This is a genomic window from Taylorella asinigenitalis ATCC 700933 (genome assembly GCF_000687755.1).
Classification (GTDB): domain Bacteria; phylum Pseudomonadota; class Gammaproteobacteria; order Burkholderiales; family Burkholderiaceae_B; genus Taylorella; species Taylorella asinigenitalis.
On sequence record NZ_JHXN01000002.1, the window covers coordinates 1 to 115,343 of the forward strand.

The following is a 115,343-nucleotide window of genomic DNA, read 5'->3' on the forward strand; positions in this document are numbered from 1 at the left end:
GCTACAGGTTTTTTTGCAGCTGTTTTAGTAGCTGTAGTTTTAGAAGCAGCAGTTCTAGTAGCAGGTTTTTTAGCCGCTGGTTTTTTAGGCGCAGCCGCTTTAGCTACTTTAGAAGCTACAGGTTTTTTAGCTGTAGTTTTTTTAGCGGTAACAGTAGCGATTGGTTTAACAGCTTTTTTAGCTGTAGTCGCACGTTTTGCCGCCGGTTTTTTTGCAACAGTTTCTTTAGTTTCTGATGCCATATCCAACTCCTTTTGTGTTGATTGATTCATGCAAAATGATTGAATATTTGAAATAACCCCCACTTCATGATTATGAGACGCATCTCAAATATTCATAACAGTCGCTCTGTTACATGTAATAGATTAATGCAAATACTGAAAAAATACACTATTTATTTGTTGGCAATGTTTTTGCAAATCGTCTCTAAGTTAATGAAAATAAGCATTTTTCATACAAATGAAATGCGATTTTAAATTAGTTTAAGCTTAAACTATCACCTAAGTATGTGTACATACAAAATATGTGAAATACAGCAAAAATAAATGGGAAACCCTAATTTTTTGACATGAAATTGAATATAAAATTTACAAACAGCAACTTTTTCTAAAAAAAATTAGAATTTATAATTAGTTTAAGCTTAAACTAATTTTTTGAGTACAGCAAAAAAAATGGGTTTTAGAGAAATATTTTTTTCTCCTAAACCCATTGAATTTAAATGCAAAAAAAAATTAAAAAATTTTGCATAAATCCAACAAAACATAAGCTATATATACTTATTCAAACGATTTAAAACTTCGTTTTTACCCAAAATTGAGAGAACTAATTCAAGTGCGGGAGTATGTTTTTGTCCAAAAAGAATTATGCGCATAGGAATGCCTAAAGCTGGCATTTTGATTTGCAGCTCATCTAATTTTTGTTTAATTAATTTTGCAAGATTATCTGAATTCCAATCGCTATCTTTTATTTGTTTAGCTGATTCTACAAATGACCTAATGTTCGCAATTGATTTTTCGTCCATATGTTTTTCACGTAAATCATCAGCAATCGAGTAGTCCTGTTTGCAAAATAAAAGACTCTCTTTAGCAAGCTCAACCAAAGTTTGTGACCTATCTTTGTTTAGTTCGATAATCTCATTGATATTTGAAAAATCAGTAGATCCACCAAGCTCTTCAATAAACGGTTTAACCATAGAAACTAAATCTTCTGTGGGTGTATTTTTAATATATTGAGAATTAACCCAATTTAATTTTGCAATATCCCATTGAGAAGCAGATTTACTTAAATGGTCGATATCAAACCAATTGATTACATCTTGTTTAGAAAAAATCTCATCATCACCGTGGCTCCATCCCAATCGCACTAGATAATTAAATAGAGCTTCGGGTAAATAGCCTAGCTTTTTGTATTCCATAACACTAACGGCGTTATATCGTTTAGATAGTTTTTTGCCGTCCTGATCTAAAATCATTGGAACATGTCCATATTCAGGAATCAAAGCTCCCATGGCTTTTAGGATATTAATTTGTCTTGGGGTGTTATTTACATGGTCGTCTCCGCGAATTACATGAGTGATACCCATATCGTAATCATCAACGACTACGCAAAAATTATAAGTAGGAGTCCCATCCTTTCTGGCAATGATTAAGTCATCAAGTTCCTCATTAGAAATTGAAATCTCTCCTTTAAACATATCTTTCCATACGACATGCCCAGTTAGAGGATTCTTAAATCTAACTACTGGCTCAATCCCTTCAGGTTTTGGTGGCAATGTTTTCCCTTCCTCAGGCCTCCAAGTTCCATCATATTTTGGTTTAAGTCCTTTAGCCCGAGCCTCTTCACGCATTTTCTCAACTTCTTCAGGAGTGCTATAGCAGTAGTAAGCGTGACCACTATTAATTAGATCCTGAACTACTTCCTTATATCGCTCAAACCGTTTCGTCTGATAGTAAGGGCCTTCGTCATAATCAATACCAAGCCAATCCATACCATCAAGGATTGCTTGTACCGCTTCAGGAGTGGAGCGCTCTAAATCTGTATCTTCGATACGTAATACAAATTTTCCATTATTGTGTTTTGCAAATGCCCAACTAAATATAGCGGTTCTAGCCCCTCCTAGATGCAGAAATCCAGTAGGTGATGGTGCGAACCTAGTTTTAATAATTTGTCCTTCTGACATGTTTATTCCAAGTTATTTAATATAAATTCTTTGATATCTTTAATTTCGGGTAGACACACTTCGTGCCCCATAGGGTATGTATGCCACTGAACCTTATATCCCAAAGACTCAAGAAGTTTTTTGCTATCTTCAGCAAAACTAATATTTACAATATCGTCTCGAGTGCCATGAGCTAAGAAAATAGGAATATCTTTATTATTTTTATGAGCTTCAGTTTCCAATGATTCACTTAAGGCTATGTATCCAGATAAGCCAATAATACCAGCTAGTTTCTTGGGGTATCTTAATGCTGTATGAAGTGCCATTACACAACCTTGCGAAAAACCAGCTAAAAATATTTTTTCAGGTTCAACACCAGCTTCAATCTCACGCTCAATCAATGAAGTTATTAATGCTTGAGATTTCTCGATTCCCTTTCTATCAGAGCCAGCACCCATGCGATCCAAGCTTAGTATGTCGTACCAAGCGGTCATTTCAATGCCACCATTTATGGTAACTGGCTGAGTAGGGGCATTAGGAAAAATAAATTTAATACCTGAGCCTTCTGGCAAATCTAATTGAGGAACCAATGGAACAAAGTCAGTGGCATCAGCCCCTAGGCCATGGAGCCATATAACACTGTATTTAGTTTCACCTTGTGGATTTAACTCTATGAAATCATTCATCTGCACTCTCACTTAAAGGAAGCGTTTTAAGAAATTGAAATAGTGCACGGTATGCCTTTTTTTGAGGCTCTTTCCCCTCTTGTAATTGAGAGTTTTGTATTTTTTCTTTGCGTGCAGCTCGAATTAAGTTTCTAAGTTGCTGAATATATATCACGGGAACAGAATCTAGCAAATTAGTTAAATGATCATCGCTCTCAATAAGCCTATCACGCAAATTTTCGTACATGTGCATTTGGGCTGTAATGGCTTTACTGCCGTTTTCCCATTCATAAAGTTTTTGCTTTATGGCTTCAATATCTGCGTTTCGTAAAAGCTTTCCTACATAGGCGGACTGCCTTCTTCTGCCCTCAGTAGTAGCTTTGATTTTCTGAGCAATCTTTATTTGCTCCAAAATTTCTTCATCTAAATCTAGTTTTTTTATTTTTTCTATTGGGAGGGCAATGATCTCGCGTCCTAACTCTGTGATCGCTAGCAATTCTCTTTTAACTTGTGATTTGCTGGGACCTTCAAACATATCCTCAGCAAATTCTTCTTGATTTTCATTCATATCTTAAATTGATTAAAATTCTTAACTATTATATTAATTAGCACTCCTCCTTAGTTATGAAAAACAAATCTGATTTTGAATACTTTGTGAAATTTGCCTTAGACATTGCCACAAAAAAAGGGGCATCTGAAGCTATCGCAGAAATTTCTGAATCTCATGGTCTTACTGTAGCCGCTCGAAATAAAAGCATTGAAACTGTAGAGGAGATGCATGATAGGGGGCTATCAATTACGGTATTTAACGGAAAGGTGCGTGCATCTGCAGCTACATCCTTGCTAACGGAAGAATCAATTGAAAGCACAGTAGGGCATGCTTGGGATATAGCAAAATATACCGCAGAAGACCCTTTTGCTGGTCTGCCTAAACCCGAAGAATATGCAACTGAGATTCTAGATTTGGATCTGTATCATGATTGGAGTCTTGATGCGGAGAGTGCTGGGAACATTGCCATAGAGCTTGAAAGCTTTGCATTGGATTTTAGTGATCAAATTACTAATTCTGATGGGGCTTCAGTTCAAACTGGGTGTTCATCTTTTTTACTTGGCTCATCAAATGGATTTCTTGGAGGATATAAGCATACAAGCCATTCATTGGGATTATCTGTCATTGCCGGCAAGGGTAAAAAAATGCAACGTGGCTATTGGTATGAAAGCCACAGAAATCCACGCAAATTATCTAGCCCACAAGCAATAGGTGAATATGCTGCTAAACGTACGCTTTCAAGACTTGGAGCACGCCGCATTAAATCAGGTGAATATCCCGTTCTCTTTGAAGCTCCTATAGCTGTGACTCTTTTAGGAGCTTTATCTCAAGCTATTAGTGGAGGTGCACTATATCGAGATATGAGTTTCTTGAAAGGGGCCTTAAATGAAAAAGTTATGTCTGATCATATTAAGGTAGTTGACGATCCTTTTATAAAGCAAGCTTACGGTAGTGGCTCGTTTGATCAAGAGGGTGTGAGTACTCAAAAAAGAGATTTAGTGGTAGATGGAGTATTAAAAGGCTATCTTTTATCTACCTATTCAGCTAGAAAATTAAGTATGTCCACAACGGGTAATGCAGGTGGTTCCCATAATATGTCTATTCATTCGTCTACTGAGAGTCCAGATTTTGAAGGCATGTTACGTGAAATGGGTACAGGATTATTGGTGACAGAACTGATGGGCCATGGGATAAATTATGTAACTGGCCAATATTCCAGAGGTGCTTTTGGTTATTGGGTTGAAAATGGTGTAATCCAGTACCCAGTTACTGAGATAACAATAGCAGGTAACTTGAAAGATATATTTAAGTCTATTGTGTCTATTGGTTCAGACAGTTATACAAAAGGTTCCAAAACTTCTGGGTCGATTCTTATAGAAAAAATGTCTGTTGCTGGTGATTAAACTACATTTACTAATATTTTTTAAAAAATCATTATTGAAAATCAAATATTTAGCTTATAATATAAAATTTACTTCTAACCATAATTTCGTACTGCTGAAGAGAGAAATAAAGAATAACAGCATGGCGAAGCTAGTTTTTTCTAGTGTGTATAGAAGTTTTTATTAATAATTTTTAAGGATCCATCATGAAAACTTTCGTGGCTAAACCGCAGGAAGTGAGCCGTGAATGGTTTGTTATAGACGCAAAAGGTAAAGTCCTTGGTCGTGTAGCCAGCGAAGTTGCACGCCGCTTGCGTGGTAAGCATAAGCCAGAGTTCACACCTCACGTAGATACAGGTGATTACATCGTAATCATCAACGCACAGGACATAGTTGTTACGGGTAGTAAATTTGAAGATAAAAAATACTTCCGTCATACAGGATATCCTGGCGGAATTTATGAAACTAATTTCCGTAAATTACAAGAGCGTCACCCAGGCCGTGCTATTCAAAAAGCAGTTAAAGGTATGTTACCTAAAGGCCCACTTGGCTACGCTATGATCAAAAAACTTAAGATCTACGCAGGTAGTGAGCACCCTCATGCTGCTCAGCAACCTAAGCAATTGGATATCTAGGAGCTAGAGTATGATTGGTGAATGGAATTATGGCACTGGCCGTCGTAAAACTTCGGTGGCACGTGTTTTTATGAAAAAAGGTTCTGGAAATATAGTAATTAACGGTAAAGACGTTGATTCATTTTTTCAGCGTAAAACTGGTCAAATGGTTGTTCGTCAACCACTTGAGTTAGTTGAGATGATTGAGAATTTCGATATTCAAGTAAATGTTCATGGTGGCGGCGAGTCTGGTCAAGCAGGTGCTGTTCGGCATGGTATTACTAGAGCTCTTATCGATTATGATGAAACTTTGAAACCTTCGCTTTCTAAAGCTGGTTTCGTAACTCGTGATGCACGTGAAGTTGAACGTAAGAAAGTTGGTCTTCGCAAAGCACGTCGTCGTAAGCAATTTAGTAAGCGTTAATTTTTGATTATTGATACATCAAATCAAAGCCCACATTTCTACGATTATGAATGTGGGTTTTTTATTGACATAACGATTTATAATATTTCTTATGCTTATCAGAAGTTTACTTTTCGTTTTCGGTGTTATTGTTGGTGGTGCAGCTGTGCATTACTACGATAATCTCAATCTCAAGAAAGAGAAGATGGTTTTACGCGTGGAATTTGAAAAAATTCTACGAAATGCCCGTTTGAATATGAAATCTGATTATGAGGAACTTCAAAATTCTATTAAGAATCTAAAAGGAAAGCTTTTTGTTAGCAATTCAACGATTCAAAGATTTCGCATAGAAAACGACAGACTACTAGCTGAGGTTAGTGATTTATCAAGGGATATCGAATTCTATGAGCAATTATTGCCATCGGGTCCTATGGGTTTAGTAACCATACGAAGTTTAGATGTAAAGCGCTCTGGTGATTTAATTAGCTATAAAATTTTATTAAGCAGAAAGGTCAATGAAGAGACAAATTTTAAAGGTATGCTTAAATTTCAAGCAGTCGGTATGCTTAACGGTAAAACTATTATGGTTGATCTAATACCTGCTCGTGTTACTGAGGATAATAAACTGGCTATTCCAGCAAATCCAAAAGTTGCTTCTAAGATACTTAATAATGCAAGATCGCATTCAATTTTATCTGTAGATTTTGTTCGTTGGCAGCAAAGTACTGGTGATTTGGTATTGCCAGCTGGATTTGAGCCACATGAAATTTACGTAAAAGTGCTTGAAGGAAATCAAGTGCGTGCAAGCAAATCTGTTTTGCTTTAAAGGAGATATTATGTCTGGTGTACAAACTGTAGACTTACAGGAACCGTCTTTATTAGTTTTTACTGATGCAGCTGCCGCAAAGGTTAAAGAATTAATAGATGAAGAGGGTAATCCTGATCTAAAACTAAGAGTTTTCATTCAAGGTGGTGGGTGTTCAGGATTCCAATATGGATTTATTTTCGACGAGAATATGGCCGAAGACGATACCACAGTTACTAATAATGGTGTATCACTTTTAGTAGATCCAATGAGTTTTCAATATCTTGTGGGTGCAGAGATAGACTATAAAGAGGATATTGAAGGCTCTCAATTTGTGATTAGAAATCCTAATGCCACTACAACTTGTGGGTGTGGTTCATCATTCAGTATTTAGTAGGGATATAGAGAACCCAAGATTTTAGGTCTTTGGGCTCTAGTTATTTCTTTTAAATCTAAAGAGATTCTATTTACGTTTAAATAGGCAAGCCAAGCAAAAGCAAGGGCTTCAACAGTCATAGGATTTATACCCATTTCTTCAACACTAATAAATTGTCTATCGGCGTTTTGATTAAGCCCATCCATCAGGGTTTTGTTAAATACGCCCCCACCACAAACATATATGGATTTAATATTACTATCTAGTTTTGCGGTACATTCAAGAATCGAGTGAACAGTTAGCTCCCTAAGTGTGGCCATAATATCTACAGGCTCGATATCCTTAAAATTTGTTAAATTTTCATTCAACCAATTAATATTAAAATCATCTCTTCCTGTTGACTTTGGTGGTACCAAACTAAAAAATGGGTGTGCGTATAATTTATTTAGCAACCCATTGTGGCAATGCCCACTTCCACCCCATTTTCCTTCTTTATCAAAAGTCTGACCTTTATGCATTTGGATCCATAAATCCATCAATGCATTACATGGCCCTATATCAAAACCCACGACACTATTTTCCTCAATGACAGAGATATTTGCGAATCCTCCTAAATTAAGGATTGCTACGGGTATTTTCGATTTAAAAAAATATTTATGAAATGCTGGAACTAATGGTGCCCCTTCGCCACCAGCAGCAATATCAGCATTTCGAAAATCTGCTACTACATCAATTTGAGTTTTCTCAGCTAAAAGTGCAGGGTTATTAATTTGAAGGGTAAGTCCGATTTTCGGATTGTGTCTTACAGTTTGTCCATGAGCCCCAATTGCTCGAATTTGTTCTGCTTGTAAATTATGTTCAGTTAAAAGCTTTTGTACACATTGCTCATATGCCTTGATAAGCTCCATGCCGACTAAATGCATAGAATTTATTTCATCAAAGCTAGGTGTATTTAATTTTAGGATACGTTCTCTAAGTGAATCATTAAAAGGAATATAGGCGTGTCCAAGAAACTCTAAATCCTCTGGACTGCTTATTTTACAAACTACTCCATCAACTCCATCGGTGCTAGTGCCCGACATTAAACCGATAAAATACTGATGCATTGCCATAGAGAACCTAAAAATTTATTTATTGAATTATATAATTACAAATCATTGTATTATCACACGGTCTAAGTACCTCTCATGACAGAAGAAATAAAAATAAGTACTGAAGTTGCTCGTCAAATGGATATTGTGAGACGCGGAACGGAAGAAATATTAGTAGAATCCGAGTTTTTGCAAAAACTTCAAAAAAGTCACGACACTGGAACTCCTCTAAGAATAAAACTAGGGCTTGACCCAACAGCACCTGATTTGCACTTGGGGCATACGGTTGTATTAACCAAAATGCGACAACTGCAGGATATGGGCCATGAAGTTATATTTTTAATCGGCGATTTCACAGCAACCATCGGTGATCCGAGTGGGAGAAATGCGACTAGACCGCCATTAACACGTGAGCAGATTGAAGAGAATGCTCAAACTTATTATGAACAAGCATCTAAAGTCTTGGACCCCTCGAGAACTATTATTTCCTACAACTCAAAATGGTGTGATGCGCTAGGAACTCGCGGGCTAATTCAATTGGCATCTAAATATACCGTCGCTAGGATTATGGAACGTGATGACTTTACAAAGCGTTTTAAAGGTGGTGTGCCTATATCTATGCATGAGCTTTTGTATCCTCTTATGCAGGGATATGATTCTGTGGCTCTTGAGTCGGATATGGAACTTGGAGGTACAGATCAGAAGTTTAATTTACTTGTTGGTCGTGAACTTCAAAAAGAATATGGACAAGAGCAACAAACTGTTTTAACCATGCCTCTATTGGTTGGTTTGGACGGAGTTGAGAAGATGTCCAAATCTAAAAATAACTATATCGGAATCACTGAAACGCCTGATAGCATGTTTGGAAAAATCATGTCTATTTCCGATACTTTGATGTGGAATTATTATGAATTAATCTCATCAAAATCCTTAGAGGAGATTGCTCAACTAAAACGTGATGTTGAGCAGGGAGTAAACCCACGGAATATTAAAGTTGCACTGGCTCAAGAAATTATTACGCGTTTTCATAATGCTGAAGCTGCAGCTAAAGCATTGGCAGATTTTGAATCTCGATTTAGAGATGGTCAAATACCTGATGATATACCTGAGATAAGTTTGAATGGCCCAGAATTGGGCATTGTTGCGGTTCTTAGAGAATCGGGTTTGGCTAGTTCTGGTTCTGAAGCTTCGCGAAATATCGTTCAGGGCGGAGTAAAGGTGGACGGCTCGAAAGTAGAAGACAAAAGCTTAGTTTTAAAATCTGGTACCTATGTTGTACAGATTGGAAAAAGAAAATTTGCACGCATTACCATTAAATAATTTAGGAAAATCATGTTTGATATTAATCTTACTTTAGATAAAGTTGACTCAGAACTCTACGATGCCATTAAGAAAGAAGAGCAACGTCAGGAGGAGCATATCGAGCTCATTGCCTCCGAAAACTACACAAGCCCAGCTGTTATGCAAGCTCAAGGTTCTCAACTCACAAATAAATACGCAGAGGGGTATCCTGGAAAACGCTATTATGGCGGCTGTGAATACGTAGATATAGTTGAACAGTTGGCTATTGAACGATTAAAAAAATTATTCGGAGCTGAAGCGGCTAATGTGCAACCTAATTCTGGCTCTCAAGCTAATCAGGCTGTATATTTTGCCGTATTAAAACCAAGCGATACTGTTCTTGGTATGAATCTTAATGAAGGGGGGCACTTAACTCACGGTTCTCCAGTTAACCTTTCTGGTAAGCTTTACAACTTTATTCCATATGGTTTGGATGAAAATGAAGCGATTGATTATGAGAAACTTGAACAATTAGCGAAAGAAAATAATCCCAAACTAATTGTTGCTGGTGCGTCGGCATATTCTCTTCGCATTGATTTTGAAAGAATTGCAAAAATCGCTAAGGAAGTGGGTGCTTATTTCATGGTGGACATTGCCCACTATTCAGGGTTGGTTGTTGGGGGACAATACCCTAATCCTGTTCCACATGCCGATTTTGTAACTTCAACTACGCATAAATCTCTAAGAGGCCCTCGTGGTGGTGTCATTATGATGAAAGAGCAACATGCGAAGATGATTAACTCTGCAATTTTCCCTGGTATTCAAGGAGGTCCACTGATGCATGTTATTGCTGGAAAAGCGGTTGCATTTAAAGAGGCTTTAGAACCTGAATTTAAACAATACGCAGAGCAAATTATTAAAAATGCTGATATTCTTGCGAAGACATTGCAAAAACGTGGTTTACGCATTGTCTCTGGTCGCACTGAAAGCCATGTAATGCTTGTTGACCTTCGCTCAAAAGGCATCACTGGTAAACATGCAGAAAAAGTTTTGGGTGATGCATTTATCACTTGCAATAAAAACTCTATTCCAAACGATCCTGAGACACCGTTTGTCACTAGTGGAATAAGGCTTGGTACACCAGCTATGACTACAAGAGGCTTTAAAGAAGCGGAAATTGAGCAAACTGCGAATCTGATAGCTGATGTTTTGGATAATCCAGATGATGAAGCAAACATTTCAGCTGTTCGCGAAAAAGTTTTAGCTTTGACTAGCAAATTCCCAGTTTACAAATAATCGATGAAATGCCCGTTCTGCTCTCATGGAGAGAGTCAAGTTCTAGACTCGAGATCATCCGAGGATGGTCTCGCCATCAAACGCAGACGGCGTTGTTTGCAATGTGATAAGCGATACACAACATATGAGAGAATCGAGTTAGCATTGCCAACGGTAGTTAAAAAAAATGGCTTACGCATGGAGTTTGATATCGACAAAGTGCGATCCAGTATGAACATAGCTTTACGCAAGCGTCCTGTCTCAAGAGATCAAGTGGATTGTGCAGTATCCCGCATCCTCGAGTTTTTTTTAAACCATCCACATAAGGAAGTTTCCTCATATGAGGTCGGTCAGGTAGTTATGAAAGAACTACGCGAGTTAGACCAAGTAGCATATGTTCGATTCGCCTCTGTATATCAGAGTTTCGAGGATATTGCCCAATTTGTTACAACAATTCAAGAGCTCTCAAGTGATGAAAGATAGACATACGCATTTCATGCGGCTGGCCTACGAACTTTCTTTAAAAAATCGCCATTTGCCTGACCCAAATCCATGCGTTGGATGCGTTATTGTGCATGGAGATAAGATTATTGGCCAAGGTGCAACGCAAGTGGCTGGTTCAAATCATGCGGAGATTGAGGCTTTGCAAGATGTGGAGAAAAGAGGGCTTGGGGCACTACTAAAAGACTCTACGCTTTATGTTACGCTTGAACCTTGTAGCCACCACGGTCGCACGCCTCCATGCGTGGATGCTTTGATTCGAAGCGGGATACGAGAGGTTGCGGTCGCATTGCCAGACCCTAACCCCTTGGTCGGTGGCAATGGCATCTCATCCCTCCGCTCTCACGGAATCGATGTGCATGTGGGATATCTTATGGAGGAAGTTCTCGAGCTTAATGTCGGTTTTTTCTCTCGCATGCTTTTAGGTCGCCCGTGGATTCGCACTAAAATTGCAAGTTCGCTCGATTGTCGTATTTCTCTTGCTAACGGAAAATCCAAGTGGATTACCAATGAGCAGGCTAGACACGACGGTCACAAGTGGCGGTCTCGTGCAAGTATGATTTTCACAGGAGTAGGTACGGTTTTGGCCGACAATCCTAGAATGAATGTGCGTTACGTTGAGACGCCTAGAGAGCCGCTTGTAGCTATTATGGATAGCGATTTTAGGACCTTGGATAATCCGAATCTCAATATATTTTCAAATACCAAAATTATTATCTGTGGCAATGCCTCCGCTTTATCAAATTTTGCTTATGATAGGGGTGCGTTTCCTAATAATATTGATTTGATTGGAATTGATTCGGACTCAAATGGTTTGTTGAATTTGCGGGAATTGATAGAAAAGGTGGGCATTGCCAACGAAATTAATGAGATTCATGTAGAGGCAGGTAGTGGTTTAAATACCTCACTTTACGAGGCTGGGCTTATAGATGAGTATCTATGGTATTTTGCACCTATGATTTTAGGGGATTGTAATGCACCTTTTAATATTTCACCGTTAGAATCAATTCCAGAGCATGACTATTTGGAAATGTTCGATTTGACTAAAATTAGTAATAATGTTCGTCTAAGGATTAGGAACTCTGTCCGTTGGAAGGCATTACTAAATTCATTAAAGGAGATGGTTAGATGTTTACAGGCATAATTCAAGCAGTGGGCAATATTGAATCGGTTTCAAAACTTGAAAAAGGAGTACGCCTAAGCATTGCCAAAGGAGATTTGGATATTTCAAATATCAAGGAAGGCGATTCTATAGCCATTAACGGGGCATGCATGACCGTAGTTCAAAAAAGTGATTCAGGATTTGAGGTGGATGTTTCGGCTGAAAGTCTATCAAAAACTTCGGGACTTGATAAAGAGGGGTACGTAAATCTCGAGTGTGCCATGAAACTTGGGGACACGGTAGATGGCCATTTGTTGTCTGGGCATGTGGACGGTGTGGCTCGTGTAGTAGGAGTTACGCAAGAGGGCGAATCTCATAAAATTGAGATTTTAATTCCTGAAGATTTAGCAAGTTTTATGGCTTACAAGGGTTCGGTAGCTGTAGATGGTGTAAGCATGACCGTTAATGATGTTAATGACGTGTTTTCACCAGAGGATCCTCATTCGGAGGATATGATTCCTGAAGGAACAATCATAAGTTTGAATGTGATTCCTCATACCTTTAAGAACACAACTCTACAATATTTAAAAGCTGGCGATGAAGTGAACATTGAAATCGATACTATTGCAAGATATGTTCAAAGAATGATGCAAGCACCATTTTAATTTTTTAGTTAAAATAGTCAGCTTATTTTGGATCGGTGGCCGAGTGGCTTAAGGCACACGCTTGGAAAGCGTGCATACGGTCAAACGTATCGGGGGTTCGAATCCCCCCTGATCCGCCAAAAGATTATAAAAATAAAATTTGTGCACTTAAAATAAAAAAACCCGAGGCTTGCGTCTCGGGTTATTTGCATATAGTTGCTAAAGGCTTAAATTATTATTGTGCTGGTGCAGGCTCTGGAGCAGGAGCTGTTTCTGAAGGTTGTCCGCCCATTTGTTCTTTAATGTCTTGAATTACATCTTCTGTTTTGTGGGCCGCATTATCTACAGCTTCACCTACAGAAGTAGCGGCGTTTTTAATTTTTTCGCCAGCAACTACTGAAGCTCTTGAAACATCCTCTTTTGCTTCTTTAAATGTTTCTTTGGAAGCTTCTACAGCATCAATAACTTTTTCTTTAGCCTCTTCGTTAGTTTTCTTAATCATCTCGCCAATACCATCTTTATTTTCGTTAATGTCTTTAACATTAAATTCAATGCGACGGTTTGCACGACGACCTTCTGGTGTATTGTTATCGACGATTGGGTTAGCTTCTCCATAACCAACAGCCACAATATTAGCTTCTGGTACACCTTTTGCGATTAAATAATCACGAACGGCTTTAGCTCTTTCTGCAGAAAGTTTTTTATTGCTCTCATCATCACCTTTACTATCAGTGAAACCAGCAACTTCACCTGTACGATTGTTGTCGATTAGGAATTTCGCAAATGCATCTAAACGATTGTTATACACAGGCATGATTTCTGATGATGCAGTATTAAACTTAATATTAAGATCAAGCTTGTCTTTGGACATTTCGTTTATATCAAGTACTTCCACTGGCTCCTCAGGAATATCAGATGAAGTTGCATTAGAAGCTGGAGTAGGTTCTGTAGCAACAGGAGCTTCAGTTACAGGAGCCACAGGAGCTTCAGGTGTAGCTGGTTTCTCTTCAGTAGGAGCTGGAAATTTATCCTCTGCTGGTGCAGTTGGAGCAGGGAATGTATCAGAAACAGGTTGTTCAGATTTCACTACATCTGGTGCATCAATTTCAACGCTGTCAGCATCGATTTTAAAATTAACACCAAGAGCTTCTTGCAGTTTAGAAACTAATTCAGCTTTTCTTTCTTCAGATATAACATGACCATCAAGATCTAATTGGAATCCATCGAAATGGCCTTTAACGTTAGGAAAGTCTTCAACTACTTTTATAAATGCATCTAAAGAATCTAGGTTCATGTTAGAAATATTATTTTCAACATCAACTTCATCTTTAAGTGTAGCTGTACCTTTGATAGAGTTAAATGCTTTAAGAATTTTAACTTTATCCGATGCACTAGCAGTACCATCAACTTTCAGATATTCGCCATCATAAGCCCATTCTAAATCACCAAAACCATCTACAGCTTCTGGTGCATCTATATCGATATCATCAACTTTTACTTTAAAAGCGTCATCTAATACTGCTTGCAGTTCACTTGTAAGTTTAGTTTTGGATTCTTCTGAATTTAATGTGCCATCAAGAACTAGTTCACCTTCATCGAATTCACCGTCAATAGTTGGATAATTTTTAAGAATATCCGCTAGAGCAGCAAATCCGTCAAACTGAAACTGACCAACATCAGCATCTACTTCTAATTTATCCTCTAAAGGTCGGTTGCCTGCAATAACTTTAAATGCATCTAAAACCTTAGCTTTAGTTTCTTCATTAGGAACTTCACCTGAGACTACTACTTTTTCTGAATCAACGGCCCAATTAATATCTCCTAAATCTTTAGAAATTTTTGCTTCTACAGGTTCATCAGATTCTTTATTGTCCTTATCTTCGTTAAGTTCGTCAGCTTTGATATCTATATCATCTGCTTTAATTTCAAAATTATCGCCTAAAGCTTTTTTCAGTTTAGTCAATAATTCCGTTTTGGATTCTTCGGAATTTAGTGTTCCAGATAATTTAAGTTCTCTTCCGTCAAATTTACCATCAACACCAACAAAGCCTTTTAAGGCTGTTGCAAGAGCAGCAAAATCAGTAAATTCAAGTTTTCCAGCTTCTTTATCTATATCTAGATCGTCTTCCACTGGTACTGTACCAGCGATTCCTTTAAATGCATCTAAAAGATTTGCTTTAGATTCAGCTGTATCCAAATCACCATCTAGAATCAATTTTTTATCTTCAAAATCCCAAGAAAAATTACCTAGTCCTTCAACAACTTTAGGTTCTGAGTCAGTAGTTTGCTCATTTGTTACTGGAGTTGATTCAGTATTAGTAGGATCATTTTGAGTGATAGGAGCTTCTTCGTCTTTACCGCAGCTTCGGAATAAAAGTAAAGCAATTAGTATTAAAGCAAGGATAATTAGCCACTTCCAAATTCCGCTTTTCTTAGGTTCTTCCACTGGGCGTGATTCTGTGGTTTTTGTATATTGAGGCTGATGAACTCCAGCCATCCTAGCAGCATTAACCGTTTCTTCAGAAGGTGCAGGTTTAGGTGTAGGATTAGGTGTAACTTGAGAGGATTTAGGAGCCTCTTTAATTTCAGAACCCGTAACTTTATTTAAAACTTGGGAACCAGCTGCAGAAGCAACACCTGCCATGCCCGCAACACCAGCTAAAGAACCTAAGTTAGATAGACTAAAATTACTACCTAAATTGTTTTTTAAACTAGAGAATATTGCAGGGATAGTGGCAGAAAGTGAGTCTTTGGCTTGAATCTGAGTTACACCTTCCTCTCTGGAAACTTGGTCAACAACGCCATCTAAATCGCTACCAAAAAGACCATTTAAATAGGTAAGCCCTTTTTGTTTAATTGAGTCAAAACCTAGTTCTGCATTTGATGCGCCAGTCGAATAAAGTTGTTGTGTATTACTGTCAACTCCTTTAATCATTTCTAGGAGTTGATCAACACCTTCTTTTGAGTTTGATTTTTTTGAAATACCACCAATAACAACTGAAACTATACGATCTAATAGACCATTGGCCTTCCCTTCAGGTAGGCCAACAGATTTTATCAATTGATCCAGCACTAAATTGCGTACAGAACCCTTAAAAAGTTGGTTTATGTCGAAGTTCATAAAAAGTCCTTATTATTAAAAATGCGTCTGTTAAGATTTATCGCATTTGTTAATCTTAGCACCTTTTATGTTATGACATTGTTAAGAGTATCGATTTGCTAAGTTTATTTATTACATGAAATGTTTATAAGCAACGTCATTTAATTCTAATTTTTTGTCCAGACCTAAGCGAAGACCTGCCACCATTTAATTTTTTCAAATTAGAAACTGTAGTTCCATGCTTTTTGGCGATTGAATACATAGTCTCACCAGATTTAACTGTATAGTTAATTTGACGAACTTTAGCCTTTTTGTTTGAAGTCGTTTTAAATGTGGCTCTTTGGGCTTTAAGTTTAGAGGCCTTGTTAGTGCTAACAAGTTTAGTTTTGCCTTTAAATTTAGCCTGAACAGGTTTAGTGAACTTAGATTCGTTTTTCACTAAGATAGGCTGATCTGAAACAAACTGCCCCTTAATATTGATATCTTCTTTAAAGTTCTCAACATTAATATTTGTAGGGATTAGAAGTGTTCTAGCAATAGAATTTTGTTTAGAGCCTAAGCCATTTAATTTTTTAAGTTTAGCAAGTGAAATTTTTAATTTATGAGCAATAGATTGTAAAGTCTCACCTTGAAGAGGATCGTATCCACCCCAAGAAGCTAAATTTCCCTTATAAGAAGCAAGATTTTCTTCATAAGTTTGAATCCTCTCAACAGGCAACAGGATAAAATCACCTTTAGATGCTAGAAATACTGGTCGTTTAGTAGCTGGATTTAACTCCTTAAACTCTTCAAGAGACATGCCAGCCAACTTAGCAACTACTTCAATGTCCATATCCTCTGCGACTTCCACTTTTTGGAAATATGGAGTGTTAGGAATAAATGGTAGTCGGATATCGTATTTTTGAGGATTAGAAATTATCTCTTTAATTGCTAATAGTTTAGGAACATAATTTCTTGTTTCATCTGGCATATTAAGAGATAGATAATCACTACTTAAACCAGCGTTTTCGTTTTTAATGCGTGCACGAGCGACAGCACCTTCACCCCAGTTATAAGAAGCTAAAGCTAAATGCCAATCATTTGATTGGAAATCATATAAGTAGCCTAGATAATCCATAGCAGCTCGAGTGGAATGAATTGGATTTAGGCGGTGATCTGTCCAAAAGTCTTGAGACAAATTGTAATTTCTGCCAGTGCTTGGAATGAACTGCCATAGACCAGCTGCTTTAGCGGAAGATTTAGCTGTAGAGACAAATGCACTTTCAACAAAAGGTAAGAGAGCTAATTCAGTAGGGAATTTATGTGCTTCGACTTCTTCTACTATGTGGTAGAGATATTTAGAAGATCTTTCTGCCATCCTCTCGATATATTCAGGCCTATTTGCGTAGTAGTCAATCCATTTTTGAACTAGAGGATCTCCATCTAAGTTAGGCATTTTAAAGCCATCTGTAATTCTGTCCCACACAGATAGGTGAGAAACTCTAACATCGTAGTCGACTACAGATTTATTTTTGTAATTAGATGGACCTGTGCTACTAACGTTCGATCCGTTAGATGCACAAGCACTAAGTATAACGGTTGCACAAATGGCAATAAAACTCTTAACTCTCATAATAAACCTAAAAATTATTCTTCCACTGTCTAAGCACTTTTAAAACTTTTTCGGGTGAATCAAGAACTTCACCTGAATACGATTGAGCAGAGCTAATAATTACTGGATCGCTCAACCTTAAAAAAGGGTTATATTTAAATTGTGAATCTAACTTATCTGGCACAGTAGGTAAGCCGTGAGAGATCATAGACTCATATTTTGCAATAAGGTTCTGAAGTTCTGAATTTTTAGGATCAACCTCAGAAGCCCATGCAGCATTACTAAGCGTATATTCATGAGCACAGAATACAAGAGTATTCTTACTCATTTGTTTAAATATTTCAAGGCTTTGGAACATATTTTTAGAATCACCCTCAAATATTTTTCCGCAACCCAATAAGAATAACGTATCACCAGTGAAAACAAAAGGAGATATGTCAAAATTATCCGTAAGTATTTTTGATTCTGAATAATAAAGCAAATGGTCTAATGTGTGACCTGGACTCTCAAAAACACTTATATAAAGTGAATCCAATAATTTAATCGAATCACCGTTTTTAACTTTTATATTTACGAAATCAAGTTTTGGATTTTTAGGCCCAAAAACTTTTACAGAGGAATTTTGCGTATGGCTAAAATGTTCCACCAACTCTTTAATTCCACCGACATGGTCGTTATGATGATGAGTAACTAAAATGGCATCTAAAATAAGTCCATTTTGTTCTATGTAATCAATAACAGGCTTGCTATCACCTGGGTCAACAACACATATATGACCCTCGTGTACAATCATCCAGATATAGTTATCTTGGAATGCACGAACGAAGGTGATCTTAGGCATAGGAATTAGATTGCGTAAATCGTGAATTTTAATGTTTATATATTACGAAATAATTTCCTGTAATTTCAACTAATTATTTAGTGTATGGATAATTTAACCAATAGTTTTTCAAACTGGCTTTTTAATGAAGGTGCCCCACTTATCAAATGGGAATTAAGTGCTATAGAGGGACTCTTGACCAACACTTTCGGATATCAATCCATACAGATTGGATTGCCTAAACATAATTATTTAAAGAATGCTAGAACGCAAAACAAAGCCATTATTTCGTTTGAGGATCTAAACAAATTTTCTGAGGCAGATTTAATCATATTGCCACATACATTGGAATTGCTTGATTATCCCAAAGATACTCTTAAATTAATTTCTGCTCATCTTAACCCACATGGCTTGATCGTTATCTTAGGTCTAAAAACAAATCCATTGAGCAAAATAAGCAAAAAGATGCGTGCGTGTCCATTGCCAAAGAAAAGAAAGTTATCTGCACAGCAAATTAAGATATGGAGTGCAGAATTTGAATTTGAGTCCAAGGAAATAACAAATCAAACCAAAAAAGGTGTTATGTTTTCAAGAATTTTTATTCCTAGTTATGCTCTTGTATTAAAACGCTCATCATTGGCAGGAGCTGCGGTGGGGTTGGCATTTTCAAAAACTTCATCAATTAAAAATGGTGTACCTGTGTTGAGTAAGGAAAATAATAATGTCTAAAAATATAGAAATATGGACCGATGGAGCTTGCAAGGGAAATCCAGGTCCTGGCGGTTGGGGAGCACTAATTTTTTGCGATGGGCGTGAAATTGAACTATGTGGCGGCGAACAGGACACTACGAATAATCGCATGGAGTTGATGGCTGTCATTGAGAGCCTAAAATATGTAAAAGAGTGTCATAATGACTTTTCTAAGATAAAGATTACAGTTGATTCTCAATATGTCATGAACGCTTTCACACAAAAATGGCTGGAGAATTGGCAGAAAAATGGATGGAAAACTGCTTCAAAATCTCCTGTAAAAAACAAGGATTTATGGATGCAGCTTTTGGACTTAGTTGATTTGATTAAGCCAACATGGGCATGGATAAAGGGTCACAGCGGTGACCCTAATAATGATAGAGCTGATAAGCTTGCAAATCAGGGCTTAGAGAAAATTAAATAGCCTCACCTTTATAAATAGCCACTTCTCTCGATCCAGTTGCATATCCTAAACCCCTGTACATTCCAGCGGAGTTGAAAGGGAGGTAAGCATTGCCATCTTTATCGATAGAAATTAGTCCGCCAGATCCATCAATTAAAGGAAGTTTCTTATATACGACCTCATCGCAGGCATCTTTTAAAGATAGCCCCTTATAGTCCATCAAAGCAGAAATATCGTAAGCTACTACAGATCTTATGAAATGCTCTCCATGCCCTGTTGTAGAGACGGCACAGGTATTGTTGTTCGCATAACAGCCTGCACCAATAATAGGCGAATCGCCTACACGACCAGCCATCTTATTTGTCATGCCGCCTGTAGAAGTTGCGGCTGCTAGATTTCCGTGAGCATCGAGTGCGACAGCACCTACTGTGCCCATTTTATTTTTTTCATCTATTGGGGAGGCTTGATGGTCCGAATCATGATCGAGCAAGGCCTCTTGAGAATCGCTCTTTAAGGCAATCTCAAGCTGTTCGCGTCGTATATCTGTGCTGAAATAATCGTTTGGCACAGCCTCAAATCCCTGAGCACGCAAAAAATCTTCAGCCCCTTTTGAGATTAGCATTACATGCTTGCTTTTTTCCATTACACATTTGGCAGCATAAATTGGATTTTTTATGGTGGCAATGCCTGCGACGGCACCACATCTTAATGTTTCACCGCACATAATGGATGCATCCAGCTCGTGAGTGGCATTGTGCGTGAATACGGCCCCTTTGCCAGCGTTAAATATAGGATTATCTTCAAACATGCTTACAGCTAGTGCAACTGCATCTATAGCACTCGCACCATCTCTAAGGGCATCAGCTCCGGCATCAATAATCTCTTTTAGGGACGCTCTATATTTGTGTTCTATCTCATCTGTGATTTTGCTTTTAGATATAGCACCTGCCCCGCCATGAATGGCTATCACTGGACCTTTCATAATGATTACCTCAAAGCACTGGACATTAGTGAAAATGTATTTATAGTGCGTATTAAATCTAATATAGATTCTGTCTTAAATTTTAGAGTTAAGGAATCTAATCTTTCTGTTCCTGGCAATATCGTGAAGATATCCACCATTTCAGGCTTATGACATGCTAGTTCACATTCGTATGGGCTAGGAATTTTAAAGGGTTCATACAAATCACGATTAGTCATGAATTTTTCAACTGCACTTCGCATGCCCTTAAAAATTTCGTATTGTGCTCTTGTTGTGCTTTTAGATTTTGCGACAAATGTGCCTAAAGCCTCTTTTGTATGAACCCATACAGCTTCAGGGAAAAATTCTTTATTTTCCGCTTCTAGAATTTGATCACCACTGCCGAAAATCACTGGTACATCAACTTCTCCAGCCAAGAGACCGTACAAACCAGGTTCCCCATAGGCCCTGCCGTTAACACGAATTTGCGAGAAAGAAAATCCATTGATTGTATGGGCTAAAACACCACGGCCACGGGCTTGCGAATGATGCCCTATAAATGCCACTGCATCTACTCCAGTTTCAACGCCTGCTACCATGCTATAGATTCTAGGTTTACCAGTAATCAAGTAGATGCGTTCATCGATTAAATCTGGCAATATATTTCTAAAAGTCGCATGAGAGTCGGCAACTATTACTTCCTTCGCGCCAGCATCAAACGCTCCTCTTGCAGCGGCGTTTACTTCTTCTGTAAACCACACACGTGCCCGCTCCCATGCACTCGTTCCAGTCCTACACTGTTCGGGGTCCACAACTCCAGCTACCCCTTCAATATCCGCACTAATTAATACTTTCATAATAATCCCAATATAGAAGAATTTTCCATAATTACTTCATGAAGGTTACGACATTCATTGCCATCGCGGCCTTTAGTGGATTTTGCAAACCAAAGTGAATTGATAATGGCTTGCTCCGTGGCTTCCGCCGCCGCATCAAACAAATAATTAATCTGACCTTCGTTTACTGTGGCAATGCTCTCGTTCATATCCATTGAATCTGATTGCTTCAGTGAATAAGCATTAGAGAATGCTACGCAAATATCTCCACTTCCGTGACCAAAATTAGAACCAGTACGAGCTAGACCTGCTGCGGCTCTCAAACTTAATCTCTTAAGTTGACGGGAATCAAGTGGTGCGTCGGTAGCAATAATAATAATTATCGACCCTTTATCATAGGAATCATGGATAATGGCTTCTTCGGAACCTCTAACATTATGGGAAGCGAATTTTTTTCCGAGTTCTAGACCAGCAATTCTTAAATTAGGTAAGGCTCCAAAATTAGATAAAACTAAGGCCCCAACAGTATATTTATGTAAGCCAGCACTTATTCTTGAAGCTGAGCCTATACCCCCTTTGAAACCGAAGCATTTCATTCCATGGCCTGCACCCACAGCACCTTGTTCAAAATGTGTTTTGCAATTGGAGAGGGCCTTCAAATAGTGTTCTTCATTTATAGCAAGTGCTTGAATATCGTTCAAAAATCCATCGTTACACTCTAAGACCAAGGAATTAACTGTTGGAAGTGAACGTCCAATTTCAGAGTTAATTTCGATAGCTTTTTTGATTTGTGCTTGAGCTACTATGGGGACACTAAAAGTATTTGTTAAAGCTATAGGAGTTTCAATTGTGCCAAGTTCTTCTAATTGGATAAGACCATAACTTTTTCCAAAGCCATTTATCACACTTACAGCTGCAGGGATTTTATCGATAAATAAATTTTTATCTTTATTTGGATTTATTACTGTGACACCACTTCTGATGCAATGCGGTTTATCTTCATGTAAAGTGAAGTGACCGACAGTAATACCATCAATATCGCAGATATTATCCATTGCACCGCTCTCAAGAGACCCAACTCTTGGTGCTATATTAGGAATTAGAAGAGCCTCTGTGTTAATCATATTAAGTCTTAAGTTTAGGATCTAAAGCATCTCTTAAACCATCACCCAATATATTGAAAGCTAAAACTGTAAGGAAAATAGCTAGTGATGGAAAAAGAGCCACATGCGGTGCCAATACCATATCGGAGCGTGCTTCGTTAAGCATTGCCCCCCATTCTGGAGTAGGAGGTTGTGCACCCATACCAATAAATGAAAGCGATGCCGCAGTTATTATTGATGTACCTATACGCATAGTTGCGTAGATAACTATAGGAGAAATAGTGCCTGGCAATATATGCTTAAATAAAATTGTAAAATCCGAAGCACCAATACTTTTAGCGGCTTCCACATAAGTCATATTTTTAAGAGATAGGGTATTGCCTCTAACTAAACGTGCAAATGTTGGAACACTAAAAACAGCTACTGCAATAATCACATTAATCATGCTAGGACCTAAAACTGCGATCACACCAATTGCAAGCAATATACCAGGAAACGCTAACAAAACATCTGATAGACGCATAACGATTCTATCTATCCAACCCTCATAATACCCAGCAAGTAGTCCCAAAATAGTTCCAACAACCATACCTAAAGCCACAGATACAAAACCCGCAGCTAAGGAAATTCTAGTTCCCATAATTATTCTGCTAAGAATATCCCTACCTAAGGAATCTACACCCATCCAATGTTCCCATGATGGAGGTTGATTTAACTTATCGTAGTCAAAGAAATTTTCAGGGTCAAATGGAACAATCCATGGGGCAAAGATTGCGATAACAATAAGAAAAAGAATAAAGATTCCAGCAATTATGGCAAAGGTCTGTTTTTTAAATTTTCTTTTGAACTCGCTCATTGGAGTTCTAATATTTTTGTTTTTTAAATTATTTTCCATACTTACTACTTATAGCGAATTGTTGGGTTAATTACACCGTACATCAAATCAACTATTAAGTTGATTACTATGAATTCAAAGGAGAACAAAAGAACTAATCCTTGAATCATCGGGTAATCACGAGCATTTACAGAGTCGATAAGTAGGCTTCCCATACCTGGCCATCCAAATACAGTTTCTACCACAATTGAACCTCCTAAAAGAAATCCAAATTGCAAACCCATCATAGTTACTACGGGAATTAAGGCATTTCTTAAACTATGTTTAAGCATTACTACTTTTTCGCTTAAACCCTTAGCACGTGCGGTTCTAACAAAATCTTCATGAATAACTTCAACAAAAGAAGCTCTTGTAAATCTAGCCATAACAGCGGCAACAGAGACTCCTAAGGTTATAGATGGCAATATGTAGTGTCTCCAACTATCAGCCCCAACAGATGGCAACCATCCCAACCACACAGCAAATACTTGAATTAGGAGCATTCCGAATGCAAATGCAGGAAGGGAAATACCAGATACTGCTAGTGTCATAAATAATCTGTCTGGCCAAGTGTTGCGCCAAATTGCAGAGACCACACCAATCACTAGACCGAAAATTACAGACCACGCCATGCTTGTAATAGTTAATAACATGGTAGGCATAAATCTAATGGCAATTTCATCAAATACGGGACGTTTAGTTCTAAGTGACTGACCTAGGTCTCCTTGCAAAATATTGCCCATATAGTTGATGAACTGCTCCCAAAGTGGAAGATTAAGTCCAAGATTTTCTCGAATTATTTGAATTGTTTCTGCATCGGCTTCTGGGCCTGCTGCAAGTACTGCTGGATCGCCTGGAAGCATATGGACGAACAAAAATACACAAACGCATATCAATAAAAGCGTTGGTATCATTCCGATTGTTCTTTTTATAAAGTATGAAAGCATAAATTTATGAATTAATTGTGGGGTAAGATTCTTACCCCACAGGTACAGCTAATAAATTATTGTTTTAAATCTACTTGTTTAAAGTAATATGAACCGTCAGGCATAATATATACGCCGTCTAATTGTTTACTTTTAGCAGATACTAATTTACTTACGTTTAGGAAGACCCAAGGTGCCTCCTTCCAAATGATTTCTTGAGCTTCAGCATATAGTTTGCTTTTCTCATCTTTATCGGTAGTTTTTAGAGCTGCTTCTAGATTTTCATCAACTTTATCGTTTTTGTAGTAGGAAGTATTAGAGAATACTGGAGGCCAAGCATCTCCTTTAAGCAATGGAGCTAGTGCCCAGTTAGCTTCACCAGTAGAGGCCGACCAGCCAATGTAATATAGCCTAACGCCAGCATCCTCAGGTTTTTGTACTTTCTGTACTTTAGCTACACGTTGACCAGATTCAAGAGATTCAACTTTAGCTTTAATTCCAACTTGCCTTAATTGTTGTTGAAGGAATTGAATAGCTTTTACAGATGTACCATCGTTATACCCAGACCATAAAACAGTCTCAAAACCATTTGGATATCCCGCTTCCTTAAGTAGTTCGCGTGCTTTTTTAGGGTCATATTCGTATGCTTTGAATTGTTTTGAGAATTCAACAAGTGGTGGGACTACACCAGTTGCGACTTCAGCATATCCGTTATAAGCAACTTTGATTAAGGCTTCCTTATTGATAGCGTAGTTAAGAGCTTGACGAACTTTAATATTGTCAAAAGGTTTTTCAAGCACATTAATAGACATATATCTTGCGATAATTGATGGTGAAATTACAATATCAAGCTTATCGTTGCTTTTTAAAACATCAATTTGTTCGTATGGTACAGGGTTAGTAAAGTGAGCTTCGCCTGTTTTCATAACAGCCGCTCTAGTATTGTTATCTGTAATTACGCGGAAAGTAATAGTGTCTACTTTTGCTAAGTTTTCTTTGCTCCAGTAGCTATCATTACGTTTCATTTTTACAGTTTCCCCAGGTTTCCATTCTACGAATTGGAAAGGACCAGTACCTGTAGGGTGGAAATTAATATCTTTACCGTATTTCTCAATTGCTTTTGGAGAAATAATCATAGCTGAAGGGTGTGCTAAATTATTGATAAAAGCAGAGAACGGCTCCGATAAAGTAATTTTTACTTCATATGGACTAAGGGCTTCAACTGATTTAATTTTGTTAAATTGGTTATATCGTGCAAGAGCATTAGATTTATCTAGCACACGTTCAAAATTAACTTTTACTGCCTCTGCATTGAAATCAGTACCATCGTGGAACTTAACGCCCTCGCGAAGTTTAAATGTATACACCAAGCCGTCTTCACTAGCTTTATACTCTGTAGCTAGAAGAGGTTGGATATTTAAATCCTTGTCAAATTCAAAGAGTCCTTCGTACCAGCCTTTGCCTACTGCTTGAGCTAATGTAGAGTTGGTATTGTATGGGTCTAGAGCACTTAAACCATAAGGAATTGCAATTACAACATCCTTAGTTGCATTCGCAGTTGATGAAAGTGCAAGGCCGCTAAGAAGCAAGCTCATTGCCAAAGTTTTTTTTGCAAAAGTATTCATTTATTACTCCTTGGTTTTAACGAATTATTTATAGACACCAATCGGATGCCTTGCTACGAAATGATTTTCAGATAATTGAAAAAGAGGTTGCACTATAGGATCGTCGCCTAATTTTCGGATTGGGCTTGGAATTTCACCTGTTAGAAGCTCACGATCAAGATTGCGTCTTGTTGGGTCTGCAATAGGAACTGCATCGATTAATTTCTTTGTATATGGGTGATGTGGATTCTCAAATATAGCTTTTCTCGAACCTAATTCTACGATTTGGCCCAAGTACATAACAGCAATTCTGTGACTAATTCGCTCAACAACAGCCATATCGTGTGAAATAAATAGATAAGAAATACCAAATTCTTGTTGAAGGTCCATCAATAAATTGACTATCTGAGCTTGTATTGAAACATCGAGTGCTGAAACAGATTCATCAGCAATAACGATTTTTGGATTTAAAGCTAATGCTCTAGCAATGCATATCCTTTGTCTTTGACCTCCAGAGAATTCATGCGGATATCGCTGAGCCATATCTCCTGGCAATCCAACTTTTTCTAAAAGCCACTCAACTCGCTCATTAGCTTCTTTTCCTTGAGCTACTTTGTGAATTAGCAGGGGCTCCATAATGGAGTATCCAACGGTTTGTCGAGGATCCAAGGATGCGTAAGGGTCTTGAAAAATAAACTGAATGTCTCTGCGGATTTTTTGCATCTCCTGTTTGGAGAGTTTATTAATATCCTGTCCTTTAAAAAGGATTTCACCACTTTGAGCTTGTATTAATCTAAGCAATGAGCGACCAGTGGTTGATTTGCCGCATCCAGATTCACCAACTATGGCCAAAGTTTCTTGCTCATACAATGAAAAATTAATTTTTTCGACTGCATGAACACGTTTTTTTTCTAGACCTAAAAACCCACCGCTTATATCAAAATGTGTTTTTAAATTTTTAACTTCTAGTATAGGGGGCTTATCGTAGAGCGGCTCTAATGGCTTAGGTTGAAGCGTTTCAGTTACCTCATCTGTTAAATCATCTTCCATGGTCAGTAAGTCAAATCTTTCTGGAAGTTCTTTCCCAGACATAGACCCTAATTTTGGTACGGCTGAGAGAAGAGCTTTAGTGTACGCATGCTGGGGCGAATGAAATATTTCTGTGGCAATGTTTTCCTCTACTTTCTGACCTTTATACATAACCAGTACTCGGTCCGCTACTTCAGCCACCACACCCATATCGTGAGTAATGAAGATTACACCCATGTGCATCTCTTTTTGTAGTTCACGAATAAGTTGAAGGATTTGGGCTTGAATAGTTACGTCCAAGGCCGTTGTAGGTTCATCGGCTATTAGAAGCGATGGTTTACAAGCCAGCCCCATTGCAATCATAACTCTTTGACGCATTCCACCTGAGAGTTGATGTGGGTAACGTTTAATTATGCTTTTAGCCTCGGGTATCCTAACTTGGTCTAGCATACGAAGTGCTTCAGCCATAGCAGCTGAATGAGACAAACCTTGATGAAGCCTAATGGATTCCGAAATCTGTTCACCAACAGTAAACACTGGATTTAAAGATGTCATTGGTTCTTGGAAAATCATGGCTATATCAGCACCACGGATTTTTCTTAACTCTTTTGCTGATAATTTAGCTAAATCAACAGTCTTTTTACCGTTTGGGGTAAATAAAATCTGACCTGAAGATATTTCACCTCCGCCATTCTCTACCAATCGCATGATAGCTAGTGATGTCACGGATTTTCCTGAACCGGATTCACCAACAATTGCTAAAGTTTGACCTTTAAAGAGCGAAAAAGATAAATCTTTTACGGCATGTACCGTACGTTCACTACTTACAAAATCAACGCTAAGATTTTTAACTTCCAAAACTGGAACTGGAGATGATTTTGAATTTGTATTCATTGACTAAGTGTTGTTTTTAATTTTATTTAAACCTAAAACTTATTTTACAGAGTTATATAAAAATGGGGGAATATTCAGAATTTATATAGATAAAACCTTTTGCGTAAGTAAATTTCCCAATGGATAAATGTTTGCACAATATCTACTAATACTTTAGACCGATTCCTAGAATTAAAACTGATTTTTTTCAAGGAGTCATCATGAAATTTTTTAAACTTAAAACAACTTTATCAATAACTCTATTTGCTTTTACCCCAACCATTGGGCATGCAGGTCTATTCACAACTGTGCATGAAATAGATAAACCTCGAATAACATTTTATTACGATTGCACTGATTCAGATATTAGTGCAAAAAACCAGAAGCCTAATTTTTCATCTTGCAAATTGGCAAATTTTTATGAGGAAAGAGAAGGTGCAACTTCTGATGCACCCACAAAAACAATAATTGCATTAGGTAAAGTTAGGTCTACAGCAGCTGAATCTGGAGCTATATCTGGAGGTGAAATCTCAGCAACCACTAGTGAATTGAGTGTCACAGTGTCTGAACATGAGGATAAATTAGCTGATCTCATAAAAGATTTAGAAAAAACAAATGATACAGTAACTAAAGTTAATACTAAATTGGATACGGCTAGTGATTCGCTAAAAGAGTCTAAAACAGAATTATCAAAAATAAGCACAAAAGTGGGAAAAAATGAAGATGGAATTAAAAAGCTAAACTTCGAAATCGATAAAAGTAACGATAAGATAGCAGACTTAAAAACCAATCTTACTAAAAACACTTCAGCCGTAGAAAAAATGGGTGCTAAAGTCGAAAAAGCAGTGAGTGACGTTAAAGACTTGGGTATTAAAGTTAAAACTAATGCTGATGCGATAAAGGCGACGGATACAAAAGTAGCGAAAAATCTCGAGGGCATTGCCACAAATAAGGAAGCTATAGCAAAAAATACAAGTTCCATCAAAGCGACAAACGATAAAATAGGAAACCTTATTGAAAGCTTGAAGGCACCTACGTTTGAAGGAAAAGTTACGGCAAACGGCGGAATAGCTGTAAGCAAAGAATTTAAGGTTTCAAGTGCTACTGAAGTCAGTATGGGCGGAAATAGAGTCCAAAACGTTGCCGACGCAGTGGATAATACTGATGCCGTAAATCTAGGTCAATTAAAAGCTGAATCTTCTCGGATATTTTCTAATTTAGATAAGAAATTTTCTGCATCAACGAAAAAATTGAGCGAAGACTTAGAGGCTTTGAAAAAGGAATCAAGAGCTGGGTCGGCTTCAGCGATGGCCACAGCATCATTGCCACAGGCATGGACTCCCGATCAAATCGGTGTGGGTTTAGGTGTAGCAACATATCGAGGAGCATTTGGCTACTCTTTAGGAGTATCAGCTATGTCAGGCGATGAGGCATGGGTAGGAAAGGCATCTGTTTCAGGCGATTCTAAGGGAGGATTTGGAGGAAGTTTGGGGATGATGTTTAGCTTCTAATGTGAGCTTAAGTTATACATAAGATAAAAGCTAGTATGCGATTGATACTAGCTTTTATATGAATAAATGGCGGAGCGGACGGGGCTCGAACCCGCGACCCCCGGCGTGACAGGCCGGTATTCTAACCAACTGAACTACCGCTCCAGGTAGTGGCGTCCCCTAGGGGATTCGAACCCCTGTACCCACCGTGAAAGGGTGGTGTCCTAGGCCTCTAGACGAAGGGGACCAAGAACTAAAGAAAGCTATATTAGCATTAATTCAAATATCTTGTAAAGAATTTGACTCAATTAAACTTGTTTTGTAGTTTTTCTGTAAAAGAAGCCTAAGCACAATAATCCAATAACAACTATAAGAATTCCCCAGTCACCAATGCGTGAGTAAAAGGTGAATCCTGTTCGACCTTGTACTAAAACATCTAGAACACCTGTTGTTTCGTATGGAAGAGAAGCTAGAACTTTACCATTATGGTCGATATGTGCAGTAGCTCCTGTATTAGTCGCTCTTACGATAGGTCTAGCTGTTTCTCTAGCTCTAACTTTAGACATTTCAAGATGCTGGCCTAGGGCGGAACTATTTCCAAACCACATTAGATTACTTGCGTTATAGAGAATTGTGGCGCCTGGATTTCCGTTTTTATCAAAAAGTGAGGCTAATAACTCCTGGCCGAAAATATCTTCGTAGCAGATATTAGCGGCAATAGACTGACCATTAATCACAAAATTATTCTGACGGTAAGAACCTGGACTGAAATCAATAAACGGTAGTCCAATCATATTCACAAACCAACGAACATAGCTTGGAACAACCTCACCAAATGGCACTAAATGTTTTTTATCATATCTTGCTAAATTAGCAGGGTTATTTGTTTCGTATAAAGATAGTAGTTCGGTGTCTTTATTTACTAGCAACAAACTATTATGCAATTTAAATGGATAGGTAGAATCAGAATTTGCATTAGGGTTTTCTACTTCGTAATTTAATCCAACAATATATTGGGCTTCAGTTTGGTTGGCTATAGAAAGCAGCTTTATCCAAAATGCTGGAGGCAGATTTTTATGAGCAGTGGGGATTATGCTTTCTGAAAATAACACAATCTCAGGAGGTTGGTTTTGAGAGCCAGCAGGCAACATAGCTAACTCTAGATTATGATTAATAATAGTCTCAAGATTTAGTGGATTGTATTTAATATCTTGGACAATATTACTTTGCACAAGTCTTACAGAAACTAAGTTGCCGTATGGTTTAGACCATTGGATTGTATTGAGAATAATGCAAGACAAAAGAATCGAAATGATACCAAATTGAGCAAATCGCACCTCTTTTTTAATCTCTTTGCGTAAGACCCACTGAGCGGTAAAAGCAGAAAGTAGGGAGGCTATAAAGCTCATTCCATATGAGCCAAAAATAGGGGCCCATGCTCCTATCGGGCTTTGTGCATGAGCATAAGCTAAATTAAGCCACGGAAAACCAGTGAGCAAATATCCTCTTATTAATTCTGCTACGGTCCAGGATGAAGCGAAAATTATTGGAGCTAAAAATCCTGTGAAATTACGGTATCCAATTTTGCGATATATGAATACTGCAAGAACTGGAAATAAGGAGAGGAATGCTGCAAATAAAATAACTATTGCCCAGGCCACCGCAGGATAAATATATCCAAAACCGTGGACACTGTTATATATCCAATAAAGTCCGAAGGAAAAGTAGGCAAGCGAAAAAGCAAATGTTTTAAGATAATTTCTTTTCGGGCCATGAAAAATAAGTATTACAGCTAGGGTGAAAGTTATTAGCTGAATCGGCCCTTGTGCAAATTCAGGTAGTAGACCAGCAGAAAAGCTCTGTGCATGCAGAGCTCCCAAAAAAAATAGAATAATTAATTTCATTAGTTAGCTAATAATTCATTTTCTGAGTCATGAACAATTGGAACTCGACGTACATGAATCCACAAAGCTTGCTTCTCATCAGCTTTAAGAACTTTAAATTTCAAATCTTTATATTGATAAGTGTCATTTCTCTTTGGAATTTCATCAAGTTCAGAAGCGAGCAAACCACCTAAAGTTTCATAATTATCTTCAGGTAAATCGCAGCCCAAAACATCATTCAAATGACGAATTTCGCTTATGCCCTTCACGCGCCAGCTATGCTCCGTCTCTGAAAATATAGTTTGTTCAGCTTCCTCATCGTATTCGTCTTCGATATCGCCGACAATTTGTTCAAGCACATCTTCCATAGTTACAAGGCCAGTGATTGTACCGTATTCATCAACTACGATGGCAATGTGATTCCTTGTCGATTTAAATTCTTGAAGAAGCTTACTAAGAAGTATGGTTTCAGGAACAAATAGTGCAGGTCTAACAAGTCCTCGAATTACTTGATTTTTGGTATTGAAATAACGAAGAACATCTTTTGCTAGAAGTATGCCGATAATATTATCCCGCTCCCCATCAAAGACAGGAAATCTCGAGTGCGAAGTTTCATTTATATATCGCACTATATCTGGCAATGATCTGTTTATATCAATCACGTCCATCTTCGACCTAGAAACCATAATATCGTTAGCCATTTTTTCAGAAAATGAAAAAGAGCCAAGCATCATCTTAAGGGTGTGCTCGTCGATAATAGAATGTTTATGGGCCTGATTTAGGATTTCGTGAATGTCTTCTCTATCTTCTGGTTCGTGTTGAAGACTGAATAAGCCTTTGAGTTTTTGTACTAGGCGTTTACCGAAAGAACGGTGAATTTTTTTTTGTGGTCGTCTGTGCGACGGATATGGTTCAGTTGACATCTCTTTGACGTCGAGTTAAAGGAAGTTTAAGAATAACCTAAATTTAGTGACAATGGGGGAAAACTGGATATTTTTAGCAATCTAATTATATGGATGAGGGAATCCAAACGACATGACTAACTCAGATTCGAGGGTTTCCATTTGCATTGCCATCTGTTCATCTATATGGTCAAAGTCACATGCGTGTAAAACACCATGAATCACCAAATGGCATGCGTGCTGTGTTGTTGTTTTGCCTTGCTCTAAAGCTTCACGCAATAACACCTCCTTGCATATCACAATATCAGCTCTTAGAACATCTAGTGCATCGACTCCATAGTCAAAGGTAAGTATATTGGGTACGTAATCTTTAGAGCGATAGGTCTTATTTAATTCTTGAGCTTCTAATGCATCTACAAATCTTAAATTAATTTGGGCCGATTCAAATTCAAAATATTCGTGAGCTTTTTTAAGAGCTTTTAATACCCATGAACGAATGGTTTGACGTTTTAATTCCTCAAATGGCACGACATACTGTACAGATAGATTAAGCATGGCTATTTGTCAGATTTATATTTTTCGTGATATGCATATGCCTCCACGATTCTAGCAACTAAATGATGTCGCACAACATCACGGCTCGTAAAATGAGTAAAAGTAATGCCTTCCACTTTTTTAAGAACGCCCAATGCATGGGTTAGACCGCTTCTTTGACCTCGCTGCAAGTCGACTTGACTCGGATCGCCCGTAATTACTGCTTTACTTCCAAATCCAATGCGAGTCAAAAACATCTTCATCTGTTCTGGCAATGTATTCTGAGCCTCATCCAAAATTACGAAAGCTCGATTTAATGTTCTTCCTCGCATATATGCAAGAGGTGCAATTTCTATAATTTGCTTTTCGAAAAGTTTTTGAACTTTATCAAATCCCATTAAGTCATAAAGGGCGTCATACAAAGGTCTTAAGTAAGGGTCTACCTTGCTTGCTAAATCGCCCGGAAGAAATCCTAATCTTTCACCTGCTTCAACCGCTGGTCTTGTTAGAATAATTCTCTCGACTTGATCTCTTTCCAAAGCATCGACGGCACAAGCCACTGCAAGCCATGTTTTTCCTGTACCTGCAGGCCCAACACCAAAGCTGATATCATTATGCAAAATTTTATGGATATATTCTTTTTGTCTAGGTGTTCTAGGTTTAAGGTCTTTTTTTCTAGTTCTTAGAAAATAAAGTTCATTTTCATCGGTGATAGATAGTTCTGTGGAAGTATCATCTAATTCTTCTTCATAATAATTTGAAAAATGACTATCACTAACAGGTATGTTTGGGTTTGAGGTTATCTCTTCAACAAGACCCAATTGAACTTCTTCTAGATCTAATGGCTTATGACGTGCAAGACGGAAGAATTTTTCGACAACCTTTTTGCATTCATCAGCAAAGTCTCCAGTTACGGTTACTCGATTACCTGAGCGTGCAACTTTTGCATTAAAAGCGGCACCTATTTGCATTAAATTCTCATCAAGAGGGCCAAGAAAATTGGCTAAATGGGTATTGTCCCCCTCAAGAGTAATATTAATGCTTTTACTCATAATTTAAACAAGCTCCCCTCTAAGAGAATTGGTGTATATATCAGTAATTTTAACTGTGACCATTTGGCCAACTAGTGAATCGGGACCTTTGAAGTTAACAATTCTATTATTTTCAGTACGTCCCATTAATTCTTCTGAGTCTCTTTTTGAGAATCCTTCAACCAATACTTTTTGATTAGTACCAAGCATTTTTTCGCTAAATGCTCTAGCTTGTTTATTTACAAGGGCTTGTAGTCTTTGAAGTCTCTCTAACATAACTTCATAAGGGGTATCATCAGGTAAATCTGCTGCGGGTGTGCCCGGTCTTCGTGAGTAAATAAATGAGAATGAAGTATCTATATTTAAATCTTTAATCAATTTGAGAGTAGCTTCAAAATCTTTTTCGGTTTCTCCAGGGAATCCAACAATAAAATCAGATGATAGAGTTAAATCAGGTCTGACTTTATAGAGATTTCTAACAACTGATTTATATTCAAGAGAAGTATATCCACGTTTCATGGCAGCCAAAACTCTATCACTACCAGCTTGAACTGGTAAATGAAGAAATGGAACAAGTTTTGGAAGTTTCCCGTGTGCTTCAATTAAGCGTTTAGTCATCTCTTTGGGATGAGATGTAATATAACGAATTCTTTCAACACCTGGAATTTCATGGATAAGTTCTAAAAGCATCGCAAAATCAGCGATTTCTCCTTGCTCTCCGACAGTTCCGCGATAAGCATTAACGTTTTGACCAAGAAGATTGATTTCTTTTACGCCTTGATCGGCTAAATCCGCTACTTCTACTAAAACATCCTCAAGTGGTCTTGAGATTTCTTCACCCCGAGTATATGGAACAACACAGTATGAACAATATTTACTGCAGCCCTCCATAATAGATACATAAGCAGTCGGACCATTTACACGGGCAGGGGGTAAATGATCAAATTTTTCTATTTCTGGAAATGACACGTCAACTTGTGCACGTCCAGTAGACTCTTTTTGCTCTATAAGTTCAGGTAATCTGTGTAGAGTTTGAGGTCCGAAAACTATATCCACATACGGGGCTCTTTGGAGAATAGTGGCACCTTCTTGGCTAGCAACACATCCTCCAACACCAATAAGTAAATCGGGTTTTTTCTTTTTAAGTAGATTTATGCGACCCAAATCAGAAAAAACCTTCTCCTGTGCCTTCTCTCTAATAGAACATGTATTAAGCAAGATAACATCAGCTTCTTCAGGATTGTCGGTTAGTTCCAGACCTTTTTCTGCATTTAAAACGTCGGCCATCTTTTCTGAATCGTACTCATTCATCTGGCAGCCGAAAGTCTTAATGTATAGTTTTTTAGCGTGTGCAGGAAAATGAATCGGCTTTTCTTCAATAAATTGATTAGCCGATTCTGCTTTAGTTGACCGTTTTAAATTAACTTCTTGCATCAGTTAGGGTACTAATTGTTCGTCAGTTTGTTTCTTAACAGGTTTAACCATGTCTTCTCTTTTGATACCTAGCCACATAGCGACAGCTGCTGCTACGAAAATAGAAGAATAAATACCAAACCAAATACCTATGGTTAAGGCCAGTGAAAAGTAGTGTAGGGACGGACCACCCAAGAAGTACATAGAAAGTACCATAATCTGAGTAGATCCGTGAGTAATTATAGTTCTTGAAATGGTTTGAGTAATAGAACTATTGATAATCTCAACTACTGAAGCTTTTCTTTGCTTGCGGAAATTCTCACGAATCCTATCCATAACAACTACAGATTCGTTCACTGAGTAACCCAACACTGCGAGAATTGCAGCTAAAACAGTAAGAGAAAACTCCCACTGAAAGAATGCAAAAAACCCAAGGATTATTATGACATCATGAACATTTGCCACAACACCAGAAATAGAGAATTTCCATTCGAATCGAAATGCCAAATATACGCATATACCAACAATTACAAAGAAAAATGCTAGTAACCCATTTGTATAAAGTTCATTACCGATTTGAGGACCTACAAACTCTACCCGAGTCAAAGAAACACTAGGATCTTGAGATTTAAGAGCAGATAATATTTCCTGACTTTGTTGAGCGGTATTTTTTCCTTCAACAATAGGTAAGCGAATTAATACATCTTCAGCAGAACCAAAGTTCTGAACTTGAAAGTCGGAATAAAATCCTCCGATTGATTTACGAATACCTTCCAGATCGGCAGGCTTATCGTATTTCGCTTCAACGAGAGTACCACCCGTAAATTCAATAGAAAGGTTAAAGCCCTTAGTAGCAATAAAGAAAACTGCCAGCAAAAATAAAACCAGACTGATTATATTTAGAATCAGTGCATGCTTCATAAAAGGGATGGTTTTATGTATTTTGAAAAATTCCATATTTGTCCCCTATGCCTTTAATTCTTTATTATTTTTAGGTTTCCATACAGTACCGATGGAAATGCTTTTGAGTTTTTTCTTGCGTCCATACCAAAGATTAACAAGTGCTCTAACTCCTACAACAGCAGAGAACATGGAAGTCAAAATACCTAATACGTGCACAACTGCAAATCCACGAATTGGGCCTGGGCCGCTAAATGCTAATAATGCTAGACCCACGATTAGAGACGTAATGTTAGAGTCAAATATCGTACCCCATGCTTTTTCAAAACCTATATTTATAGCCTGTTGAGGGTTTGCTCCTTCACGAAGTTCCTCACGAATCCTCTCATTAATTAGCACGTTGGCGTCAATAGCCATACCTAAGGTGAGGGCAATCGCTGCAATACCTGGCAATGTCAATGTCGCTTGTATCAATGAAAGTACTGCAATCAGTAAAAGTACGTTAAACGCTAGCCCTATCGTAGAAAACACACCGATTAAACGATAATACATAATCATAAAAACAGCGATAATCAAAAATCCAACCCAAGTTGAGCGGAAGCCTTTTCTAATATTTTCTTCACCTAAACTAGGGCCGATAGTCCTCTCTTCAATAATGCTCATGGGAGCTGCCAAAGAACCAGCTCTAAGTAGTAATGCAATATCAGCTGCTTCGGTCGGAGTCATATTCCCTGAAATCTGAACTTGACCATTAGGTATTTCGTCTCGAATAACAGGGGCGGTTACAACTTGACCCTTGCCTTTTTCGAATAATACAATGGCCATTCTTTTATTGATATTGTCTCGAGTTACATCTCTAAAAATACGAGAGCCCTTGCTATCTAAAGTAAGATTTACTGTTGGGATTTGTTTTTGAGGATCTCTACCCGATTGAGCATCTTCTAAGTTTTCTCCAGTAAGAATAACTTGACGACGCAGTAGAATATCCCTCCCGTCGCTGTCTTTGAATCTCTCTAAACCAAATGGCACTACTCCAGATGAGAGAGAGGCTAGCGCGTTAGGGCTATCATCTACTAAACGCAACTCCAAAGTTGCGGTCCTACCTAATATATCTTTTGCCTTTGCGATATCCTGCACACCAGGAAGTTGTACAACAATACGATCATTTCCTTGTTGTTGAATAATAGGCTCTGCTACGCCAAGCTCATTAATCCTATTATGTAGGGTAACGATATTTTGTTTTAAAGCCGTATCCTGTACTCTATCGATTTCAGTTGGGGATATTGAATTAACTAAAACAAATCTACCGCCTGTTTCTGATAGTTCAGAAGTTAACTCAGGTAGTCTTTTTCGAATAATACTTTGAGCCTTTGCGGCCTGTTCTTCAGAAGAAAATACCGCTTTAATCTCAGTTCCCTCTAATTGGATAGATTCAAATGAAACCTTGCCGTCTCTAAGAAAGGTGCGCAATTCCGTAGTCAATGAGTTGTATCTAGAATTCAATGCACCCTTCATGTCCACTTGTAGTAGGAAATGCACACCGCCACGCAAATCTAGACCTAATGCCATAGGATTAGCCCCTAATGAAGTGAGCCAAGTTGGAGTCGCTGACAATAAATTAAGGGCTACAACATAGTTAGGGTCTTCTGGGTTCGGATTTAAAGCCTTCTCTAAAACGCCCCTAGCTTGAATCTGCTCATTTGGACTGTTAAATCTTATCCTAATAGTATTGTTGTTAGGGCCATTAGCTTGAATAACAGAATTCTCAAACGGAATATTCGCTTGCTTTAGAGTTTGCTCAGCGAAGTTAAGTAAGTTTTGGTCAACTTTCTTAGTTACATTAGTACTTGAAATTTGTACAGCTACTGTTTGTCCAAATATATTTGGCAATGTATACGTGAGGCCAAACAATAATGCAAATAGGACAATTAAATATTTCCAAAGAGGGTAACGATTCATTCTTATAGATCTTTGATAGTGCCTTTAGGTAAAACTGCAGCTACAGCTACACGTTGAAGAAGAATTTCTGCAGGTTGCTCACCTTTGCTTATATCTAAAGTGATATAGTTGTCGGTAATGTGGGTTACTTTTCCTAAAATACCACCAGTAGTAATTACTTCATGTCCTACAGCTAGAGACTCAACCATTTTGCGGTGTTCTTTTTGACGTTTCATTTGAGGTCTAACAAGTAAAAACCACAACACACCAAACATCAAAATCATTGGAAGTAGGCCTGTAATAGTGCCTGCCAGTGATTGGTTTGCAGGTGCTGCCGCTTGATTAAAAGTAGCAATCAGTAAGTCGTTAAACATTAAATTCTCCGTTATTTTTTATATCGTTAACCGTATATTGTAGCCTTTTTGTAATTATTCAATGCCCCTAGCTCGGTCTTCGTGGAATTTAGCCACCCACTCTGTAAAAGAGCCTAATTCTATGGCTTCTCGCATCTCTTTCATAATATGTAAATAAAACATTAAATTATGAATTGTATTTAGACGAGATCCGCTTATTTCGTTTGTTTTTTGTAGATGATGAAGATATGCACGACTAAATTTACTACTTGTATTAGGTGGCAATGACGGGTCGACCGGTCGCATATCATCTTTGTAACGTGCGTTGCGAATTTTTAGATCCCCGTATCTAGTGAACAATGTTCCATTTCTTGCGTTTCTTGTAGGCATAACGCAATCAAACATATCTATCCCATGTTCAACACCATATACTAAATCCTCGGGAGTACCAACACCCATCAAATACCTAGGTGCATCTTCAGGTAGCTGATGTGCTAAAAATTCAATAATGCGGTTCATTTCTTCTTTGGGTTCCCCCACGGACAAGCCCCCTATGGCGTATCCATGAAATCCTATTTCTTTTAGACCGTGAAGGGATTCAATCCTTAAATCATCATACATTCCACCTTGCACAATACCAAATAAAGCATTTGGGTTTCGTAGCTCTTCAAAAGCAGTTTTAGATCTTTTAGCCCATCTTAGGGACATACGCATAGATTTAGCAGCCTCCTCGTGAGTAGCTGGTCTATCTTTAATTAAATAGGGGGTACACTCATCGAACACCATAACAATATCAGAATTCAATGACTTTTGAATTCTCATAGACTCTTCTGGAGTAAGGAATAATTTTGCTCCGTCAATTGGAGATGAAAATTTAACGCCTTCCTCATATATTTTGCTTCTTAAGTCTGAGAGACTAAATACTTGAAACCCACCTGAATCAGTCAAAATAGGCTGATCCCAATTCATAAATCCGTGCAAGCCGCCATGTTTTTCAATTACTTCAGTACCTGGTCTAAGCCATAGATGAAAAGTATTTCCCAATATAACTTGAGAGCCCACTTCCTTTAAATCACTTGGAAGCATAGCTTTAACACATCCATAAGTGCCAACAGGCATAAACATAGGTGTCTGAACAGCACCATGGTTTAAAGTCATGGTTGCTCTTCTAGCTTTGCCTTGTGTTTTTAAAACTTCAAATTTAAATTTTGATTCAAGCATGATTATTAGAATTTAGGTTCGATATACATGGCATCGCCATAACTGAAAAATCTGTATTCTGCTTCAACAGCATGCTTATAAACTTTGTGCATGGTTTCAAAACCCATCCAGCTTGCAACTAACATAAGCAATGTTGATTCTGGCAAATGAAAATTTGTAATCATCCCATCAATCACAAGAGGTTCATAACCAGGAGTAATAAATAATTTTGTATCACCTGTGAATGGCTTAGGAGCACCTTCTTCGGTCATTCCAGCCAATGCAGCTGCAGACTCAATCGCTCTCACACTTGTAGTACCTACTGCAATTACACGACCTCCTGATTTCCTGCATTCAGCAATAGCATCGCACGTCTCAGACGTAACTTCAAACCACTCAGAATGCATCACATGGTCATTTAGGTCACTAGTAATCACTGGCTTAAAAGTACCAGAACCAACATGCAATGTGACCATAGTCTCTTGAACACCAAGTGACTTAATTTCTTCTAAAAGCTTATCATCGAAGTGCAAACCGGCTGTTGGTGCAGCAATAGCTCCTTCTCTAGAAGCATATACAGTTTGATACCGCTCATAATCAAATTCATCTGGATTATGCTTTATATATGGTGGCAATGGTAACTGTCCTATCCTCTCTAACACTTCCATCACTGGTTCTGAAAATTCCAATGTAAATTCATCTGAATCTTGCTCAACTACTAGTGCTTGCACACCTTCTCCAAATAGCAAATTAGATCCATTTTGTGGTCTTTTGCTAAATCGCAAATGAACAACGGCTCGATTTGGGCTTACAACTCTTTCTATCAAACACTCAATTTTTCCGCCTGTTGACTTCTGACCAAATAATCTGGCCTTAATTACACGAGTATTATTAAAAATAAGAAGGTCGTTTTTTCTTAATAAGCTTTTTATTTGTGGAAATGCCAAGTCGGCCCACGTTCCATCTGGCTTAACGTAGAGCAATCTACTTTCAGTTCTATGTTTTGTAGGTCTTTGAGCAATTCTTTCTTGAGGAAGTTCGTAGAAAAAATCCTCCTTTTTATAAACATTTTTATACATATCTAACCCTAATGAATCCTAAATTATAAATTAGATGAATGGATTGCTCGTGATAAAATAACGCAAATTTTCTAGAGGAATTTTACATGGCAGTTCATGAAATTAAGCACCCCTTAGTTCAGCACAAAATTGGACTTATGCGTAATGTAGATTTAGATACTAAGAGTTTTCGTGAGCTTGCAGAAGAAATAGCCATTTTGCTAACTTATGAAGCTACAAGAGACTGCCTTTTAGAAGATTGTGAAGTCTCAGGGTGGTGTGGTCCTGTAAGTATTAAAAAATTAGCAGGTAAGAAAGTAACAGTTGTGCCTATTTTAAGAGCTGGTATTGGCATGCTTAATGGCGTATTAAGTCTTATACCAAGCGCTAAAGTTTCAGCCATTGGCATAGCAAGAAATGAAGAAACTCTAGAAGCTGCCACCTACCTTAAAAAATTAGTAGGTGATTTAGACCAGAGATTCGCTTTAATAATTGACCCTATGTTAGCTACGGGTGGCACATTAATAGCTGCTATTGATATGCTTAAGGCTATGGGTTGTAGAGAAATTCGTGTATTAACTCTTGTTAGTGCTCCTGAAGGTATTGAACGAGTTATTAGCAAACACCCTGATATTGATATCTTTACTGCATCTATTGATGAGAAGCTTAATGAGCACGGATATATTATTCCAGGATTAGGAGATGCTGGGGATAGAATATTTGGAACTCGTCAAAAAGAAGATTGAGTAATTTTTTGTCTATTACTAGTCATATTCTGTAACATTTAACTCCGCATTGTAATAATTTTTCAGTACTTGAAGGTTTATCATTAGACTTTACGGGCTAATTACAGCCAAAAACTATTGGGAGAATACTATGTCAACTAAAAATGACGCAAGCAAAACTGAAGAAGAAATGTTAGATGCTCTACGTAAAACTGTAGCTGATGCTGAAGGTTTACTTAAAGAAGCAACTAAAGAAACTGGAAAAAAAGCTGAGGAAATTCGTATGAAAGTTAAAGATCTTCTTTCTAATGCTCAATCTGCATTTGAAGAAGGCAAACAAAAAGTTGTTGATACTACTCGTGATGCAGTTAAGAAAACTGATGACTACGTTCAAGATAATCCTTGGCGTGCAGTAGGTACTGTTGGTGTTGCTGCTCTTCTTTTAGGTATTATCATCGGCCGCAAATAATTCGTTGGTACCTCACATTAATTTTCCCCTAAGCAGGTGGGGAAACCCATCTGCTTTTTACTCTATCAAAATCAAAATTATGCATTTACGTCAAACTATCGCTCAGCTAATTAATAGCTTCATAACTTACACCGAAACTAGGGGTAAGATTTTTGGTGTTGAACTTACTCAAGCAAGAGCACAGGTGACTCAAGCATTGGTTTGGGGAGTTGCATCTTTAATTTTTGCATTATTAGGTCTTACTCTCCTATCTTTTGCGATAATTCTCCTTACTTGGGAGACTGAATATCGTAATTGGGTAGTTTGCTTGTTACCTATTCTATATTTTGTGATAGCTTATATTGCAATTAATAGAGTTAGTGCTTTAATTAAAGCTCCAACTTTTGAGTACACGATTAAAACATTAAAAGAAGATGTGGAATATTTTAAGGATCATCCTGAATTTCCAACATCTATGGATATTCTGTCTTCAGACGGAGGAAAGATAAATGGATAATAAAGCCAAACTCGAAGCATTAGCAGTTCAGGCTAATATCGATCGTCGTCAAGTAGTTAATGGGTTTTATAAACTAAGAGATAATCTTGATCCTGAAGTTATTGCAGACTATGTAATGGCACGTGGTAGAAATTTAGTTTCCTCAGCTCTTCCAGATGCTTCAGGTGCGTTTTCTTGGTTAGGTAGAAATCCACGTATAAGTGTTGGAATAGCTAAAGGTCTACTAAATTTAGCTAAAACTAAAAATCGTCTTCTAAGAACAGTTGCACTTGGTGTTGCATCTTGGTTTATCTCTAAACGCTTTAAATAAACTACTATATATGGCTCCTATTAGGAGCCATATTTATTTTAGTCAAAGATTTCTGGCCACAATTTATCAATTTTCTTTTTCACTGATACATCCATAATAATCGGTCTTCCCCATTCTCTATCGGTTTCTCCTGGCCATTTATTAGTGGCGTCAATTCCTAGTTTGCCACCTAATCCAGAAACAGGGGAGGCAAAATCAAGATAGTCAATCGGAGTGTTTTCAACCATTACAGCATCTCTTACTGGGTCCATACGTGTACTAACGGCCCAGACTACTTCTTTCCAGTCCCTAGTATCTACATCCTCATCTACCACAATAATAAATTTCGTGTACATAAATTGCCTTAAAACACTCCATATCCCGAACATTACCCTTTTAGCATGGCCAGCATATTGTTTTCTAATCGATACGACAGCAACACGATAACTACATCCCTCTGGTGGGAGGTAGAAATCAATAATTTCTGGAAAAGTTTTCTGGAGCAATGGAATAAACACCTCATTTAGAGCTAATCCTAATACAGCGGGTTCATCAGGTGGTTTACCTGTGTAAGTGCTGTGATAGATTGGATTTTCTCGCATAGTGATTCTATCCACAGTAAAGACAGGAAACCATTCTTGCTCGTTATAGTAACCAGTGTGATCTCCATAAGGTCCTTCAAGTGCCATTTCATAGTCATGACCATCTAATACATACTCTTTACAAGCTTTAGGATGAGAAGTTGGCAATATATGACCTTCCAATACAATCTCAGCACTTGCAGGGACTTGCAGATTATTTCCAATTGATTTTGAAAGTTCAGTTCTTGAGCCTCTTAGAAGGCCTGCAAATTGGTATTCTGATAGACTATCAGGTATTGGCGTAACAGCAGCGAGTATAGTTGCTGGGTCCGCACCTAAGGCCACACTGATTGGAAATGGTTGTCCAGGATTGGCGATTCTAAAATCACGAAAATCTAAAGCACCGCCTCTGTGGTCCATCCATCTCATAATCAGTTTATTATGGCCCAAAAGTTGCTGCCTATAAATACCAATATTTTGCCGTTTTGCACGAGGACCTTTAGTAATGACTAATCCCCAGGTAATAAGGGGTGCAATATCACCTGGCCAACATGTTTGAATTGGAATATTCTCAAGATCTACTTCATCACCCTCTAAAACAATTTGCTGACATTCTGGCTTTGAAATTTTCTTAGCCTGCATATCCCATAATGCAGATTTCAACATAGACACTTTGCTAAAAGCATCTTTCAAACCACTAGGAGCCTGAGGCTCTCTTAATTCAGACAAAAGAATGCCAACTTCACGCAATGCAGAAAGATCCTCAGCACCCATACCCCAAGCTACTCTTTCAGGGGTGCCAAATAAATTTGTAAGAATAGGCATTTTTGCTGGTTTAGAATTATGTTCTGCATTATGAAAAATAAGTGCGGGACCACCATTGCGTAAACACCTATCACTGATTTCTGTTATTTCAAGATTTGTAGAAACTGTGGTGTTAATATTCTTTAACGCATTTCGTTTTTCAAGTTGACTTAAAAAATCGCGTAAATCTTTATATTTCATATTTATACTTAGTAACTTTTAGATTTCTCTATATTAATTGAAATCATGCGCAGAAGGGATTTTTTTAAATTCGGTAAGAAAGGAATTGTTCCCAAAACAAATTGGGAAATGTTTTTACATAGAGTTCAGAGACTTACATTTTCGGACATTAAATTAATAGACACTGAACTTCAAATTGCATGCATAGAAATCAAAAATCCTAATCTAGCTCAAACATTAATCTCTATTTGTGCTGATCACCAAGTGGCTTTTTTATACGACAAATTGGTAGATATTGATTCTGTGTCTGGTAGGCCTATTTTGTTGGTTAAAGTAAATAACAATTCCACTCCAGATTTTGTTTCAGAAGGTGTATGTGTAGCAGATTTCACTTGTCTTTGTGGTGATTTATTTGAAAAAGGCTTTAACCAGTTTGAGTTTGTTCCACCTGAACTTAATCTAAGCCAGTGGTTTAATGAACCTTCATTTCACGACTCTAGACCATATTATTCAATCACATCTGGACTAATGGAGATTGATACTATTTTTTCTAACGCAATGACAGCTCGCTTAGGCGGATTTGGTTTGAATTCTAATATTGCTTTAGGAAATGCATTACTTAATAAAAGCATCCCCGAATTATTTAAAATTTCACAAACTTTTGAAGTATCAGAATTATTAGGTAGTCCAGTTTGGCCTGATGAATTGCGATTTGATAGTCTATTTAAAAATATATCCGATATAAATCTTTGCAGAGTGTTTTTAGGTCAAAGGGGTTCATATATCTGGGGGCAGAGATTTTATATAAAGGCATTGCCACCTAAAAAGATTTCCCCTAAAAATATAGTAACCAGCGAGGATGAGGAGCAAGAATTCAAGATAAATCCCATAGATTTAATGGAGTTGAAGGAAATTATTGATCCTCAGGGAATATTTCAATATGAAGATGAATTTTGCGAAATTCGTAACAGAATGCTTTAAAGCTATTGACATAAGGCTTATCTTGCTATTTAATTTCGAAATTACAAATTTCAGCAGTTCTCGAGGCTATAAATGGTAAAAAAAGTTGATTTCTCTAAGGTTATGTCTAAATCGGCAGAGCTCCCAGCTAGCTATTTAGAATCTAAGGATGAAATCTTTGAGGCTGCTTCAAATGCGGGCTTGTCCTGTTATGAATGTGATTGTTCAAGGGCAAGAAATCTTTCGGCTATTTTAAGAGCGATATCTAAATCTGTAGATTATCCAGTTTTCTTCGGAAAAGATTTGGATGCACTGGCAGATTGCTTAACTGAAACTTTAGATGAGCAAGAAATAGGGTATGTATTATGGTTTACTCAACTTCATACTGGTGACCCAGAACTATCTTCAGATACTAAGCAGATTATTAAGATATTAAAAGAGACTTGCAGCTACGCAAAAAAAATTAATAAGACCTTTATTTTCTTTATTGACCATGCGGGCCAACATAGTGCCCCAGAACCTGGTGTTGAGCCTGAGAGATACGCAGGTAATTTTACTGAAGACGACTCTGAATAAGTGCTAGCCACGCACTTATAGCCATAAGGCCCGCTGTCTCTGTCCTTAAAATCCTTTCCCCTAGATTAATAAATTTCGAATTAGATTTAGAAAAAAGATCTATTTCTGTCCTATCCCAACCTCCCTCGGGGCCGATGCAAATTATGGAGCTTTGAATATCATTGGTTGAACTTTCCGAAATAAGTGTATTTTGAGAATCGGGTTCGGCTACAAAGCATTTGCATCCACTAGAGGATTTTAAAAAATTCTCTATAGACTGCGGTTCATTAATTTTCATTAGTATGTTTCTACCACATTGCTCTGAAGCTGAGATAATGATTTTTCTCCAGTGGTCCATTTTTTTATTTAATCTATCCGGACTGATTTTTAATACTGAGCGTTTGGCAATGATTGGGTAAAACTCACTTACACCCAATTCCACGGCTTTTTCAATAACAAAATCCATCTTATCAGCAGTCGATAAAGCTTGAGCTAAGCCTACTTTAATACTTAACTCCCTTGAAATTTCAAACTTATACTCTGGTGTGAAAAAGGCATCGCCATTTATGAAGGCAATGGGACCGTGGAATTCGAGATTATTGCCATCGAAAAGAGATATTTTTGTACCTTCCTTAAGTCTAAGGGAGCGACCTGCATGAGTTGAAATTTCTTTCGGAAGCTTAGACTGAGAGCCAATTTCAAGAGGCAATGGACAAAAAAAACGGGGTGTTAGCATTAAGAGTAGTTATATTTTTCCAAGTGTTAAAATTATACGCATTATTTTGGACTCATAAGACAAGTAAATACATGAATAACCCTCAAGTTCCTGATTCTAAACTTGCAAACGCAATACGATCACTAACTATGGACGCAGTCCAAAAAGCGAATTCTGGGCATCCTGGAGCCCCTATGGGTATGGCTGAAATGGCCGTTGCGCTTTGGCACAGAAATCTTAAACACAATCCACTAAATCCGAAGTGGTATGACAGAGATAGGTTTGTTTTATCCAATGGTCATGCCTCTATGCTCATCTATTCCCTGCTTTATTTAACAGGCTATGGTGTGACCATTGATGACATTAAAGATTTTAGGCAGCTACATTCTAAGACTCCTGGTCATCCTGAGTATGGCATAACTCCTGGGGTAGAGACCACAACGGGTCCATTGGGACAAGGTATCGGAAATGCAGTAGGATTTGCATTGTCAGAGGCACTGTTATCTCAGGAATTTAATAGGGAAGAGCATAAGATAGTCGATCACTTTACGTATGCATTTGCAGGTGATGGTTGTCTAATGGAAGGGGTGTCGCATGAGGTGTTTTCATTGGCAGGCACCCTTAAGCTGAATAAATTAATTGTGCTTTACGACAGCAATGGTATCTCGATTGATGGTCAAATTAATCCCTGGTTTAGCGATGATACATCAAAGCGATTTGAAGCTTATGGTTGGCAGGTATTAGAAGTTGATGGTCATGATATTGATGCTATCGATGAGGCCATCAATCAAGCTAAGGATTTTTCTCGTCAATTAGACACTGGACCTACACTTATCATTTGTAAAACAGTTATCGGTAAAGGGTCTCCAAAAGTTCAGGGTTTATCTAAAGCTCATGGAGCACCGCTTGGGACTGAAGAAGTTATTCAAGCACGCAAGGCTTTGGGAATTGAGTGGGGGGATTTTGAAGTTCCTAAGGATGTTCTTGATTCGTGGAATCATATTACTAAAGGTGCAGGGCAGCAAGCTGTTTGGGATTCAGTATGGGCAAGTTATAAAGTTCAATATCCAGATTTAGCTGCAGAATATGAACGAAGAATGTCAGGACAATTGCCATCAGATTTTGAAGAAAAATTTCAAACCTATTTAGAGCAAGTAATTCAAGATCAAAAAACACTAGCAACTCGTAAATCATCACAAGAAACAATAGCAAAATTAGCAGAAGTATTGCCAGAATTGTTAGGGGGTTCTGCAGATTTAACTTCATCAAATTTAACCATTTGGCCAGATGCAGTGCCCGTTCGTTCTGGTACTGGTAATATCTCTTTTGGTCGACATATTAATTATGGAGTTAGAGAATTTGGTATGGCTGCCATAATGAATGGTATTTCTCTACATGGTGGATATTTGCCGTTTGGCGGAACTTTTCTGACTTTTTCCGATTATTCGCGAAACGGCATTCGAATGTCGGCATTGATGAAACAAAAAGTAGTTCATGTGTTTACGCATGATTCTATTGGTTTAGGTGAGGATGGCCCTACACATCAATCTATCGAGCATGCATGGAGTCTGAGATTAATACCTAATTTGGAGGTCTGGAGACCCTGTGATACTACTGAGACGGCGGTTGCTTGGAGGGCAGCAGTCAAGAGAAATGGGCCTAGTGCATTGCTGTTGTCACGTCAAAATCTACCTTTTATTGCCAGAGATGAGATTTGTCTAAAGGACATTGAGAAAGGAGGCTATGTTCTAAGGGCCGTAGTTAATCCTAAGGCTATTCTCATAGCTACAGGGTCTGAGGTACAAATAGCAATGGACGCCCAAATGAAACTTAAGGATGAGGGCATCGCAGTTTCCATTGTGTCTATGCCATCAACCTCCGTGTTCGACCGTCAATCAAATGAATACAAATCAGAAGTGCTTCCAAGAAATGTGCCTAAATTTGCAATAGAAGCGGGTTCAACTGTTCCGTGGTACAAATACGTTGGTCAAGATGGAGCGGTAGTAGGCATTGATACATTTGGAGAATCCGCCCCTGCAAATGATTTGTTTAATTACTTTGGTATTACGTCAGATAAATTAGTTCAACTAGTTATTAATTCTATTAAGGAGTAAGAATGTCAATTCGTGTCGCCATAAATGGATATGGCCGTATTGGTCGTATGGCACTTAGAGCTCACTATGAGTACGCAAAAAAGCATGATATTGAGATTGTCGCTATTAATGCAATGGGAGATGCGGAAGTAAACCGTCATCTTACAAAATGGGACACTGCACATGGACGATTTGACTCTCAAGTTAGCCTTGATGGAGATCATCTTGTAGTAGACGGGGATCGCATTAAGTTATTTAGTACACGCGATATAAAAAATCTTCCCTGGGCTGATATGGATATTGATGTAGTTTTAGAATGTACTGGTGCATTTACATCAAAAGAAAAAGCCTGTGCTCATATAGAACAAGGAGCAAAAAAAGTTTTAATTTCTGCCCCTGGCGGTAAAGATGTGGATGCTACTGTCGTTTATGGAGTCAATCAAGATATCTTAAAAGCTGAGCATACTGTAGTTTCAAATGCGTCTTGTACAACTAATTGTTTAGCCCCTTTAGTAAAGCCTATTCAAGATGCAATTGGTATTGATTCAGGATTAATGACCACGATTCACGCATATACAAATGACCAAGTTTTAACTGACGTAAATCATAAAGATATAAGGCGTGCTCGTAGTGCATCTATGAATATGATTCCTACGAAAACAGGTGCAGCCTCGGCTCTAGGTCTAGTTATTCCTGAATTGCAGGGTAAATTAGATGGATATGCTATACGCGTCCCAACAATAAATGTTTCTATAGTTGATTTAGTCTTCGTACCAAGTAGAGAAACATCTGTAGAAGAAATCAATAAAGTGTTGAAAGACGCATCAGAAGGGTATCTAAAGGGTATATTAGCTTTTAACGATGAGTTACTTGTATCCTCTGACTTTAATCACACATCATGTTCAAGCATTTATGATTCAACACTCACAAAAATGTCGGGTTCCAAATTGGTCAAAGTTTCTGCCTGGTACGACAATGAGTGGGGATTCTCAAATCGTATGTTAGATACTACTGTAGCAATGATGCAAGCTAAATAATTTATGTCACTAAACGTACTAACTTTAAAAGAGCTTATTGAGCAAGGACTTCTAAAAGGAAAGAGGGTATTTTTTCGTTCTGACCTTAATGTTCCCTTAGATGATTCTAGAAATATCACGGAAGATACAAGAATAAGGGCTTCATTGCCAGGTATAAAAATGGCTTTAGATGCAGGTGCGGCTGTTATGGTTACATCACATCTTGGAAGACCCGTTGAGGGGGCATGGTCAGAAGATATCTCTCTTAATCCCATTGCAAAACATATATCGAATCTTCTAGGTCAGGAAGTAAGGCTAGTTAAAGATTGGCTAGAGGGTGTTGAAGTAGAACCAGGTCAGGTGGTCTTACTTGAAAATTGCCGTATTAATGTTGGCGAACAATCAAATGATGACAATCTAGCTAAAAAAATGGCTAAGCTTTGCGATATTTTCGTTAATGATGCATTCGGAACGGCACATAGGGCACAAGCTTCAACCCATGGTATTGCGAAATATGTTGATATTGCTTGTGCTGGTCCGCTTTTACAAGCTGAACTTGAGGCTTTGGATAAAGCTTTAGAAAATCCGAAACGGCCACTTTTGGCTGTTGTAGGGGGATCCAAAGTATCTACAAAATTGTCGGTTTTGGAATCATTGTCACATAAAGTGGATCAGCTAATAGTTGGTGGTGGCATAGCAAATACTTTTATGCTTGCATGCGGTTTAAATATAGGTAATTCTTTGTCTGAACCTGATCAAGTCGATAAAGCGAAATCGATTATGGAGAATCTTAAAGAGCGTTCAGCGTCTGTACCAATTCCTGTTGATGTTGTTGTGGGTCAGGATTTTGAAATCGATACCATTGCCACTAAAAAGGCTACAACTGATGTTTCCGACGGCGATATGATTATGGATATCGGGCAAAAAAGCATAGATAATCTTTGCGAAATCATAAGCAAGGCAGGCACTATTGTATGGAATGGACCAATTGGTGTTTTCGAGTTTCCGGCATTCTCAAATGGTACTAAGCAAGTTGCACAAGCTATAGCTAAGTCTGATGCGTTTTCAATTGCAGGGGGCGGGGATACTCTTGCTGCTATATCTCAATTTAATCTAAATGAAGGTATAGACTATATTTCAACTGGGGGTGGGGCGTTTCTTGAATTTTTAGAAGGAAAGGGTCTTCCTGCTGTAGACATTCTTATAGAACGAAATAATACTTTATGAGCACACTAAAAGTTGCAGTTGCACAATTTCCGGCGACAAATGATATCAAATTAAATTTAACTAAGATACGAACTTTGTTTGAGCAAGCTTCAGCTCAGGGTGCAGAACTTATTGTATTGCCAGAGGCATCTATGTGTTCATTTGCTTCAGAGCTTGATATCTTAAAGAAATTAGCCCGTGAAGAGACTCCTGGTTTTATTCATAATATGATGGAGTTTGCACGCGAATTTAATTTGTATGTCATTGTTGGCGTGCTTATGGATAGCAGTCCTGAAGTAGCTTCAAAAGACGATCCACGAATTGAAAACCATTTGTTGGCTATTAACTCGGCTGGAGATGTTCTTGTAGATTATTCAAAGATTCATGTCTATGATGCCTTTTCTTTTAAAGAATCAGATAAAGTAAAACCTGCTACTCTAAGAGATGATGGTTCACATTTTGGACTTTTTCAAATCAAAGATTTCAAAATTGGTCTTATTAATTGCTATGATTTAAGATTTCCAGAATTATCTAGGGCTCTTATAGATTTAGGGGCAAATGTACTTACGGTAAGTGCAAACTGGATTGCTGGAGCCTTTAAAGAAACTCATTGGGAGACATTGCTTAGAGCCAGGGCAATCGAGAATACATCTTATGTATTAGCTAGTGGCCAAACACGTCCTAAGGGTGTAGGTCTTAGCATGATTATTGACCCACTGGGTTTTATAATTGGAGGATGTGGAGAGGCTGAAGGCGTATATGTTAGTGAAATAAACTCTGATAGGATTAATAAGGTCAGAGAGTTAGTTCCTTGTCTCGCAAACCGCAGACTTAAATAATTTTAGGAGATTTTTATGGCATTAGTTTCATTAAGACAACTTCTTGATCATGCCGCCGAATTTGGATATGGCATTCCTGCCTTTAACGTAAATAATCTTGAGCAGGTCCAAGCTATTATGGAAGCTGCTAGGGAAACTGATAGTCCTGTGATTATGCAAGCTTCAGCTGGGGCTCGTAAATATGCAGGTGAGCCTTTTTTAAAGCATTTAATACAAGCCGCAGTTGAGGCATATCCTGATATTCCTATCGTTATGCACCAAGACCATGGACAATCCCCTGATGTTTGTAGAGGGGCTATTAACCTTGGATTTACAAGTGTGATGATGGACGGATCCTTGATGCCTGACGGCAAGACCATTGCCACCTATGAATATAATGTGCAAACTACGCGTGAAGTCGTTCAAATGGCTCATGCGATAGGCGTTTCAGTTGAGGGCGAGCTAGGTGTCCTAGGATCTCTTGAAACTATGAAAGGCGATAAAGAAGATGGCCATGGAGCTGAGGGTACATTAACTAGAGACCAGCTATTGACGGACCCTGAACAAGCTGCTGAATTCGTAAGAGAAACACAAGTAGATGCACTTGCTATTGCCATTGGTACTAGCCATGGGGCTTATAAATTTACACGCAAACCTACGGGCGACATTCTATCGATACAGCGAATCAAAGAGATTAATGCACGCCTTCCTAACACGCATATTGTGATGCATGGATCTTCAAGTGTTCCGCAGGAATATCTCGAGCAAATCCGTATGTATGGCGGCGATATGAGGGAGACTTATGGTGTGCCTGTTGAAGAAATACAAGAGGCGATTAAATACGGTGTCCGTAAAGTAAATATTGATACAGATATAAGGCTGGCTATGACAGCGGCTGTTCGTAAGTTTCTACACGAGAATCCTTCTAAATTTGACCCTCGTGAATTTAATAAGCCTGCTCGTGAAGCTGCGAAGCAATTATGTATCTCTCGCTACGAAGCTTTCGGTACAGCGGGAAATGCATCTAAAATCAAGCCTGTCGAACTATCAACAATGGCTCAAAAATATGCAAGTGGCGAACTTGTACAAAAGGTGAACTAATATGGCTATGTACGAATCTTCAATTAAATCATTACCTCTAGTTAGTAGGGGAAAAGTCAGAGATATGTATGCAGTGGATGACGATAAATTACTTATCGTTGCCACAGACCGCATATCTGCTTTTGATGTTGTGTTAGATGATCCTATTCCTAATAAGGGCATGGTGCTTACTTCATTGACAGAATTCTGGTTGGAGAAGCTTGGCGGTATTATGCCTAATCACGCGACAGGCATTCTTCCTGAAGAGGTTGTTGCGGCAGATGAAATTGATCAAGTCGCTGGTCGTGCAATGGTAGTGAAGAAACTGAAGCCTGTGTTAGTAGAAGCGGTTGTTAGAGGGTATATTATTGGATCAGGTTGGAAGGATTATCAAGAAAACGGTGCAATCTGCGGTATTCATTTACCTAAGGGTCTTGATCTAGCTTCTGAATTAAATGAACCTATATTTACTCCAGCTGCTAAAGCGGAACCAGGTAAACATGATGAAAATATCGGTTTTGACTATATGGCTAAATTGGTAGGTGATGATATTGCAGAAGATATTCGTGAAGCCTCAATTGATCTTTATAAAGCTGCTAGTCAAATTGCAAAATTAAAAGGTTTAATCATTGCAGATACTAAATTTGAGTTTGGGCTTGATGAACAAGGTACATTGCACTTGATGGACGAAGTATTGACACCAGACTCTTCCCGTTTCTGGCCTGCAGATCAATACAAAGAAGGTACTAACCCGCCATCATTCGATAAGCAATTTGTACGTGATTGGCTTGAATCTCAAGATTGGGATAAAAAACCTCCAGCTCCACGTTTGCCTAAAGATGTAATTGAGAAAACTTCTCAAAAATATAAAGAAGTTCTTGATCGATTTACAGGAAAAAATCCTTATCTTTAGGACTTATCTTTAGGAATTTATATGAAAACTGAAGCAAAAGTTGCCGTTGTCATGGGCAGCAACAGCGATTGGGATATTATGCAAAACGCCGTACAAATTTTGCGTGAATTTGAAGTCCCTTTCGAAGCTAAAGTGATCTCAGCACATCGTATGCCTTTAGATATGGCGGACTTTGGTGCGAGTGCTTACGAAAATGGTTTTCGGGCAATTATTGCAGGTGCAGGTGGTGCTGCCCACTTACCTGGTATGTTAGCTGCTTTGACGGATATTCCAGTGTTTGGCGTACCAGTTCCATCAAAATATTTGAGAGGCGAGGATTCACTTTTATCAATAGTTCAGATGCCTAAAGGCGTACCCGTTGCCACATTTGCAATAGGTGAATCAGGTGCTATAAATGCGGCTCTACATGCTATTGCTAATCTTGCGATGCATGACTTATCTCTTAGAGAAAAGCTTATCAAATACAGAAAAGAACAAACAGAGAAAGCAAGAGCAATGGAGCTTCCTTTATGAACGCTAAACGCCTTGGTATATTAGGTGGCGGTCAGTTAGGACGCATGTTTACTCAGGCTGCTCAACGATTGGGATTTGAGGTCGTAGTCTATAGTCCTGAGCTTGATAGTCCAGCAGGCTCTGTGGCGGAGTACGAGATATTTGCACCTTATGAAGAACATGAATCTTTAGATAATTTTGCATCTCTTACTCAATATATAAGCACTGAATTTGAAAATGTTCCATCGGACACCCTTAGATATTTATCAAATTTAGAGGGGGTAAAGCTAGTTTCCCCAAGTGCAAATGCAGTTGAAATCGTACAAGATCGCATTAAAGAAAAATCATTTGTTAAATCACTTGATATAGGCCTAGCCCCATACGCTTCTATTAAGAGCGATGAAGATTTAATCCAAGAGAATTTTACTGGTTTATATCCAGGTATTTTAAAAATAGCTTCACTTGGTTATGACGGTAAGGGCCAAATCCCTGCATCGAATTTCGATGAGTTGAAAAATGCTTTTGAAACATTAGGAAAAAAACCTTGTGTTTTCGAAAAAAAATTAAATCTTAAAATGGAAATCTCGGTAGTCCTTGCCAGAAATAAAAATGGCGAAATCAAGACATACCCAATCTCCGTAAACACGCATAAAAACGGAATACTGCATATGTCTGAAATAGGGTTGCACTCTTTTTCAGATTCTATAAAAGATGAAGTAAATAGCATTGCCACCGAAATTGCAAAAAAATTAAATTATGTCGGAGTCCTTTGCGTTGAGATGTTCTGGCTCGAGGACGGCACTATTTGCGTTAATGAAATTGCCCCTAGACCGCACAATAGCGGACATTTTTCTATCGAGGCCTGCAGTTGCAGTCAATTTGAGCAACAAGCAAGAATTCTTGGAGATCTGCCTTTAGGTGACACTAATCTTATCCAGCCTGTAATTATGTTAAATATATTGGGCGATGCATGGTTTGTTAATTCTGATGAAAATGGCGAACCTATTGAGCCTTCATGGGCTGAGATTCTTAAAATGCCTGGAGTCAATTTGCATCTTTATGGAAAAAAAGAGGCACGTCCTGGTAGAAAAATGGGGCATGTGACTGTTATGCTTAAAGACTCGCATAAAGTGCGTGAAACCGCTAAGAAAATCATTGAAATCCTAAAACTTTAATGTTTAGTCCAGAATCGAATATAAAAGCAGCTGCTAGACATCTTCTTGCTGGTGGTTTAGTGGCAATGCCCACCGAAACCGTCTACGGTCTCGGTGCTGATGCACTTAACGAGGAAGCTGTATCCAAGATTTATTCGACTAAAGGAAGACCTAAAAATCATCCCTTGATTGTTCATGTTTACAAAGATGCTGATTTAGATTTTTGGGCAAAAAAAATTCCTGATCACGCTAGAAAATTAATCGATGCTTTTTGGCCTGGCCCATTAACACTAGTTTTTAAAAAAACTGATATTGTTCCTGATTTTATTACTGGAGGGCAGGATACAGTAGCTATAAGATCTCCTAATCACCCTGTCGCTCAAGCTTTATTGAAGGAGTTTGCGACTCTTAAAACTAATTCTGGAATAGTGGCACCTTCAGCTAATATTTTCGGTCATGTTTCACCTACTAAAAATGAGCATGTACTTTCTGAATTTCCAAATCAAAAGGATATATTTTTTCTTGAAGGAGATAGTTCAGAAATTGGAATTGAATCTACAATTTTGGACCTTTCAAGAGAAGATATAGGGCCTGTTTTATTAAGACCAGGGCATATTTCTAAAAAAGATATTCAAAAAATTATTGGTATCTATCCTAAAGATAAAGATGAATATGCACCTGTTGTTTCTGGAAGTTTGAAATCGCACTATGCTCCTAAAGTGCCTATATATGCGGAAGATAAACTTAATGATCAGAGTTTCCTTAAAGAAATTAGAGATAAGAAAATAGCGTTTTTACAGTATTCAAATCAGAAAAAATCTGATCTAAAAGAATCTAAATTAAACATAATTACTATGCCTTCAGATGCAAAAAAATATGCTTCGATAATTTACGATGTTTTGAGAAACATTGAGTTACAAAATTATGATTTAATAATAATCGAGAAGTTACCGCAAGATATAGATTGGGACGGGGTTAGAGATAGATTAAGTCGTGCTTTAGCCGCATACTAAATATATACATTTACTTACAAAGACTTGACATAAATCAACAATAATTTAACAGAAAATTGCTAATATTACATATATTACTTATAAATGCTAAAGGAGGAATATATGAAATTAGCTTCTAAGTTGTTAATTACCTGTATGGCCGCAGCTTTTGCTTCAACTGCAATGGCTGCTGAGAGATACAAACCAGATAATGAATTAATTGAACCAATCAAACCAGCAAAAATCGAAAATCAAGCTGAAGTTGATCTTGGAGCTAAATTATATTTCGATCCTCGTTTATCTCGTTCTGGATTTATTTCTTGTAACTCTTGTCACAACCTATCTATGGGTGGTACTGATAATCTTCAAACATCTATCGGTGACAAATGGCAGCAAGGTCCTATAAACGCACCTACAGTATTAAACTCAACTCTTAACTTTGTTCAATTCTGGGACGGTCGTGCAAAAGACCTTAAAGAGCAAGCTGGTGGTCCTATTGCTAACCCAGGTGAAATGGCGTTTACTCACGACTTAGCTGTTGGACTTTTAAACTCAATCCCTCAATATGTTGAAGAGTTCAAAAAAGTATATGGTAAAGAAAAAATCGATATCGACCAAGTTACTCAAGCGATTGCAGCATTTGAGGATACTTTAGTTACTCCAAACTCTCGTTTTGACCAATGGTTGCAAGGTAAAGATGATGCTATCACTGATCAAGAACTTAAAGGTTATTTAACTTTCAGAGATGCTGGTTGTGTAGCTTGCCATAATGGTGCAGCAGTAGGTGGTTCTACTTATCAAAAAATGGGTGTAGTAGATATCTATGTTACAGATAATGAATCTGCTGGTCGTGCTGGTGTTACTGGTGAAGATATCGACCGTATGATGTTTAAAGTTCCTACACTTCGTAACGTTGAATTAACTTATCCGTACTTCCATGACGGTGCAGCTAATACTCTTAAAGAAGCTGTAGATATTATGGGTCGTTTGCAATTAGGTAAAAAATTCACTGATGAAGAAAACGCTAATATTGTGGCATTCTTAAAAACATTAACTGGTGATCAACCTGATATAAAACTTCCTATTATCCCTCCATCAAGCGATGCTACTCCACGTCCTAATCCATGGGCTGAAATGGCAAAAGCTGATGACATGAAAAAAGAAGAGCCTAAAGCTGAAGAGAAAAAAGAAGAGCCAAAAGCTGAAGATAAAAAAGAAGCTCCTAAAGCCTAATATCTATTAGTTAATCCCCCTTATGGCCCGCTCCAAGCGGGCTTTTTTTTACCCAATCATCAAGGGGCCAATCTGTGCATAATCCAACTACCATCCTGCTCTCGAATAAATGTTATGCGGTCGTGCAATCTTGATGGACGACCCTGCCAAAATTCGATTTGATGTGGTATGACGATATATCCACCCCAATGCGGAGGTTTGGGCACAGACTCTGGATATTTTTCTGCATATTGGGCAAATCGAGATTGCAAAATCTCTTTAGTAACCACCTGACTTTGCTCCGAAGCCCATGCCCCAATTTTGGATCCATGAGGCCTAGATTCAAAATATTCAGTCGATTCAGTTTCACTTATTTGCTCTACCATTCCGTTTATACGCACTTGTCTTTGCTGATGCATCCAAAAAAACAATAAGCAGCAATAGGGGTTGCGTGACAATTCATGCCCTTTACGAGAAAGATAATTCGTAAAAAATACAAACCCTTGTTCACTAAAACCTTTAAGCAAACATACACGAGCACTCGGTTCCCCTTGAGCACTAACGGTTGAAACAGTCATCGCATTAGGCTCTAATCCGCCCTCATTTTTTGCATCTTCAAACCACTTTGAAAACTGCTCAAATGGATTTCTAGAAATTTCACTTTCATCTAGAGAGTATTTATCGTAATTTTCTCTTAAATCAGCTATAGACATAATTGTCCCCTCCAATATATAAAATAATTTTAATCTATGGCAATGCTCACGTTGTAAAATTCTATATCAGTTATTCAAGGTTATATATGTTAAATAAACCAACTCCCAGAAGACTAACAAGCATTGAAAGAATATATGGTCATAAAGGATTAGAAGCCTTTAAAAATACTAGTGTTTTAATTGCTGGGGTAGGGGGAGTAGGTTCCTGGTGCGTAGAAGCGCTAGCTCGGTCGGGAATTGGGCGTATAGTTATGGTAGATATGGACCATGTAGCCGAATCAAATATTAATAGGCAAGTACATGCTTTAGATACCACATTAGGTATGTCTAAGATATCAGCCCTTAAAGATCGTATAACATTGATTCAACAAGATTGCGAAGTAGTTCTTGTTGATGATTTTGTAACATCAGAGAATGTTAAAGATATAACAACTACCTATAATCCAGATATTTTTATTGACTGTATAGATGATGCACGAGCAAAAGTGGCTATTGCTTTGACTTGTGCGGATCAAGACTTACATTTAATTATGGCTGGCGGAGCTGGCGGAAAAACGGATATTTTTTCGCTTCATACAAGTGACCTTGCACAAGTTCAAAATGATAATCTACTTAAACGAGTTAGAGATCTTTTAAGAAAAGAACATGGGTATCCATCAAGTAGTGAGTTTTATAGATCCCAACCCATGGGCATAACAACAGTATGGTTTAAGCAAAAGGCGATGATGCCTAGCTTGTGGGGCAACCCATCTGACGGACCAAACACTCCTCAAGGATTATCATGTGCTGGTTATGGTTCATTGGTTACGGTTACAGGTACGATGGGATTTGCATTAGCACAGTTAGCACTAAATCATATAATCACCAAGCACAATATCATAATCTAAGCTCTTTTGAGTTCATTTAAAACTCTTGCTGTATGCCCTTTAGTGCGTAGCATTTTTGAAGGTGTCCCACTATATACAAGCTTACCGCCGCGATCCCCGCCCTCAGGGCCCATATCAATAATCCAATCCGCCTCAGCCATTACATCCAAATTATGTTCAATCACAACTACAGTATTAGAACTATCCACAAGCCTATGTAGTACATCTATTAATTTTTCAACATCAGCCATTGATAGGCCAACTGTTGGTTCGTCCAAAATATAAAGAGTGTGAGCTCGTACAGATGCACGCCCAGTCTTAGTAACCCCTTCATCCATGCGAGCTTTTACAAGCTCAGACACTAACTTAATGCGTTGAGCTTCTCCCCCTGACAATGTAGGCGAGGGTTGCCCCAAAGTTAAGTAACCTAGCCCTACATCTTGAAGCAGTTTTAAAGGACGCAATACCTTAGGATGATTTTCGAAAAAAGGAACAGCCTCATCAATATCCATTTTTAGAATATCGCCAATGCTCTTGTCTCGTACTTTTACTTGCAACGTATCTGAATTAAAACGCATACCATTACAAGCTTCGCACTGCACCTTAACGTCAGGTAAAAAATTCATCTCAACCGTACGCATGCCTTGCCCTTCACATATCAGGCAACGCCCTTTGCCCGTATTAAATGAAAATCGCGATGCCGTCCAACCTCGCATTTTCGCTTCAGTCGTTTGTGCAAAAAGTTTACGTATATCGTCCCAAAAACCAACGTACGTTGCAGGACATGACCGCGGCGTTTTTCCAATTGGGGTCTGATCCACCTCAAGAACGCGTGTAATTTTTTCCCATCCATCGATATGATGCACATTTTCCCATTCGATATTTTTTGGATTCTTTTGGTTGGCAATGGCCTCCTTTACATTCGATAAAAGAATATCACGTGCAAGTGTAGATTTTCCCGAACCAGAAACCCCCGTCACTACTGTTAGACAACCCACAGGTACCTGTACATCAATATCTTGTATATTATGCAAATTTGCCGAATGCATAGTTATCATATCTGTTGCAGATTCAGATTTAATGCGGCTCTTAAATGAATGCTTTAAGGGCTCAGCCAAATATTTGCCCGTCACAGAATTTTTGTTTTTTACAATATCATCATATGTCCCTTGAGCGATAATCTGACCTCCACGAACGCCCGCACCAGGTCCCACATCGATAATATGTTCCGCTGATCGTATGGTGTCATCGTCATGTTCGACGACTACGAGAGTATTGCCATTGTTTTCAAGTTTTTTAAGTGATTGCAAAAGAATGCGATTATCGCGTGGGTGCAGTCCAATCGTTGGTTCATCTAGAACATAACATACTCCTTGTAGATTAGACCCTAGCTGAGCTGCTAGCCTTATGCGTTGGGCCTCTCCACCCGATAGTGTTGGTGCCGAACGATCCAGTGACAAATAATCTAATCCCACGGACTGCATAAAATTAAGTCGAGAATTAATCTCTCGAAGGATATCGCGGCCAATCGTCTGCTCTCGTTTATCAAGTTCTATTGCAGCAAAAAAGTCGCTGGCCTTGTCTACTGATAATTGGCTTATTTCAGTTATAGATTTCTCTTTCCATCTAAATGCTCTGGCAATGCTGTTGAGTCTTGTCCCATTACATGTTCGACATAATCCAAGATATCCATTATCCGCATTTTCGGCTATATCTATCTCTAAAGATTCATTATTCTCTATTTCATCAACTTCTTGATCATTTATCAAACCAGTGCCCATACAATCAGGACACCAACCTTGTGAGGAGTTATAGGAGAACATGCGTGGATCTGGTTCTGGAAACGCACTACTACACACAGGACAAGCACGTTTGGTTGAAAAATACTTTTGCTCCCCTTTGGAATTTAAAACACTAAACGCACCCTTACCATGTTCATAGGCAAGTTCTAAAGCATCATTCATAACTGACTTGCTACTTAATTTTCCACTAAATACTGGAAGCTCAATCCTGTGGTCAATATAACGATCAAGTCTTGGCCATGGACTAACAGGTGTAACAACTCCATCAACTCTCAGCGTTTCAAAGCCGGCTTTTTTAGCCCATTTTGCAAGGTCAGTGTAGTAGCCCTTACGTTTAGAAACTAAAGTTGCAAGAAAGCTGACGTTTTTGTTTTTAAATTCTCTCCAAACCATATCTTCGATTTGCTCTTTACTAAAGGCTTCTACAGGAACATCGCAGGTAGGACAATACTGCGTTCCTAATTTTTGATATAAAAGTCTCAAGAAGTGATGGATTTCGGTCATTGTTCCGACAGTGGATTTTCTGCCACCTCGGCTTGTTCTTTGTTCGATGGCTACAGTAGGAGGGATACCGTAAATAGCATCAACATCGGGCTTGCTTGCAGGTTGCACGAACGAGCGTGCATACGCGTTTAAAGACTCTAGATACCTGCGTTGACCCTCATTAAATAGAATATCGAAAGCAAGAGTTGATTTTCCTGAACCTGAAACCCCAGTGATAACAGTAAATTTATTGTGCGGAATTTTTACCGACACATTTTTCAAATTATGTTCATATGCGTTTTGAATCGAAATTTCTTTTGGTGCAGATTCAAATTTATATTTAAGGTTTTTTGATTTATCGAATAAAGCTTTTGGAGATTTTTGAGCAAGAGACTTTTCGTATTGTACGAGAGCATTGCCAGTTAAAGAGGATTTGTTTTTTTGTATATCTTCAGGCGAACCAGTTGCAACAATTTGACCACCATTGAGTCCGCCACCAGGCCCAAGATCTATTATCCAATCTGAGGCACGGATTACATCGAGATTATGTTCAATCAATATAATCGAGTGACCCGCTTCAAGTAGCTTGCGAAACGCAGACATTAATTTAGAGATATCATGAAAATGCAGCCCAGTTGTAGGCTCATCGAATAAAAACAATGTGCCTTTAGAACTGGTCTTGCTACGAGAAGCTTTTACTAGATGTCCAGCAAGTTTTAATCGTTGAGATTCACCTCCAGATAGCGTTGGTACAGGCTGACCAAGGGCCAAATAATCAAGCCCTACATCAATTAATGGCTGAAGGCGTGAGCTTATCTCTCTCATGCCCTTAAAGAACTCAAGAGCCTCATGCACAGTCATTTCAAGCACATCAGCGATATTTGCTCGCCGACCTAAATGTTCAACGTAATTTTCAAGAATCTCAGGTTTAAAACGCGAACCGTTGCAGTCGGGGCATTTTAAATAGACATCTGACAAAAACTGCATCTCAACATATTCATAACCCGTCCCTTGGCAAGTTGGGCATCTACCATCACCACTATTAAAACTAAATGTGCCTGTTGTATAGCCTCGCACTTTAGCGATTTCAGTATCAGCAAAAATTTTGCGTATAACATCGTAAGCACCAACATGACTGGCTGGATTAGATCGCGTTGTTTTGGCAATGGGTGACTGATCGACCATCACTACATCGGAAATCATCTCTGTACCTAGTAATGAATCATATTCTCCAGATTCAGAAGTGGGTTTATTGAAATACTCCATAATTGCAGGATAGAGAACATTTTGAATCAATGTGGATTTCCCCGAACCCGAAACACCTGTCACGCAAACAAGTCGATTTAGTGGGAATTCCACATCTAAATTATTTAAATTATTTGTTCTAGCACCGCTAAGGACCAGTCGTGGAGTGTTTTTCAGAACCTTCATCGGTTTTGGAGATTCTACACGCAGCAGATTACCTAAATATTTTCCTGTTAGAGAATCTGATAAACGAAGTTCCTCAGGAGAGCCATCAAATACAATTTCGCCACCACGTTCGCCTGGACCGGGGCCCATATCCAACACGCGATCAGCAGAGAACATGATTTGAGGGTCATGTTCGACGACTACGAGAGTATTGCCACTTTTTTTAAGGCCTTGCATTACATCTATAATTTGATTTGTATCGTGTGGATGGAGGCCAATGGAGGGCTCATCGAGCACAAAAAGCGTATTCGTAAGGGATGTCCCAAGAGCTGTTGTAAGGTTTATGCGTTGCACTTCGCCACCTGACAATGTGCGACTCTGCCGATCTAGTGAAAGATATGAAAGTCCCACTCGATTTAAATACCGCACGCGAACCTTAATCTCATCGACAACTATCTTAAGTTCAGGTGCGTCAAAAGTCTCGGCTTCAAAAAATTTCTCCAAATCCTCAATCGATATACGCATAAGGTCATGAATACAAAGTCCTGGCATATCATTCAATTGCTTTTGCGTCCACTTAGCTTCAATGGGCATAAATCGATCATAATGTTTTAGGGCGGAGGATTTCTGTTGGCCAATACGCCATAAAGTTGAATCAGGTTTAAGGCGTGAGCCCATGCAGGCGTGACATTTTGTGTAAGCTCTATATTTTGAAAGCAATACGCGAACATGCATTTTGTAAGAGCGCGATTCAAGATACTTAAAAAATGCGGCAATACCATACCATTTGTATTTCCAGTCTTTTGCCGTGAAAGCAAAGTCGGGGTCGCCATTTATAACCCATGCTCGTTCTGCAGAGCTTAAATCTCTCCATGGCACATCAGTGCGAACTTTAGCCTTAGACGCATATTTCATAAGGTCGCGCTGACACTCTTTTCCAGTTGCGGTTTGGAATGGCTTAACAGCACCTTTTGCAAGAGTTTTATTGGAATCAGGAATTACAAGGTTATAGTCAATGCCCATCGTGCGACCAAAGCCGCGACAAGTTTCGCATGCACCTGCAGGAGAATTAAACGAAAAGTGAGAAGGTGTCACTTCAGAGTAAGTGATATTGCAATGGTCGCAACGCAACTGATCGCTAAAGGGATGTATTAATTCGTAGTCTGTACCATCTTCACTCGAAAACATCTCGAATATAAAAATCTTTCCGTTTCCAAAACGTGATGCCGTCTCAATCGCCTCATAAACACGCGATTTAGCGACTCGCGAGAGTTTGAAACGATCCTGAATAACAAAAAGGGTCTTCTCCTTATCATCGCTTTTAGGTTCTTGCTCTCGTTGAATGCGACCATAGCCCTGTTGGGATAGAAATTGCTCTATTTCTTCTTGAGTAAAATTTTTGGGAATTTTTACGGCGAAAGTAACCACTAATTTCGAGTCTTCATTTCGAACATTATTTGTAAGCTCTTTAAGAATAGATTCTGCGTTAAATCGCTCTACTGCTCGCCCACAGCAGCGGCAATGCAATCTCCCAGCATGGTGATATAAAAGCTTGATTAAGTCATTTAGCTCTGTCATAGTCCCAACAGAGCTTCGCGAATTTCGCACTGGATTTGTCTGATTTATTGCAATCGCTGGCAATATCCCCTCAATCCGCTCCACCTGTGGCTTATCCATGCGATCTAAAAACTGCCTCGCATACGGTGAAAATGTCTCTACATACTTCCTCTGTCCTTCTGCGTATAATGTATCAAAGGCGAGGGAGCTTTTCCCCGATCCAGATACACCCGTAATAACGGTGATTTCTCCTGTATTTATCTGTACGTCGAGATTTTTTAAATGATTTTGTTTGGCACCGAAAATTGATATTTTTGAAGTCATAGAGTAGGAAAATGAGTAGTGAACGTATACCGCCGTTAGGCATTACGATGGGCGATCCTGCAGGTATCGGACCAGAGATAATTATAAAGCTTTTTAGACAGGCGCTCCCGCATAAAGCCGTCGTGTTCGGGGATATGAAATGTCTTGAAATGTCCGCTGCCCGACTTGGATATGATGTGAAATTCGTGGAAATAAAGGAGCTTGATGAAGTGCAGGAGCATTGCCACCCTGAGATTTGTGTTGTGCAATGTGACATAGAGATGCAAGGAGATTTTTCCTTTGGCAATGCCTCCGCATACGCCGGCCATGTTAGTTATCAATCGTTCCGTAAAGCCATCGAATATGCGATTCAAAATAAGATTGGGGCCGTTGTGACTACTCCTATCAATAAGCATGCATGGAAACTTGCAGGTATTCACTATCCTGGTCATACCGATGTTTTGGATGAATATGCTGTGAGGCGGGCTGTATGCGGTTCTTCGAATGCGAGCGATTGCGATGGTGACATTGATGGAAAGCATGTGAGTATGATGCTTTTGAATGATGAGCTACGCACGATACTAGTGACGGCACATGTGGCATTGGCTGATGTGCCTAAGCTGATTACTCGTGAGGCGGTCCGATGTGCGATTAAGAATGCGGCTGTGGTTGGGCCTCAGATGGGCATTGCCACACCACGCATAGCTGTGGCGGGGCTTAATCCTCATGCAGGGGAAGAGGGGCAATTTGGGACGGAAGAAATTCGAATAATTTCACCTGCGATAGAGGAGTGTCGGGGCGAGGGTATTGATGTAAATGGTCCGTACCCTGCTGACACTATATTTATGCGAGCACGTAAAGGGGAGTTTGATATTGTTGTAGCGATGTATCATGACCAAGCTTTGATTCCTGTGAAATATTTGGGGCTTGATAAAGGTGTGAATGTAACGGCTGGTCTGCCTTTTGTGCGTACAAGCGTAGATCATGGAACTGCGTATGATATTGCGGGTCAGGGTGTGGCTGATGAGAACTCTCTTCGTGTTGCATTTGACCTTGCACTTATGATGTCTAATCACGCAAACGCTTGATTAAAAAGCTAAATTTATCTTAAAATAATCGTTTTATCAGAAAATTTAAATAAGGGTTTTTGGAATCATGGCAGAAATTAAACGCAATCGCCGTAACACTCTAGAGCGTCGGTGCCTAGGTAAGGCTCTTAAAAGACTTTTTGTGGGATCTCCAAAAGGTACTTTTAAAATGCTTGAAAAAGTTAAGAAAGCTTAATTTTGTTTTAGGTTTTCGTGAAAGTGGCTCTCTTATTTGAGAGCCATTTTTTTAATCACATTTTTTTATTCACATTAAGGTGCGAAATTAAATTTGTGGGGTTCTCGACGGCATCCTTAATTTTAGAGATATCTACCCATTCTTCTATATCATCTTCCTCGTCTGAAGGCGGAGTCATTGCCACAATAAAATCATAGGGCAATAAGCCATCTAAATCGTTAGACCAATCTACTTCATCTCCCGAAGCATCAATACGCGTGTAACGTAAAGGGGGTTCGCCAATCTGAATTCCTGAGATAAAAGCTGCTGCGTACGGAGACTCAGTAAACTCCTTGTTGAACGAGGAGCTTCCAATTAGGCGTGCATCGGGACCGCCAATCTGCATAACAGCGTCGTATTCATCAGGATTATCCGTAGTTTCAAGCGGAATTGCAAAAGCAACCCATTCGTACCCTTCTTCGGTTTCATCAATCTCAGCAAGCACAACTTTTCCAAGCTCGCCGCTTAGGGCATCGCATGCTTTTTCGAGCAAACGCAAATCATTAGAAGAGAATTTTTTCATGGCTGCCTCGTAGAAATTAATTACCTTTATCGTAGATTTTCATTATATGTTATAGCTTAAAATAACGGTATTTTATTACAGGGGTTTAGCATGGTTCAGTACGTATTCACAATGAATAGAGTAGGGAAAATTGTCCCTCCGAAAAAGCAAATTTTGCGTGATATTTCGCTATCTTTCTTTCCAGGTGCGAAGATAGGAGTGCTTGGGCTGAATGGCTCTGGTAAATCGACGCTTCTGAAAATTATGGCAGGTGTTGATAAAGAGATCGAGGGTGAAGCAATACCTATGGTGGATCTTAATATTGGTTATCTTCCTCAAGAGCCGCAGCTTAACCCAGAGCATACGGTGAGAGAGGCTGTGGAGCAGGGCTTGGGTGCGGTCTTTGCGTCTAGAAAACGATTGGAGGAGGTGTACCAGGAATATGCGGCTCCTGATGCTGATTTCGATAAACTGGCGGCAGAACAGGCTGAGCTGGAGGCCATAATATCTGCGGCCGCAAGCTCAGGAGCCGATGATATCGAGCATCAGATGGAGATAGCGGCTGATGCATTACGTCTGCCGCCATGGGATGCGAAGATTGGGAATTTGTCTGGGGGCGAGAAGCGGCGCGTGGCTTTATGTGCTTTGCTTTTGTCTAAGCCCGATATGCTTTTATTGGACGAGCCAACCAACCACTTAGATGCGGAGAGTGTGGATTGGCTGGAGCAATATCTGCAAAAATTTCCTGGCACAGTTGTTGCCGTAACGCATGATCGCTATTTCTTGGATAATGCCGCTGAGTGGATACTTGAGCTCGATCGTGGACATGGTATTCCATGGAAAGGGAACTATAGTTCATGGCTAGAACAGAAAGAAAATCGCTTAAAACAAGAGGAAGCACAAGAGTCTGCACGTCAACGTACTATTCAAAAAGAGTTAGAGTGGGTACGTCAGAATCCTAAGGGTCGCCAAGCTAAGTCAAAAGCTCGGATTGCACGATTTGAAGAACTCTCATCATATGATTACCAAAAGCGAAATGAGACACAGGAAATCTTTATTCCTGTTGCAGAACGTCTGGGAAATGAAGTTATAGAATTTAATAATGTTTCAAAAGCATACGGTGATCGTTTACTTATTGATAACTTAAGCTTCAAAGTGCCTCCTGGTGCAATTGTTGGGATAATCGGACCCAATGGTGCAGGTAAATCAACGCTTTTCCGCATGATTGCTGGCGTTGAGCAGCCTGATTCAGGAGAGATAAAAATTGGTAAAACCGTGAACATGAGTTTTGTAGATCAATCACGTGATGGTCTTGCTGATTCGAAATCTGTTTTTGAGTATGTCTCTGACGGAGCTGATTTGCTAACAGTGGGTAAATTTGAGATGCCATCTCGTGCTTATCTAGGTCGCTTTAATTTCAAAGGATCCGATCAAAATAAGCAAGTGGGAACTTTGTCGGGAGGTGAGCGTGGACGCCTGCATATGGCTAAAACCCTCATAAAAGGAGGCAATGTTCTCTTACTCGACGAACCATCAAATGACCTCGATGTTGAGACTCTTCGTGCACTGGAGGATGCTTTGCTAGAGTTTGCGGGTTGCATTATGGTTATCAGTCATGATAGGTGGTTTCTCGACCGCATTGCCACCCATATACTTGCGTTTGAGGGCGATTCGCAAGTTGTATTTTTTGATGGAAATTATCAAGAATATGAGGCGGATAAAAAACGTCGACTAGGTGAAGCTGGTGTGCAACCTAAGAGAATACGATACAAGGCTTTGAAATAATTACGAGTTTTAAAGGCATATTCTGGTGATTGTGAATAGGTTGAAAATTATTAAGAGCTTTCCGATTTGACCTATTTGATTTTGTAGGCTACCATTGAATTAGATAGAGTTAAGTTTTGACTCAAAATCTAACGTTTTGTTACATCTAGCTTTTCTAAATCTAATTGTCTACCGCATAGGAGAGTATTACATGAACCAGAATAATGCTCCATCAGCAGCTATCCCTTCAACCGATTCTAAACTTAAAGCTTCAACTATCTTTGTTTTGATTTTAATGTCTAGCGTCACATTTATTGCCATATTGTCTGAGATGGTGCCGTCTGGCGTTTTAAATCATATAAGCAATGGGCTAGGAATTTCAATCTACAGTGCTGGACAAATGGTGGGAGTGTATGCTCTTGCTAGTGCGATTGTGGCCATTCCTCTTGTGACAGCAACTATGAGATTCAATCGTAAGTCTCTTTTGTTATGGCTTTTATTTGGTTTTGCATTATCAAATATTGCAGTCGGATTTTCAAATTCTTATTATTTAAGCTTAGCCATGCGTCTAATTGGGGGTGCAGCTGCAGGAATTTTGTGGGCTATGATTACTGCTTACGGTATGCGGATTGTTAACGAAAATCAGCATGGCATGGCCATAGCGATCATTATGGCGGGCAATACTTTGGGTGTTAGTCTAGGTATGCCATTTATGACTTGGATAGGTAATACCTGGGGTTGGCGTGTTGAATTTTATGCCTTAGGTTCAATCATAGTAGCTATAATGGTTTTGGCCTTTTTCTTCTTACCTTCAGTTCCTGGGGAAAAGGTTACTAAAGCCAACAACCCTATTGCATTATTAAAAAATAAGCATGTCCTAATTATTTTACTTTTAACTTTACTTGGGGTTATGGCACACTATGCTGCATATACCTATATCACTCAAATAGTTGATTTTATGAGCTTCCCAGGTGGTATTGAAATGGCTTTATTGCTCTTTGGGGTAGGCTCGTTCATCTCTGTAATGTTGGCTATGAGATATACCGACAGAGCTCTGAGGAATTTCACTGCTTTGATGTTTTTGTTAGGAGCTGTTGGATTAGGGGCTATTAAATTATTCCCTACGAGCACTGTTATTAGCTATTTAGCCTTCTTTTTGTGGGGTATATCTTTCGGTCCACTAGTTACTATGCTTCAAACGGCTGTAGCAAAACACAGTTCAAGTGCGAAAGCAATTGCCACCAGTGTCCAAAGTAGTATGTTTAATTTCTCAATCCTACTAGCTACTTCAGTTGGAGGTTACATATTGACTAAAGCTGGGATTATGGCGGTAGTTTTGTTGGCTGTAGGATTATTAATTCCTGCAACAATCATCTCTTACCTTTCTAAAGGTACCTTAGGCGAGAAGTAGGCTAGGTTTACCTCTAACCTATCTTCACTTACATAATTTTATTAACCGAGGAGATTAATATGAGTAAGAAGTTTATTAACGCAACAATTTATAAACAACCTAATGCATCAGAAATACTTATTGAGGACGGAAAGTTTAAAGCTATTGGGAGCAATTTGCCTGAGGCAGACGAAGTGATTGATCTTGAGGGCAAGTTGGTATTGCCACCATATGTAGATCCTCATCTACACTTAGACTACGTTTATACATTAGGTGAGATGGCAAGTGTGGGGGCTAAGTCGGGTACTTTGTATGAGGCTATTGAGAATTGGCCTAAATACAAAGCTACCATGACCACAGAGAGCGTTAAAGCACTTGCACGTCGTGGCATTGAAGACGAAGTATCTCAGGGGGTTCAATTTATTCGTGCTCAAACTGACGTCACAGACCCTAAGTTTGTTGGGTTTAAGGCTATTATGGAGCTTAAAGAAGAGTTGAAAGATATCGTTGATATTCAAGTGGTAGCTTTCCCTCAAAACGGTATGTACACATACAAAGGTGGACGTGACCTTGTTGAAGAAGCCCTTAAAATGGGTGCAGATGTAGTAGGTGGTATTCCTCACTATGAACCTGCTCGAGAATTTGGTGAAAAATCTGTGCATGATATCGTTGAGTTAGGCCTTAAATACGATCGATTAATCGACGTTCACTGCGACGAAAATGATGACCCAATGTCTCGCTTTGTAGAACTTCTAAATGCTTTAGTTTATTTGGAAGATTATGGAGCTAAGACTACGGCAAGTCATACCTGTTCATTTGGCTCTGCGGATAATGCATATGCATATCGCATGTTTGATTTATTTAAGAAAAGTAAAATGAACTTTATTTCTCCACCTACAGAGAATGCTTATTTGCAAGGACGTCAAGACTCCTATCCTAAACGTCGTGGATTAACTCGAGTTAAGGAATTTATGGAAATGGGTATTAATGTCGCATTTGCTCAGGACTCGATCAATGACCCATGGTATCCGATCGGTAATGGTAATATGATGAATCTACTAGATAATGGAGTCCATTTAACTCATTACGCAAGTCCTGAACAACTCGAGAATGCATTTGACTTAATCACTTATAACGGTGCTAAATGTATGTATCTTGATGAGTCTTATGGATTAGAGGAGGGTAAAGCGGCTAACTTTATCGTGCTAAATGAGACTACAGTATTTGATGCGATACGTTGTCGTGTTGATGTGATGATGTCAGTAAGAAACGGTGAATTTTTATTTAAGAAAAAACCTCAAGAGTTTGAAGTTGAATTTAAATTAAACTAAATTTTTTCACATATTAAAAGTGCAACCCAATTCGCAGGTTGCACTTTTTTATACACCAAATATATTATTTTTTAAGTGAATCTGGATTCATCTCAATCTTAACTTCTAATACATCAAGAGAATCCTGACTGTCTAAATTCACTTTGATATCCTCAGGGTTAACTTTAATATATTTAGAGATTACTTCTATTAGCTCTTTTTGAAGTTGAGGAAGGAAATCAACCTTAGAACCCTCTTCAGCAGTAGCGGCTCTGTCGCGAACTAGAATTAATTTCAGACGCTCTTTACCTACATCAGTACTTCTTTTCTTTTGACCGAAAAAATAATCAAATAATGCCATGTCCTACCCTCCGAATAATTTCTTAAAGAAGCCAGGTTTTTGATAGTCGGTAAATCGGAAAGGTAATTCTTTACCCAAGTAACGATCTACAAGGTCAGAGTAGGCCTGACCACTATCACTATTTTCGGAAAGAATAACAGGGACACCAGTATTTGATGCATCAAGAATATCTTTAGATTCAGGTATAACACCTTTGATAGGAATATTTAAAAATTCCTTAATATCATTTAAAGAGAACATATCTCCTTGAGTAACTCGTTCAGGATTGTATCGAGTAACTACAAGATATGTGTTAATTGGCTCAAGACCATTTTCCGCTCTCAAAGATTTTGATTGCAGAATCCCAATCATACGATCTGAGTCGCGAAGAGATGAAATTTCTGGATTACTTACAACTAAGGCATCATCAGCAAAATACATCGCTAGATTTGCACCTGTTTCGATACCTGCAGGTGAATCGCAAACAATATATTCAAATCCTTGTTCTTTTAATTCATTAATGACTTTTTCTACACCTTCTTTAGTCAATGCATCTTTATCTCGCGTTTGAGAAGCTGCAAGCACATAAAGGTTTTCAACTTTCTTATCTTTAATCAAGGCTTGAGATAAAGTTGCATCACCTTGAATGACATTAATGAAATCGTATACAACACGTCTTTCACAGCCCATAATTAAATCTAGATTGCGTAGACCGACATCGAAGTCAATTACAGCAGTTTTATGTCCACGCAAAGCTAGACCAGTGGAGAAGCTAGCACTGGTTGTTGTTTTACCAACACCACCTTTACCAGAAGTTACAACGATTACACGTGTCATTAAAGTATCCTCTTATTAATTTTTGATTACTTAATCTTAACCTAATTTACATGCGAAGGGGCGTGAACTGAAGAGTTTCGCCTAGTAAGCTCACTACAGCAGGTTTATCTAGTGCATCAGACTTAAAATCACCATCAAATAGCCTGTAGAATCCTGCAATTGCAACAAGACTTGGATTAAGTCTAGTTGTAAATATTTTTGCGTTTATATCGCCTTTTGCGCCTGCAACAGCACGTCCGTTAAGATGACCATATACGTGAATATTTCCGTCAGCGATAATTTCTGCACCAGCACTTACATCACCCATGATTATAAGGTCACCACCTTCAGCATAAATTCTTTCTCCTGAACGGAGTTGTCTCTCAATAACAAGGTTTTGAACTGGTGCTGTCGGGGCTTTTGAGACTTCTGTCTGAGGTTTTTTTTCTGTTGTGGATTGAGCAGAAGTAGAAGCTTGTGGTTGCTTTTGAATTTCTGCAGCCTTAGCTTTAGAAGCTCCTGATTCCTTAATATTTGGTAGTTCAATAAATTTAAAACCAGCTTCTTCAATACTACTAATCAGTGCTTTATTAGAATAAATACCTATGACACTGATTTTATATCTAGCTAGAAGATTAACAAGCTTAGACCATGAGATTGGTTGAAATAGAGCAAAGGCGTCTACAACTAAGTTTTCGCCATGAAGAAGCTGACCATTAGGCCCAGATAAAAAATCATTTAAATTCTGCTCAATACTTAAAAAATCGGTGCTTCTTAAAATTAAGCGTAGAGTAAGTAAATTTACGTTTTTAAATTCTAATATGCGAGTATCAACAGCCATATATCACCCTATCAGCCAACCCATGAATCCTTCAGAGTTACACTGCGATTAATTATACCTTTTTCAGGGGTTGAACTCGAGTCAGCTACAAAGTATCCTAATCGCTCAAACTGCCACCTATTTCCTGGCAATATTTCAACCCCCGGTTCCAACCATCCATTAACGACTTTAAGTGAGTTCGGATTAATGTAATCCATATAGTCCCTTGTACCACTATCTGGCGAGGCCTCGGTAAATAGCCTGTCGTATAGGTTTACCTGAGCTGGAATTGCATATTTCGTACTAACCCATGTGATATTGCCCTTGACTTTTACAGAATCTGAACCTGGAGTTCCACTTTTTGTGTTTGGAATTAATTCTACAAAAACTTCACACACACGCCCGTCCGCATCCTTCTTAAATCCTGTACATTCAACTATATAGCCATATTTCAAGCGTACTTTGTTTCCCACAAAAAGCCTAAAATACTTTTTCGGCGGCTCTTCCATAAAGTCGTCACGCTCTATCCATAGCTCTTTTGTAAGCATAAATTCTCGTTTACCTGCTTCAGGATTGTGCGGATTAGTTGGTGCGTGGCAATGCTCTTGAAAATCATCCTCCACATTTGTAATCACCAATTTAATTGGGTCTAATACGGCTACAGCTCTTGGAGCAATAGGATCGAGATCATCCCTTAGTGCTTGCTCTAAAAGCTTATAGTCTATAAATGAATCTGATTTTGAAACACCTAATCTTTTTATAAAAAGGTGGATGCTATTGGGCGTGTAACCCCGTCTTCGTAAACCCGCAATAGTAGGCATTCTTGGGTCATCCCATCCATCCACAATACCACTTTCAACCAGATTAAGTAGTTTACGTTTACTTGTTACTACGTGTTGTACGTTAAGGCGTGAGAATTCAGTTTGTTTAGGAAGAGGGTGAAGGAATTTTCCTAAGGAAGCTAGCTTTTCAAGCAGCCATTCGTAAAAAGGCCTTTGATCCTCAAATTCCAGGGTGCAGAAACTATGAGTAATACATTCAAGTGCATCCTCGATAGGATGAGCAAATGTATACATGGGATATATACACCATTTATCCCCAGTCCTATGATGATGTGCATGTTTTATGCGATATATAACAGGATCACGCATATTAATATTTGGAGAGGCCATATCAACTTTCGCACGTAAAGCATAGGTCCCATCTTCAAATTCTCCATTTTTCATGCGTTCAAATAAATCGAGAGACTCTTCAATAGGGCGGTTTCTCCAAGGAGAATCAAGGCCTGGCTCAGTTAAAGTTCCTCGAGTTCGCCTCATTTCATCAGGAGTTTGCTCATCGATATAAGCATCTCCATTTTTGATTAGTGCAACTGCAAACTCATAGAAATATTCAAAGTAGTCGCTAGCATAATAAAGATTACTACGACCGTCTTCTATCCAATCGTATCCTAGCCATTGAACGGCATCTTTAATGGCTTCAACATACTCAGTATCTTCTTTTTCTGGGTTGGTATCATCAAAACGTAAATGGCATTCACCATCATATTCTTCGGCTAGACCAAAGTTGATAATAATACTTTTAGCATGACCTAAATGTAGATAACCGTTAGGCTCTGGTGGGAATCGAGTTCTAATTTTAGCTTTGTCAAAAGGTGCGTCAGCCTGAACAGAGGCAGGACCAGGCTTTCCAGCCCATCTTTTATCTTTGTATAAATTGTCTTTTAGATTTGATTCGATGAGATTTTTAAGAAAGTTAGGGGCCAAAGCCTCTTCTTGAATAGACATACTAAATGCTTAATTAAAAAGTTAACTACATATTATATAAGGGGTAGATAAATTTTTACTAGCAAACCGCCTTGAGGAGCTTCAGCAAGTTCTAGTTCACCTTTATGTGCATTAACGATAGCATTTACTAGTGCTAATCCAAGACCAACACTACCAGTCTTTGTGCGTGCAGAATCAAGTCTTGAGAAAGCTTGTACAGCTTCCTCCCTTCTATCTTCAGGTATGCCCTGACCGTGGTCTAGAACATGAATAACTGCTTTTTTTCCTTCTCGTTTGAGAGATATTTCTACAGGTGGTGCGCCGTGTTTAAGAGAATTAGATATAAGGTTATCTATTAATCTAGCAAGAGCAAGAGTATCACCTTTAACCATTAAAGGTTCTTTTGGCATCTCTCCTAAAACAATATCATGAGAAGTCTCATGCCAAGCATTTACGCGTTCATCAATCCACTGATTAATGTTTAAATCAATAAAACTATATCGACTCGGATCGGCTCCTCGTACATAAGTTATAAATTGCTCGATAATGCTTTGCATTTCTTGAACATCATTTAGCATCCCTTTTCGTAAAGGTTCATTTTCAAGCATTTCGATACGCAATCTCATACGAGCTAGTGGACCTTTTAAATCATGCGGAAGCCCAGCTAGCATAGTGTGCTGAACTGTCTTAGCTTGATCAAGAGCTTGAACCATTTTGTTGAAATGTAGACCTAAAAGCTTAATTTCTAATGGACCTGTAGGTACAACTTTTGTTGATTCCCCTTTTCCTAAACGATCAGCTGCATGAGTAAGCTTAGTAAGAGGTGCTGTAATTCTCCATGCATACCACCCAGAGCCTAATAGCAGAATGCTGGTTAATCCAATCCATAACATATAAACAAGGCTTATGTTTGGTGGTTCAATATCCTCAATCGGAATAACCAACCATTCTTTAATAAGCGTATTGTTAAAGGGATTTATTTGTGGTTGAAGAGAAATATATAAAATTGGAACATTTCCGCTTTGAGAAAGACCAACTCGGGTGCCGTCATCAAGTGATGCGTTGATAGCCTTAATTAGTTTAACTAAATCTTGTCTAAAATTAAGAGGGATTTTATCTAAGGGTGTTAGAGTATTCGAATCTGAAGAATCCCTTGAGTGTGAGAGATAGTGATCTCTATTTTGATGTGAATCATCAAAGAAAAAATTAAACTCTCCTAGATTTGGAAAAACTTGCTCAAGCATATTAGGACGTGGAGACCTATTAGTACCAAATTGATCAGTTGGGTTTGGTATTATTCTGCACTCAAGTTTGCTATTACAAAGTATCTGTGTCTCTTGCGGAAGTTCTCTAGTCCAAAGAGACCATTTTCCATTAGATGCGTGTCTTACAAATTCAGCTCTTCTGCTAGGTGGTAGAAGCAATACAGAAGTTCTTATAACATTAATTGAGTTCGATACTTGAGTAGTGACTATTTGCTCAATAAAACCACCCTTTAAGTAATTTACTGCATAAAATATGGCCGTCTGCACCAATATAATTGTGGCAAAGGTCATAAATATAATTTGTGCACGAATACTTAAAGAGAATAGTTTTAGCTTCATTTAAAAAAGGGCTGAAAACTCAGCCCAAATTCACTTAATTAAAAAACTAGGCCTTAGGAGAAAATCTATAACCAACGCCCCAAACAGTTTGAATCCATCTAGGATCCTTAGGATCATCTTCAAGAGCTCGGCGAAGTCTTAAAATCGCAATATCGATAGCTCTATCATTTCTTTCGCCCTCATCGTCGTTTCTAGATAAAGCTAGAAGCTTTTCACGAGAGAGTGGTTTACTTGGGTTTTGAACAAAAGCCTCAAGAAGATTAATTTCTCCACCTGTAAGTTTAACAACTTCATCGCCTTTTAGTAGCTGACGCTTAATAGGATCAAAAGTAAACGGTCCAAAATGTATTGGAGTTTCTTTAATTAATGTAGAAGCACCTTTTTTACGACGAAGAACTGTCTCAATTCGAGCAAGTAGTTCACGAGGGTCAAAAGGTTTACCGATATAATCATCTGCCCCGGATTCAAGACCTAAAACTCGATCAGCAGTTTCATCCCTAGCCGTAAGAAGAATAATAGGGATATCCTCATGTTGATCACGAAGATTTCTACAAAAATCAACACCATCACCGCTAGGTAGCATACGGTCTAAAACAATTAAATCAGGGGCAAACCTTATAATACGATCAGCTAAGTCATTTCCGTCTGGAACTAAAAGAGTGTCATAACCATGACGGTTGAGATATTGAGCTAGTAATTGTCTTAAATCTGGATCGTCATCGACAATCATCACTTTAGTAAGTGGCTTATTCATAAGACCCCCTGTATTTCATCTTATCTATAAACTATAAACAAAATTAATGAACATTAACAAGATAAGAAATAATTCGTAATTGAAATCTAGTTATTATTTTCTGAATTAGAATTTGCTTCGGGGCTTTGTTGCACAACTTCATATTCTCTTTTAGTTATTAATTTGTTCGTAGACTTATCGTATAACTTAAGCTCTACTTTATGTGGAGTAAGAGTGCGTTTAGTTAGTTCAGCTGAATTTTGAATATTTGTATACTGACCCGATACAGCTTCGATTGACTTTATGTTCTCGAAACCATTGTTACCGTTCATATATTTGCCCCTAGTAAGAATTTCAATTCTTATAGGTCTTTCTGTTATTGATTTATCTTTCTCGGATAGAATCAACTTAAAGTTTAACCTTCCTTTAAAACCACTGAATTCAGCCAATCTAATACCAATAGGTGATGAACTAGTATCTTCTGGAAGAGTCTTCAATAGTGCTTCTATAGAGTCATTATTACCTTCTTCAGCCACAGGAATAATGGGATTTAAATTTTTGCTTGATTCCTCAGCTTGTAATCTTTTATTTTCGGCCTCTTCAATTTTTGCTTTTAGAACTAGGGCATCGGCTTGAGCTTGATGAACCTGGCTGACTAAAGCCTCTTTTTCATACCTAAGGACCTCAATCTGTTTGGTGAGTTCTTTTGTATCAATTTCAGCTGATTCATTAGGTAAATAATTAGTCTGTACAAACCAATAGCCACCAACACCAACCAAAAGACCAACAAAAAATGGAAGAAAAGATTTTGATCTACGCGATTTACGCACACCATAAGTTGGTGTGAACAGAACTTGTTTATTCGATGGTTTTCTCATTCAAATTACCGATAATTTCTTCAATTTGTTCAAGTCTTTCAGGGGTGCCGATATCAAACCATCGACCTTTAAAATGAGTCCCAATTACTCTATCTTGAACCATATATTCTCTTAAAAGCGGGGCTAATTTAACAAAATCACCTTTAGTGATATTTTTAAAAATTGATGGATTATAAACACCAATTCCAGCAAAGGTTAACATTAATGTCCCACTAGCATTTACGTTGGAAATTTTAACATCATTGTCTATAGCAAAATCACCTTTTAAATTATGCTCAGGGTTATCGACTAATAAAAGAAAAGCATCTTTATTTCTATTCTCTAACTCTGATTTATATTTCTGGGCAAGCTTGGGGTCCCAATCGCACCAAATATCCCCATTGATAACTAGGATTGGTTCATCTCCAAGTAAATCCATTGCGTTGGCAATGCCCCCGGCTGTCTCCAGCCCGCCTTCGGGTTCAGGCGAGTAGTGAATTTTTAAACCCCATTTACTACCGTCGCCTAATGCCAATGGAAATTGCTCACCAAGCCAAGCATAATTTATAACGATATCCACGAACCCACTTTGCGAGAGTCTTTGTAGATGCCATTCGACCAAGCTTCTTGCACCTACCTTCAACAATGGTTTAGGTGTGTAATCTGTAAGAGGTCGCATTCTTTTGCCTCTTCCAGCACATAGAATCATTGCTTTCATAGGATTCCTAAAACGTATACCCGAAACCAGTTTGAATCTTATCGATTTCGTTTAATAAATTAGAGATTGGTCTTAGCTGAGAATACCTTGCAGCAACTTGATGCACATATTTTTTAACTCTAGGGATATGGTCCAAGTAATGATGCTTCCCATCACGAATAGATAGTCTTGCAAACACGCCTAGAATCCTTAGATTTCGCTGCAATCCCATCCATTCGTAGTTTTCATGAAAGATTGCAAAATCCTCTGGTACAGGCAGTCCTGCGTCTTTAGCAAATTCCCAATACCTAATAGCCCAATCGATTTGCTGAGGTTCATCCCATGTCGTTCTTGCATCCATAACAAGAGAGACCAAATCATAGCTAATAGGGCCAACCACAGCATCTTGAAAATCAATAATACCTGGAGCGTTTTGTTCGCTTGTGTACATAATATTTGGTGAGTGGAAATCGCGGTGTACAAATACCTTCGGCTCTTGAGAAGTTCGCTCACAAACAAGTTCAAATATATTTTTTAGAGTTTCTTTTTGGCTCTCATTCAATTCAAATTTTGAGTGTTTTTGAACATACCATTCAGGAAATAGATTAAGTTCCTCAATCATTTTTTCCTTACTATATTGTGGCAATGCTTCCGTATCCGCCTTTTGCATTTTTATAAGCTCTTTCAAAGCTTTCAAATACATGTTTTGTACTTCTTTATCGGAAATCCCAGTTTTTAAAATATGAAAGAAGTTACTCTCACCCAAATCACTAAGTAACATAAAACCTAGGTCACTGTCCCTTTCTAGAATATCTGGAACGTTTACATTAACTTTTTTTAATCTTGTAGCAATGTCTACAAATGGTTCACAATTTTCTTTTTCTGGAGGTGTATCCATAACTATATAGGAATTATTTAAACCATCAACCCTAAAGTATCTTCTAAAACTTGCGTCGCTTGAGGCTGGTCGCATTGATGATAGGTCAAGATGATATTTAGTTTGAAATTTATGTAACCATTCTCTTATTGTTTCAAGTCGTGAGTCTAGGGTTATTGCCATACAATCTAATTTATAATTTGAAGTTTTACTATTTTAGTATTTTTTAACTTTGTTATTGGTAGCCAGTGTTTAAGTATTTTTTACAAATGTCCAAGTTTGCTTTCCCTTTCTTTGTATTGGTATCAGGCAAATTGTTTGGCGTTGAACAAGGCATTTATGGGCTTCAGCTATCTGAGATGCTTAATGAAACAAAGTTAAAAAGTGAAGATAACTCCACCTTTACTATAAGTGACTCGGTTGTTTACTCTAAAAATTCAAATATCGTGCAATTAAAAGGTGATGCACAAGTCAGAAGAGTAGACTCAATAGTAAAAGCAGACTCCATAAAATATAACTTAAAATCTGGAGAAGTTCATGCTTTGGGGAATGTAAGGCTACTGAATGACGGCAATTTCATTGCCACCCCATCACTAAAATACAATGTAAACAAGAAGACAGGAGTATCCGAAGAAGTCGAATATCGTCTTAGCAACGGGGGGTCGGGTACTTCGGATAGGGCAGAACTTTTAGACGAAAATCATCTGCAATTAGGTAAAACTATTTTTTCTTTATGTAATTGCGATTCCAAATTTTGGTATATAAAAGCCTCGCAAATTGATGTTTATAAAGACGAAAATAAAATTGAAGCAAAAAATGGATCTCTTTATATTAAAGATTTTCCTGTATTGTGGTCACCATATCTGACATTTCCACTTCGTAAAGAGAGAAGGTCAGGTTTTCTTACTCCAACCCTGTCATCTACTTCCAGAAGCGGTTTGGGCTTTACTATTCCATACTTTTGGAATATTTCTCCAAATATGGATTTAACACTATATCCACAATATTTTTCTAAAAGAGGGTTTCAATTAGGGACGGAGTTTAGATATTTAAAACCAAATTACTCAGGTGTCTATAATCTTAGTTATCTACCTAGGGATTCAGAGCGAAAGGACAGTCGATGGGCTATTAGTTTATCCCATACTCATAAACTAGGTTCTTTTTTAGGGTTTGATTTTTCACTTAGCGGTAATATTAGAGCTGCTTCGGATTCGGATTATTTTAGGGATCTAAGTAATCTTCAAAATTACCAAGAAAGTAAAACATTTTTACCTAAAAATTTAAGTTTAAATTTTACTAATAACTCTACAATTAAGGGCTTTTTAGGGGTTACTAAATATCAGTCTTTGCATGATTTAACATCAGAAAACTCTGACAAACATATTTATTACTATACATACGAACGACTTCCAGAATTGAAGATTGAAGGGAATTGGTATGATATCGGTGGGTTTGATATCAGCACGAAACTATCTTATATTAATTTTAAATTTCAAAAAAATATTGTTTGGCCACATCATCCATTGGCACCAGACGGATCTAGATTAAGTTCTTACACTAAAGTTACGTATCCTATAGAGCGAGCTGGTTGGTATATCAAGCCATCGATAGGGCTTCATTTATCTCATTATCACACAAATTGGCATACAAATTATGATGGGAAAGGGGTGAACTATTATGCCCAATCAGGCAGGCAAATCGACAGCATTTCCAGAATCTTACCTATCTACTCGGTTGATGCGGGGATGATATTCGAGAGAAAGACTAGTCTGTTTGGTAAGCCAAAATATCAAACTCTAGAACCAAGACTTTACTATGTTCATATTCCTTACAAAGACCAATCTGATATACCAATTTTTGATACATCTATAACATATTTAAATTTTGCTACTGCATATTCAGAAAATATTTTTTCAGGTGGCTGGGATAGGATTAACAATGCAAATAACTTAACAGTTGGATTGACATCTCGATGGTTTGATGAAGGTTCGGGCAAGGAGAGGTTATCTGTTCAATTAGCTCAAAAGTTCTATTTTACGAAGCAGAAAGTTTCTATATCTAATAATCAGCGACTTCGAAAATTAAAAAAATCGGAGATACTCGCAAACATTGCCACCTCACTTACGGATACTCTAAAAATTCAAGCAGGATGGCAGTTAGACTCGGAAAAGAAATTAACATCATCGCAAACATATTTGTCCATAAACTGGTTTCCAAAGCGACTTGCAAACTTATCGCTTACGTATAGATATCAAAAAGACCCTTTCTACTACAATGAAAAAGGGAAGCGTCTAAGGGATATTTACCAGCTTAAGGGAAAGGAAAATATAAGTATTGCCGCTCAATGGCCTTTAAGTAAAAAAGTTTTTGCCGTTGGACGTTGGGACTATTCGATAAGGGAAAGTAGAACTACTCAATCAATTCTAGGCCTCGAATATAAGGATAATTGTTGTTTCTCTAGTAGATTAGTGTTACAACGTTATGCAGTTTCGGCAGCAAAATCTAATACAGCTATATATTTTCAGTTAGAATTAAATGGACTAGGATCGGTTGGTCCTAATCCACTTGGACTTCTTAGATCAAGTATTCCGGGGTATAGAAAAATAGTTACACCATCCCCAGAGATATCTCCGTTTGAAAGGTACGAATAATGTCTTTTACAAAAAAAATAATTACGATTTCATTGGCTATATCAAGTGCTTTAGCTATAGCTCAAAATACACAAATTAATAATAAGCCCACAAACAAAGTTCCATCGAGCCAAATAAAGCATGGCTTAAGCCCTAATGCTACAGAGCAGATTCTTGCAGTAGTTGATGATGAAGTAATTACTATGGCAGATTTTGCCTCTAGACTTAATTCTTTAAGAATTTCTGGTCAGAGCCTGCCTGATGAAGCAGTTTTACAGTCCTTAATAGACGAGAAATTATTAAACTCATATGCTGACAACTTGGGTATTAAGGTAAGTGATCAAAGGGTTGCTCAAGCTATACAAAACATTGCTGCTCAAAATGGTTTAACACCTGAGCAGATGAAACAGGCTTCATCTCAATACAATATTGTGTGGGATGACTATATTAAAAACATTCGTCAGCAAATAAAGATTGAGGATCTGAAGGTGGCTGTTGTTCGTGATCGAATCAACATTACCCCTCACGATATAGAAGCTTATTTAGCTCAAAATCCTACTGGATTACCAAAAGGATATAAAGCACCAGTTAAATTCGAACCACGTTTTGAAAAAAGACAGGTAGTGGAACAATATTTTGTGCCAAAAGCCATAGCCCTCCAACATATTTATATTCGTGTCCCAGAAGGTGCATCTCCTGATGAAGTTGCTGCGGCTAAGGCTAAGGCTGATGAAGCATTAAGCAAAATCAGACGTGGTCAAAAATTTGATGATATAGCAAGGCAATATTCTGATGGGCCTGCAGCAGCTAATGGAGGCAAGCTTGGTATTCGTATGAATGAAGACTGGCCTACTTTATTTGTAAATGCTACGAAAAACGTAAGAGATGGTCATACTACTGGTGTTTTCAAAGCCGCTAATGGTTTCCATATTCTTAAAGTCGTTGAACGACGTGGTTTAGTTGATCAGAGGGTTAAAACAGTTAATGTTAGATTACCAGATCCACCGCAACCACAATTGACTGAAAAAGAGAAAGCAGCTAAGCAAGAGGGTCCTGTTCAAGTAGAAGAATCTCATGTTAGACATATACTTGTGGCTTTCAATCCAGTCGTGGACGTTCAAAAAGCATATGAGAAAATTTTAGATATTCAAAAGCAATTGCAAGCAGGAGCAGATTTTAGTGAACTTGCTGAAAAATATTCTGATGACACCTCTGCACCTGTAGGAGGAGATATTAGCTGGATCATGAGAGGTACAGCCGATCCTGCATTTGAGCAAGCAGCATTTAATTTGCCACTTAATCAAGTTAGCGAACCTATTAGAACTAAATTTGGATGGCATCTGATTGAGGTTTTAGAAAGACGTAATCTTGATCGTAAGGCTGAAATTAGAAAAGACCTAGCATATGAAATGCTATACCAACAGCAATCAGCTAGTATTTTAGAAGATTGGTTAAACCAATTAAGATCCCAATCTTATATCGAAAATAGACTTACAGGTTACAAATCTGGCCTGTAATTCATGGTACATCAAGCACGCAAGCGCTTTGGTCAGCACTTTCTAACTGACCAAAGTGTGCCTGAGGAAATCGTACGCAAACTCTCTATACATCCAGATGATCATATTGTCGAAATTGGACCTGGATTATCAGCTCTAACAGATGTCTTGCTTAAAGAACTCAATCATTTATATGTGATAGAGATAGATAGGGATTTAGCTCAAAGACTTAGATCAAATTACGATGCAGATAATTTGACTGTAGTTGAGTCCGATGTCTTGGATGTAGATTTTTCTGTTTTTCCTACGCCATTAAGAATAGTAGGAAACCTTCCATATAACATTTCGAGTCCAATACTTTTTCATCTGATGCAGTTTGCATCTGGAGTAATTGACCAGCATTTTATGCTGCAAAAAGAAGTGGTGGATAGAATGGTCGCAATCCCAGGAACATCTGACTATGGCCGCTTATCGGTCATGCTTCAGGAGCGGTACAAAATGTACTCAATTATGGACGTTCCACCTGAAGCATTTTCACCTCCACCTAAGGTTGATTCCGCTGTGGTTAGAATGATTCCTTTGGATATCTCAAGAGATAAACCAAAATCTTATAAAACCTTTTCGGACCTGGTGTTGCAGGCCTTTTCACAAAGAAGAAAAATGTTAAGAGGAGTTCTAAAATCATATAAAATTGATTGGGATTTTCTTAACATAGACCCCACCAAAAGGGCTGAAGACTTATCAGTAGGTGAATTTATAAAATTATCTGACTTTATTTCAGAGAATTAATAGAATACCTTTTCATTTCCTTATCCAATTCCTCATAGTTAGGTAATGTCCTCTGAACCTCTGTCCAAAATTTTCTACTATGATCTAGGTGCTTTAAGTGTGCTAGTTCGTGGACAATGACGTAATCAATAAGTTTTATCGGAAAATGAATTAATCTCCAATTAAGTTGAATCTCTTTTTTGCTTGAACATCTTCCCCATGTGGCTGTTGATTTGCTCAATTTAATTTGCATAAATGAATTTTGAGTTTTTGAAACGTAAAACTGAGTTCGTTTATTTAGAATATCTAAAGCCATTAGATATAGCCATGAAACACAGTAATCTCTCACTTTTAAAGAGTCATTTGTGGACGGTATTTTTAGGACTTTCCCATTTAAAACAGGACTAAATACCCCCTCCGAACATTCAATAGAAACATACTCACCTAAATATAAAAATTTCCCTCCATGCGTCCATTCATTTTTTGGCCTTAAAAGAGGCATTAAATCTTTATATTTTCGAGAGAGCCAATCTTTATTTGATTCAATGAATTGCCTGATTATCTCATTGCTCGCATTAAGTGGAGCACTTACACAAACACCTTCAGGTGTCACCTTAAGAACAAGTCGCTTTCTTTGTTTTCGTTCTAAATTAATGCTTATTATTTGATCGTTTAAAGCAAATAAAATTTGATTTTCGGGAAGAAGGCTAAGTTGCTGAGGCATAGTGTTCAGGATTCAAAATACGCATTTCATTTTCAATCCACTTTTCAATTAATGCAAGATACTCATCCGAGGATAATCCCTCATTTGGAATCAGTGGCCCGATTGAAACAGTTATCGTTCCAGACTTAATATTCTTGGAGTCCTTAGGCCAAATATGACCTGAGTTGATGGCAATGGGTACGGCCCCTTTCCCCGTTACTGTTGCTAAAAGGGATCCACCTCTCTTATATGGTTTATTTGATCCTACAGGTGTTCGTGTACCTTCTGGAAAAATAATTACGTTTGCGTCTTGCTTAAGTCTATTTTTACCCTCAGAAATAATTGCTTTCATCGCTAGCCGAGGGACCTCTCTGTTTATAGGTATATGTCCAGCACTTCGCAACCCCCAACCCATAAAAGGAATTTTTAATAGCTCTTTTTTAAGCACATAACATGAGGGCCTATCAAAAAGGGTGGGAAGAAAAAACGTCTCCCATTCTGATTGATGTTTAGCCATATATATGGATGCGCTAGGAACTATGTTTTCTTTTCCCTTAATTTCGTATTTAATCCCTAAAATATGCTTAGCAAGCCATATGGTTAATTTGGGCCAATACCTAATAAAAGACCACTTAAATTTAAGTGGAAAGGCCATTATGATTAAGCTTATCGAACCGAAAAAGATAGTCGATATTGCTAGAAGGAATTTAAAGATAGCTTTTTTCATGCCTAGTTATCGGCTAGCAAATAGCTTTCAACAAAAGAGAGAAGATTATCAAATACTGGAATTTCATATCCAATTTCATCCTGAAATTCCATAAATTCATTTGAATTGAGAGTTTGGACACCATTGCCAGTTTTTACTAATATGGGCTCAAATCCTGCATTAGAAGCGGCTTTCAAATCCCTTAATGAATCTCCGACAGCAAAATACGGTTGCTCTGTTATGTCGAATTTAAAGCGATCAATTATCTCAGAAAACAATCCTGGCTGAGGCTTTCTGCACATGCATTCATCTTCGGGGGTATGAGGGCAAAAGAAAAATGCGTCCACATAACCGCCAAGGGGCTTTAACTGATTTAGTAATTTTTCATGCATAGCATGTAAATCATGAATATCAAAATATCCACGACCCAATCCTGATTGGTTTGTCGCAACTACAACCTTATAACCATTATGATTTAATTTTGCGATGGCTTGGTCGGAGCCTTCTATAACAGTAAATTCGTCTACAGATCTGATGTAATTGTCGCTCTCAACGTTAATTACACCATCTCTGTCTAGAACGATTAATTTCATGATTAACTAGCCAATAATGAGATATCAGCCACAAGATTCATATGCTCGTGAAGCTCTGTAAGCAAGGCTAGCCTATTATTTCTGGTGGCAATATTCTCGTCCATAACCATCACATCTTCAAAAAATTTATCTACCGGTGTCTTAAGTTTAGATAACATCAAAAACACTTCTTTATACCTTCGTGCTTCAAACGCTTCTCTTAAATTATCCTTAATTTCATGAAAATCTTTGTATAAATCAATTTCTGCAGGTGCTGCAAAAATATTGGTATCTATTTGAGGGATAGCGTAATCGATTTTCTTAAGAATATTCCCTATGCGTTTATTTGCAGCGGATAAGCTTTCGGCTTCTGGAGCTGCAGAAAACTCTTTGACGGCTTCGATTTTTGGAATAACTTCAGTTATAGGTCCGCGATTAGCTAAAACTGAATCGACTAATGGCTTACTGTAACTGTTATATAACTGATTCTTTAATCTATCGTAAATAAAATCTTCAACCTCGTAGGCTGTTGTCTGAGGGATATCATCAAATAAAGATTGGGTAAATAAGAGTATTTCTCTTAATGAAAGAGATGAGGATTTATCTGTGTTAGTTAAAGCCTCAAATGCACTAATAATCCCCAATGCAGCTCTTCTTAAACCATATGGGTCACGCTCACCATTAGGTGCTAATCCAATACCCCATATACCCATCAAAGTCTCTACTCTATCGGCTATATATAGGGATATAGAGATAGATGATTCTTCCGTAAATTCCTTATCGAATCTAATTTTATATTGGTCTGCTATAGCCTCAGATACACTTTCAGGTTCACCTTGAAGTTTTGCATAGTGAGAACCCATAATACCTTGTAATTCAGGAAACTCTCCTACCATATTTGAACTTAAATCTGCTTTCGCAAGCAAAGCTGCACGTATAGCAAGTTCAGGATTAGAACTTAATTGGGAGGCAATGTAATCGGCTATCTTTTGAAGTCTAGCTACTCTTTCAAATTGTGTACCAATCTTATTGTGATAAACAACGTTTTTAAGAGGCTCAAGCATCTGCTCTAAAGAAGTTTTCTTATCTGTCTCAAAGAAAAATTCCGCATCAGCTAGTCTTGGTCGTACCACTCTTTGATTGCCTTCAATAATATTGCTAGGGTCAGCTACTTTCATATTTGAGACAATCAAAAATTTGTTGCTTAAGTTCCCATTAGATTTAAAAAGAGGGAAGTACTTCTGATTCAAACGCATGGTTAGAATCAAACATTCGGATGGAACTTCTAGATATTTTTCTTCAAATTCACCAACGTAGATTTCAGGATATTCCACTAATGAAGTTACTTCTTCGATTAGATTCTCAACCTCCTCACCATACCCTATATTGAGGCCAAGTTCAGAAGACATACTCTCTAATTTGGAGCTAATGTAACTCTTGCGTTCTTTATAGTTTGCAACTACCATGCCTTCTTCGAGAAGTTGCTTTTCGTAAGTATCAGCAGAATTAATCTCAAAACTGTATCTACCCATGAATCGGTGACCATGAGAGACATTGGTTGAATTTATACCAAATGCAGTAGTATCAATCACGGCCGAGCCATGCATAGCTACAAGCCCGTGAACTGGCCTTACAAATCTGACAGATGTCTTTCCGTCAGATAATTGGTATCGCATCATTTTAGGAATAGGTAAGCTATCGATTGCATGATCTAAAATAGCCTGAAGGTCAGCTTTTAGAGAGCGACCAGCATTGATGCCTGATACAAACAGGTAGTCTTGTTTGCCGTCAGATTCAATTTTTAATTCACTAACAGGAATGCCTGATAATCCCTTGGATTCTAGCTTTTTAACTAATGCGGGTGTGGCGTTTCCTTCAGAGTCTAAACCAATCTTAACTGGAATAAGTTTTTCAGTGAATGCTTGCTCGGGACCTACATCAAGAACATCTTTGACAATAACGGCTAATCGCCTTGGAGTTGCATACGGGGTGTATTTACTTTGTGCCTCTAAATCACTGCTGACACCCTCAAGAAGATTAGTTTTAATCAGGCCTCGTACTATCTCTTTAGCAAAAACTTCGCTTAGATTCCTAAGTGCTTTTGGAGGGAGTTCCTCAGTAAAAATTTCTACCAATAATGATTCTTTAGACATTCAACGCTTCCTTTTTAAGCATAGGAAATCCAAGTCTTTCACGAGATTCGTAATAGCACTGAGCAACAAGCTTAGTTAAGTTTCTTATACGTCCAATGTATGCGGCCCTTTCAGTAACACTAATTGCACCGCGTGCATCTAGTAAATTAAATGTGTGAGCCGCTTTTAAAACTTGTTCATATGCTGGCAATGCCAACGGATTCTCTAAATCCACTAGTACTTTCGCCTGTTGCTCGTAGTCTCTAAAATGTTGAAATAAAGTTGGAATATCGGAATATTCAAAATTGTATGTCGATTGCTCAACTTCGTTTTGGTGAAAAATATCTCTGTAATACACAGGTTCACCATCCCTGTTTAAAGTCCACACTAAATCATAGACACTTTGCACATTTTGCAAATACATGGCAATGCGCTCTAACCCATATGTAATTTCACCAGTTGTCGCCTCACAATCTAGGCCACCAACTTGTTGAAAATAGGTGAATTGAGTGACTTCCATGCCATTGAGCCAAACTTCCCAGCCTAATCCCCACGCTCCAAGTGTAGGATTTTCCCAGTCATCTTCAACAAACCTAATATCGTGTTCTAAAGGCTCAATACCTAATGCTTTTAAAGAGCCTATATAAAGCTCAAGAATTTCAGGTGGAGCAGGTTTTAGAACAACCTGATACTGATAGTAATGCTGCAGGCGATTAGGATTTTCTCCATATCTCCCATCCTTAGGTCTACGAGAAGGCTGAACATAGGCTGCATTCCATGGTTCTGGCCCTATAGCCCTTAAGAGAGTAGCAGTATGAGAGGTCCCAGCCCCAACCTCAAGATCAATCGGTTGGAGTAGGGTGCATCCGTGTTCGCTCCAATATGCTTGAAGCGTAAGAATTATTTGCTGAAAAGTTAGCATAAATAAGTATCTAAATTAAACGTTACGTTTCTTTTCGTGCATAGATGCTTTTTTAATAGCTTCACGCACACCTTTAGCATAGTCTGGATGGCAACGCTCACAATTAGCAATATGCCTTTCTTTAATAAAGTCAGGGGCATCTCCAAGATTACCTGCAGTATTATCGAATAGGGCTTGCTTTTGTTCATCGTTCATCAATTCAAACAAGGCACGTGGTTGACTGAAATAGTCATCATCATCTTCACGGAAGTTCCAATGAGCCGCATCACCATTGATTTTCAAAGGTGGTTCTTCATACTCAATTTGTTCCTGCCATTGATTAAAGCTATTTGGCTCATAGTGTGGCAATGATCCGAAATTATCATCCACACGTAAAGCCCCGTCCCTATGATTGCTCATTATTGGGCAAATAGGTTTATTAACTGGAATTTGATGATAGTTCACGCCAAGTCTATATCTTTGAGCATCAGAGTAGTTAAATAGACGAGATTGAAGCATGCGGTCAGGAGATACGCTAATACCAGGAACTAAGTTACTAGGTGCAAATGCAGCTTGCTCAACATCTAAGAAATAGTTATCTGGATTGCGATTTAGTTCGAATTCACCAACCTCAATTAATGGATAATCGCCTTTTGGCCAAACTTTAGTAAGGTCAAATGGGTGATAAGGAACTTCCTCTGCCTCTTTTTCTGGCATGATCTGAACATACATAGTCCATTTAGGGAAATCGCCTTTATCGATAGCATTCCATAAATCACGTTGATGACTTTCGCGATCTTTTCCGATAAGTTTTTCTGCTTCATCGTCAGTAAGGTTTTCGATGCCTTGTTGAGTTCTCATATGGAACTTAACCCAGAATCTTTCTTTTTTATCGTTAATAAAACTATATGTATGAGATCCAAATCCATGCATATGGCGATATGATTTAGGGATACCTCTGTCAGACATAAGAATAGTCACTTGATGGAATGCCTCTGGCAATAATGTCCAGAAATCCCAGTTATAAGCAGGACTACGAAGATTAGTGTGAGGATCGCGTTTTACAGCTTTATTTAAGTCTGGGAATTTACGAGGATCTCTGAAAAAGAAAACTGGTGTATTGTTTCCTACTAAATCCCAATTTCCCTCTTCTGTATAGAATTTCATAGCAAAACCGCGAATATCACGCTCTGCATCAGCTGCACCGCGTTCACCTGCTACTGTAGAGAAGCGAACAAAAATATCAGTTTTTTTACCTACTTCACTAAAGAGCTTAGCACAGGTATATTTGGTAATATCGTTAGTTACAGTAAAGACACCATGTGCACCAGAACCTTTTGCATGCATACGTCTTTCAGGGATAACTTCACGTACGAAATTTCCTAATTTCTCGTGTAACCATACGTCTTCAGATAACAAAGGTCCACGTGCCCCAGCAGTTTTACTGTCTTGATTGTTTGCGACTGGTTTACCAAACTGTGTAGTAAGTTTAGTTACTGGACACTCTTTAAGATATGGGTGTTTTTCAGAAGGGAATTTTTCGGGAAATTCTTGTTTATTAGCATTTTTTTTATTAGCCATACTGTCTCCTATGTAAGTAAGAATTTAGTAAATTTTATCACTTTCAGTTTTTTGTTAATTGTTAGTTACCGTATTGCTAAAATTGCATATGAAGCAGGTTGGACAATCGCGATTAAATTCGAGGAAAGTCCGGACTCCATAGGGTAGGATAGCGGCTAACAGCCGTCCACTGCAAAGTGAGGAATAGGGCCACAGAGACGAGGCTATGTTGTGGGCAGCAATGCTGCACTGATACGGCTACTTCCGTATGGCGCCTACGGGCAGCAATATAGAGTGAAACGCGGTAACCTCTATCCGGAGCAACTTCAAGAAGCATGCGATAAGGGCGACCCGTCCGAGTATGCGGGTAGAAGGCTTGAGCTGATTAGCAATAATCAGTCTAGATGAATGATTGTCGACACACGTTTACAGAATCCGGCTTATAGACCTGCTTCATTTTTACTACAGATAATTCTCTCAAACATCAATACCCCTTCCAAACAACTTTATAAATAACTTTTAGAATTAGTTATAAGTACTTGATTTTTATGCTTGTACGAAATCTTCCTTAAAGTATTTTCCATAAGCCTTTATTTTTTAATGAAATTTTATGTTTTTCTTGTTGAAAAGATAAAGAAAATATATTAAAGTGGGAATAAGTAGGAAATAGTGTCAAAAAGTGGGACAAAAGTGATTTTTCAAGGTAACAGTGCTTTATCGTTAGATAACAAGGGGAGGATGACAGTTCCAGCCCGTTATCGTGACGTATTGAGTACGGATTTCCGAGGCGAACTCACCATTACTCGAAACCTTGATGGTGGTTTACTGATTTACCCCAGGTCAGAATGGGAATCCAAAAGAAAGATCATTATGAACCTCCCATCTTCGCATCGAAATTTACAACGCCTTTTACTAGGTAATGCTCAGGACGTTGCGATTGATGGATCAGGACGAGTTTTAATTGCGCCGGAACTGCGTGACGTTGCGGATATCGTGAAAGAAGTCGTACTGGTAGGCATGGGTAGCCACTTCGAGTTGTGGGATGCGGAGAAATTTGCAAAACAACAAGAAGCTGACATAGAAGCTATTGACTTAAGCACCCTTGATAACTTTATTCTGTGATGGAGTTTGGGCACGTAACAGTTCTTTTATATGAAACGATTAATGCTTTATTGCATCCTGAATTTCATAATAAGAACTCCCTCTTTAGAGGGTCGTTAGAAGGCAAATTTAAAACAAGCGGTGTTTTTGTGGATGGAACTTTTGGTCGTGGCGGCCATAGTCGATATCTTCTAAGTTTGTTGGATAGAGATTCAAAGCTTTTTGTATTTGATAAGGACCCACAGGCTATTGAAGCGGCTAAAAAATTAAAAGAAGAGGATGAGCGTGTTGAAGTTGTACACGGAGCCTTTTCAAGTATGCAGAAATCTTTGAGTGATTTTGGAATTCAAAAGGTTGACGGCATAACAATGGATTTAGGGATTTCATCTCCCCAAATCGATGATGGTACTCGTGGATTTTCTTTTATGCGAGACGGCCCATTAGATATGCGTATGGATAATTCTAAGGGTCAGACAGCTGCGGAGTGGATCAACAGTGTAGATGTAGAACTTTTAGCAAAGGTGATTAAAGAATATGGCGAAGAACGGTTTGCTCTCAAGATTGCAAAGGCGATTGCAAGTCGCCGCGAATCCAACCCAATACGGACAACGCACGAATTGGCCGAGCTCGTCTCAGCCAACGTCAGGACTCGTGAGAAGGGGCAGCATCCGGCCACAAGGACCTTTCAAGCTATACGGATTTACATCAATGAGGAACTTGAGGAGCTGTCACGCAGCCTCGCGACAGCTATAGATTTATTAAAAGTGGGTGGACGCTTATCGGTGATTAGCTTTCATTCACTTGAGGATAGGATAGTAAAACAGTTTATTTCTAAAGAATCTAATCCTGCCTCGGAATTTGCAAGATTGCCTATTAGGGAGATTGATATGCCTAAGGGGAGTCTAAAAAGTTTAGGAAAACTTACTGCTACTGAAGCAGAAATTGCAAGTAACCCAAGATCGAGGTCTGCAATTCTTAGGGTGGCTGAGAGAACGGACAACTAGAAATGAGAGTCATTATTTTTGTTCTGATGCTAGTGAGTTTTTTTATTTACAGTGCTATGCAACTTGTAATTGTTCGGTATGAGCAAAGGCTTGTTTATAACGATATCGTGCGCGTACAAAATGCACAGCAAAAATTGAATGAAGTTTGGAGCTATTTACAGTTAGAGAGAGCTAATTTGTCTTCAACCATGAATGTTGATAAGCAGATTAAAGAGAAACTAAAGCTCAAAACTCCGGAACTGGATGAAATTATTTATATAAATTTGCCAGGAAATGAAACTCAAGAAAATCCTGAACAATAGGGGCTGAAATGAAGTATTTTTCTAGAAACAACAGACGGAGTAATAGAACGTACAGTAATGTTGTACGCTCATACGACGTTTGTCGCGGTAAGAAAAACCTATTTAACAGAACTAATTTGATTTTCATTGTTATGGTAATTGCCTTTGCCATTGTGGGTGGGCGAGCTCTATATCAACAAACATGGAATAACGATTTCTTACGTCAAGAAGGTGATAACCGCTATGAAGCTCGTTTTCCATTAAAGGCAAAACGTGGTCGTATTATCGATAGAAATGGTGAATTCTTAGCTACAAGCGTTCCAGCAAGTAGTGTATGGGTGGTTCCTGAAGAGGTGCTAAAAGCTCCCTCACAAAAAATTAAGGCTTTAGCAAAAATTCTGGGATATGATGAAAAGAGTCTTATTGCCAAATTAAAAAATAATTCAAAACGAAATTTTCTTTTCCTTAAAAGACAAGTAGATTTGGCGGTCTCCGATGAAGTTCGCACACTCAAAATTAAAGGCGTTAATATTGACTCTGTGAGTAAACGCTATTACCCGCAAGGCTCATTGATGGCCCATGTTGTTGGGTTTACAAATATCGAAGATAATGGGATTGAGGGATTAGAGCGTCAATTCAATAAAGTACTTGAAGGACAGGATGGATCACGTGTAGTGATTAGAAATCGTTTGGGTGAAGTTATTGAAGACGTAAATTCAACAGATAGTTTGCCAGCAAAACACGGTCAAAATATTAATTTAACAATTGATACGCGTGTCCAATATATAGCTGCTACAGCTCTTCAGAAAGCCATAAAAAAACATAATGCAGAATCAGGTGCTGCCATTGTTGCTGATGTTGATACAGGCGAAATATTGGCTATGATTAGCATCCCAACTTACGACCCTAACGATAAGAAATCTCGTAAGGGTTCGGCATTACGCAATCGAGTAGTAACGGATATTTTCGAGCCAGGTTCAATTATTAAACCATTCGTAGTTGGTTTAGCTTTAGATGCAAAAGTTGCTACTAAAAAAACAATATTCAACACAGGAAATGGTTCATGGAAATATCATGGAGCTACCATTACAGACGTTTCTAAGAGAAATGGGAATCTTGATCTAACAGGCCTTTTGCGTAGATCTAGTAATATCGGGATGGCAATGTTATCCGACAAGCTCCAATCAGAACAAATGTGGACAGTGTTTACTGCTTTAGGGTTTGGGCAAACGCCATCATTAGCATTTCCAGGGGTATCTTCTGGACGTGTAAGACCATGGAAAACCTGGAAACCAATCGAAAAAGCAACTATGTCTTATGGCTACGGTCTGTCAGTATCATTGGTGCAAGTTGCACAAGCGTATACAGCGTTTGCGAGAGATGGAGATATGGTTCCATTGTCATTAATTAAAAATTCTAATATGAAACACTCCGTCCAAGTTTATTCTCCACAAGTTGCACGTGATGTAAGAAATATGCTTGAGGAGGCTGCAGGCCCACAAGGTACGAAAATACAAGCTCAAGTAAATGGATATAGAATTGGAGGTAAATCTGGTACTGCAAGGCAAATAGTAAAAGGCAGGTATTCATCTGATTTGCACAGGGGCTCATTTGTAAGCATTGCCCCGATATCAAATCCAAAGATAGTAGTTGCTGTAACTATAGATAAACCTAAAAAAGATGGATATTACGGAACGGTAACTGCTGGTCCAGTCAATGCAGAAATTACTGAAAATACTCTGCGTTATTTAGGTATACCTCCAGATGCAATATTAAATACTCTGGAAGCCAAGCAAACTAAATCTCCAAACCAAGGATAATAGATGAATGAAATTTTAAATTGGCTGAAGGAGCACGTAGAACCTGATGCAGATCTACGACTTGATAGCAGAGACATCCAAAAAGGGGATGTCTTTGTCGCTTGTAAAGGGTATAAAGGCGACGGGTATGCCTTTGTTAATGATGCGATAAACAATGGAGCTTCAGCAATTTTGCTTGAGGGTAATGAAGGGAGCGAAACGTTAGCATTGCCACATTTAGTTGTTCCGAATCTTCGTCAGAAATTGGGACTAATTGCAGATGCGTGGTACGGTAGCCCTTCTTCGAAAATCGCAGTAATTGCAATTACGGGCACAAATGGTAAAACATCATGTGCTCATTGGATTGCTCAAGCCTTAAATGCTAGTAATATCCCATGTGCAACTATCGGAACATTAGGTACTATTTTGCCATCTGGAGAAAATTTGGGTGGTCAGTTGACTACTCCTGATGTATTAAGTGTACATAGAATTCTTGCTCAACTTGTAAAGCGAGATATTGAAGTAGTCTCCATAGAGGCATCATCTATAGGTATTGAACAGGGCCGATTAGACAATGTTCAAATTAAAATTGCTTGCTTTACTAACTTAACTTTAGATCATTTGGACTATCATAAGTCCATGAAAGAGTATGAGGAAGCTAAGACACAGCTTTTTAGAAATGAATTATTAGAGCATGCGATTATAAATTTAGATGATGAAGCAGGACGGAGAATCTTCGATTCTAGCCTTGCGAAATCTAATATCGGATTTAGTGTAAAACTTAATCCAAAAGCTCAGATACAGGCTTCAGATCAAGAATTTCATGATTATGGCTTATCATTTCATATCAAAATGCCTGAGGGGTCTTCTCAGGTTATAACTCGCTTAGTCGGAGCTCACAATATATCGAATTTATTATTGCTAGCTGGGGTGCTGAATTGTTTAGATTTTAGTGTCGAAAAAATTGTAGAAATTATTGCGACAATTAAGCCTGTTTCTGGTCGTCTTGAAGTGGTGAAAATTCATCAAGCTAGCAAAGCAGATCGTTCAAATTTACCTTTGGTTGTTGTTGATTATTCTCATACACCAGATGCACTATTAAATGCATTGACAGCTCTAAGACCTACGACTGATGCACGTAAAGGTAATCTTATATGTGTGTTTGGATGTGGTGGTGATAGAGATAAAACAAAACGCCCAATTATGGCCGAAGTTGCCTCAAAGAATTCTGAAATTGTTTATATAACTAGCGATAATCCTAGAACTGAGGGTCCATGCTCCATTATTAATGAGATTTTACTTGGTATGGATAGGTATGCTTTCTCGCATACTGATAGGGCATACAGCATACTTCATGCAATTCTTAACGCAAAAAACGAAGATGTAATTTTGATTGCTGGAAAAGGTCACGAGAATTATCAAGAAATACAAGGCGTCAAGCATAAGTTTAATGATGCACATTGGGCGAGTATAGCTTTACTTTTAAAAGCAGGATTTAAAATCAATACCGATTCAAGAACCTTACAGCAAAATGAAATCTTTCTAGCTTTGAAGGGCGATGTATTCGATGGGCATGATTTTGTTAATTCTCTAAATTGCATGGGAGCTATTGTCGATCACAAAGTTACGGATGCCTCAGTGAAACAATATATTGTCGATGACACTACCGAGGCTCTTGGAATTATTTCTAAAGCTTGGAGATCGCAATTTAATATTCCAATTATTGCTGTTTGTGGTAGTAATGGGAAAACCACATGTAAGGAGATGATAGCTTCAATTCTTAAAGAGCAATTTGGAGAACAATCTTTCTTTGCAACTCAGGGAAATTTAAACAATCATATTGGTGTCCCTAAAAGCTTATTGAGTCTGCAGTCCACTCATAAAATCGCTGTCTTAGAATTGGGTATGAATCATCCTGGAGAGATTTCATATCTAGCTAATTTAGTTAAGCCTACTATCGCACTCGTTACCAACGCTCAAAGAGAACACCAAGAATTTATGAAAACTGTTGAAGCTGTTGCTAGAGAAAATGGTAGTGTTTTTGAGGAACTTGATTCTAATGGAGTTGCAATATATCCAAACGATACGGCTTATAAAAATATTTGGACTTCTCAATCAAAACATTGCAAGTCTATAACATTTGGAGATGCAGGAGTAATCAAAGCTAAGGATATTAATATCGATGAGAACGGAACATCTTTTAAAGTCGATTTAGATAGAGGTCATCTCGATATTAATTTATCTATTTTGGGTGAACATAATATTCAGAATGCACTTGCTGCCATAGCCGCCGCAGTAGCAGCTCAAGTAGATTTAAAAGCTATTGAAAATGGTTTAAAAAATTTCCAGCCTGTAAAAGGTAGACTTCAAAAACATATTCTTAAAGATGGTGTAATTGTTGTGGACGATACTTATAACGCCAATCCTGATTCCGTTATAGCGGCTATAAATATCTTAAAAACATTGCCAGCTCCTAGAACTTTGGTTTTGGGTGATATGGGTGAGGTTGGAGAAGATGGACCTCAAATGCATAGCGAAATCGGTCGATACGCTAAGGCTTCTGGCATTGAGCATTTGCTTTCTATTGGGGAATCCTCTGCACATGCACAGAATTCCTTTGGCAATGTTCACGCTCATTTCTCAAATATTGAGGATTTAATTGAAAAATTAAAATCTCTTAACTCTAAGTCAATTATTATCAAGGGTTCCAGATTCATGAAGATGGAGAGGGTTCTCGAGGCTCTAACGAAGGATTAACAAACAATCATGTTGTACGCATTTTTCATCTCCTTTGCAGACAAATATACTTTTCTAAAGATATTTGACTATATTACTTTTAGGGCCGTATTTGCTTGTTTAACAGCAATTTTTCTGGGGCTTATTTTTGGACCTTGGGTTATTAGAAAACTTACTGAATTAAAAGTCGGACAGGCAGTTAGAGCATATGGTCCAAAAGAACATTTAGCAAAAAATGGGACTCCAACTATGGGTGGAGTATTGATACTAATATCCATTGCCATCAGTACTTTATTATGGGCTGATTTGACTAATCGTTTTGTTTGGGTTGTGCTTCTGGTCACTTTAGGTTTCGGAGCAATTGGTTGGGCGGACGATTATAAGAAAATCGTCTATCGTGATCCAGAGGGCATGAAATCAAGAGAAAAATTTATGTGGCAATCTATAGTTGGATTAATTGCTGCAATTTATTTAAGTTTTGCGGTCTCAGTGCCTGCAAACACTGATCTATGGCCATTGTTCAAAGATTGGGTTATGAGCGGTTTTACAATGGGATTGCCAACTAGGGCCGATCTTATAGTCCCATTTTTCAAGAATGTAAGCTATCCTTTGGGTGTTTTTGGGTTTGCTACCTTAACATGGATAGTAATCGTAGGTGCGAGTAATGCTGTAAATTTAACCGATGGCCTTGATGGCTTAGCGATTATGCCAACTGTTATGGTGGGTGGTGCTCTTGGTTTATTTGCATATGTAGTGGGTCGAGTTGACTACTCAAGCTATTTTCTTTTCCCATATATTCCAGGTGCTTCAGAAATGTTGGTACTCTGTTCCGCTTTAGGTGGTGCAGGTTTGGCTTTTTTATGGTTTAACACCTATCCAGCTCAAGTATTTATGGGAGATGTTGGAGCCCTAGCTTTAGGGGGTATGTTAGGAACCATCGCCGTAATTTCAAGACAGGAAATTGTGTTTTTTGTAATGGGTGGAGTATTTGTTGCAGAAACTCTATCTGTAATCATGCAAGTTTCATGGTTTAGATACACTAAGAAAAGATATGGGGAAGGTCGAAGATTTTTAAAAATGGCGCCTCTTCATCATCACTTTGAATTAGGTGGTTGGAAAGAAACTCAAGTTGTAGTTCGCTTTTGGATAATCACAATAGTCCTTGTATTAATAGGCCTTTCTACATTGAAACTTAGGTAAGATTCATGGTTAACGGTAAGCAAAAGTTTTTGGTTTTAGGCATGGGTGAAACTGGTTTTGCCTGTGCCAAATGGTTAAACACACATGGACATGAAGTCTATTGTTTCGATACTAGAGAGCAGCACCCTAATCATGAAAATTTAATTAATCTGGGTTTGCCACAACAAAATATCAAATTCAATTTGAGCCCTGAAAATTTCAAAGATTTTATTCAGTCAGATTTTGACTTTATTGTTGTTAGCCCAGGTTTATCACCCGAATCTCAACTTATGAAATCTATAAGTGATTTCGCAAGTACAAACAATATAAAAATAATTAGTGAAATTGATCTTTTTATGCATGCCATTCTTGAGCATAATAAAGCTAATTCAACCCCTATAAAAATTATTGGAATTACAGGTACAAACGGCAAAACGACCGTTACATCAATGGTTCGTTTGATGTGTGAATACTCAGGTCTAAAAGCAGTAGCTGCGGGAAATATTAGCCCATCAGCACTTACAGTCATATCTGAATTTGAGCAGCAAAATAAATGGCCAGATGCAATTGCCCTTGAATTATCAAGTGCTCAACTTTTTTATACATCTCAGCTAAAACTAGATGCTTCCACAATTTTAAATATCACACAGGACCATATCGATTGGCACGGTAGCATGCAGGCTTATACAGAGAGCAAATTAAAAATTTTTGATTTCTCTGAACAGATAATTGCAAGCGATGAACAAGCAAAAGAATATGGGTTAAATAAAGCGTGGATATATACGGAGGCATTGCCACAAAAAGAAAATGAAATAGGCGTAAATGAAGTAAACGGCATGAAGTGGTTTTGCACGACCCAAAAAAATCTTATGCCTGTAGATGCCATGAAAATTCGTGGTCATCACAATGTGCTAAATGCTATGGCAGCCATTCAGCTTTGTCAGTCGATAGGATTGCCGCTGGAACCGCTACTAGCGGCACTAAGAGACTACGAGGCTCAGCCACATAGATGCACATATGTACGTGATATAAATGGTGTAATTTTTATCGACGACAGCAAAGGAACAAATGTTGGTGCTACTGTAGCTGCAATTGATGGCATGTATCGAAATTTAGTTGTTATTCTTGGGGGCGAGGGTAAAGGCCAGGACTTTACGCCTTTGTATGAGTCTTTGCAAAAACGTGTTCCAGATGGTTTGAGAGGCCTAGTTTTGCTCGGGAAGGACAAGGATTTACTTAAATCTTCGTTTCATGTTAAGGATGGTCTATTTGCGAATTCTGTGCCAGTTAAGGAGGTTCAATCAATTGAGCAGGCCGTGCATGATGCCTTTGCATTGGCACAGGCAGGGGATTTGGTGTTATTGTCACCAGCTTGTGCGAGCACTGATATGTTTAAAAATTATCATGAAAGGGGCGTTAAATTTGCGGATGCCGTTGATGAGTTGGCTCGCACAAAAGGTGAAATGGCATGAACGCCTATGTAGATACTCTTGGGGGTCGTAACCCTAGAACATCGATGCGTGAGATCGATCTCTCATTGATATGCATTTTAGGTGCATTATTAATGATCGGTTTAATTATGGTGTTCTCATCTTCGATAGCCCTTGGAGATGGCCCAAAATACGTAAATGCGGGCCGATATTATTTTTTCACTAGACAGCTTATCTTTATATTGATTGGCCTTTTTGCAATGTCATTTACCTTTTTGATTCCTATGAAATTTTGGGACTCGAAGGCGTTTTGGATTTATTTGCTTTGCGTATTGCTTCTTGTCGCAGTGTTAATTCCGGGTATTGGACGAGAAGTTAATTATGCGTTTCGTTGGATACCAATAGGCCCGTTTAATTTTCAGCCGTCTGAATTCTCTAAGTTGGCAATGATCGTGTTCACATCCGCTTACACTGTTCGTAAACAAAAGAGTATTCATGGGATAAAGGGTTTCTTGCCCATAATCGTATATCTAGGAGTTATCTGCTTTTTATTAATTAGAGAGCCTGATCTCGGTGCGACTATGGTAGTTGTCGCTATTGTAATGTCGATACTGCTTCTTGGTGGTCTAGGTTTTATGCTCTTTTTAGTTTTATTTATATCGGCAGTATTTTTAGTTGCTCTTGCCATTGTGACAGCTCCATGGCGTTTGCAAAGATTCTTTGCTTATCTAGATCCATTTAGTCAAGAGCATGCACAGAACACTGGGTATCAATTAACACACTCACTTATTGCTGTTGGTAGAGGTGGATTCTTTGGTGAGGGTCTTGGTTTAAGCATAGAGAAGCTTCACTATTTACCTGAGGCTCATACTGATTTTATTATGGCAGTTGTGGGCGAAGAGCTTGGATTTATCGGAATCTTCTTGGTAATCATGCTATTTGTTATTTTGCTTCGCAAAGGTCTTAATATCGGAAGGCAAGCGATTGCTATGGATCGCTTATTCAATGGACTAGTGGCTCAAGGTGTAGTGGTTTGGTTTGGTGTTCAAGCAATAGTTAATCTAGGAGTTTGTTTTGGAGTGTTTCCGACAAAAGGTTTGACATTGCCATTTATAAGCTATGGGGGATCTTCTATTCTTATAAGCCTTATAGCTTTCGGGTTGTTATTACGCGTAGATTATGAAAATCGTTGCTTAATGAGGGGACAAAAACCTTTAGGCTTTGGAGCTAGTCATGCGTAAAGCAATTATGATTATGGCAGGAGGCACAGGTGGCCATATCACGCCAGGATTGGCTATTGCAGCTGAGCTTGCTAAGAGAGGTTGGGAAATCCATTGGCTTGGCAATAAAAACAAAATGGAAGGAAAAATGGTTCCTCCAACTGGCTATGAATTCCATCATATGGAATTTACTTCTCTTCGAGGCAAGGGGATAGGCGGTTTGCTTTCTATGCCATTTAAGCTTCTTAGAGCTTGTTTAAAGGCTAAAGAGGCTTTGAAAAAAAGTAAAGTATCTGTAGTCATGGGTATGGGTGGGTATGTATCATTCCCTGGTGCTTTAATGGCTAAATTTATGGGAATTCCTGTTGTTATCCATGAGGCAAATGCAGTTGCTGGCACCGCAAATAAACAAATTGCTAAATTTGCGGCCCGAATCTTATCTGGATTTCCTAATGTATTTAGCGATGGAGAGTATGTTGGTAATCCAGTTAGAGAAACACTTAAACATACCGTGCCTAGTAGTCTTAGATATAGTGATAGATCTGGAAAATTAAATCTATTAATTGTTGGTGGAAGTCAAGGAGCGGGGCCACTAAATGAAATTATCCCCGAGGCCATATCTTTAATTCCAAAAGAGAAAAGACCCAATATTGTGCATCAAGCGGGTGAAAAAAATATTGATTCTCTTATACAAAAATATTCAGCTCTTGGAGTTGAGGCCGAGTGCTTATCGTTTATAAATGATATGGGTACCAAACTTGGCAATGCGGATTTATTGATTTGTAGATCAGGTGCTATGACAGTGGCTGAGGTTTGTGTAGTAGGAGTGGCGGCCGCTTTCGTCCCATTGCCACATGCAATTGATGACCATCAAACAGCAAATGCAAAATTTTTATCCGATCAGCAAGCTGGATATCTTTTAGTTCAAAAAGAATTAACTGCTGAAAATTTAAGTGATTTTATATTATCTAAAAATAGAGAAGAGCTTAAAACTATAGCTATTAGAGCTGAAGAAATTGGCAAAACTAATAATGCAGCTTCTAGATGTGCAGATATTTGTGAAGAATTGGTAAATAGTAATGAAACATAAAATTAAACACCTTCATTTTGTTGGAATCGGCGGCTCTGGAATGAGTGGCATTGCTGAGGTGTTGCTAAATTTAGGCTACAAAATTTCAGGTTCTGATCTAAGTCTAAGTTCAACTACAGATAGGCTTGAGAAGCTCGGTGCCACTATTTATGAGGGACATAGTGCAGATAATCTCAACGGAGCTGATGCAATCGTTGTATCTACTGCTGTTTCACAAGGCAATCCAGAAGTTTTGAAAGCAAGAGCATTGCGAATACCTGTTGTGCCACGTGCCATAATGCTTGCAGAGTTGATGCGACTAAAAAGTGGAATTGCTGTTGCTGGAACTCACGGTAAAACTACGACTACTTCCTTAGTCGCAAGTGTATTGGCTACGGGTGGTTTTGATCCTACCTTTGTTATCGGAGGACGTTTAAATTCCGCAGGTGCAAATGCAAAATTAGGCACGGGAGATTATATAGTTGTGGAGGCTGATGAGTCGGATGCATCATTCTTATATTTACTACCTATCATTGCCATCATTACAAATATCGATGCTGATCATATGGATACTTATGCTCATGATGTCGCAAAGCTAAGAGGTGCGTTTGTAGAATTTTCTCAAAGACTGCCATTTTATGGATCGGCTATCGTTTGCACAGACGATGAAAATGTTCGAAGCATACTGCCTTTTATCTCTTGCTCTATAACTACCTACGGGTTTAACGAAGAAGCTAATTTTCGTGCAATCAATGTGAAGAACAACGGCACTCGTATGGAGTTTGAAGTACTGCGGAAATATCAAGGAAAAACATTGCCACAATTGCATGTTTCTCTCAATATTCCTGGAAAACACAATGTTTTGAATGCTTTGGCTGCCATTGCGGTAGGCACAGAGGTAGGTGTTGCTGATTCAGATATCGAAAAAGCACTTTCTGAATTTAATGGTGTATCAAGAAGGTTTACTCAGATAGGCGATTTTGAGGTGCCTAAAAAAAATGGTGGTGGTAAATTCACTGTCATCGATGATTATGGACATCATCCTGTTGAGATGGAAGCGACCATTGCGGCAGCTCGTGGGGCCTGGCCTGATAGAAGACTAGTGTTTGCGTTTCAGCCGCATCGATACACTAGAACACGAGATTGCTTTGAGGATTTTGTAAAAGTTTTAAGTAAAACAGATGTACTTGTCCTTGCGGAAGTTTATCCAGCAGGAGAGGCACTTATTGTCGGAGCAGATGGTCGTGCCTTAGCAAAGGCTATTAGTGCTTCTGGTCAGGTTGAGCCTGTGTTTGTTGAGGATTTAAATGATATGCCTGAAGCTATTTTAAATATAGTTAAGGACGGAGATATCGTTATATGCTCGGGTGCAGGGTCTATTAGTAAGGTTCCACACAAATTAGGAAATGCTTATGAACAAAAAGCCTAGAGTTGTTGTTTTGTATGGGGGTACCTCAGCAGAAAGAGAAGTCTCTCTAATGTCTGGCAATGGCGTATTCAATGCACTCGTATCGCGTGGCTATGATGTGGAACTATTTGATATTGCCACCCAAGCTATTGAAAATCTAAAAACCTATGATGTGGCGTTTATCGCTTTGCATGGTAGATATGGTGAAGACGGTTGTATACAGGGACTTTTAGAATTACTTAAAGTTCCATACACTGGCCCTGGTGTAATGAGTTCAGCTATTGGTATGAATAAAATCATAAGCAAGAAAATTTTTATAGATGAAGGCTTGCCCACTCCAGACTATAGGGTCGTAAAAAGTTACGAGGATCTTAAAAAAGCTGCCGTAAGCTTAGGATATCCCATTATCGTTAAGCCACCACAAGAAGGTTCAACAATTGGCTTGATGAAGGTAGAATCAGACGAAATGTTGGAATCTGCCTTCAATGAGTCAGGGCAATATGATGGTGAGCTATTGGTTGAAAAATGTATTGAAGGAAGAGAGTTAACTGTTGCAATACTAGGAAAGCAGCCGAATACGAAGGCATTGCCACTAGTTGAGATAATTACTCCAGACGGAAATTATGACTACGACCAAAAATACAATCGAGACGACACAAAGTATATAAGTCCAGCAGAAATAGACCCAAAACTTACAGAAGAGATTCAAGACATTTGTATTAAGGCTTATGATGCTCTTGAATGTGAGGGATGGTCTAGAGTTGATGTTATGTTAGATGGGCAAAATAAGCCATGGATTTTAGAAATAAATACTTCACCAGGTATGACCTCTCATTCATTAGTGCCATTAGCGGCAAAGGCTCAGGGCATGGAATATGCGGATATTTGTGAGGAAATTTTGAAATCAGCTAGTCTAAAAATTAAGTCTGTATGTAAGGGGTAAGATGTTAGGTTTTACGCGACTACTTAATTTTCTTGCTAACTTGATTATGACCATAAGTGTGTTTGCACTTATTGTGGGAGGTGGGTATTATTTGATTAATAGGCCTTATTTCAATATTTCACAAGTAAGTTTGTTGCCAAGTAAGGGCAATGCCCTAAATCACATCTCTCCAGCATCTATTCAAAGTACGATAAATGCTGGTATTGACGGCAATTTTTTAACCGCTGACCTTAATTTCTTAAAAGAAAAAGTTGAGAATCTGCCTTGGGTAAGAAATGTTGAAATTAATCGCGTATGGCCTAATAAGCTAGTTCTCACGATTGAAGAGCACGAAGCTTATGCTAAGTGGAATGAAGACATGCTTATAAATACATGGGGTGAGCTTTTTAGCGGAAATAGGGACGAACTACCCGAAGACATTGCCTACCCACAGTATTATGGACCCGACGGATCCGAGAAACTTGTTGTTCAACGCTCAGGCGAATTAGCAACATTAATTTCGCCTCTAAATATGTCGATTAAAGAGATGTATTTAAGCGATCGCTATGCTTGGCGTGTTGTATTAGATAATGGAATTGAATTAGTATTGGGACGAGATGGTGGAGCTGAGCTAGTCGACCCCTATGGTGGACAACAGCAGGCCATTAACTTTGCTCAAAATCTTAAAAGATTTGTTAGCACTTGGCCCTTGTTATTAGATAGAATTGAGGATAGAAAAATTAGCAAAATAGATTTTAGATATACTAAGGGTTTTGCAATTACGTTTACACCTGAAATTATTCCTGAAGAGACAGATAAAAAATGAGTCGTGAATCTAAAAAAGAGTTATTAGTTGCAATCGATATCGGGACGACTAAGGTAGTTGCTGTTGTGGCTGAAGCCCTGGATGAGCCAGGCAAATTCGATGTTATAGGAACAGGTCAAGCTCCTACGGGTGGTGGTATTAGAAACGGTATCGTAGTAAATATTGATACCACAGTTAAAGCAATACAAAAAGCTCTGGAAGAGGCTGAATTAATGGCTGATTGCAGAATTCGTGAGGCTATTGTAGGTATCAGTGGAGCTCACATTCAAAGCATTAATTCAACTGGCATGGTCGCAATACGCGATAAGGAAGTCTCTGCTTACGATGTAGAAAGAGTTATCGATACTGCTAGATCAATCCAGTATTCAAATGATTTACGAATTCTTCATGTTCTTAGACAGCAATATATTATTGATCGCCAACAAGGTATTGAAGAGCCGATTGGTATGTCTGGAGTACGATTAGACGTTAAGGTTCATATTATTTTGTCCGAAGAAACTGCGTGCCAGAATATTCTTAAATGTGTTCGTCGTTGTGGGCTTGAGCCTAGAGATTTAACATTAAATGCCCTTGCAGGAAGTTCGATATGTTTGACATCTGATGAGAAACGTCAAGGTGTTTTGTATATAGATATGGGTTCTGGTACTACTGATATTGCTTTTTATAAGGATGGTTATATCAAGTACTCAAAAGTGTACGAAGAGGGTGGTCACAGAATTACAAACGACCTTTCTCAAGTTTTATATATTCCAGTTCCTGAAGCAGAGGATTTAAAAATCGAAAAAGGGATTGCTAAAAGGGATTTAGTAGGACCTCAAGATCAAGTAGAGCTATCACCATTTGGAGAGGAAGATCGTCAACCTCGAATTATTGAACATGGCATTATTGGGGATATTATTTATTCGAGATTGGAAGTAATCTTTGTAGAGATTCTTCAAGATTTAGAGCAAGACGGATTGTCTCCTAACTCAGTAGTTATTACAGGAGGTTCCGCAAATCTAACTGGAATTAACTTAGTAGCGGAAGATATTTTCGGTAAACCAGTGCGTACGGGAAGGCCACTTTATCATGGCAGTTTATCTGATATTGTGTGTAGACCTGAGTATACGACGGTTATGGGTTTGTTGCTTCAATCAAGAAATAATCGTGACGTTGTAAATGGTTCAAGAGGACAAAATCTTTTATCAAAAATTAGAGATTTCTTTTGGCGTACAACACCTTAATTTTATATAATAAACCCTAAGGGTTAAGGTAATTTTTTAATTACCGCGGAGTCGGTTCAAAGATAATATCGAGGAGTCACGCACTGGATTTCTCTTTGAGACGATTTCCTAAATATGACTGGGGTTTTAGGTTTCATAATTAGGGGCTGATTATGTCAGAATTGGGATTTAGCGTTTCCGAGGGTGCGTCTACGTCTGTTGCATCTTCAAATAATACTTTGGGTTTTGGTATTTCCGAGAATAGCCAACCAGGTAATCAATTAATTAAAGTTTTAGGTATCGGTGGAGCTGGGTGTAATGCCGTGAATCATATGATTCAATCAGGCATTGCGGGAGTTGATTTTATCGTAGCAAATACCGATCGTCAGGCATTAGAGCAATCTCTTGCGCCTACTAAAATTGCTCTAGGCACTACAGGTCTAGGTGCTGGTGCTCGTCCAGATGCAGGGAAAGAAGCAACCGAGAAATCAAAAGAAGAAATCAAGAAAGCTATTGAGGGAGCAAAAATTCTATTTATCACAGCTGGTATGGGCGGTGGTACTGGAACTGGAGGTGCTCCATGTATTGCTGAAATAGCAAATGAATTAGGGATCTTGACCATTGCCATCGTAACTAAGCCTTTTAAATTTGAAGGTAAAAAACGTATGCAAGTTGCAGTTGAGGGAGTTAAGGAGCTTTCTGAGCATGCACGTTCAATTATCGTAGTTCTTAACGAAAAATTAGAAGAAACTCTCGATGGTAATCTTCCATTTGAAGATTGTCTAAAAGAAGCGGATAAAGTGCTTTATAACGCTTGTGCAGGTATCGCCGAAATTATTAATAGCGGCGGTTATATCAATGTTGACTTCCAAGACGTTCTTACTATTATGAGTGAGTTCGGAAAGGCTATGTTGGGTACGGCTGAGGCTCGCGGAGAAAATCGTGCAGAGGACGCTATTAATCAAGCTATCTCTAGCAACTTACTTGAAGACGTTGATATTCGCGGTGCGTTTGGTGTAATCGTTAATATCACTGCGGCTAATCCAACTCGTGCTGAAGTTTCAAAAATCAATAATTTAGTTAGCGAGATGGTTTCTGAAGATGCCACTATCATTAACGGTGTAAATTATGATGCAAGTATGGGCGATCGTTTACGTGTGACTGTTATCGCTACTGGCTTAGGTTCAAAACCTAATCTTCAAGTTGTTAAAGACGAGGATGATGAGAGTGCTCTTAATCATGTTAACCAAGTTAATCAAGTCTCAGGAACAGGTACAGATGGTATTGCATTGTTTAGACCAGAGAATCCAAATTCAACCGCTTCTATTTCAATTAGAAGAGGCTCAAGAATTGCAAATCCTCTAAGCTCTACTAGCGATAATCGCGATGTTCCAGCTTATTTGCGTCGCCAAAACAATTAATTGATTCTAGAAATTGTTAGAAATTTTAAATGCTACACTTAAAGCGTGTAGCATTTTTATTTTCTCTTTAATCAGTTATCATTAAGAAAAGTTCTCAAATACACCTATGATTAAACAAAGAACAATTTCAAAAGTTGTAACAGCCACAGGGGTTGGAGTACATTCAGGCAGCAGGGTAAATCTTACCCTCCGACCAGCTCAACCTGATACAGGAATTGTGTTTCATAGGGTGGATACACCCGAAGTTTTGGATTTTCCTGCTCAGGCTAATTTAGTGGGTGACACACGTATGGCTTCTGTACTCCAAAATGGTAAGTATAGAATTTCAACAGTAGAGCATCTAATGAGTGCTCTTGCAGGCTTAGGTATAGATAATCTTCATGTAGACGTAGATGCTGAAGAAATTCCAATTATGGATGGAAGTTCTGTGACCTTTGTTTACTTGATTAGGGATGCGGGTATTGTTGAACAAGATGCACCTAAAAAATTTATTCGCATTTTAAAAACAGTTGAAGTTTCTGAAGGTGAGGGTGAGTCTCGTAAGTGGGCTAGAATTGAACCATATGATGGGTTTTCCGTTGCCTTTTCAATAGATTTTGAGCATCCAGCTATAAATTCGACTACCAACTTTTCTGAGATAGACTTTTCTAAAGATTCATATATCGATCAAATAGCTAGGGCTAGAACCTTTGGATTCGCTAACGAAGTAGAAATGCTTAGAAGCATTGGTTTAGCCCGAGGTGGTAGTCTGGATAATGCCATTGTTATGGATGAGTATCGTATTCTAAATTCCGAAGGTCTTCGATACGAAGATGAATTTGTAAAACATAAAATTTTAGATGCTATAGGTGATTTATATTTGTTTGGGCACGCACTTTTAGCAAAATATACCGCTCATAAATCTGGACATGGATTAAATAATAAATTGGTTCGTTCAGTATTAGATAATCCTGAAAATTTTGAATTGGTTACTTTTGAAGAACCATTGTCCAAAGATAGTGATATTGTGCATACTATAAAAGGTTCGTTTGTAACAATTTAAAACTTATCTTTTAGTAATTTTTAGAGTTACGGTACTTATCTTATAACCCTTATTTCTAAGCTCTTTCACAAGAGTTGGGGTCACTTGTTTTAGTTTGCTTTGGATTGCACTATTGGGAGTAATTATTACTAAATCCCCATCAACTAGTTGAACTACTCTGCACTTTTCAATAAAATCCTCACAAACGATTTGATAAATATCTGTTTCGATTTTTCCGTTATTCAGTGCTCGAGTAAGTAATTGATTTTCAAGACTTAGAGTTTCATCACACGTTTGTCTAAGCCCTTTTACTCGAAGACTTCTTCTTTTTCTAAATTGGTGCATTGTAATGTCAGAGGTTAAAAAGAGATTCAAATCTCCTAGACGAAAAAAACGTCAAGTTAAGCAAATTATACAGCTTAGCATGGTTTTTGCATCTCTCATTATTGCTGTATTTTCAGGTATTATTCTAGAAAGAAAGTTTGGCATTGATGAGATGGTAGAGACAAGAACAATTGTAGAGAAAGAAAAACAAACTAACGATCTTGATTTAGTTGCCTTCACTTTAAATGAACTTACAAATCAGCTTGCTGATATGAAAGTTAGGATGGCCAAAATTGAATTTCTCAGCCAGAGGATTGCTCGACAAGAGGGTTTAGAGAATATTAATTTAGATGCTGCTGGTAGGAAAAACGATAATTCATTCGATACTAATGGTGCTCTTAAGGAACCAAGAGAATCTGCAGAACAAATAGGAAGACAGCTCGATAAGCTTCTAAAAAAAATAAGTCTGCAAGAAGATAAGTTGAAGGTTATGGAATTTTTTACCCAGGTTGATTTAGCTAATATACAAAGAATTCCTTCAATAATCCCAGTTTCACTATCCACCACGCGAGTCACCTCAGGCTTCGGTATGCGTATGCATCCTATAACTGGTGAGTTAAAGTTACATTCAGGAATTGACCTAGCTGGACCTGTAGGTACACCTATAATCGCACCTAGTGCAGGATATGTTAGTCATGTAGGTACTAAAGCTGGCTATGGAATTACTATTGATATAGACCACGGAAATAACATAACAACAAGATATGCTCATTTATCAACGGCTTATGTTGAGGTAGGTGAAATCGTAACACCTAAACAAGTTATTGCCGCAATAGGGAATACTGGAGGATCTACAGGGCCTCATTTGCATTTTGAAGTTAGAGTTAACAATGTTCCTCTAGACCCTATTGAGTTTATAGGTCATGACCTGACAATCAATAACGAAATTACTAAAAACGTTTATAACACTGTAGGTATAAAAAAAGTTTCTGCTCAAGGCAGGATGAAAAATTCCTCTATAGGCTCTAAAAGAAATTAGCCTCAGTTTCTACCACTATACCAATTTCGGGTAAAATCTCTCTTTATAAATGAATTATTGACCCCATATACACAAAAAGTGTATTAACTAATTTCGCATAATGATATCTATTCTTAAAAAGCTAGTAGGCTCCAGAAACGATCGCCTTCTTAAACAATACAAAAAAATCGTAAGCAAAATTAATGGTTTAGAGCCTTCTATGCAAGCTCTATCTGATGAAGAACTTAAATCCAAAACTTCTGAATTTAAAAAGAGAATTGAGGAAGGGGCTAGTCTAGATTCGTTATTACCAGAGGCTTTTGCTGTTGTTCGTGAAGCATCTGTGCGTACATTAGGTATGCGACATTTTGATGTGCAGCTTATTGGTGGGATTGTTTTACATAACGGTAAAATCGCTGAGATGCGTACGGGCGAAGGTAAGACATTGATGTCTACATTGCCAGTTTATTTGAATGCATTAACTGGTGAGGGTGTTCATGTCGTTACGGTGAACGATTACTTAGCTAGACGTGATGCAGAAACTAATAAACCTTTATTTGACTTTTTGGGTATGAGTGTTGGTGTTGTAGTTCCAGATCAAGACCCTAAAGAAAAATACGAAGCTTATAGGGCAGATATCACATACGGTACAAATAATGAATATGGATTCGATTATCTACGCGATAATATGGAGTACCACTTATCTGATAAAAGACAGCGAAAACTTAATTATGCAATCGTCGACGAAGTTGACTCCATCTTGATAGACGAGGCTCGAACCCCTTTAATTATTTCTGGTCAAGCTGAGGATAATACTAGTTTATATATTCAAATGAATGAGGTTCCTCCTAAACTTACACGTATGTTAGAGGAGCCTAAGCCGCAAGAGCCCGAACCAGAGGGCGACTACTGGGTGGATGAAAAATCTCAGCAAATCTATTTGTCTGAAATCGGACATGAACATGCGGAAGATATATTAACGCAACTTGGTATTCTTCCTGAGGGTGAATCATTATATGACCCTCGTTATATCACGTTGATGCATCATTTGATGGCAGCACTACGTGCACATAATCTTTTCCATAAAGATCAACACTATGTCGTAAAAGATGGTGAGGTCGTTATCGTCGACGAATTTACTGGCAGGTTTATGACTGGTCGTCGATGGTCGGATGGTTTGCATCAAGCCGTAGAAGCAAAAGAGGGTGTTGAGATTCAAAATGAAAATCAAACTATGGCATCGATTACATTCCAGAACTATTTCCGTATGTACAGTAAGCTTGCTGGTATGACTGGTACAGCAGATACTGAGGCATATGAATTTCAAGAAATATATGGTTTAGAAACTGTTATTATCCCTACGAATCTGCCTATGATTAGGGATGATCAAAATGATCAAATTTTCTTATCCGCACAAGAAAAATACGATGCAATTATTAGAGATATAAAAGACTGCTATGAAAGAAAACAACCAGTTTTGGTTGGTACTACAAGCATTGAAAGCTCAGAATATTTATCCTCCTTATTACAAAAAGCTGGTCTTTCACATGATGTATTAAATGCTAAACAGCATGCAAGAGAAGCTGATATTATTGCTGAAGCAGGAAAACCAGGAAAAATTACGATTGCAACTAATATGGCGGGACGTGGAACCGATATCGTATTAGGCGGGAACATTGCCAAAAAAATATCTGCAATCCAAAATAATGAAAGTCTCTCTGAAGAGCAAAAACAAGCCCAAATCGAAAAAGAAAGAGACGCATGGAAGCAGGAAAACGAGCAAGTTAAAGCAGCTGGCGGCTTAAGAATTATTGGTACTGAACGACATGAATCGCGTCGTATCGATAATCAATTGCGTGGTCGTGCGGGTCGTCAAGGGGATAAGGGATCATCTCGATTCTATTTATCATTGGACGATAATTTGCTGCGCATCTTTGCAGGCGGTCGCGTTCGTAATCTTATGGAACGATTAGGAACTCCAGGTGAGCCTATCGAAGCGAAGATGGTAACTAGATCTATTGAGTCGGCTCAAAGAAAAGTTGAGGGCCGTAACTTCGATATCCGTAAGCATTTACTTGAATTCGATAACGTTGCAAATGACCAAAGACGAGTTCTATATGGTCAAAGAAACGAAGTTCTTGAGGAAGAATCAATTAGGGATATGGTTGACGAACTTAGGACAAATGCATTGGCAGAATTTGTTCGTATTTATGTTCCAGAGGATTCCGTAGAAGAGCAATGGGATATCGATTCTCTTCAAGCAAGTCTTGATTCTCAATGGGGGATTGAACTTGATATTAAATCGGAGATGGAGAAAAACGACGATTTAGACGATGATGATATTCTTCAGCTTGTGCTTGATAAGGCAAATCAAATTTACGAAGAAAAAATTGCTTTAGTGGGTGATGAATCGTGGAATCAATTTGAGCGTTCTATTATCTTAAACCGCTTAGATACATGCTGGAGAGAGCATCTAGCGGCACTTGACCATCTACGTCAAGGTATTCATTTAAGAGGGTATGCTCAGAAAGATCCTAAGCAAGAATATAAACGTGAGGCATTCCAATTATTTAAATATATGCTTGAGCGTGTACGTAATGAAGTAACTAGAATCTTGCTTACAGTACAAATCCAATCACCTGAGGAAGTGGATGAGGCTGAAGCTCAGCAGATAGAAGCTGCGAGAAGTCAAGCTGAACATATGAATTATCATCACGCGGATCAGGATGAAGCATTGGCAGAGGATAATGCTCAGTCAGAAGCAGAGAAAAAGAAAAAATTCGCCAATGTAGGAAGAAATGATCCGTGTCCATGTGGAAGCGGAAAGAAATATAAGCACTGCCACGGAAAATTATCTTAAGTTAAGCAAGGCCCTAGTTATGATTCATAAGCTAGGGTTTTTTTATAACAAGAAGATGCTTGCTAATCCTAAGAAGATAAAGAATCCCAATGCATCGGTAAAGAAAGTCAAAAGCACAGAGGAACCCATCGCAGGATCCTTGTTTAACTTATCGCGTACCATAGGTATAATCACGCCAAGACAGGCACCAATCAACATATTCAAAACCATAGCAACGACCATAACTAGTGCTATTTGATAGGAGCCAGATATAAACCACGCAAAACCAGAGGCGATAATGCTGCCCAAAAGTCCGACCAAAAGTGTCACCAAAGCTTCGCGTCGAATAAGCCTAAACATATGCTTAGATTGAATACGACCCATCGATAGAGCTCGAATAACAATGGTCAATGTTTGATTTCCAGAATTCCCTCCGATCCCAGCCACAATTGACATAAGAAATGCTAGTATCACAATCTTGCTTACTGTGTCTTCAAACATAGATGCAATAAATGTGGCAATGGATGCGGTGCATAGATTTAGCAATAGCCAAGGAGTTCTGTTTCCGACAGCCTGACCAACAGATGAGAAAGTATCCTCTTCCGATAGACCAGCCGAAGCAAGTTGCATCTCTTGCGAATCTTCCTGAATTACATCGAGGACATCGTTAATTGTGACACGTGCAATCAGACGATTTTCGCTATCGAGAACAGGTGCAGAAACTAAGTCATAGCGCTCAAATGCAGACGTAGCCACAGTATCATCTTCTTCAGGATTTAAAGAAAATACATTTGTGCGCATAACGTTTTTCACAATCTCAGTCGGCTGATTAAGAAGCAAATCCGATATCGATAGTACGCCAAGCAAATGCTCTTCGTTATCAATTACGAAAAGCTTATCTGTATGGTCTGGCAATGATTTTAATTGTCGCAGGTATCTCAAAACTACTTCAAGCGTTACGTCCTCACGGACACGTAACATCTCGAAGTCCATAATCGCACCTACAGTGCCTTCCTGATAGCCTAGGGCGGCAACCAATTGACTGCGCTCTTTATCGGAAAGCCCTTTCTGAACCTCAGCGACTACTGAAGGCGGTAGATCTGGGGCTAAATCGGCAAGTTCGTCGGTATCGAGATTTTCTGCGGCCGCCAGCAAATCCTCATGATTCATGCTGGCAATGAGATCCTCTCTGACCCTATCGCTTACTTCAAGGAGCACCTCGCCATCATGCATCGCATGTACAAGATTCCAGACATGCAACCTATCGTTATGTGGCAATGAGTCAAGAATATAAGCAATATCTACAGGATGAAGAGGATTTAGAAAATTCTGTAGTTCAACGTCATGCTGCTTTTTTACTAAGTTCTCTACAAGTTCTTTTCGATCCTCTGGATCGCTTTCCTGATTATGAACGAGATTTTCTACAAGATAATGCTTGCGTATAAGCAATTTGACGTGCTCGAGAGCGAGCTGTGCCTCCTCCGTATCCAGCCTTTTGGATTTGGATGGGTCTAAAGCCTCAGCGTTTTGTGGATTTGGATTTGAAAAGTCCATAGTAAAATATTGCTAATGCTCTCAAAACAGCTTGAATTATAGCACCTCTCGGAATAGCCGCATGTTTGAATGTGCCTCAAAATTCGTCGACGAAATTATAAATTTTTTGCTCAATAAAAGTGGTCCAACTGTCATTGCTATTGAATCCACAAATTGGCAGGAAATTTCGATTGCCCTTATAGAGAAAGTTAAAAAAGTCACAAATTTTAACTTTAGTTTTGGAAAATCGCTTCATTTTATTGTGTTTCCACCAACAAAAAGTAGTTTTTTTGAACCTATATATGAATGCAATCCCGAATCCGAGATTAAGAAATTGCCTTTTAAGTGGCCTTTATTGATGGAGGGCATCCATCGCATAGATATTATTGACTATAAGTTAGTATTTCATATCGTCTTTGGTATTGATTCTTGGTCGAAAA

General features: G+C 38.4%; 102 protein-coding genes, 3 tRNA genes, 1 other RNA gene and 1 pseudogene (1 of these 107 running past the window's edge). 58 read left to right on the top strand and 49 right to left on the bottom strand.

Features of this window, described 5'->3' with window-relative positions; translation table 11 throughout:
• From T432_RS07865 to yjgA, 4 genes and pseudogenes are all read right to left on the bottom strand, one after another.
• Positions 1-242 (bottom strand): annotated as a pseudogene (locus T432_RS07865) (histone H1-like repetitive region-containing protein); the annotation flags it as partial.
• A 524-nt stretch (positions 243-766) separates the two neighbouring features.
• The gene (gltX, locus tag T432_RS0101925) at positions 767-2,179 is read right to left on the bottom strand and encodes a glutamate--tRNA ligase (protein ID WP_028883957.1); all 1,413 of its coding nucleotides are present in this window, start codon (positions 2,177-2,179) and stop codon (positions 767-769) included.
• A gap of 2 nt (positions 2,180-2,181) precedes the next feature.
• Positions 2,182-2,844, bottom strand: coding sequence for an alpha/beta hydrolase (locus tag T432_RS0101930; RefSeq protein WP_014112010.1), 663 nt, complete (start codon positions 2,842-2,844; stop codon positions 2,182-2,184).
• On the bottom strand, positions 2,837-3,391 hold the full coding sequence (gene yjgA, locus T432_RS0101935; RefSeq protein WP_028883959.1) for a ribosome biogenesis factor YjgA: 555 nt from the start codon (positions 3,389-3,391) through the stop codon (positions 2,837-2,839). The genes T432_RS0101930 and yjgA overlap by 8 nt, the downstream gene beginning before the upstream one ends.
• Before the next feature lie 56 nt (positions 3,392-3,447).
• Here yjgA and pmbA point away from each other — a divergent pair, with 56 nt between their 5' ends.
• The 5 genes from pmbA (at position 3,448) to erpA (ending at position 6,971) form a co-directional block, all read left to right on the top strand.
• Complete coding sequence (gene pmbA / locus T432_RS0101940) at positions 3,448-4,776, top strand: metalloprotease PmbA (RefSeq protein ID WP_028883960.1); 1,329 nt, start codon at positions 3,448-3,450, stop codon at positions 4,774-4,776.
• Between the two features lie 185 nt (positions 4,777-4,961).
• Positions 4,962-5,390, top strand: a complete 429-nt coding sequence (rplM, locus tag T432_RS0101945) for a 50S ribosomal protein L13 (RefSeq protein WP_014112007.1) — start codon at positions 4,962-4,964, stop codon at positions 5,388-5,390.
• A 10-nt stretch (positions 5,391-5,400) separates the two neighbouring features.
• Positions 5,401-5,793: a 30S ribosomal protein S9 gene (gene rpsI / locus T432_RS0101950; RefSeq protein WP_028883961.1), complete on the top strand. Its 393-nt coding sequence runs from the start codon at positions 5,401-5,403 to the stop codon at positions 5,791-5,793.
• Positions 5,794-5,884: 91 nt separating this feature from the next.
• Positions 5,885-6,598: a DUF6776 family protein gene (locus T432_RS0101955; protein WP_028883962.1), complete on the top strand. Its 714-nt coding sequence runs from the start codon at positions 5,885-5,887 to the stop codon at positions 6,596-6,598.
• Between the two features lie 10 nt (positions 6,599-6,608).
• Positions 6,609-6,971, top strand: coding sequence for an iron-sulfur cluster insertion protein ErpA (gene erpA / locus T432_RS0101960; RefSeq protein WP_014112004.1), 363 nt, complete (start codon positions 6,609-6,611; stop codon positions 6,969-6,971).
• Here erpA and T432_RS0101965 read toward each other — a convergent pair.
• Complete coding sequence (locus tag T432_RS0101965) at positions 6,968-8,059, bottom strand: anhydro-N-acetylmuramic acid kinase (RefSeq protein WP_248646258.1); 1,092 nt, start codon at positions 8,057-8,059, stop codon at positions 6,968-6,970. The two genes, erpA and T432_RS0101965, sit on opposite strands and share 4 nt — an antisense overlap.
• 81 nt (positions 8,060-8,140) lie before the next feature.
• On the opposite strand from T432_RS0101965, the gene tyrS reads away from it, so the two are divergent.
• From tyrS to T432_RS0101995, 6 genes are all read left to right on the top strand, one after another.
• Positions 8,141-9,364, top strand: coding sequence for a tyrosine--tRNA ligase (gene tyrS / locus T432_RS0101970; RefSeq protein ID WP_028883964.1), 1,224 nt, complete (start codon positions 8,141-8,143; stop codon positions 9,362-9,364).
• 12 nt (positions 9,365-9,376) lie between these two features.
• Positions 9,377-10,621: a serine hydroxymethyltransferase gene (glyA, locus tag T432_RS0101975; RefSeq protein ID WP_028883965.1), complete on the top strand. Its 1,245-nt coding sequence runs from the start codon at positions 9,377-9,379 to the stop codon at positions 10,619-10,621.
• Positions 10,622-10,624: 3 nt separating this feature from the next.
• Entirely contained in the window at positions 10,625-11,083 is a 459-nt protein-coding gene (gene nrdR, locus T432_RS0101980) for a transcriptional regulator NrdR (RefSeq protein WP_028883966.1), read from the top strand.
• On the top strand, positions 11,073-12,245 hold the full coding sequence (ribD, locus tag T432_RS0101985; RefSeq protein ID WP_028883967.1) for a bifunctional diaminohydroxyphosphoribosylaminopyrimidine deaminase/5-amino-6-(5-phosphoribosylamino)uracil reductase RibD: 1,173 nt from the start codon (positions 11,073-11,075) through the stop codon (positions 12,243-12,245). Before nrdR ends, ribD begins: the two co-directional genes overlap by 11 nt.
• The gene (locus T432_RS0101990) at positions 12,230-12,868 is read left to right on the top strand and encodes a riboflavin synthase (protein WP_028883968.1); all 639 of its coding nucleotides are present in this window, start codon (positions 12,230-12,232) and stop codon (positions 12,866-12,868) included. The genes ribD and T432_RS0101990 overlap by 16 nt, the downstream gene beginning before the upstream one ends.
• A gap of 29 nt (positions 12,869-12,897) precedes the next feature.
• Positions 12,898-12,987: transfer RNA gene (locus T432_RS0101995), tRNA-Ser, on the top strand.
• Between the two features lie 95 nt (positions 12,988-13,082).
• Here the strand turns inward: T432_RS0101995 and T432_RS0102000 are convergent.
• The 3 genes from T432_RS0102000 to gloB all read right to left on the bottom strand — a co-directional run bounded on the left by T432_RS0102000 (position 13,083) and on the right by gloB (position 18,379).
• Positions 13,083-15,968: an OmpA family protein gene (locus T432_RS0102000; RefSeq protein ID WP_028883969.1), complete on the bottom strand. Its 2,886-nt coding sequence runs from the start codon at positions 15,966-15,968 to the stop codon at positions 13,083-13,085.
• A gap of 136 nt (positions 15,969-16,104) precedes the next feature.
• A complete protein-coding gene (locus tag T432_RS0102005) occupies positions 16,105-17,559 on the bottom strand; it encodes a transglycosylase SLT domain-containing protein (protein ID WP_028883970.1) in 1,455 nt (484 codons plus the stop codon).
• Positions 17,560-17,566: 7 nt separating this feature from the next.
• Positions 17,567-18,379 (bottom strand): hydroxyacylglutathione hydrolase, encoded by an 813-nt coding sequence (gene gloB, locus T432_RS0102010; protein ID WP_028883971.1) that lies wholly within the window; start codon positions 18,377-18,379, stop codon positions 17,567-17,569.
• 84 nt (positions 18,380-18,463) lie between these two features.
• Between gloB and T432_RS0102015 the strand changes: the two genes are divergently transcribed.
• The gene (locus T432_RS0102015) at positions 18,464-19,087 is read left to right on the top strand and encodes a class I SAM-dependent methyltransferase (RefSeq protein WP_028883972.1); all 624 of its coding nucleotides are present in this window, start codon (positions 18,464-18,466) and stop codon (positions 19,085-19,087) included.
• A complete protein-coding gene (gene rnhA, locus T432_RS0102020; RefSeq protein WP_028883973.1) occupies positions 19,080-19,532 on the top strand; it encodes a ribonuclease HI in 453 nt (150 codons plus the stop codon). The genes T432_RS0102015 and rnhA overlap by 8 nt, the downstream gene beginning before the upstream one ends.
• Here rnhA and T432_RS0102025 read toward each other — a convergent pair.
• From T432_RS0102025 to T432_RS0102055, 7 genes are read right to left on the bottom strand one after another with little or no spacing between them, the layout of a single operon-like run.
• The gene (locus T432_RS0102025; protein WP_028883974.1) at positions 19,525-20,493 is read right to left on the bottom strand and encodes an isoaspartyl peptidase/L-asparaginase family protein; all 969 of its coding nucleotides are present in this window, start codon (positions 20,491-20,493) and stop codon (positions 19,525-19,527) included. The two genes, rnhA and T432_RS0102025, sit on opposite strands and share 8 nt — an antisense overlap.
• A 5-nt stretch (positions 20,494-20,498) precedes the next feature.
• On the bottom strand, positions 20,499-21,329 hold the full coding sequence (locus T432_RS0102030) for a M55 family metallopeptidase (RefSeq protein ID WP_028883975.1): 831 nt from the start codon (positions 21,327-21,329) through the stop codon (positions 20,499-20,501).
• Positions 21,326-22,432 carry a DmpA family aminopeptidase gene (locus tag T432_RS0102035; protein WP_028883976.1) on the bottom strand — a complete coding sequence of 369 codons (1,107 nt, stop codon included), beginning with the start codon at positions 22,430-22,432 and terminating at the stop codon, positions 21,326-21,328. Before T432_RS0102035 ends, T432_RS0102030 begins: the two co-directional genes overlap by 4 nt.
• A gap of 1 nt (position 22,433) precedes the next feature.
• A complete protein-coding gene (gene gsiD / locus T432_RS0102040) occupies positions 22,434-23,306 on the bottom strand; it encodes a glutathione ABC transporter permease GsiD (RefSeq protein ID WP_014111988.1) in 873 nt (290 codons plus the stop codon).
• 5 nt (positions 23,307-23,311) lie between these two features.
• Positions 23,312-24,232, bottom strand: a complete 921-nt coding sequence (gene gsiC / locus T432_RS0102045) for a glutathione ABC transporter permease GsiC (RefSeq protein WP_015551869.1) — start codon at positions 24,230-24,232, stop codon at positions 23,312-23,314.
• 56 nt (positions 24,233-24,288) lie between these two features.
• On the bottom strand, positions 24,289-25,836 hold the full coding sequence (gsiB, locus tag T432_RS0102050) for a glutathione ABC transporter substrate-binding protein GsiB (protein WP_028883977.1): 1,548 nt from the start codon (positions 25,834-25,836) through the stop codon (positions 24,289-24,291).
• 24 nt (positions 25,837-25,860) lie between these two features.
• Positions 25,861-27,738, bottom strand: a complete 1,878-nt coding sequence (locus T432_RS0102055) for a dipeptide ABC transporter ATP-binding protein (RefSeq protein WP_028883978.1) — start codon at positions 27,736-27,738, stop codon at positions 25,861-25,863.
• Between the two features lie 200 nt (positions 27,739-27,938).
• Between T432_RS0102055 and T432_RS0102060 the strand changes: the two genes are divergently transcribed.
• Positions 27,939-29,228, top strand: a complete 1,290-nt coding sequence (locus T432_RS0102060) for a YadA-like family protein (protein ID WP_028883979.1) — start codon at positions 27,939-27,941, stop codon at positions 29,226-29,228.
• A gap of 67 nt (positions 29,229-29,295) precedes the next feature.
• Here the strand turns inward: T432_RS0102060 and T432_RS0102065 are convergent.
• The 12 genes from T432_RS0102065 to queA all read right to left on the bottom strand — a co-directional run bounded on the left by T432_RS0102065 (position 29,296) and on the right by queA (position 40,440).
• Positions 29,296-29,372: transfer RNA gene (locus tag T432_RS0102065), tRNA-Asp, on the bottom strand.
• Between the two features lie 6 nt (positions 29,373-29,378).
• A tRNA-Glu gene (locus T432_RS0102070) sits at positions 29,379-29,454 on the bottom strand.
• Between the two features lie 61 nt (positions 29,455-29,515).
• Positions 29,516-31,111: an apolipoprotein N-acyltransferase gene (gene lnt, locus T432_RS0102075; RefSeq protein ID WP_028883980.1), complete on the bottom strand. Its 1,596-nt coding sequence runs from the start codon at positions 31,109-31,111 to the stop codon at positions 29,516-29,518.
• Positions 31,111-32,013: a CorC family transporter gene (locus T432_RS0102080; RefSeq protein WP_014111982.1), complete on the bottom strand. Its 903-nt coding sequence runs from the start codon at positions 32,011-32,013 to the stop codon at positions 31,111-31,113. Before T432_RS0102080 ends, lnt begins: the two co-directional genes overlap by 1 nt.
• Positions 32,014-32,094: 81 nt before the next feature.
• Positions 32,095-32,547, bottom strand: a complete 453-nt coding sequence (gene ybeY / locus T432_RS0102085) for an rRNA maturation RNase YbeY (protein ID WP_028883981.1) — start codon at positions 32,545-32,547, stop codon at positions 32,095-32,097.
• 2 nt (positions 32,548-32,549) lie between these two features.
• Entirely contained in the window at positions 32,550-33,578 is a 1,029-nt protein-coding gene (locus T432_RS0102090) for a PhoH family protein (RefSeq protein ID WP_015551874.1), read from the bottom strand.
• Positions 33,579-33,581: 3 nt separating this feature from the next.
• A complete protein-coding gene (gene miaB, locus T432_RS0102095; protein WP_028883982.1) occupies positions 33,582-34,991 on the bottom strand; it encodes a tRNA (N6-isopentenyl adenosine(37)-C2)-methylthiotransferase MiaB in 1,410 nt (469 codons plus the stop codon).
• Between the two features lie 3 nt (positions 34,992-34,994).
• Positions 34,995-35,927 carry a protein translocase subunit SecF gene (gene secF / locus T432_RS0102100; RefSeq protein ID WP_028883983.1) on the bottom strand — a complete coding sequence of 311 codons (933 nt, stop codon included), beginning with the start codon at positions 35,925-35,927 and terminating at the stop codon, positions 34,995-34,997.
• A gap of 9 nt (positions 35,928-35,936) precedes the next feature.
• Positions 35,937-37,829 (bottom strand): protein translocase subunit SecD, encoded by a 1,893-nt coding sequence (gene secD, locus T432_RS0102105; RefSeq protein ID WP_028883984.1) that lies wholly within the window; start codon positions 37,827-37,829, stop codon positions 35,937-35,939.
• Positions 37,830-37,831: 2 nt separating this feature from the next.
• A complete protein-coding gene (gene yajC, locus T432_RS0102110; protein ID WP_014111976.1) occupies positions 37,832-38,182 on the bottom strand; it encodes a preprotein translocase subunit YajC in 351 nt (116 codons plus the stop codon).
• A 54-nt stretch (positions 38,183-38,236) separates the two neighbouring features.
• Positions 38,237-39,382 (bottom strand): tRNA guanosine(34) transglycosylase Tgt, encoded by a 1,146-nt coding sequence (tgt, locus tag T432_RS0102115; RefSeq protein WP_028883985.1) that lies wholly within the window; start codon positions 39,380-39,382, stop codon positions 38,237-38,239.
• A gap of 5 nt (positions 39,383-39,387) precedes the next feature.
• Complete coding sequence (gene queA / locus T432_RS0102120; protein WP_028883986.1) at positions 39,388-40,440, bottom strand: tRNA preQ1(34) S-adenosylmethionine ribosyltransferase-isomerase QueA; 1,053 nt, start codon at positions 40,438-40,440, stop codon at positions 39,388-39,390.
• A gap of 86 nt (positions 40,441-40,526) precedes the next feature.
• Here queA and upp point away from each other — a divergent pair, with 86 nt between their 5' ends.
• The 4 genes from upp to T432_RS0102140 all read left to right on the top strand — a co-directional run bounded on the left by upp (position 40,527) and on the right by T432_RS0102140 (position 42,419).
• Positions 40,527-41,165, top strand: a complete 639-nt coding sequence (upp, locus tag T432_RS0102125; protein ID WP_028883987.1) for a uracil phosphoribosyltransferase — start codon at positions 40,527-40,529, stop codon at positions 41,163-41,165.
• A 130-nt stretch (positions 41,166-41,295) separates the two neighbouring features.
• On the top strand, positions 41,296-41,613 hold the full coding sequence (locus T432_RS0102130; RefSeq protein ID WP_014111972.1) for an ElaB/YgaM/YqjD family protein: 318 nt from the start codon (positions 41,296-41,298) through the stop codon (positions 41,611-41,613).
• 79 nt (positions 41,614-41,692) lie between these two features.
• A complete protein-coding gene (locus T432_RS0102135; protein ID WP_028883988.1) occupies positions 41,693-42,109 on the top strand; it encodes a phage holin family protein in 417 nt (138 codons plus the stop codon).
• Entirely contained in the window at positions 42,102-42,419 is a 318-nt protein-coding gene (locus T432_RS0102140; protein ID WP_014111970.1) for a hypothetical protein, read from the top strand. The genes T432_RS0102135 and T432_RS0102140 overlap by 8 nt, the downstream gene beginning before the upstream one ends.
• Positions 42,420-42,457: 38 nt before the next feature.
• Here T432_RS0102140 and ubiD read toward each other — a convergent pair whose 3' ends face one another.
• Positions 42,458-43,984, bottom strand: a complete 1,527-nt coding sequence (ubiD, locus tag T432_RS0102145; protein WP_028883989.1) for a 4-hydroxy-3-polyprenylbenzoate decarboxylase — start codon at positions 43,982-43,984, stop codon at positions 42,458-42,460.
• Between the two features lie 108 nt (positions 43,985-44,092).
• Here ubiD and T432_RS0102150 point away from each other — a divergent pair, with 108 nt between their 5' ends.
• Positions 44,093-44,944: a hypothetical protein gene (locus T432_RS0102150; RefSeq protein WP_248646259.1), complete on the top strand. Its 852-nt coding sequence runs from the start codon at positions 44,093-44,095 to the stop codon at positions 44,942-44,944.
• A 72-nt stretch (positions 44,945-45,016) separates the two neighbouring features.
• Positions 45,017-45,499, top strand: a complete 483-nt coding sequence (locus T432_RS0102155) for a barstar family protein (RefSeq protein ID WP_014111967.1) — start codon at positions 45,017-45,019, stop codon at positions 45,497-45,499.
• Here the strand turns inward: T432_RS0102155 and T432_RS0102160 are convergent.
• On the bottom strand, positions 45,477-46,214 hold the full coding sequence (locus T432_RS0102160; protein ID WP_028883991.1) for a 16S rRNA (uracil(1498)-N(3))-methyltransferase: 738 nt from the start codon (positions 46,212-46,214) through the stop codon (positions 45,477-45,479). The genes T432_RS0102155 and T432_RS0102160 overlap by 23 nt on opposite strands.
• Positions 46,215-46,285: 71 nt before the next feature.
• Here T432_RS0102160 and tkt point away from each other — a divergent pair, with 71 nt between their 5' ends.
• The 10 genes from tkt (at position 46,286) to T432_RS0102210 (ending at position 57,190) form a co-directional block, all read left to right on the top strand.
• The gene (gene tkt / locus T432_RS0102165; RefSeq protein ID WP_028883992.1) at positions 46,286-48,307 is read left to right on the top strand and encodes a transketolase; all 2,022 of its coding nucleotides are present in this window, start codon (positions 46,286-46,288) and stop codon (positions 48,305-48,307) included.
• Between the two features lie 2 nt (positions 48,308-48,309).
• On the top strand, positions 48,310-49,323 hold the full coding sequence (gene gap, locus T432_RS0102170; RefSeq protein WP_028883993.1) for a type I glyceraldehyde-3-phosphate dehydrogenase: 1,014 nt from the start codon (positions 48,310-48,312) through the stop codon (positions 49,321-49,323).
• 3 nt (positions 49,324-49,326) lie between these two features.
• A complete protein-coding gene (locus T432_RS0102175; protein WP_028883994.1) occupies positions 49,327-50,529 on the top strand; it encodes a phosphoglycerate kinase in 1,203 nt (400 codons plus the stop codon).
• Complete coding sequence (locus T432_RS0102180; RefSeq protein WP_028883995.1) at positions 50,526-51,347, top strand: carbon-nitrogen hydrolase family protein; 822 nt, start codon at positions 50,526-50,528, stop codon at positions 51,345-51,347. Before T432_RS0102175 ends, T432_RS0102180 begins: the two co-directional genes overlap by 4 nt.
• 15 nt (positions 51,348-51,362) lie before the next feature.
• Positions 51,363-52,427: a class II fructose-bisphosphate aldolase gene (gene fba / locus T432_RS0102185; protein WP_014111961.1), complete on the top strand. Its 1,065-nt coding sequence runs from the start codon at positions 51,363-51,365 to the stop codon at positions 52,425-52,427.
• Between the two features lies 1 nt (position 52,428).
• Positions 52,429-53,319: a phosphoribosylaminoimidazolesuccinocarboxamide synthase gene (locus T432_RS0102190; RefSeq protein WP_014111960.1), complete on the top strand. Its 891-nt coding sequence runs from the start codon at positions 52,429-52,431 to the stop codon at positions 53,317-53,319.
• Between the two features lie 21 nt (positions 53,320-53,340).
• Positions 53,341-53,832 carry a 5-(carboxyamino)imidazole ribonucleotide mutase gene (purE, locus tag T432_RS0102195; RefSeq protein ID WP_028883996.1) on the top strand — a complete coding sequence of 164 codons (492 nt, stop codon included), beginning with the start codon at positions 53,341-53,343 and terminating at the stop codon, positions 53,830-53,832.
• Positions 53,829-54,986, top strand: a complete 1,158-nt coding sequence (locus T432_RS0102200) for a 5-(carboxyamino)imidazole ribonucleotide synthase (protein WP_014111958.1) — start codon at positions 53,829-53,831, stop codon at positions 54,984-54,986. Before purE ends, T432_RS0102200 begins: the two co-directional genes overlap by 4 nt.
• Positions 54,986-55,978 (top strand): L-threonylcarbamoyladenylate synthase, encoded by a 993-nt coding sequence (locus T432_RS0102205; RefSeq protein ID WP_028883997.1) that lies wholly within the window; start codon positions 54,986-54,988, stop codon positions 55,976-55,978. The genes T432_RS0102200 and T432_RS0102205 overlap by 1 nt, the downstream gene beginning before the upstream one ends.
• A gap of 102 nt (positions 55,979-56,080) precedes the next feature.
• A complete protein-coding gene (locus tag T432_RS0102210) occupies positions 56,081-57,190 on the top strand; it encodes a cytochrome-c peroxidase (RefSeq protein WP_028883998.1) in 1,110 nt (369 codons plus the stop codon).
• A 59-nt stretch (positions 57,191-57,249) separates the two neighbouring features.
• Here the strand turns inward: T432_RS0102210 and pdxH are convergent, their stop codons facing one another.
• Positions 57,250-57,882, bottom strand: coding sequence for a pyridoxamine 5'-phosphate oxidase (gene pdxH, locus T432_RS0102215; RefSeq protein ID WP_014111955.1), 633 nt, complete (start codon positions 57,880-57,882; stop codon positions 57,250-57,252).
• An 86-nt stretch (positions 57,883-57,968) separates the two neighbouring features.
• Between pdxH and T432_RS0102220 the strand changes: the two genes are divergently transcribed.
• Positions 57,969-58,769, top strand: coding sequence for a tRNA threonylcarbamoyladenosine dehydratase (locus T432_RS0102220; RefSeq protein WP_028883999.1), 801 nt, complete (start codon positions 57,969-57,971; stop codon positions 58,767-58,769).
• Here the strand turns inward: T432_RS0102220 and uvrA are convergent.
• Complete coding sequence (gene uvrA / locus T432_RS0102225; protein WP_028884000.1) at positions 58,766-64,324, bottom strand: excinuclease ABC subunit UvrA; 5,559 nt, start codon at positions 64,322-64,324, stop codon at positions 58,766-58,768. The genes T432_RS0102220 and uvrA overlap by 4 nt on opposite strands.
• Before the next feature lie 11 nt (positions 64,325-64,335).
• Here uvrA and pdxA point away from each other — a divergent pair, with 11 nt between their 5' ends.
• Both pdxA and T432_RS08735 read left to right on the top strand, forming a co-directional pair.
• Entirely contained in the window at positions 64,336-65,391 is a 1,056-nt protein-coding gene (gene pdxA, locus T432_RS0102230) for a 4-hydroxythreonine-4-phosphate dehydrogenase PdxA (RefSeq protein WP_028884001.1), read from the top strand.
• A gap of 67 nt (positions 65,392-65,458) precedes the next feature.
• Positions 65,459-65,587: a hypothetical protein gene (locus T432_RS08735; protein WP_014111951.1), complete on the top strand. Its 129-nt coding sequence runs from the start codon at positions 65,459-65,461 to the stop codon at positions 65,585-65,587.
• A 55-nt stretch (positions 65,588-65,642) separates the two neighbouring features.
• Here the strand turns inward: T432_RS08735 and T432_RS0102240 are convergent, their stop codons facing one another.
• On the bottom strand, positions 65,643-66,149 hold the full coding sequence (locus tag T432_RS0102240; RefSeq protein ID WP_028884002.1) for a hypothetical protein: 507 nt from the start codon (positions 66,147-66,149) through the stop codon (positions 65,643-65,645).
• Between the two features lie 90 nt (positions 66,150-66,239).
• Here T432_RS0102240 and ettA point away from each other — a divergent pair, with 90 nt between their 5' ends.
• From ettA to T432_RS0102255, 3 genes are all read left to right on the top strand, one after another.
• Positions 66,240-67,913 carry an energy-dependent translational throttle protein EttA gene (gene ettA / locus T432_RS0102245; protein WP_028884003.1) on the top strand — a complete coding sequence of 558 codons (1,674 nt, stop codon included), beginning with the start codon at positions 66,240-66,242 and terminating at the stop codon, positions 67,911-67,913.
• 190 nt (positions 67,914-68,103) lie between these two features.
• A complete protein-coding gene (locus tag T432_RS0102250) occupies positions 68,104-69,303 on the top strand; it encodes an MFS transporter (protein WP_028884004.1) in 1,200 nt (399 codons plus the stop codon).
• A gap of 59 nt (positions 69,304-69,362) precedes the next feature.
• Complete coding sequence (locus T432_RS0102255) at positions 69,363-70,613, top strand: amidohydrolase family protein (RefSeq protein WP_028884005.1); 1,251 nt, start codon at positions 69,363-69,365, stop codon at positions 70,611-70,613.
• Between the two features lie 64 nt (positions 70,614-70,677).
• On the opposite strand, the gene minE is transcribed toward T432_RS0102255, so the two are convergent.
• From minE to T432_RS0102300, 9 genes are all read right to left on the bottom strand, one after another.
• On the bottom strand, positions 70,678-70,953 hold the full coding sequence (gene minE, locus T432_RS0102260) for a cell division topological specificity factor MinE (protein WP_014111946.1): 276 nt from the start codon (positions 70,951-70,953) through the stop codon (positions 70,678-70,680).
• Positions 70,954-70,956: 3 nt separating this feature from the next.
• Complete coding sequence (gene minD / locus T432_RS0102265; RefSeq protein WP_014111945.1) at positions 70,957-71,769, bottom strand: septum site-determining protein MinD; 813 nt, start codon at positions 71,767-71,769, stop codon at positions 70,957-70,959.
• Between the two features lie 46 nt (positions 71,770-71,815).
• A complete protein-coding gene (minC, locus tag T432_RS0102270; RefSeq protein WP_028884006.1) occupies positions 71,816-72,589 on the bottom strand; it encodes a septum site-determining protein MinC in 774 nt (257 codons plus the stop codon).
• An 11-nt stretch (positions 72,590-72,600) separates the two neighbouring features.
• The gene (locus T432_RS0102275) at positions 72,601-74,355 is read right to left on the bottom strand and encodes a glutamine--tRNA ligase/YqeY domain fusion protein (protein ID WP_028884007.1); all 1,755 of its coding nucleotides are present in this window, start codon (positions 74,353-74,355) and stop codon (positions 72,601-72,603) included.
• 32 nt (positions 74,356-74,387) lie between these two features.
• Positions 74,388-75,938 (bottom strand): ATP-binding protein, encoded by a 1,551-nt coding sequence (locus T432_RS0102280; RefSeq protein ID WP_028884008.1) that lies wholly within the window; start codon positions 75,936-75,938, stop codon positions 74,388-74,390.
• A 46-nt stretch (positions 75,939-75,984) separates the two neighbouring features.
• Positions 75,985-76,692, bottom strand: coding sequence for a response regulator (locus tag T432_RS0102285; protein WP_014111941.1), 708 nt, complete (start codon positions 76,690-76,692; stop codon positions 75,985-75,987).
• Positions 76,693-76,778: 86 nt separating this feature from the next.
• The gene (locus T432_RS0102290) at positions 76,779-77,549 is read right to left on the bottom strand and encodes a hypothetical protein (RefSeq protein ID WP_028884009.1); all 771 of its coding nucleotides are present in this window, start codon (positions 77,547-77,549) and stop codon (positions 76,779-76,781) included.
• Positions 77,530-78,246 (bottom strand): N-acetylmuramate alpha-1-phosphate uridylyltransferase MurU, encoded by a 717-nt coding sequence (gene murU, locus T432_RS0102295; RefSeq protein WP_028884010.1) that lies wholly within the window; start codon positions 78,244-78,246, stop codon positions 77,530-77,532. Before murU ends, T432_RS0102290 begins: the two co-directional genes overlap by 20 nt.
• Positions 78,247-78,253: 7 nt before the next feature.
• The gene (locus tag T432_RS0102300) at positions 78,254-79,285 is read right to left on the bottom strand and encodes an aminoglycoside phosphotransferase family protein (RefSeq protein WP_028884011.1); all 1,032 of its coding nucleotides are present in this window, start codon (positions 79,283-79,285) and stop codon (positions 78,254-78,256) included.
• An 86-nt stretch (positions 79,286-79,371) separates the two neighbouring features.
• Here T432_RS0102300 and T432_RS0102305 point away from each other — a divergent pair, with 86 nt between their 5' ends.
• The 3 genes from T432_RS0102305 to rsmA are packed head-to-tail and all read left to right on the top strand — an operon-like array spanning position 79,372 to position 84,017.
• The gene (locus tag T432_RS0102305) at positions 79,372-81,753 is read left to right on the top strand and encodes an LPS-assembly protein LptD (protein ID WP_028884012.1); all 2,382 of its coding nucleotides are present in this window, start codon (positions 79,372-79,374) and stop codon (positions 81,751-81,753) included.
• Positions 81,753-83,249: a peptidylprolyl isomerase gene (locus tag T432_RS0102310; protein WP_028884013.1), complete on the top strand. Its 1,497-nt coding sequence runs from the start codon at positions 81,753-81,755 to the stop codon at positions 83,247-83,249. The genes T432_RS0102305 and T432_RS0102310 overlap by 1 nt, the downstream gene beginning before the upstream one ends.
• A gap of 3 nt (positions 83,250-83,252) precedes the next feature.
• Positions 83,253-84,017 carry a 16S rRNA (adenine(1518)-N(6)/adenine(1519)-N(6))-dimethyltransferase RsmA gene (gene rsmA / locus T432_RS0102315; protein WP_028884014.1) on the top strand — a complete coding sequence of 255 codons (765 nt, stop codon included), beginning with the start codon at positions 83,253-83,255 and terminating at the stop codon, positions 84,015-84,017.
• Here rsmA and T432_RS0102320 read toward each other — a convergent pair.
• From T432_RS0102320 to T432_RS0102345, 6 genes are read right to left on the bottom strand one after another with little or no spacing between them, the layout of a single operon-like run.
• Positions 84,001-84,720, bottom strand: a complete 720-nt coding sequence (locus tag T432_RS0102320; RefSeq protein ID WP_028884015.1) for a M48 family metallopeptidase — start codon at positions 84,718-84,720, stop codon at positions 84,001-84,003. The genes rsmA and T432_RS0102320 overlap by 17 nt on opposite strands.
• Entirely contained in the window at positions 84,704-85,426 is a 723-nt protein-coding gene (locus T432_RS0102325) for a lysophospholipid acyltransferase family protein (RefSeq protein WP_028884016.1), read from the bottom strand. The genes T432_RS0102320 and T432_RS0102325 overlap by 17 nt, the downstream gene beginning before the upstream one ends.
• A 2-nt stretch (positions 85,427-85,428) precedes the next feature.
• Entirely contained in the window at positions 85,429-85,998 is a 570-nt protein-coding gene (gene gmhB, locus T432_RS0102330) for a D-glycero-beta-D-manno-heptose 1,7-bisphosphate 7-phosphatase (RefSeq protein ID WP_028884017.1), read from the bottom strand.
• A gap of 2 nt (positions 85,999-86,000) precedes the next feature.
• On the bottom strand, positions 86,001-88,130 hold the full coding sequence (gene glyS, locus T432_RS0102335; protein ID WP_028884018.1) for a glycine--tRNA ligase subunit beta: 2,130 nt from the start codon (positions 88,128-88,130) through the stop codon (positions 86,001-86,003).
• The gene (glyQ, locus tag T432_RS0102340) at positions 88,123-89,031 is read right to left on the bottom strand and encodes a glycine--tRNA ligase subunit alpha (protein ID WP_028884019.1); all 909 of its coding nucleotides are present in this window, start codon (positions 89,029-89,031) and stop codon (positions 88,123-88,125) included. The genes glyS and glyQ overlap by 8 nt, the downstream gene beginning before the upstream one ends.
• A 15-nt stretch (positions 89,032-89,046) precedes the next feature.
• Positions 89,047-90,591 (bottom strand): catalase, encoded by a 1,545-nt coding sequence (locus tag T432_RS0102345; protein ID WP_015551515.1) that lies wholly within the window; start codon positions 90,589-90,591, stop codon positions 89,047-89,049.
• Positions 90,592-90,681: 90 nt separating this feature from the next.
• On the opposite strand from T432_RS0102345, the gene rnpB reads away from it, so the two are divergent.
• From rnpB to lpxC, 16 genes are all read left to right on the top strand, one after another.
• Positions 90,682-91,029: RNase P RNA component class A (rnpB, locus tag T432_RS08185), an RNA gene on the top strand.
• Between the two features lie 234 nt (positions 91,030-91,263).
• Entirely contained in the window at positions 91,264-91,692 is a 429-nt protein-coding gene (mraZ, locus tag T432_RS0102350) for a division/cell wall cluster transcriptional repressor MraZ (protein WP_044971065.1), read from the top strand.
• The gene (rsmH, locus tag T432_RS0102355; protein WP_028884020.1) at positions 91,692-92,675 is read left to right on the top strand and encodes a 16S rRNA (cytosine(1402)-N(4))-methyltransferase RsmH; all 984 of its coding nucleotides are present in this window, start codon (positions 91,692-91,694) and stop codon (positions 92,673-92,675) included. The genes mraZ and rsmH overlap by 1 nt, the downstream gene beginning before the upstream one ends.
• Before the next feature lie 26 nt (positions 92,676-92,701).
• Entirely contained in the window at positions 92,702-92,977 is a 276-nt protein-coding gene (gene ftsL, locus T432_RS0102360; protein ID WP_282705278.1) for a cell division protein FtsL, read from the top strand.
• Positions 92,978-92,985: 8 nt separating this feature from the next.
• Positions 92,986-94,776 (top strand): peptidoglycan D,D-transpeptidase FtsI family protein, encoded by a 1,791-nt coding sequence (locus T432_RS0102365; RefSeq protein WP_028884022.1) that lies wholly within the window; start codon positions 92,986-92,988, stop codon positions 94,774-94,776.
• A 3-nt stretch (positions 94,777-94,779) separates the two neighbouring features.
• The gene (gene murF, locus T432_RS0102370; RefSeq protein WP_028884023.1) at positions 94,780-97,512 is read left to right on the top strand and encodes a bifunctional UDP-N-acetylmuramoyl-L-alanyl-D-glutamate--2,6-diaminopimelate ligase MurE/UDP-N-acetylmuramoyl-tripeptide--D-alanyl-D-alanine ligase MurF; all 2,733 of its coding nucleotides are present in this window, start codon (positions 94,780-94,782) and stop codon (positions 97,510-97,512) included.
• A 9-nt stretch (positions 97,513-97,521) separates the two neighbouring features.
• Positions 97,522-98,691, top strand: coding sequence for a phospho-N-acetylmuramoyl-pentapeptide-transferase (gene mraY / locus T432_RS0102375; RefSeq protein WP_044971054.1), 1,170 nt, complete (start codon positions 97,522-97,524; stop codon positions 98,689-98,691).
• 5 nt (positions 98,692-98,696) lie between these two features.
• Positions 98,697-100,142, top strand: coding sequence for a UDP-N-acetylmuramoyl-L-alanine--D-glutamate ligase (murD, locus tag T432_RS0102380; RefSeq protein WP_028884025.1), 1,446 nt, complete (start codon positions 98,697-98,699; stop codon positions 100,140-100,142).
• Positions 100,139-101,341 carry a putative lipid II flippase FtsW gene (gene ftsW, locus T432_RS0102385; RefSeq protein WP_028884026.1) on the top strand — a complete coding sequence of 401 codons (1,203 nt, stop codon included), beginning with the start codon at positions 100,139-100,141 and terminating at the stop codon, positions 101,339-101,341. The genes murD and ftsW overlap by 4 nt, the downstream gene beginning before the upstream one ends.
• A complete protein-coding gene (murG, locus tag T432_RS0102390; RefSeq protein WP_028884027.1) occupies positions 101,334-102,410 on the top strand; it encodes an undecaprenyldiphospho-muramoylpentapeptide beta-N-acetylglucosaminyltransferase in 1,077 nt (358 codons plus the stop codon). The genes ftsW and murG overlap by 8 nt, the downstream gene beginning before the upstream one ends.
• A complete protein-coding gene (murC, locus tag T432_RS0102395) occupies positions 102,400-103,818 on the top strand; it encodes a UDP-N-acetylmuramate--L-alanine ligase (RefSeq protein ID WP_028884028.1) in 1,419 nt (472 codons plus the stop codon). The genes murG and murC overlap by 11 nt, the downstream gene beginning before the upstream one ends.
• Positions 103,802-104,740, top strand: a complete 939-nt coding sequence (locus T432_RS0102400; protein ID WP_028884029.1) for a D-alanine--D-alanine ligase — start codon at positions 103,802-103,804, stop codon at positions 104,738-104,740. The genes murC and T432_RS0102400 overlap by 17 nt, the downstream gene beginning before the upstream one ends.
• A gap of 1 nt (position 104,741) precedes the next feature.
• Positions 104,742-105,545 carry a cell division protein FtsQ/DivIB gene (locus T432_RS0102405; protein ID WP_028884030.1) on the top strand — a complete coding sequence of 268 codons (804 nt, stop codon included), beginning with the start codon at positions 104,742-104,744 and terminating at the stop codon, positions 105,543-105,545.
• Entirely contained in the window at positions 105,542-106,768 is a 1,227-nt protein-coding gene (gene ftsA / locus T432_RS0102410) for a cell division protein FtsA (protein WP_014111915.1), read from the top strand. Before T432_RS0102405 ends, ftsA begins: the two co-directional genes overlap by 4 nt.
• 152 nt (positions 106,769-106,920) lie before the next feature.
• Positions 106,921-108,168, top strand: a complete 1,248-nt coding sequence (gene ftsZ / locus T432_RS0102415) for a cell division protein FtsZ (RefSeq protein ID WP_044971056.1) — start codon at positions 106,921-106,923, stop codon at positions 108,166-108,168.
• Between the two features lie 106 nt (positions 108,169-108,274).
• On the top strand, positions 108,275-109,210 hold the full coding sequence (gene lpxC / locus T432_RS0102420) for a UDP-3-O-acyl-N-acetylglucosamine deacetylase (RefSeq protein ID WP_028884032.1): 936 nt from the start codon (positions 108,275-108,277) through the stop codon (positions 109,208-109,210).
• Positions 109,211-109,213: 3 nt separating this feature from the next.
• Here lpxC and T432_RS0102425 read toward each other — a convergent pair whose 3' ends face one another.
• The gene (locus T432_RS0102425) at positions 109,214-109,534 is read right to left on the bottom strand and encodes a DciA family protein (protein ID WP_028884033.1); all 321 of its coding nucleotides are present in this window, start codon (positions 109,532-109,534) and stop codon (positions 109,214-109,216) included.
• Between the two features lie 4 nt (positions 109,535-109,538).
• On the opposite strand from T432_RS0102425, the gene T432_RS0102430 reads away from it, so the two are divergent.
• Positions 109,539-110,552 carry a M23 family metallopeptidase gene (locus tag T432_RS0102430; protein ID WP_015551530.1) on the top strand — a complete coding sequence of 338 codons (1,014 nt, stop codon included), beginning with the start codon at positions 109,539-109,541 and terminating at the stop codon, positions 110,550-110,552.
• A gap of 100 nt (positions 110,553-110,652) precedes the next feature.
• Entirely contained in the window at positions 110,653-113,391 is a 2,739-nt protein-coding gene (gene secA, locus T432_RS0102435) for a preprotein translocase subunit SecA (RefSeq protein WP_015551531.1), read from the top strand.
• 42 nt (positions 113,392-113,433) lie between these two features.
• Here secA and mgtE read toward each other — a convergent pair whose 3' ends face one another.
• Positions 113,434-114,924 carry a magnesium transporter gene (gene mgtE / locus T432_RS0102440; RefSeq protein WP_028884034.1) on the bottom strand — a complete coding sequence of 497 codons (1,491 nt, stop codon included), beginning with the start codon at positions 114,922-114,924 and terminating at the stop codon, positions 113,434-113,436.
• A gap of 61 nt (positions 114,925-114,985) precedes the next feature.
• Here mgtE and T432_RS0102445 point away from each other — a divergent pair, with 61 nt between their 5' ends.
• Positions 114,986-115,343: the 5' end (the start) of an FAD-dependent oxidoreductase gene (locus T432_RS0102445; protein ID WP_028884035.1), read on the top strand. Its footprint extends 1,373 nt past the window's final position; 358 of the gene's 1,731 nt are visible here — the first part of the coding sequence; it begins with the start codon at positions 114,986-114,988; its stop codon lies beyond the right edge, outside the window.

What these genes read in the sequence shown, in the direction of transcription:
- gltX (WP_028883957.1), bottom strand. Translation starts at nt 2,179, where the DNA reads ATGTCAGAAGGACAAATTATTAAAACTAGGTTCGCACCATCACCTACT.
- T432_RS0101930 (WP_014112010.1), bottom strand. Translation starts at nt 2,844, where the DNA reads ATGAATGATTTCATAGAGTTAAATCCACAAGGTGAAACTAAATACAGT.
- yjgA (WP_028883959.1), bottom strand. Translation starts at nt 3,391, where the DNA reads ATGAATGAAAATCAAGAAGAATTTGCTGAGGATATGTTTGAAGGTCCC.
- pmbA (WP_028883960.1), top strand. Translation starts at nt 3,448, where the DNA reads ATGAAAAACAAATCTGATTTTGAATACTTTGTGAAATTTGCCTTAGAC.
- rplM (WP_014112007.1), top strand. Translation starts at nt 4,962, where the DNA reads ATGAAAACTTTCGTGGCTAAACCGCAGGAAGTGAGCCGTGAATGGTTT.
- rpsI (WP_028883961.1), top strand. Translation starts at nt 5,401, where the DNA reads ATGATTGGTGAATGGAATTATGGCACTGGCCGTCGTAAAACTTCGGTG.
- T432_RS0101955 (WP_028883962.1), top strand. Translation starts at nt 5,885, where the DNA reads ATGCTTATCAGAAGTTTACTTTTCGTTTTCGGTGTTATTGTTGGTGGT.
- erpA (WP_014112004.1), top strand. Translation starts at nt 6,609, where the DNA reads ATGTCTGGTGTACAAACTGTAGACTTACAGGAACCGTCTTTATTAGTT.
- T432_RS0101965 (WP_248646258.1), bottom strand. Translation starts at nt 8,059, where the DNA reads ATGCATCAGTATTTTATCGGTTTAATGTCGGGCACTAGCACCGATGGA.
- tyrS (WP_028883964.1), top strand. Translation starts at nt 8,141, where the DNA reads ATGACAGAAGAAATAAAAATAAGTACTGAAGTTGCTCGTCAAATGGAT.
- glyA (WP_028883965.1), top strand. Translation starts at nt 9,377, where the DNA reads ATGTTTGATATTAATCTTACTTTAGATAAAGTTGACTCAGAACTCTAC.
- nrdR (WP_028883966.1), top strand. Translation starts at nt 10,625, where the DNA reads ATGAAATGCCCGTTCTGCTCTCATGGAGAGAGTCAAGTTCTAGACTCG.
- ribD (WP_028883967.1), top strand. Translation starts at nt 11,073, where the DNA reads ATGAAAGATAGACATACGCATTTCATGCGGCTGGCCTACGAACTTTCT.
- T432_RS0101990 (WP_028883968.1), top strand. Translation starts at nt 12,230, where the DNA reads ATGTTTACAGGCATAATTCAAGCAGTGGGCAATATTGAATCGGTTTCA.
- T432_RS0102000 (WP_028883969.1), bottom strand. Translation starts at nt 15,968, where the DNA reads ATGAACTTCGACATAAACCAACTTTTTAAGGGTTCTGTACGCAATTTA.
- T432_RS0102005 (WP_028883970.1), bottom strand. Translation starts at nt 17,559, where the DNA reads ATGAGAGTTAAGAGTTTTATTGCCATTTGTGCAACCGTTATACTTAGT.
- gloB (WP_028883971.1), bottom strand. Translation starts at nt 18,379, where the DNA reads ATGCCTAAGATCACCTTCGTTCGTGCATTCCAAGATAACTATATCTGG.
- T432_RS0102015 (WP_028883972.1), top strand. Translation starts at nt 18,464, where the DNA reads ATGGATAATTTAACCAATAGTTTTTCAAACTGGCTTTTTAATGAAGGT.
- rnhA (WP_028883973.1), top strand. Translation starts at nt 19,080, where the DNA reads ATGTCTAAAAATATAGAAATATGGACCGATGGAGCTTGCAAGGGAAAT.
- T432_RS0102025 (WP_028883974.1), bottom strand. Translation starts at nt 20,493, where the DNA reads ATGAAAGGTCCAGTGATAGCCATTCATGGCGGGGCAGGTGCTATATCT.
- T432_RS0102030 (WP_028883975.1), bottom strand. Translation starts at nt 21,329, where the DNA reads ATGAAAGTATTAATTAGTGCGGATATTGAAGGGGTAGCTGGAGTTGTG.
- T432_RS0102035 (WP_028883976.1), bottom strand. Translation starts at nt 22,432, where the DNA reads ATGATTAACACAGAGGCTCTTCTAATTCCTAATATAGCACCAAGAGTT.
- gsiD (WP_014111988.1), bottom strand. Translation starts at nt 23,306, where the DNA reads ATGGAAAATAATTTAAAAAACAAAAATATTAGAACTCCAATGAGCGAG.
- gsiC (WP_015551869.1), bottom strand. Translation starts at nt 24,232, where the DNA reads ATGCTTTCATACTTTATAAAAAGAACAATCGGAATGATACCAACGCTT.
- gsiB (WP_028883977.1), bottom strand. Translation starts at nt 25,836, where the DNA reads ATGAATACTTTTGCAAAAAAAACTTTGGCAATGAGCTTGCTTCTTAGC.
- T432_RS0102055 (WP_028883978.1), bottom strand. Translation starts at nt 27,738, where the DNA reads ATGAATACAAATTCAAAATCATCTCCAGTTCCAGTTTTGGAAGTTAAA.
- T432_RS0102060 (WP_028883979.1), top strand. Translation starts at nt 27,939, where the DNA reads ATGAAATTTTTTAAACTTAAAACAACTTTATCAATAACTCTATTTGCT.
- lnt (WP_028883980.1), bottom strand. Translation starts at nt 31,111, where the DNA reads ATGAAATTAATTATTCTATTTTTTTTGGGAGCTCTGCATGCACAGAGC.
- T432_RS0102080 (WP_014111982.1), bottom strand. Translation starts at nt 32,013, where the DNA reads ATGTCAACTGAACCATATCCGTCGCACAGACGACCACAAAAAAAAATT.
- ybeY (WP_028883981.1), bottom strand. Translation starts at nt 32,547, where the DNA reads ATGCTTAATCTATCTGTACAGTATGTCGTGCCATTTGAGGAATTAAAA.
- T432_RS0102090 (WP_015551874.1), bottom strand. Translation starts at nt 33,578, where the DNA reads ATGAGTAAAAGCATTAATATTACTCTTGAGGGGGACAATACCCATTTA.
- miaB (WP_028883982.1), bottom strand. Translation starts at nt 34,991, where the DNA reads ATGCAAGAAGTTAATTTAAAACGGTCAACTAAAGCAGAATCGGCTAAT.
- secF (WP_028883983.1), bottom strand. Translation starts at nt 35,927, where the DNA reads ATGGAATTTTTCAAAATACATAAAACCATCCCTTTTATGAAGCATGCA.
- secD (WP_028883984.1), bottom strand. Translation starts at nt 37,829, where the DNA reads ATGAATCGTTACCCTCTTTGGAAATATTTAATTGTCCTATTTGCATTA.
- yajC (WP_014111976.1), bottom strand. Translation starts at nt 38,182, where the DNA reads ATGTTTAACGACTTACTGATTGCTACTTTTAATCAAGCGGCAGCACCT.
- tgt (WP_028883985.1), bottom strand. Translation starts at nt 39,382, where the DNA reads ATGCTTGAATCAAAATTTAAATTTGAAGTTTTAAAAACACAAGGCAAA.
- queA (WP_028883986.1), bottom strand. Translation starts at nt 40,440, where the DNA reads ATGTATAAAAATGTTTATAAAAAGGAGGATTTTTTCTACGAACTTCCT.
- upp (WP_028883987.1), top strand. Translation starts at nt 40,527, where the DNA reads ATGGCAGTTCATGAAATTAAGCACCCCTTAGTTCAGCACAAAATTGGA.
- T432_RS0102130 (WP_014111972.1), top strand. Translation starts at nt 41,296, where the DNA reads ATGTCAACTAAAAATGACGCAAGCAAAACTGAAGAAGAAATGTTAGAT.
- T432_RS0102135 (WP_028883988.1), top strand. Translation starts at nt 41,693, where the DNA reads ATGCATTTACGTCAAACTATCGCTCAGCTAATTAATAGCTTCATAACT.
- T432_RS0102140 (WP_014111970.1), top strand. Translation starts at nt 42,102, where the DNA reads ATGGATAATAAAGCCAAACTCGAAGCATTAGCAGTTCAGGCTAATATC.
- ubiD (WP_028883989.1), bottom strand. Translation starts at nt 43,984, where the DNA reads ATGAAATATAAAGATTTACGCGATTTTTTAAGTCAACTTGAAAAACGA.
- T432_RS0102150 (WP_248646259.1), top strand. Translation starts at nt 44,093, where the DNA reads ATGTTTTTACATAGAGTTCAGAGACTTACATTTTCGGACATTAAATTA.
- T432_RS0102155 (WP_014111967.1), top strand. Translation starts at nt 45,017, where the DNA reads ATGGTAAAAAAAGTTGATTTCTCTAAGGTTATGTCTAAATCGGCAGAG.
- T432_RS0102160 (WP_028883991.1), bottom strand. Translation starts at nt 46,214, where the DNA reads ATGCTAACACCCCGTTTTTTTTGTCCATTGCCTCTTGAAATTGGCTCT.
- tkt (WP_028883992.1), top strand. Translation starts at nt 46,286, where the DNA reads ATGAATAACCCTCAAGTTCCTGATTCTAAACTTGCAAACGCAATACGA.
- gap (WP_028883993.1), top strand. Translation starts at nt 48,310, where the DNA reads ATGTCAATTCGTGTCGCCATAAATGGATATGGCCGTATTGGTCGTATG.
- T432_RS0102175 (WP_028883994.1), top strand. Translation starts at nt 49,327, where the DNA reads ATGTCACTAAACGTACTAACTTTAAAAGAGCTTATTGAGCAAGGACTT.
- T432_RS0102180 (WP_028883995.1), top strand. Translation starts at nt 50,526, where the DNA reads ATGAGCACACTAAAAGTTGCAGTTGCACAATTTCCGGCGACAAATGAT.
- fba (WP_014111961.1), top strand. Translation starts at nt 51,363, where the DNA reads ATGGCATTAGTTTCATTAAGACAACTTCTTGATCATGCCGCCGAATTT.
- T432_RS0102190 (WP_014111960.1), top strand. Translation starts at nt 52,429, where the DNA reads ATGGCTATGTACGAATCTTCAATTAAATCATTACCTCTAGTTAGTAGG.
- purE (WP_028883996.1), top strand. Translation starts at nt 53,341, where the DNA reads ATGAAAACTGAAGCAAAAGTTGCCGTTGTCATGGGCAGCAACAGCGAT.
- T432_RS0102200 (WP_014111958.1), top strand. Translation starts at nt 53,829, where the DNA reads ATGAACGCTAAACGCCTTGGTATATTAGGTGGCGGTCAGTTAGGACGC.
- T432_RS0102205 (WP_028883997.1), top strand. Translation starts at nt 54,986, where the DNA reads ATGTTTAGTCCAGAATCGAATATAAAAGCAGCTGCTAGACATCTTCTT.
- T432_RS0102210 (WP_028883998.1), top strand. Translation starts at nt 56,081, where the DNA reads ATGAAATTAGCTTCTAAGTTGTTAATTACCTGTATGGCCGCAGCTTTT.
- pdxH (WP_014111955.1), bottom strand. Translation starts at nt 57,882, where the DNA reads ATGTCTATAGCTGATTTAAGAGAAAATTACGATAAATACTCTCTAGAT.
- T432_RS0102220 (WP_028883999.1), top strand. Translation starts at nt 57,969, where the DNA reads ATGTTAAATAAACCAACTCCCAGAAGACTAACAAGCATTGAAAGAATA.
- uvrA (WP_028884000.1), bottom strand. Translation starts at nt 64,324, where the DNA reads ATGACTTCAAAAATATCAATTTTCGGTGCCAAACAAAATCATTTAAAA.
- pdxA (WP_028884001.1), top strand. Translation starts at nt 64,336, where the DNA reads ATGAGTAGTGAACGTATACCGCCGTTAGGCATTACGATGGGCGATCCT.
- T432_RS08735 (WP_014111951.1), top strand. Translation starts at nt 65,459, where the DNA reads ATGGCAGAAATTAAACGCAATCGCCGTAACACTCTAGAGCGTCGGTGC.
- T432_RS0102240 (WP_028884002.1), bottom strand. Translation starts at nt 66,149, where the DNA reads ATGAAAAAATTCTCTTCTAATGATTTGCGTTTGCTCGAAAAAGCATGC.
- ettA (WP_028884003.1), top strand. Translation starts at nt 66,240, where the DNA reads ATGGTTCAGTACGTATTCACAATGAATAGAGTAGGGAAAATTGTCCCT.
- T432_RS0102250 (WP_028884004.1), top strand. Translation starts at nt 68,104, where the DNA reads ATGAACCAGAATAATGCTCCATCAGCAGCTATCCCTTCAACCGATTCT.
- T432_RS0102255 (WP_028884005.1), top strand. Translation starts at nt 69,363, where the DNA reads ATGAGTAAGAAGTTTATTAACGCAACAATTTATAAACAACCTAATGCA.
- minE (WP_014111946.1), bottom strand. Translation starts at nt 70,953, where the DNA reads ATGGCATTATTTGATTATTTTTTCGGTCAAAAGAAAAGAAGTACTGAT.
- minD (WP_014111945.1), bottom strand. Translation starts at nt 71,769, where the DNA reads ATGACACGTGTAATCGTTGTAACTTCTGGTAAAGGTGGTGTTGGTAAA.
- minC (WP_028884006.1), bottom strand. Translation starts at nt 72,589, where the DNA reads ATGGCTGTTGATACTCGCATATTAGAATTTAAAAACGTAAATTTACTT.
- T432_RS0102275 (WP_028884007.1), bottom strand. Translation starts at nt 74,355, where the DNA reads ATGTCTATTCAAGAAGAGGCTTTGGCCCCTAACTTTCTTAAAAATCTC.
- T432_RS0102280 (WP_028884008.1), bottom strand. Translation starts at nt 75,938, where the DNA reads ATGAAGCTAAAACTATTCTCTTTAAGTATTCGTGCACAAATTATATTT.
- T432_RS0102285 (WP_014111941.1), bottom strand. Translation starts at nt 76,692, where the DNA reads ATGAATAAGCCACTTACTAAAGTGATGATTGTCGATGACGATCCAGAT.
- T432_RS0102290 (WP_028884009.1), bottom strand. Translation starts at nt 77,549, where the DNA reads ATGAGAAAACCATCGAATAAACAAGTTCTGTTCACACCAACTTATGGT.
- murU (WP_028884010.1), bottom strand. Translation starts at nt 78,246, where the DNA reads ATGAAAGCAATGATTCTATGTGCTGGAAGAGGCAAAAGAATGCGACCT.
- T432_RS0102300 (WP_028884011.1), bottom strand. Translation starts at nt 79,285, where the DNA reads ATGGCAATAACCCTAGACTCACGACTTGAAACAATAAGAGAATGGTTA.
- T432_RS0102305 (WP_028884012.1), top strand. Translation starts at nt 79,372, where the DNA reads ATGTCCAAGTTTGCTTTCCCTTTCTTTGTATTGGTATCAGGCAAATTG.
- T432_RS0102310 (WP_028884013.1), top strand. Translation starts at nt 81,753, where the DNA reads ATGTCTTTTACAAAAAAAATAATTACGATTTCATTGGCTATATCAAGT.
- rsmA (WP_028884014.1), top strand. Translation starts at nt 83,253, where the DNA reads ATGGTACATCAAGCACGCAAGCGCTTTGGTCAGCACTTTCTAACTGAC.
- T432_RS0102320 (WP_028884015.1), bottom strand. Translation starts at nt 84,720, where the DNA reads ATGCCTCAGCAACTTAGCCTTCTTCCCGAAAATCAAATTTTATTTGCT.
- T432_RS0102325 (WP_028884016.1), bottom strand. Translation starts at nt 85,426, where the DNA reads ATGAAAAAAGCTATCTTTAAATTCCTTCTAGCAATATCGACTATCTTT.
- gmhB (WP_028884017.1), bottom strand. Translation starts at nt 85,998, where the DNA reads ATGAAATTAATCGTTCTAGACAGAGATGGTGTAATTAACGTTGAGAGC.
- glyS (WP_028884018.1), bottom strand. Translation starts at nt 88,130, where the DNA reads ATGTCTAAAGAATCATTATTGGTAGAAATTTTTACTGAGGAACTCCCT.
- glyQ (WP_028884019.1), bottom strand. Translation starts at nt 89,031, where the DNA reads ATGCTAACTTTTCAGCAAATAATTCTTACGCTTCAAGCATATTGGAGC.
- T432_RS0102345 (WP_015551515.1), bottom strand. Translation starts at nt 90,591, where the DNA reads ATGGCTAATAAAAAAAATGCTAATAAACAAGAATTTCCCGAAAAATTC.
- rsmH (WP_028884020.1), top strand. Translation starts at nt 91,692, where the DNA reads ATGGAGTTTGGGCACGTAACAGTTCTTTTATATGAAACGATTAATGCT.
- ftsL (WP_282705278.1), top strand. Translation starts at nt 92,702, where the DNA reads ATGCTAGTGAGTTTTTTTATTTACAGTGCTATGCAACTTGTAATTGTT.
- T432_RS0102365 (WP_028884022.1), top strand. Translation starts at nt 92,986, where the DNA reads ATGAAGTATTTTTCTAGAAACAACAGACGGAGTAATAGAACGTACAGT.
- murF (WP_028884023.1), top strand. Translation starts at nt 94,780, where the DNA reads ATGAATGAAATTTTAAATTGGCTGAAGGAGCACGTAGAACCTGATGCA.
- mraY (WP_044971054.1), top strand. Translation starts at nt 97,522, where the DNA reads ATGTTGTACGCATTTTTCATCTCCTTTGCAGACAAATATACTTTTCTA.
- murD (WP_028884025.1), top strand. Translation starts at nt 98,697, where the DNA reads ATGGTTAACGGTAAGCAAAAGTTTTTGGTTTTAGGCATGGGTGAAACT.
- ftsW (WP_028884026.1), top strand. Translation starts at nt 100,139, where the DNA reads ATGAACGCCTATGTAGATACTCTTGGGGGTCGTAACCCTAGAACATCG.
- murG (WP_028884027.1), top strand. Translation starts at nt 101,334, where the DNA reads ATGCGTAAAGCAATTATGATTATGGCAGGAGGCACAGGTGGCCATATC.
- murC (WP_028884028.1), top strand. Translation starts at nt 102,400, where the DNA reads ATGAAACATAAAATTAAACACCTTCATTTTGTTGGAATCGGCGGCTCT.
- T432_RS0102400 (WP_028884029.1), top strand. Translation starts at nt 103,802, where the DNA reads ATGAACAAAAAGCCTAGAGTTGTTGTTTTGTATGGGGGTACCTCAGCA.
- T432_RS0102405 (WP_028884030.1), top strand. Translation starts at nt 104,742, where the DNA reads ATGTTAGGTTTTACGCGACTACTTAATTTTCTTGCTAACTTGATTATG.
- ftsA (WP_014111915.1), top strand. Translation starts at nt 105,542, where the DNA reads ATGAGTCGTGAATCTAAAAAAGAGTTATTAGTTGCAATCGATATCGGG.
- ftsZ (WP_044971056.1), top strand. Translation starts at nt 106,921, where the DNA reads ATGTCAGAATTGGGATTTAGCGTTTCCGAGGGTGCGTCTACGTCTGTT.
- lpxC (WP_028884032.1), top strand. Translation starts at nt 108,275, where the DNA reads ATGATTAAACAAAGAACAATTTCAAAAGTTGTAACAGCCACAGGGGTT.
- T432_RS0102425 (WP_028884033.1), bottom strand. Translation starts at nt 109,534, where the DNA reads ATGCACCAATTTAGAAAAAGAAGAAGTCTTCGAGTAAAAGGGCTTAGA.
- T432_RS0102430 (WP_015551530.1), top strand. Translation starts at nt 109,539, where the DNA reads ATGTCAGAGGTTAAAAAGAGATTCAAATCTCCTAGACGAAAAAAACGT.
- secA (WP_015551531.1), top strand. Translation starts at nt 110,653, where the DNA reads ATGATATCTATTCTTAAAAAGCTAGTAGGCTCCAGAAACGATCGCCTT.
- mgtE (WP_028884034.1), bottom strand. Translation starts at nt 114,924, where the DNA reads ATGGACTTTTCAAATCCAAATCCACAAAACGCTGAGGCTTTAGACCCA.